This is a genomic window from Amycolatopsis camponoti, from assembly GCF_902497555.1.
Taxonomy (GTDB): domain Bacteria; phylum Actinomycetota; class Actinomycetes; order Mycobacteriales; family Pseudonocardiaceae; genus Amycolatopsis; species Amycolatopsis camponoti.
This window is the reverse complement of record NZ_CABVGP010000001.1, coordinates 727,331-840,976: the sequence shown is the minus strand read 5'-3', so window position 1 is coordinate 840,976 and position 113,646 is coordinate 727,331. Positions and strand designations below refer to the sequence as shown.

Annotated in this window: 103 protein-coding genes (2 of these 103 only partly in view); 54 read left to right on the top strand and 49 right to left on the bottom strand. The window is 70.1% G+C overall.

Features of this window, described 5'->3' with window-relative positions:
* Positions 1-255, top strand: partial view of a YciI family protein gene (locus AA23TX_RS04035; RefSeq protein WP_155541236.1) — the 3' portion only. The gene continues 96 nt to the left of window position 1, outside the view; only the last 255 of its 351 coding nucleotides appear in the window; its start codon lies off the left edge, out of view; it ends in the stop codon at positions 253-255.
* On the opposite strand, the gene AA23TX_RS04030 is transcribed toward AA23TX_RS04035, so the two are convergent.
* From AA23TX_RS04030 to AA23TX_RS04020, 3 genes are read right to left on the bottom strand one after another with little or no spacing between them, the layout of a single operon-like run.
* A complete protein-coding gene (locus tag AA23TX_RS04030) occupies positions 242-1,063 on the bottom strand; it encodes a class I SAM-dependent methyltransferase (RefSeq protein ID WP_155541235.1) in 822 nt (273 codons plus the stop codon). The genes AA23TX_RS04035 and AA23TX_RS04030 overlap by 14 nt on opposite strands.
* A 19-nt stretch (positions 1,064-1,082) precedes the next feature.
* Entirely contained in the window at positions 1,083-1,814 is a 732-nt protein-coding gene (locus tag AA23TX_RS04025) for a class I SAM-dependent methyltransferase (RefSeq protein ID WP_155541234.1), read from the bottom strand.
* On the bottom strand, positions 1,814-2,731 hold the full coding sequence (locus AA23TX_RS04020) for a proteasome assembly chaperone family protein (protein WP_155541233.1): 918 nt from the start codon (positions 2,729-2,731) through the stop codon (positions 1,814-1,816). The genes AA23TX_RS04025 and AA23TX_RS04020 overlap by 1 nt, the downstream gene beginning before the upstream one ends.
* 174 nt (positions 2,732-2,905) lie before the next feature.
* Between AA23TX_RS04020 and AA23TX_RS04015 the strand changes: the two genes are divergently transcribed.
* The 7 genes from AA23TX_RS04015 to AA23TX_RS03985 all read left to right on the top strand — a co-directional run bounded on the left by AA23TX_RS04015 (position 2,906) and on the right by AA23TX_RS03985 (position 7,930).
* Entirely contained in the window at positions 2,906-3,433 is a 528-nt protein-coding gene (locus AA23TX_RS04015) for a PH domain-containing protein (protein WP_155541232.1), read from the top strand.
* 74 nt (positions 3,434-3,507) lie between these two features.
* The gene (locus tag AA23TX_RS04010; RefSeq protein WP_230862599.1) at positions 3,508-4,968 is read left to right on the top strand and encodes a PH domain-containing protein; all 1,461 of its coding nucleotides are present in this window, start codon (positions 3,508-3,510) and stop codon (positions 4,966-4,968) included.
* A gap of 81 nt (positions 4,969-5,049) precedes the next feature.
* Positions 5,050-5,745 carry a 3-keto-alpha-glucoside-1,2-lyase-like domain-containing protein gene (locus AA23TX_RS04005; RefSeq protein ID WP_155541230.1) on the top strand — a complete coding sequence of 232 codons (696 nt, stop codon included), beginning with the start codon at positions 5,050-5,052 and terminating at the stop codon, positions 5,743-5,745.
* A gap of 120 nt (positions 5,746-5,865) precedes the next feature.
* Positions 5,866-6,660 (top strand): IclR family transcriptional regulator, encoded by a 795-nt coding sequence (locus AA23TX_RS04000; RefSeq protein ID WP_155544240.1) that lies wholly within the window; start codon positions 5,866-5,868, stop codon positions 6,658-6,660.
* A 31-nt stretch (positions 6,661-6,691) separates the two neighbouring features.
* Positions 6,692-7,195, top strand: a complete 504-nt coding sequence (locus tag AA23TX_RS03995; RefSeq protein ID WP_338422486.1) for a GNAT family N-acetyltransferase — start codon at positions 6,692-6,694, stop codon at positions 7,193-7,195.
* A 121-nt stretch (positions 7,196-7,316) separates the two neighbouring features.
* Positions 7,317-7,514 (top strand): hypothetical protein, encoded by a 198-nt coding sequence (locus AA23TX_RS03990; protein ID WP_155541228.1) that lies wholly within the window; start codon positions 7,317-7,319, stop codon positions 7,512-7,514.
* Positions 7,493-7,930, top strand: coding sequence for a VOC family protein (locus AA23TX_RS03985; RefSeq protein WP_196425173.1), 438 nt, complete (start codon positions 7,493-7,495; stop codon positions 7,928-7,930). The genes AA23TX_RS03990 and AA23TX_RS03985 overlap by 22 nt, the downstream gene beginning before the upstream one ends.
* Before the next feature lie 60 nt (positions 7,931-7,990).
* Here AA23TX_RS03985 and AA23TX_RS03980 read toward each other — a convergent pair whose 3' ends face one another.
* Entirely contained in the window at positions 7,991-9,259 is a 1,269-nt protein-coding gene (locus AA23TX_RS03980; RefSeq protein ID WP_155541227.1) for an aminotransferase family protein, read from the bottom strand.
* 142 nt (positions 9,260-9,401) lie between these two features.
* On the opposite strand from AA23TX_RS03980, the gene AA23TX_RS03975 reads away from it, so the two are divergent.
* The gene (locus AA23TX_RS03975) at positions 9,402-10,010 is read left to right on the top strand and encodes a hypothetical protein (protein ID WP_155541226.1); all 609 of its coding nucleotides are present in this window, start codon (positions 9,402-9,404) and stop codon (positions 10,008-10,010) included.
* A 3-nt stretch (positions 10,011-10,013) separates the two neighbouring features.
* Here AA23TX_RS03975 and AA23TX_RS03970 read toward each other — a convergent pair whose 3' ends face one another.
* The gene (locus tag AA23TX_RS03970; RefSeq protein WP_196425172.1) at positions 10,014-11,216 is read right to left on the bottom strand and encodes a CaiB/BaiF CoA transferase family protein; all 1,203 of its coding nucleotides are present in this window, start codon (positions 11,214-11,216) and stop codon (positions 10,014-10,016) included.
* Positions 11,217-11,342: 126 nt separating this feature from the next.
* On the opposite strand from AA23TX_RS03970, the gene AA23TX_RS03965 reads away from it, so the two are divergent.
* The gene (locus AA23TX_RS03965) at positions 11,343-13,301 is read left to right on the top strand and encodes an NPCBM/NEW2 domain-containing protein (RefSeq protein WP_155541225.1); all 1,959 of its coding nucleotides are present in this window, start codon (positions 11,343-11,345) and stop codon (positions 13,299-13,301) included.
* Between the two features lie 281 nt (positions 13,302-13,582).
* On the opposite strand, the gene AA23TX_RS03960 is transcribed toward AA23TX_RS03965, so the two are convergent.
* The 7 genes from AA23TX_RS03960 to AA23TX_RS03930 all read right to left on the bottom strand — a co-directional run bounded on the left by AA23TX_RS03960 (position 13,583) and on the right by AA23TX_RS03930 (position 22,891).
* Complete coding sequence (locus AA23TX_RS03960) at positions 13,583-14,560, bottom strand: ArsR/SmtB family transcription factor (RefSeq protein WP_155541224.1); 978 nt, start codon at positions 14,558-14,560, stop codon at positions 13,583-13,585.
* 256 nt (positions 14,561-14,816) lie between these two features.
* Positions 14,817-15,539 carry a GntR family transcriptional regulator gene (locus tag AA23TX_RS03955; protein ID WP_155541223.1) on the bottom strand — a complete coding sequence of 241 codons (723 nt, stop codon included), beginning with the start codon at positions 15,537-15,539 and terminating at the stop codon, positions 14,817-14,819.
* Positions 15,540-15,543: 4 nt separating this feature from the next.
* Positions 15,544-16,329, bottom strand: coding sequence for an SDR family NAD(P)-dependent oxidoreductase (locus AA23TX_RS03950; RefSeq protein WP_155541222.1), 786 nt, complete (start codon positions 16,327-16,329; stop codon positions 15,544-15,546).
* Between the two features lies 1 nt (position 16,330).
* Positions 16,331-18,031, bottom strand: a complete 1,701-nt coding sequence (locus AA23TX_RS03945; RefSeq protein ID WP_155541221.1) for a hydantoinase B/oxoprolinase family protein — start codon at positions 18,029-18,031, stop codon at positions 16,331-16,333.
* On the bottom strand, positions 18,028-20,049 hold the full coding sequence (locus tag AA23TX_RS03940; protein ID WP_155541220.1) for a hydantoinase/oxoprolinase family protein: 2,022 nt from the start codon (positions 20,047-20,049) through the stop codon (positions 18,028-18,030). Before AA23TX_RS03940 ends, AA23TX_RS03945 begins: the two co-directional genes overlap by 4 nt.
* Positions 20,046-21,641, bottom strand: a complete 1,596-nt coding sequence (locus AA23TX_RS03935; RefSeq protein ID WP_155544237.1) for a thiamine pyrophosphate-binding protein — start codon at positions 21,639-21,641, stop codon at positions 20,046-20,048. The genes AA23TX_RS03940 and AA23TX_RS03935 overlap by 4 nt, the downstream gene beginning before the upstream one ends.
* A gap of 71 nt (positions 21,642-21,712) precedes the next feature.
* Positions 21,713-22,891 (bottom strand): NAD(P)/FAD-dependent oxidoreductase, encoded by a 1,179-nt coding sequence (locus AA23TX_RS03930; protein ID WP_230862332.1) that lies wholly within the window; start codon positions 22,889-22,891, stop codon positions 21,713-21,715.
* Positions 22,892-22,971: 80 nt separating this feature from the next.
* On the opposite strand from AA23TX_RS03930, the gene AA23TX_RS03925 reads away from it, so the two are divergent.
* From AA23TX_RS03925 to AA23TX_RS03890, 8 genes are all read left to right on the top strand, one after another.
* Complete coding sequence (locus AA23TX_RS03925) at positions 22,972-24,336, top strand: WS/DGAT/MGAT family O-acyltransferase (protein ID WP_155541219.1); 1,365 nt, start codon at positions 22,972-22,974, stop codon at positions 24,334-24,336.
* Positions 24,337-24,445: 109 nt separating this feature from the next.
* Positions 24,446-24,532: a pyrroloquinoline quinone precursor peptide PqqA gene (pqqA, locus tag AA23TX_RS03920; RefSeq protein ID WP_086864059.1), complete on the top strand. Its 87-nt coding sequence runs from the start codon at positions 24,446-24,448 to the stop codon at positions 24,530-24,532.
* A 3-nt stretch (positions 24,533-24,535) separates the two neighbouring features.
* Entirely contained in the window at positions 24,536-25,219 is a 684-nt protein-coding gene (gene pqqC, locus AA23TX_RS03915; protein ID WP_155541218.1) for a pyrroloquinoline-quinone synthase PqqC, read from the top strand.
* Complete coding sequence (gene pqqD / locus AA23TX_RS03910) at positions 25,216-25,482, top strand: pyrroloquinoline quinone biosynthesis peptide chaperone PqqD (protein ID WP_155541217.1); 267 nt, start codon at positions 25,216-25,218, stop codon at positions 25,480-25,482. Before pqqC ends, pqqD begins: the two co-directional genes overlap by 4 nt.
* A complete protein-coding gene (gene pqqE / locus AA23TX_RS03905; protein WP_155541216.1) occupies positions 25,473-26,537 on the top strand; it encodes a pyrroloquinoline quinone biosynthesis protein PqqE in 1,065 nt (354 codons plus the stop codon). Before pqqD ends, pqqE begins: the two co-directional genes overlap by 10 nt.
* On the top strand, positions 26,534-27,361 hold the full coding sequence (gene pqqB / locus AA23TX_RS03900; protein WP_155541215.1) for a pyrroloquinoline quinone biosynthesis protein PqqB: 828 nt from the start codon (positions 26,534-26,536) through the stop codon (positions 27,359-27,361). Before pqqE ends, pqqB begins: the two co-directional genes overlap by 4 nt.
* A gap of 46 nt (positions 27,362-27,407) precedes the next feature.
* Positions 27,408-27,917, top strand: coding sequence for an ArsR/SmtB family transcription factor (locus tag AA23TX_RS03895; protein ID WP_155541214.1), 510 nt, complete (start codon positions 27,408-27,410; stop codon positions 27,915-27,917).
* A 169-nt stretch (positions 27,918-28,086) separates the two neighbouring features.
* Complete coding sequence (locus AA23TX_RS03890) at positions 28,087-29,319, top strand: MFS transporter (RefSeq protein ID WP_155541213.1); 1,233 nt, start codon at positions 28,087-28,089, stop codon at positions 29,317-29,319.
* Here the strand turns inward: AA23TX_RS03890 and AA23TX_RS03885 are convergent.
* The 4 genes from AA23TX_RS03885 to AA23TX_RS03870 are packed head-to-tail and all read right to left on the bottom strand — an operon-like array spanning position 29,297 to position 32,417.
* The gene (locus AA23TX_RS03885) at positions 29,297-29,746 is read right to left on the bottom strand and encodes a MaoC family dehydratase (RefSeq protein WP_155541212.1); all 450 of its coding nucleotides are present in this window, start codon (positions 29,744-29,746) and stop codon (positions 29,297-29,299) included. The genes AA23TX_RS03890 and AA23TX_RS03885 overlap by 23 nt on opposite strands.
* 46 nt (positions 29,747-29,792) lie before the next feature.
* Positions 29,793-30,050 carry a hypothetical protein gene (locus AA23TX_RS03880; protein WP_155541211.1) on the bottom strand — a complete coding sequence of 86 codons (258 nt, stop codon included), beginning with the start codon at positions 30,048-30,050 and terminating at the stop codon, positions 29,793-29,795.
* Positions 30,051-30,108: 58 nt separating this feature from the next.
* Positions 30,109-31,491, bottom strand: coding sequence for an amidase (locus AA23TX_RS03875; protein WP_155541210.1), 1,383 nt, complete (start codon positions 31,489-31,491; stop codon positions 30,109-30,111).
* Positions 31,488-32,417 (bottom strand): D-2-hydroxyacid dehydrogenase, encoded by a 930-nt coding sequence (locus AA23TX_RS03870; RefSeq protein WP_439328764.1) that lies wholly within the window; start codon positions 32,415-32,417, stop codon positions 31,488-31,490. Before AA23TX_RS03870 ends, AA23TX_RS03875 begins: the two co-directional genes overlap by 4 nt.
* Before the next feature lie 173 nt (positions 32,418-32,590).
* Here AA23TX_RS03870 and AA23TX_RS03865 point away from each other — a divergent pair, with 173 nt between their 5' ends.
* From AA23TX_RS03865 to AA23TX_RS03855, 3 genes are read left to right on the top strand one after another with little or no spacing between them, the layout of a single operon-like run.
* Positions 32,591-33,331: a maleate cis-trans isomerase family protein gene (locus tag AA23TX_RS03865; RefSeq protein WP_155541208.1), complete on the top strand. Its 741-nt coding sequence runs from the start codon at positions 32,591-32,593 to the stop codon at positions 33,329-33,331.
* A gap of 59 nt (positions 33,332-33,390) precedes the next feature.
* The gene (locus AA23TX_RS03860) at positions 33,391-34,137 is read left to right on the top strand and encodes a maleate cis-trans isomerase family protein (RefSeq protein ID WP_155541207.1); all 747 of its coding nucleotides are present in this window, start codon (positions 33,391-33,393) and stop codon (positions 34,135-34,137) included.
* Between the two features lies 1 nt (position 34,138).
* Complete coding sequence (locus AA23TX_RS03855) at positions 34,139-34,858, top strand: GntR family transcriptional regulator (RefSeq protein ID WP_155541206.1); 720 nt, start codon at positions 34,139-34,141, stop codon at positions 34,856-34,858.
* A gap of 184 nt (positions 34,859-35,042) precedes the next feature.
* Here AA23TX_RS03855 and AA23TX_RS03850 read toward each other — a convergent pair whose 3' ends face one another.
* The 3 genes from AA23TX_RS03850 to AA23TX_RS03840 all read right to left on the bottom strand — a co-directional run bounded on the left by AA23TX_RS03850 (position 35,043) and on the right by AA23TX_RS03840 (position 38,087).
* Complete coding sequence (locus AA23TX_RS03850; protein ID WP_155541205.1) at positions 35,043-35,507, bottom strand: DUF4262 domain-containing protein; 465 nt, start codon at positions 35,505-35,507, stop codon at positions 35,043-35,045.
* 61 nt (positions 35,508-35,568) lie between these two features.
* The gene (locus AA23TX_RS03845) at positions 35,569-36,627 is read right to left on the bottom strand and encodes a tartrate dehydrogenase (RefSeq protein ID WP_155541204.1); all 1,059 of its coding nucleotides are present in this window, start codon (positions 36,625-36,627) and stop codon (positions 35,569-35,571) included.
* Positions 36,624-38,087 (bottom strand): NAD-dependent succinate-semialdehyde dehydrogenase, encoded by a 1,464-nt coding sequence (locus AA23TX_RS03840; RefSeq protein ID WP_155541203.1) that lies wholly within the window; start codon positions 38,085-38,087, stop codon positions 36,624-36,626. The genes AA23TX_RS03845 and AA23TX_RS03840 overlap by 4 nt, the downstream gene beginning before the upstream one ends.
* Before the next feature lie 92 nt (positions 38,088-38,179).
* Between AA23TX_RS03840 and AA23TX_RS03835 the strand changes: the two genes are divergently transcribed.
* Positions 38,180-39,436 carry an aspartate aminotransferase family protein gene (locus AA23TX_RS03835; protein WP_155541202.1) on the top strand — a complete coding sequence of 419 codons (1,257 nt, stop codon included), beginning with the start codon at positions 38,180-38,182 and terminating at the stop codon, positions 39,434-39,436.
* A gap of 2 nt (positions 39,437-39,438) precedes the next feature.
* Positions 39,439-39,936, top strand: a complete 498-nt coding sequence (locus tag AA23TX_RS03830) for a DUF3830 family protein (RefSeq protein WP_155541201.1) — start codon at positions 39,439-39,441, stop codon at positions 39,934-39,936.
* A gap of 539 nt (positions 39,937-40,475) precedes the next feature.
* On the opposite strand, the gene AA23TX_RS03825 is transcribed toward AA23TX_RS03830, so the two are convergent.
* Positions 40,476-41,297, bottom strand: a complete 822-nt coding sequence (locus tag AA23TX_RS03825; protein WP_155541200.1) for an aldo/keto reductase — start codon at positions 41,295-41,297, stop codon at positions 40,476-40,478.
* A gap of 180 nt (positions 41,298-41,477) precedes the next feature.
* On the opposite strand from AA23TX_RS03825, the gene AA23TX_RS03820 reads away from it, so the two are divergent.
* The 5 genes from AA23TX_RS03820 to AA23TX_RS03800 are packed head-to-tail and all read left to right on the top strand — an operon-like array spanning position 41,478 to position 46,922.
* On the top strand, positions 41,478-42,863 hold the full coding sequence (locus tag AA23TX_RS03820; RefSeq protein WP_155544235.1) for an FAD-binding oxidoreductase: 1,386 nt from the start codon (positions 41,478-41,480) through the stop codon (positions 42,861-42,863).
* The gene (locus AA23TX_RS03815) at positions 42,860-44,422 is read left to right on the top strand and encodes an acetolactate synthase large subunit (protein ID WP_155541199.1); all 1,563 of its coding nucleotides are present in this window, start codon (positions 42,860-42,862) and stop codon (positions 44,420-44,422) included. Before AA23TX_RS03820 ends, AA23TX_RS03815 begins: the two co-directional genes overlap by 4 nt.
* 43 nt (positions 44,423-44,465) lie before the next feature.
* A complete protein-coding gene (locus AA23TX_RS03810) occupies positions 44,466-45,263 on the top strand; it encodes an SAM-dependent methyltransferase (RefSeq protein WP_155541198.1) in 798 nt (265 codons plus the stop codon).
* Positions 45,260-46,063, top strand: coding sequence for an SAM-dependent methyltransferase (locus tag AA23TX_RS03805; protein ID WP_155541197.1), 804 nt, complete (start codon positions 45,260-45,262; stop codon positions 46,061-46,063). Before AA23TX_RS03810 ends, AA23TX_RS03805 begins: the two co-directional genes overlap by 4 nt.
* A 52-nt stretch (positions 46,064-46,115) precedes the next feature.
* Positions 46,116-46,922 carry an SAM-dependent methyltransferase gene (locus tag AA23TX_RS03800; protein WP_155541196.1) on the top strand — a complete coding sequence of 269 codons (807 nt, stop codon included), beginning with the start codon at positions 46,116-46,118 and terminating at the stop codon, positions 46,920-46,922.
* Here the strand turns inward: AA23TX_RS03800 and AA23TX_RS03795 are convergent.
* Positions 46,919-48,331, bottom strand: a complete 1,413-nt coding sequence (locus tag AA23TX_RS03795; protein ID WP_155541195.1) for an MFS transporter — start codon at positions 48,329-48,331, stop codon at positions 46,919-46,921. The genes AA23TX_RS03800 and AA23TX_RS03795 overlap by 4 nt on opposite strands.
* 85 nt (positions 48,332-48,416) lie before the next feature.
* On the bottom strand, positions 48,417-48,881 hold the full coding sequence (locus AA23TX_RS03790; RefSeq protein ID WP_155541194.1) for a DUF3761 domain-containing protein: 465 nt from the start codon (positions 48,879-48,881) through the stop codon (positions 48,417-48,419).
* An 80-nt stretch (positions 48,882-48,961) separates the two neighbouring features.
* Between AA23TX_RS03790 and AA23TX_RS03785 the strand changes: the two genes are divergently transcribed.
* The 3 genes from AA23TX_RS03785 (at position 48,962) to AA23TX_RS03775 (ending at position 52,860) form a co-directional block, all read left to right on the top strand.
* The gene (locus AA23TX_RS03785; RefSeq protein ID WP_155541193.1) at positions 48,962-50,017 is read left to right on the top strand and encodes a sensor histidine kinase; all 1,056 of its coding nucleotides are present in this window, start codon (positions 48,962-48,964) and stop codon (positions 50,015-50,017) included.
* Positions 50,018-50,024: 7 nt separating this feature from the next.
* Complete coding sequence (locus tag AA23TX_RS03780) at positions 50,025-50,723, top strand: response regulator (protein WP_155541192.1); 699 nt, start codon at positions 50,025-50,027, stop codon at positions 50,721-50,723.
* A gap of 79 nt (positions 50,724-50,802) precedes the next feature.
* Positions 50,803-52,860, top strand: a complete 2,058-nt coding sequence (locus AA23TX_RS03775) for an MMPL family transporter (protein WP_155541191.1) — start codon at positions 50,803-50,805, stop codon at positions 52,858-52,860.
* Between the two features lie 50 nt (positions 52,861-52,910).
* On the opposite strand, the gene AA23TX_RS03770 is transcribed toward AA23TX_RS03775, so the two are convergent.
* The 3 genes from AA23TX_RS03770 to AA23TX_RS03760 form a co-directional block, all read right to left on the bottom strand.
* On the bottom strand, positions 52,911-55,244 hold the full coding sequence (locus AA23TX_RS03770; RefSeq protein ID WP_155541190.1) for a GH92 family glycosyl hydrolase: 2,334 nt from the start codon (positions 55,242-55,244) through the stop codon (positions 52,911-52,913).
* Positions 55,245-55,350: 106 nt separating this feature from the next.
* Positions 55,351-57,522: a 3-hydroxyacyl-CoA dehydrogenase NAD-binding domain-containing protein gene (locus AA23TX_RS03765; RefSeq protein ID WP_155541189.1), complete on the bottom strand. Its 2,172-nt coding sequence runs from the start codon at positions 57,520-57,522 to the stop codon at positions 55,351-55,353.
* An 8-nt stretch (positions 57,523-57,530) separates the two neighbouring features.
* Positions 57,531-58,742 (bottom strand): acetyl-CoA C-acetyltransferase, encoded by a 1,212-nt coding sequence (locus tag AA23TX_RS03760; protein WP_155541188.1) that lies wholly within the window; start codon positions 58,740-58,742, stop codon positions 57,531-57,533.
* Positions 58,743-58,891: 149 nt separating this feature from the next.
* Here AA23TX_RS03760 and AA23TX_RS03755 point away from each other — a divergent pair, with 149 nt between their 5' ends.
* From AA23TX_RS03755 to AA23TX_RS03745, 3 genes are all read left to right on the top strand, one after another.
* Positions 58,892-60,073, top strand: coding sequence for a TetR/AcrR family transcriptional regulator (locus AA23TX_RS03755; RefSeq protein ID WP_155541187.1), 1,182 nt, complete (start codon positions 58,892-58,894; stop codon positions 60,071-60,073).
* 283 nt (positions 60,074-60,356) lie between these two features.
* A complete protein-coding gene (locus tag AA23TX_RS03750; protein WP_155541186.1) occupies positions 60,357-60,548 on the top strand; it encodes a hypothetical protein in 192 nt (63 codons plus the stop codon).
* Between the two features lie 18 nt (positions 60,549-60,566).
* Entirely contained in the window at positions 60,567-62,363 is a 1,797-nt protein-coding gene (locus AA23TX_RS03745; protein WP_230862331.1) for an HEXXH motif domain-containing protein, read from the top strand.
* Positions 62,364-62,368: 5 nt separating this feature from the next.
* Here the strand turns inward: AA23TX_RS03745 and fxsT (AA23TX_RS03740) are convergent, their stop codons facing one another.
* The 4 genes from fxsT (AA23TX_RS03740) to AA23TX_RS03725 form a co-directional block, all read right to left on the bottom strand.
* Positions 62,369-66,643, bottom strand: coding sequence for an FxSxx-COOH system tetratricopeptide repeat protein (gene fxsT, locus AA23TX_RS03740; RefSeq protein ID WP_155541185.1), 4,275 nt, complete (start codon positions 66,641-66,643; stop codon positions 62,369-62,371).
* 1 nt (position 66,644) lies between these two features.
* Positions 66,645-67,703, bottom strand: coding sequence for an AAA family ATPase (locus tag AA23TX_RS03735; protein ID WP_155541184.1), 1,059 nt, complete (start codon positions 67,701-67,703; stop codon positions 66,645-66,647).
* Positions 67,681-69,261, bottom strand: coding sequence for a VMAP-C domain-containing protein (locus tag AA23TX_RS03730; protein WP_230862329.1), 1,581 nt, complete (start codon positions 69,259-69,261; stop codon positions 67,681-67,683). The genes AA23TX_RS03735 and AA23TX_RS03730 overlap by 23 nt, the downstream gene beginning before the upstream one ends.
* A gap of 76 nt (positions 69,262-69,337) precedes the next feature.
* Positions 69,338-70,228, bottom strand: coding sequence for an effector-associated domain 2-containing protein (locus AA23TX_RS03725; protein ID WP_196425406.1), 891 nt, complete (start codon positions 70,226-70,228; stop codon positions 69,338-69,340).
* A 192-nt stretch (positions 70,229-70,420) separates the two neighbouring features.
* Here AA23TX_RS03725 and AA23TX_RS03720 point away from each other — a divergent pair, with 192 nt between their 5' ends.
* Both AA23TX_RS03720 and AA23TX_RS03715 read left to right on the top strand, forming a co-directional pair.
* Positions 70,421-70,618, top strand: coding sequence for a hypothetical protein (locus AA23TX_RS03720; protein ID WP_155541182.1), 198 nt, complete (start codon positions 70,421-70,423; stop codon positions 70,616-70,618).
* A 371-nt stretch (positions 70,619-70,989) separates the two neighbouring features.
* Entirely contained in the window at positions 70,990-72,432 is a 1,443-nt protein-coding gene (locus tag AA23TX_RS03715; RefSeq protein WP_230862328.1) for an aKG-HExxH-type peptide beta-hydroxylase, read from the top strand.
* Between the two features lie 6 nt (positions 72,433-72,438).
* Here AA23TX_RS03715 and fxsT (AA23TX_RS49950) read toward each other — a convergent pair whose 3' ends face one another.
* The 4 genes from fxsT (AA23TX_RS49950) to AA23TX_RS03695 all read right to left on the bottom strand — a co-directional run bounded on the left by fxsT (AA23TX_RS49950) (position 72,439) and on the right by AA23TX_RS03695 (position 80,369).
* On the bottom strand, positions 72,439-76,881 hold the full coding sequence (gene fxsT, locus AA23TX_RS49950; protein WP_155541180.1) for an FxSxx-COOH system tetratricopeptide repeat protein: 4,443 nt from the start codon (positions 76,879-76,881) through the stop codon (positions 72,439-72,441).
* A 1-nt stretch (position 76,882) separates the two neighbouring features.
* Entirely contained in the window at positions 76,883-77,926 is a 1,044-nt protein-coding gene (locus AA23TX_RS03705) for an AAA family ATPase (protein WP_155541179.1), read from the bottom strand.
* Positions 77,904-79,337 carry a VMAP-C domain-containing protein gene (locus tag AA23TX_RS03700; RefSeq protein ID WP_230862326.1) on the bottom strand — a complete coding sequence of 478 codons (1,434 nt, stop codon included), beginning with the start codon at positions 79,335-79,337 and terminating at the stop codon, positions 77,904-77,906. Before AA23TX_RS03700 ends, AA23TX_RS03705 begins: the two co-directional genes overlap by 23 nt.
* A gap of 147 nt (positions 79,338-79,484) precedes the next feature.
* The gene (locus AA23TX_RS03695) at positions 79,485-80,369 is read right to left on the bottom strand and encodes an effector-associated domain 2-containing protein (protein ID WP_230862325.1); all 885 of its coding nucleotides are present in this window, start codon (positions 80,367-80,369) and stop codon (positions 79,485-79,487) included.
* Between the two features lie 154 nt (positions 80,370-80,523).
* Between AA23TX_RS03695 and AA23TX_RS03690 the strand changes: the two genes are divergently transcribed.
* Positions 80,524-81,729, top strand: coding sequence for a low temperature requirement protein A (locus tag AA23TX_RS03690; RefSeq protein ID WP_155541176.1), 1,206 nt, complete (start codon positions 80,524-80,526; stop codon positions 81,727-81,729).
* On the opposite strand, the gene AA23TX_RS03685 is transcribed toward AA23TX_RS03690, so the two are convergent.
* Positions 81,724-82,548, bottom strand: coding sequence for a helix-turn-helix transcriptional regulator (locus AA23TX_RS03685; RefSeq protein ID WP_155541175.1), 825 nt, complete (start codon positions 82,546-82,548; stop codon positions 81,724-81,726). The two genes, AA23TX_RS03690 and AA23TX_RS03685, sit on opposite strands and share 6 nt — an antisense overlap.
* Positions 82,549-82,648: 100 nt before the next feature.
* Between AA23TX_RS03685 and AA23TX_RS03680 the strand changes: the two genes are divergently transcribed.
* From AA23TX_RS03680 to AA23TX_RS03660, 5 genes are all read left to right on the top strand, one after another.
* Positions 82,649-83,443 carry an SDR family NAD(P)-dependent oxidoreductase gene (locus AA23TX_RS03680; RefSeq protein WP_155541174.1) on the top strand — a complete coding sequence of 265 codons (795 nt, stop codon included), beginning with the start codon at positions 82,649-82,651 and terminating at the stop codon, positions 83,441-83,443.
* A 100-nt stretch (positions 83,444-83,543) separates the two neighbouring features.
* Positions 83,544-84,839 (top strand): acyl-CoA dehydrogenase family protein, encoded by a 1,296-nt coding sequence (locus AA23TX_RS03675; RefSeq protein ID WP_155544232.1) that lies wholly within the window; start codon positions 83,544-83,546, stop codon positions 84,837-84,839.
* Positions 84,840-84,859: 20 nt separating this feature from the next.
* On the top strand, positions 84,860-86,065 hold the full coding sequence (locus AA23TX_RS03670; protein ID WP_155541173.1) for an acyl-CoA dehydrogenase family protein: 1,206 nt from the start codon (positions 84,860-84,862) through the stop codon (positions 86,063-86,065).
* A 49-nt stretch (positions 86,066-86,114) separates the two neighbouring features.
* On the top strand, positions 86,115-86,336 hold the full coding sequence (locus AA23TX_RS03665) for a hypothetical protein (protein WP_155541172.1): 222 nt from the start codon (positions 86,115-86,117) through the stop codon (positions 86,334-86,336).
* Positions 86,337-86,339: 3 nt separating this feature from the next.
* The gene (locus AA23TX_RS03660; RefSeq protein WP_155541171.1) at positions 86,340-87,209 is read left to right on the top strand and encodes a peptidoglycan recognition protein family protein; all 870 of its coding nucleotides are present in this window, start codon (positions 86,340-86,342) and stop codon (positions 87,207-87,209) included.
* On the opposite strand, the gene AA23TX_RS03655 is transcribed toward AA23TX_RS03660, so the two are convergent.
* The 3 genes from AA23TX_RS03655 to AA23TX_RS03645 all read right to left on the bottom strand — a co-directional run bounded on the left by AA23TX_RS03655 (position 87,198) and on the right by AA23TX_RS03645 (position 89,793).
* Positions 87,198-88,265: an alpha/beta fold hydrolase gene (locus AA23TX_RS03655; protein WP_155541170.1), complete on the bottom strand. Its 1,068-nt coding sequence runs from the start codon at positions 88,263-88,265 to the stop codon at positions 87,198-87,200. The two genes, AA23TX_RS03660 and AA23TX_RS03655, sit on opposite strands and share 12 nt — an antisense overlap.
* A gap of 110 nt (positions 88,266-88,375) precedes the next feature.
* A complete protein-coding gene (locus AA23TX_RS03650; RefSeq protein WP_155541169.1) occupies positions 88,376-89,221 on the bottom strand; it encodes an SDR family oxidoreductase in 846 nt (281 codons plus the stop codon).
* Positions 89,222-89,280: 59 nt separating this feature from the next.
* Entirely contained in the window at positions 89,281-89,793 is a 513-nt protein-coding gene (locus AA23TX_RS03645; RefSeq protein ID WP_155541168.1) for a GNAT family N-acetyltransferase, read from the bottom strand.
* Positions 89,794-89,940: 147 nt separating this feature from the next.
* Between AA23TX_RS03645 and AA23TX_RS03640 the strand changes: the two genes are divergently transcribed.
* Genes AA23TX_RS03640 through AA23TX_RS03630 form a run of 3 tightly spaced genes read left to right on the top strand, consistent with a single transcriptional unit; the run spans position 89,941 to position 92,186 of the window.
* On the top strand, positions 89,941-90,498 hold the full coding sequence (locus tag AA23TX_RS03640; RefSeq protein ID WP_230862324.1) for a YbaB/EbfC family nucleoid-associated protein: 558 nt from the start codon (positions 89,941-89,943) through the stop codon (positions 90,496-90,498).
* Between the two features lie 15 nt (positions 90,499-90,513).
* Entirely contained in the window at positions 90,514-90,849 is a 336-nt protein-coding gene (locus AA23TX_RS03635) for a hypothetical protein (protein WP_155541167.1), read from the top strand.
* Entirely contained in the window at positions 90,846-92,186 is a 1,341-nt protein-coding gene (locus AA23TX_RS03630; RefSeq protein ID WP_155541166.1) for a hypothetical protein, read from the top strand. Before AA23TX_RS03635 ends, AA23TX_RS03630 begins: the two co-directional genes overlap by 4 nt.
* A 57-nt stretch (positions 92,187-92,243) precedes the next feature.
* On the opposite strand, the gene AA23TX_RS03625 is transcribed toward AA23TX_RS03630, so the two are convergent.
* From AA23TX_RS03625 to AA23TX_RS03610, 4 genes are all read right to left on the bottom strand, one after another.
* Positions 92,244-93,398, bottom strand: coding sequence for an acyl-CoA dehydrogenase family protein (locus AA23TX_RS03625; RefSeq protein ID WP_155541165.1), 1,155 nt, complete (start codon positions 93,396-93,398; stop codon positions 92,244-92,246).
* Positions 93,395-95,380, bottom strand: a complete 1,986-nt coding sequence (locus AA23TX_RS03620; RefSeq protein ID WP_155541164.1) for an acetyl/propionyl/methylcrotonyl-CoA carboxylase subunit alpha — start codon at positions 95,378-95,380, stop codon at positions 93,395-93,397. The genes AA23TX_RS03625 and AA23TX_RS03620 overlap by 4 nt, the downstream gene beginning before the upstream one ends.
* Positions 95,381-95,382: 2 nt before the next feature.
* Entirely contained in the window at positions 95,383-96,996 is a 1,614-nt protein-coding gene (locus AA23TX_RS03615; RefSeq protein ID WP_155541163.1) for a carboxyl transferase domain-containing protein, read from the bottom strand.
* A 144-nt stretch (positions 96,997-97,140) separates the two neighbouring features.
* Positions 97,141-97,911: an SGNH/GDSL hydrolase family protein gene (locus AA23TX_RS03610; RefSeq protein WP_155541162.1), complete on the bottom strand. Its 771-nt coding sequence runs from the start codon at positions 97,909-97,911 to the stop codon at positions 97,141-97,143.
* Positions 97,912-98,245: 334 nt separating this feature from the next.
* Here AA23TX_RS03610 and AA23TX_RS03605 point away from each other — a divergent pair, with 334 nt between their 5' ends.
* Both AA23TX_RS03605 and AA23TX_RS03600 read left to right on the top strand, forming a co-directional pair.
* Positions 98,246-98,836 carry an SACE_7040 family transcriptional regulator gene (locus AA23TX_RS03605; protein WP_196425171.1) on the top strand — a complete coding sequence of 197 codons (591 nt, stop codon included), beginning with the start codon at positions 98,246-98,248 and terminating at the stop codon, positions 98,834-98,836.
* Positions 98,837-98,882: 46 nt separating this feature from the next.
* A complete protein-coding gene (locus AA23TX_RS03600) occupies positions 98,883-99,383 on the top strand; it encodes a hypothetical protein (RefSeq protein ID WP_155541161.1) in 501 nt (166 codons plus the stop codon).
* On the opposite strand, the gene AA23TX_RS03595 is transcribed toward AA23TX_RS03600, so the two are convergent.
* The gene (locus AA23TX_RS03595) at positions 99,380-100,009 is read right to left on the bottom strand and encodes a TetR/AcrR family transcriptional regulator (RefSeq protein WP_155541160.1); all 630 of its coding nucleotides are present in this window, start codon (positions 100,007-100,009) and stop codon (positions 99,380-99,382) included. The genes AA23TX_RS03600 and AA23TX_RS03595 overlap by 4 nt on opposite strands.
* Before the next feature lie 82 nt (positions 100,010-100,091).
* Between AA23TX_RS03595 and AA23TX_RS03590 the strand changes: the two genes are divergently transcribed.
* A complete protein-coding gene (locus AA23TX_RS03590) occupies positions 100,092-100,970 on the top strand; it encodes an AurF N-oxygenase family protein (RefSeq protein WP_155541159.1) in 879 nt (292 codons plus the stop codon).
* Positions 100,971-101,192: 222 nt separating this feature from the next.
* Here AA23TX_RS03590 and metX read toward each other — a convergent pair whose 3' ends face one another.
* The gene (metX, locus tag AA23TX_RS03585; RefSeq protein WP_155541158.1) at positions 101,193-102,311 is read right to left on the bottom strand and encodes a homoserine O-acetyltransferase MetX; all 1,119 of its coding nucleotides are present in this window, start codon (positions 102,309-102,311) and stop codon (positions 101,193-101,195) included.
* On the bottom strand, positions 102,308-103,618 hold the full coding sequence (locus AA23TX_RS03580; RefSeq protein WP_155541157.1) for a bifunctional o-acetylhomoserine/o-acetylserine sulfhydrylase: 1,311 nt from the start codon (positions 103,616-103,618) through the stop codon (positions 102,308-102,310). Before AA23TX_RS03580 ends, metX begins: the two co-directional genes overlap by 4 nt.
* A gap of 167 nt (positions 103,619-103,785) precedes the next feature.
* Between AA23TX_RS03580 and rdmE the strand changes: the two genes are divergently transcribed.
* The gene (gene rdmE / locus AA23TX_RS03575; RefSeq protein ID WP_230862323.1) at positions 103,786-105,336 is read left to right on the top strand and encodes an aklavinone 12-hydroxylase RdmE; all 1,551 of its coding nucleotides are present in this window, start codon (positions 103,786-103,788) and stop codon (positions 105,334-105,336) included.
* Here rdmE and AA23TX_RS03570 read toward each other — a convergent pair.
* A complete protein-coding gene (locus AA23TX_RS03570; RefSeq protein WP_155541155.1) occupies positions 105,333-105,719 on the bottom strand; it encodes a VOC family protein in 387 nt (128 codons plus the stop codon). The genes rdmE and AA23TX_RS03570 overlap by 4 nt on opposite strands.
* Positions 105,720-105,779: 60 nt before the next feature.
* Here AA23TX_RS03570 and AA23TX_RS03565 point away from each other — a divergent pair, with 60 nt between their 5' ends.
* Positions 105,780-106,118, top strand: a complete 339-nt coding sequence (locus tag AA23TX_RS03565; RefSeq protein WP_155541154.1) for a PadR family transcriptional regulator — start codon at positions 105,780-105,782, stop codon at positions 106,116-106,118.
* Complete coding sequence (locus tag AA23TX_RS03560; RefSeq protein WP_155541153.1) at positions 106,115-106,552, top strand: VOC family protein; 438 nt, start codon at positions 106,115-106,117, stop codon at positions 106,550-106,552. Before AA23TX_RS03565 ends, AA23TX_RS03560 begins: the two co-directional genes overlap by 4 nt.
* Here AA23TX_RS03560 and AA23TX_RS03555 read toward each other — a convergent pair.
* Positions 106,549-107,169 carry a class I SAM-dependent methyltransferase gene (locus tag AA23TX_RS03555; RefSeq protein WP_155541152.1) on the bottom strand — a complete coding sequence of 207 codons (621 nt, stop codon included), beginning with the start codon at positions 107,167-107,169 and terminating at the stop codon, positions 106,549-106,551. The genes AA23TX_RS03560 and AA23TX_RS03555 overlap by 4 nt on opposite strands.
* 49 nt (positions 107,170-107,218) lie before the next feature.
* Between AA23TX_RS03555 and AA23TX_RS03550 the strand changes: the two genes are divergently transcribed.
* Positions 107,219-108,769 (top strand): PucR family transcriptional regulator, encoded by a 1,551-nt coding sequence (locus tag AA23TX_RS03550; protein ID WP_155541151.1) that lies wholly within the window; start codon positions 107,219-107,221, stop codon positions 108,767-108,769.
* Positions 108,770-108,931: 162 nt separating this feature from the next.
* Positions 108,932-109,846, top strand: a complete 915-nt coding sequence (locus AA23TX_RS03545; protein WP_155541150.1) for a zinc metalloprotease — start codon at positions 108,932-108,934, stop codon at positions 109,844-109,846.
* Between the two features lie 76 nt (positions 109,847-109,922).
* Here AA23TX_RS03545 and AA23TX_RS03540 read toward each other — a convergent pair whose 3' ends face one another.
* Positions 109,923-110,855: a zinc-binding dehydrogenase gene (locus AA23TX_RS03540; RefSeq protein ID WP_155541149.1), complete on the bottom strand. Its 933-nt coding sequence runs from the start codon at positions 110,853-110,855 to the stop codon at positions 109,923-109,925.
* Positions 110,856-111,027: 172 nt separating this feature from the next.
* Here AA23TX_RS03540 and ald point away from each other — a divergent pair, with 172 nt between their 5' ends.
* The gene (gene ald / locus AA23TX_RS03535; protein ID WP_155541148.1) at positions 111,028-112,143 is read left to right on the top strand and encodes an alanine dehydrogenase; all 1,116 of its coding nucleotides are present in this window, start codon (positions 111,028-111,030) and stop codon (positions 112,141-112,143) included.
* Positions 112,144-112,145: 2 nt separating this feature from the next.
* Here ald and AA23TX_RS03530 read toward each other — a convergent pair whose 3' ends face one another.
* Together AA23TX_RS03530 and AA23TX_RS03525 are read right to left on the bottom strand one after the other, a co-directional pair.
* On the bottom strand, positions 112,146-113,258 hold the full coding sequence (locus AA23TX_RS03530) for an acyltransferase family protein (protein WP_155541147.1): 1,113 nt from the start codon (positions 113,256-113,258) through the stop codon (positions 112,146-112,148).
* A gap of 45 nt (positions 113,259-113,303) precedes the next feature.
* Positions 113,304-113,646, bottom strand: the 3' portion of a protein-coding gene (locus tag AA23TX_RS03525) for a sensor histidine kinase (RefSeq protein WP_155541146.1). It continues 1,010 nt past the right edge of the window; 343 of the gene's 1,353 nt are visible here — the last part of the coding sequence; the start codon falls outside the window, past its right edge; it ends in the stop codon at positions 113,304-113,306.

The following is a 113,646-nucleotide window of genomic DNA, read 5'->3' as shown; positions in this document are numbered from 1 at the left end:
GAACGGCGCGGCGTCCGGCAGGGCGGCACGGGCCTGCACCCGCCGGCCGAGGCGAAGACGATCCGGGTCCGCGACGGCGAAGTGCTGCTGACCGACGGCCCGTTCGCCGAGACCAAGGAGCAGGTCGGCGGCTACACCATCCTCGAGTGCGCGGACCGCTCGACGGCGCTCGAGGTCGCGTCCCGGCATCCGTGGGCCGAAGTCGGCACGCTGGAGCTGCGCGAGATTCCCGGCGGGCCGCCTACGGCTTCGTGATCTTCACCGTCACCTGGTTGTCGCTGTAGGTGTAGGCGACGTAGTCGAACTCGACGCCGGTGCGCTCGACGTACTCCGTCCAGGCGCGGTACTCGTGCCGCTTCCAGCCGGGGAAGTTGAAGAACTCGTCGAAGTGCACGATGCTGCCCGCGCGCAGCCGCGGCCCGCACAGGTCGAGCACGGTCTTCGCGGAGCTGTAGAGATCGCCGTCGACGTGCAGGAAGTCGACGTGCTTTTCGTGCGTCTCGAGGAAGCCCGGGAGGCTGTCGGAGAACAAGCCGACGACCAGTTCGGCGCCGGGGACGTCCGGCAGGTCGTCCCGGGCGAAGGCGCCGGCGGGCATGCCGTTGAGCCACGCCTCGGGGAGCCCGTCGAAGGAGTCGAAGCCGTAGACCTCCCGGCCGCCCCGGGCACGGGCGATCGTCCGCAGCGTGTTGCCGGACGCGACGCCGAACTCGAGCGCCATCCCGCCTTGCGGCGCCAGGGAAAGCGCGTACTCGAGTGTCTCCTTCGGACGGCCGAAGTGCCGGGCGCCGACCAGGTTCTCGCGGGCGAAGACGTTGCTCTCCAGCGCGGCGTCCTGGTCGCCGGCGTAGACGATGTCGCGCCGGCTGCGGATCTCGAATTCCACCACCCGATCGAGGACTCGGTCACCCTGACGGACGATCTCCTCGCGGAGCTCCGTGGCCATCCGGTTCAGCTGATCGGTGTACGGGTCGTGCACTTTCGCGGCAGCCTGGTGCAGCAGGTTACCCAGGGTGCGCCGCAGGATTTTCGTTACGGGTGAACGGTTTTTCGTGTCGTTCATCTCGGGACGGTACCTCGGCTCAGGTCAGGATGAGCCGGAACCCCGCGTCCCACTCCGCCCGGTCCAGCAGCTCCGCGTGCTCGGCGTGCCAGCGTCCCGATTCCAGGTCGGCCCGCAGCCGGGCGATCCCGCGCTCGACGGCCGCGGGCGACGTCTGCGCGAGCGCCGAGCACGACCGCCGCACCGCCGGGTCCAGGTACGCCTCCGGGCGGCGCCAGTGAGCCGGGAAGACGCCGTCGGTGAAGTCCCACGGCACCGGCAGCCCGATCACCGAGGACGCGCCGAGGAAGGCCGCGATCTCCGGCGCCGACGGCCGGGAAGACTCCAGCGAAGCGACCTCCGGCACGTACTCCCGCACGAGCCAGAAGTCGTTGTGCAGCGCGGTGTCGTAGGCGAGGACCACCTGACGGCGCGCGACCCGGCGAAGCTCGGCGAGACCCCGTCGCCAGTCCCGCCAGTGGTGCACGGTCAGCACCGCCAGCGCCGCGTCGAACGCGCCGTCGGCGAACGGCAGCGCCTCCGCGACCGCACGCACGACCGGCGCGGCCCCCGGAGCTCGCTGCCGGATCATCTCCGCCGACGGTTCCACCGCGACGACCTGGCGGCCGGGCGGCTCGTAGGACCCCGTGCCGGAGCCGACGTCGAGCACGGAAGCAGCGGGGCCGAGCGCGTCGAGCAGCGGCGTCAGCCAGCGCGGGTCGGTCCGTCTCCCCCGCGCGTAGCCGACGCCGATCTCGTCGTAGCGCGTCATCAGCGCTCGGGCCCGTCGCCGCCGTTCTGCTCGGCCAGGAACCGCTCGAACTGCGACCCCAGCTCCTCCGCGGTCGGCATGTGCTCGACCGACTCCGCGAGCAGCGACCCCCGCTCGGACGCCTCGATGAACGTGTCGTACTGCCGCTCGAGCGCGCGGACGACGTCGGCGACCTCGTCGGACTCGGCGACCTGGCGGTTGATCTCGGCGTCGGCCAGCTCCGCCGCCGCGCGCAGCTCGCCCTCGGCGAGGCTCAGCCCGGTCGAGCGGCCCAGCGCGTCGAGCACGACCAGCGACGAGGCCGGGTACGTCGACTGCGCCAGGTAGTGCGGCACGTGCGCGGCGAACCCGACGGCGTCGTGGCCCCACTCGCCGAGCCGGTACTCCAGCAGCGCGGCCAGGCTGCCCGGCACCTGCAGCCGGTTCGGCAGCGGCTGGTGCTCGCCGACCAGGTCCTTGCGGGTCGCGTGCGCGGTGACGCCCAGCGGGCGGGTGTGCGGCGCGCCCATCGGGATGCCGTGGAAGCCGGCCGTGAGCCGGACGCCCCAGCGCTCGACCAGGTTCCGGACGGCGCGGCAGAACCGCTCCCAGTCGTGGTCCGGCTCCGGGCCGGACAGCAGCAGGAACGGCGTGTCGTCGGCGTCGTGGAGCAGGTGGACGACCAGTTCCGGCGCGTCGTAGTCCTCCCAGTGGTCCACGGCGTAGGTCATCGTCGGCCGCCGCGAGCGGTAGTCGATGAGCCGGTCCACGTCGAAGCGCGCGATCACCCGGTGCTCGCCGCCGAGCAGGTGCTCGGCCAGCAGACGGCCCGCCGAGCCGGCGTCCATGAACCCTTCGAAGTGGTGCATCAGCACCGCCCCGGTCAGGTCGGGGACGTCCGAGTCCACCTCGTACAGGTCGTCGGGATCGAGTCCCACCGGATCCTCCTGGTCTCCTGCATGCCAATCCTTCAAGCACAACACACCCCGGCGGCGAATCCATTCCTCCGACGGTGTGGCCGATCGTAACGGCATGCGACCCGGGACCGGGCCGGATCGGCATCGTGACACTTGTCGTGGGCACGCAAGGCGCCGATCGGGCACGCTTGACCTGTGAGCGAACACAGCACGAACACAGTGGCGGCGAACACGGTGGCGCCGCGGCTGCGGCCGCCCGCGCACCAGGTCAGCCGCCGGGCCATCGGCTACTGGGCGGCAACCGCCGCGCTCCTCTGGATCGTGCTGATCGGGGTGCAGACCGTCATCGTCGTGACCAGCGACGATCCGCCGGCGTTCCTCGACGTCACGCTGGTGATCTCGTGCGTGCTCGCGCCGCTGCACCTGATCGTGATGCCGCAGTGGCGCTACCGCGTGCACCGCTGGGAGGTCACCGGCGAGGCCGTCTACACGCAGGCCGGCTGGCTGAAGCAGGAGTGGCGGATCGCCCCGGTGTCGCGGATCCAGACCGTCGACATCGAGCGCGACCCCTTCGAGCAGCTCTTCGGGCTGGCGAAGATCACCGTGACGACGGCGTCCGCGGCCGGCCCGCTGCGCATCGCGGGCCTGGCGCACGGCCGCGCGCTGGAGCTGGCCGACGAGCTCACGAAGACGACGCAGGCGGTCCGGGGAGACGCGACGTGAGCAGCCCCGAAGTCGTCGTGACCCCGCCCGCCGAGGGCACGCCGGAGGCGCCGTGGCACCGCCTCGACCGGCGCATGCTGCTCATCCGGCCGGTGCTGGACCTGGTGCGGTCGCTGCCGGTGCTGCTGGGCGCGCTGCTCGTCGGCCACGGCGAACCGTGGCAGTGGATCGGCCTGGTCTTCACCGCGATCGCCGTGTTCACCGGCGTCTCGCACGTGCTGACCTCGCGGTACCGGATCACCGAGACGCAGGTCGAGTGGCACACCGGGCTGCTGCTGCGCAAGCAGCGGGCCGTGCCCCGCGACCGGATCCGCACGGTCGACGTCACCTCCGAGCCGAAGCACCGGCTGTTCTCGCTGGCCGCGGCGCGGATCGGCACCGGGCGGCACTCCGGCGGCAAGGGGCCGGGCAAGGACGAGCTGGTCCTCGACGCCGTCACGATCGCGGAAGCCCAGCGCCTGCGGACACTGCTCTTACACCGTAAGGCGGCGGCCCCCTCCGAAGAAGCCTCTCCGCCGCCGGAGCAGCTGGTGGCCGCGGTCGACAAGAAGTGGCTGCGGTACGCGCCGTTCACGCTCTCGGGCATCGCGGTGGTCGGCGCCGCCGTCGGCACCGTCTACCACTTCGCGCACGAACTGCACTTCGACCCGATCCAGTTCTCGCTGGTCCAGACGGTCGTCGGGCACTTCGCCGACACTCCGACGTGGGTGAGCCTGGTGCTGGCCGCCGCGGGGCTGCTGGTGCTCGTCTCGCTGCTGTCGATCGGCGGGTACGTGCTGTCGTTCTGGAACTTCCGGCTCACCCGCGAACCGGCGGGCACGCTGCACATCCGGCGCGGCCTGATCACGACGCGCTCGGTGTCGATCGAGGAGGACCGCCTGCGGGGCGTGGAGATCCGCGAGCCGCTGCCGCTGCGGCTGGCCGGCGGCGCCCGCTGCGTCGCCATCGCCGGCGGCCTGCGCGAGGGCAAGGGCGCGGACAAGAGCGGCGGGCTGCTGCTCCCGCCCGCGCCGCTCGCGAAAGCGCACGAGGTCGTCGCGGAGGTGCTCGGCGAGGACCCGGTCGCGACGCCGCTGACGCCTCACCCGCGCCGGGCGCTGTACCGGCGGCTCTCCCGGGCCGTCGTCAGCGTGCTGCTGCTCGCTGCCGCGTTGTACGGCCTGGCGTGGCTCGGCGCGCTGCCGGACTGGCCGTGGCAGGTCGCGCTCGTGCTCGTGCCGGTCGCCGCGCTGGTCGGCTGGGACCGCTACCGCGGCCTCGGGCACGCCTTCACCGGCCGCTACCTGGTGACGCGATCGGGTTCGCTGGACCGCGGCACCGCGGCGGTCCGCTGCGACGGCATGACGGGGATCGTCGTCGAACGCTCGTACTTCCAGCGCCGCGCCGGGCTGGTCACGATCATCGCGCCGGTCGCCGCGGGCAAGGGCCACTACCGCGTGCTCGACGTCGGCGAGGCCGACGGGCTCGCGCTCGCCGACCAGGCCGTTCCCGGTCTGTTGACCCCGTTCTTGACCGATCAGCGGGATCGAGGTTGACGCTCCACCCGTCCGGTTCGTAGCGTGAAACCCGCCGTCCGACACCTCGACCGCAGTTCGCGTTCACGAGAGGACGGCAGGATGTTCCGCAAACTCCTTGGTGTGCTGGCCGCGGGGATCGTCGTGGGTTCGGCGCTGGCGCCGGCCGCGGCGGCCACCGAAAACCCCTACGGCGACCCGAACCTGGTGCCGATGTTCGACGGGACCGATCTGAGCGCCTGGACATCGTCGAAACCCGGCTTGTGGTCGGCGAAGAACGGCGTCATCCACGGTAATGGCACCGCGCGCGGCTGGTTGTACTACAACAAATCTCAGGTCGGCACGTTTCGGTGGATATTCAATGTCCGCCAGGTCAAGGGCAACCACAAACCGACCGTGCTGATCTGGGGCACCACCGACCCGATCCGCGACGCGCTGAGCGCCATCCAGTTCCAGCCGCCGAACGGCGGCCACTGGGACTACCGGCCCGGCCACAACGACGGTGGCGGCAAACTGTTCAAGCAGTTGTCGCACACCACGATCGACATCAAGAAGTGGGCCCAGTGCGAGCTGATCGGGGACATGACCACCGGCATCGCCCGGATGGCCTGCTGTCCGCTCACCGGGACGGCCGTGACCTGCAAGGGCGTCGAAGTGCTGCGGTTCACCGACAAGACCGCCGGGCGCGTCGGGCCGCTCGCGCTGCAGGTGCACAACTCCGGGATCCAGGACGAGTACCGCGGCCTCTACGTCGAGTCACCCGTGGTGACGAAACCGGGAGAATTCCTCACGCTCTGATCCGCGGGTTTTCCGTGGGGCGGGCCGTCGGCGGAATACTGGCCTTCGTTTAACACTACGTGCTAATTTATTCACCCCGTGTGATAGCGAAGGTCGTTTTTGTCTCACCGAGAGGTCATGATGACGCCTGCCGTCAGTGCCGCCAGTGCCGTTGACGGTTCCGCCACCACCGCACCGCGCCGTACCCCCGGCGCCAGCAGTTCCCGCAAGGTCCTGCAGCTGCTCCTCGCCTTTTCCGAAAGACGCTGGGAGGCCAGCGTCGCCGAGCTCGCCGCGACGATCGGCACCCCGGTCGCGACGACCTACCGCTACGTCGCGCTGCTCAAGGAGCTGCAGCTGCTCGAAGAGGGCCGCGCCGGGCACTACCACCTCACCAGCCAGGTGATGCCGCTCGCGCGCGCCGCGCAGCTGGCGAACGACCTCGTGCGGCTGGCGAAACCGTCGATGGAGGAAGCCGCGCGCGAGCTCGGCGAGACGGTGATGCTCTTCCAGCAGTTCGGCGACGCCGCCGTGTGCGCGGACCGCGTCGAGTGCGACCGCGCCATGCGGTTCACGTTCGAGCCGGGGCATTCGCTGCCGCTCGGCCTCGGCGCTTCGGGCAAGATGCTGCTCGCGCTCCTGCCTGAGATCGAGCGCGACCGGCGGCTGGCGCCGATCGTCGAGCAGCGCGGCACGATCGTGCGCGACGAGCTCAAGCACGCGCTGGAGAACCGGTTTTCGGTCAGCTCCGGGGAAATCGACGAAGGCGTCTGGGCGTGCTCGGTGCCGGTGCAGGCCTACGGGCGGCGGCCGACCGTGCTGACCCTGGCCGGCCCGGCGGCGCGGATCACCGACGAGGCCCGGCACACCGCGATCACCGCCCTGCAGGGGTACGCGACCCGCATCCAGCGCACGATCTCGTCTTATTCGCTGTGAAAATCCCGGCCGGGCGCGTACGAATGCGTTCGTGATCCGGCTCGCACGCCCCGACGACCTGCCCGCGTTGATCGACGTCGAACGCGAAGCGGGCAGCCTGTTCCGCGCCCTCGACATGGCCGCGATCGCCGACGACGACCCGGGTTCGGCGGCCGAGCTGGCGGTGTACCAGTCCGACGGCCGGGCCTGGGTGAGCGTGGACGAGGCCGACCGTCCGGTGGCCTACCTCGTCGCCGAGGTCGTCGACGGGGACGCGCACGTCGAGCAGGTCTCGGTGCGGCCCTCGCACGCGCGACGCGGGATCGGCGGCGCGTTGATCGAGACGCTCGCCGAATGGGCGGTCGCGCGCGGGTTGCCGGCGCTGACGCTCACCACGTTCACGGACGTGCCGTGGAACGCGCCCTACTACGAGCGGCTGGGATTCCGGGTCATGGCGGACGCGGAGATCGGCGACGGACTGCGCGCGATCCGCCGCGCGGAGGCGGAACGCGGCCTGGACACCTGGCCGCGCGTGGCGCTGATCCGACCACTCTGACCTGGGGTTCTCACCTGCGCGGGGGATCCACTGGCGCACCCGGTCGAACATGTGTTCTACTGTGCTCGCCGGCCTCGGAGGGGGAAGCTCCTGGGCCGGCCCACAGACTTCGGAGGTTGTCATGGCGGTCAAGATCACCCACCTGACGAACGGCCAGCAGGTGCGCTTCGCCAACGCCGACGGCGCCCGCCGCTACGCCGAGATCATGGGCGGCGGCGTCGACAAGTGGCGCTTCACGGTCGTGCCCGAGGAGTCGATGCTCCGGAAAATGTCGGACTCCGTCGTTAACGTGCCCGTATGGCGCATGACTTCCAGGTAGTGGTGGATACGGCCGACCCGCACGTGCTGGCCGACTGGTGGGCCGAGACGCTCGGCTGGCCCGTGGAACCGACCGACGCGGACTTCATCCGCGAGATGATCGCGAAGGGGTACGCGAAGGAAGAGGAAACCCGGACGTACAACGGATCACTGGTGTGGCGCACCGGGGCGGCGATCCGCCACCCGGACTCGCCACCCGACGGTCCACCCCGGCGGATCCTGTTCCAGGAGGTCCCGGAGCCCAAGACGGTGAAGAACCGGCTCCACATCGACGTGTGGGTGGGCGCGGACAACGTCGAGGCGACGCTGGAGAAGCTTACGGCGCGCGGGGCGAAGTTCCTGCACCGCGGGCGGCAGGGGCCGCACAGCTGGGTCACGATGGCGGACCCGGAGGGCAACGAGTTCTGCATCTCCTGAGCGGCGCGTGAACGGCTCTTTCCTGCTGTCGGAGGACAGGAAAGAGCCGTTCACCGCGGGTCAAGCCTGGGCAGCCAAGCGGTCCAGGGCCTTCGGCAGCGCGGAGGCCAGCAGGTCCAGCTCCGGCTCGCCCGCGATCAGCGGCGGCGACACCGCGACACCGCGTCCGAGGTTCCGCACGATCACGCCCTCGTCCCGGCACGCGCGTTGCAGCTTCACCGGGGCTCCCGGGTCCGCGTCCATGACCTCCGCCGTCAGCTCGACCGCCGCGACGAAGCCCAGACCCGCCCGGACCTCCGCGACCAGCTCGTGGCCGGCGGCCGCCGACACCGCGTCGGCCAGGGGCTTCTCCAGCTCGCGGCCGCGGGGGATCAGGCCGTCGCGCTCGTAGATGTCCAGCGTCGCCAAGCCTGCCGCGCACGCCACCGGGTGGCCCGCGTACGTCGCGCCGTGACGGAAGATCGGGGCGCCCGGCGCGCCCGTGAAGAACGGCTCCGCCACCCGCGGGGCCACCACCAGCGCGCCCAGCGGGATCGTTCCGCCGGTGATGCCCTTCGCCGTCGTGATCATGTCCGGCTCCACCGCCCAGCGGTCGATCCCGAACCACGTCCCGAGCCGTCCCCACGCCGCGATCACGCAGTCCGCGACGAACAGCACGTCGTGACGGCGGCAGATCGCGGCCACCTCCTCGAGGTAACCGTCCGGCGGGAGCAGCACGCCGCCCGCGCCGATCACCGGCTCGCAGAAGAACGCCGCCACCCGGGACGCGCCGACGCGGGCGATCTCGGCCTCCAACGCCGGCGCGCTGTCGAACGGCACGTGCGAGAACTCCGGCGGCTGCGGCCCGACGCCGGCCGCGTTGGCCGGGATCCCGCCGACGGCCGTGCCGAAGCCGTGCGTGCCGTGGTAGCCCTGCGTCCGGCCGATGACGTGCGTCTTCTCCGGCCGTCCGGTCTGCGCGAAGTACGCCCGCGCGAGCTTGACGGCGGTGTCGATGACGTCCCCGCCCCCCGAGCCGAAGAAGACCTTCGACCCCGGCGTCGGCGCCAGCGCGGCGACGCGGTCGGCCAGCTCGATCGCCGGCTCGTTCGCGTTGTAGCCGAACAGGTTGTACGAGTCGAGCTTCTGCAGCTGCTTGGTGACGGCCTCGGTGATCTCGGGGCGCCCGTGGCCGAAGTTCGCGTACCAGAGCGACGCGGTGGCGTCGAAGTACCGGCGGCCGGCGTCGTCCCAGACGTAGGAGCCCTCACCGCGGGTGATGACCATCCGGTCGCCGTCCACCGCGCCCATGTCGGCGAACGGGTGCCAAAGGGCGTGCTGTGCTGACATCGGTCCTCCTCAATCCTCCCCCATCCCTACCAGGGCGAAGCCGGGAGCGCGAACACTCCATCGTGCACACTTCGCGCCACCGGACTGGACCGGATGGCAGCGCAACCTGTAACGGCCGCGCCGCCCGGCCGACCTCGTGGACGTGCGTATCCCACTCCGGCGACGAACCGAGGACCTGCACCTCGGACCGCTGGCCGAGTATTCGGCCCTGCGCGCCGAGATCATCCACCTGATGGATCAGCAGTGGAAGGTGACCGCCTTCCTCATCACGACGAGCGGCGCCGTGTTCGGGTTCGCGTTCACCTCGGCCGGGCGGATGCCGTTGCTGCTGATCATCCCGTTCAGCAGCAACATCCTCGCCGCTCGCTGGGTGCTGTGCCAGCGGCTGGTCGAGCGGGTTTCGCTGTACATCCGGACCGAGCTGGACCCGCACGTGCCCGGCGGGATCGGGTACGAGAAGTGGCTCCGCAAGTCGACCGCCGAGCCGCCGGGCCTGCGTCGCGTCCTCCGCCAGGCGCAGACCAGCCCGACGGTCCTCGCCTTCCCGGCGCTCGCACTGCTGGCACTCGGCGCCGTCGCGTGGTGGTACCCGCTCTCCGGGCATGCGTGGTCGGACCCGGCGCTGGTACCGGGCCTCGCCGCCTGGGCGATCGGCGTCGGGCTGACGCTGCTCAGCCTGCGGCTGATCTGGCTCGCCGCGAAACGGCGGACGGTCGCCGACTACCTCCACTGGCGACCGCCGGGAAGCTGAGCCTCACCCGAACTCCGCGATCTCCTCCGCCGAGTACCCCAGCTCCGCCAGCACCTCCGCGGTGTGCTGCCCCAAGGTCGGCGGTGCCGATGTGGGACGCGCCGGGGTCTCCGACGCCTTCACCGGAAACCCCGTCCCCACGTACGTTCCCACCGTCGGGTGCGGCAACCGCACGACCTGGTCGCGCGCGGTGGTCCACGGGTCCGCGTACACGTCGTCGATCTCGTTGATCGGGGCCGCCGGGATGCCCGCCGCGTCGAAGGACTTCATCCAGTCCGCCGCCGTGCGGGTCAGCAACGCCGGTTCCAAGAGCGCGTTCAGCTCGTCACGGTGAGCGGCCCGGAGAGCGTTCGACGAAAACCTCGAGTCCGAAGCGACGTCCAGGTCGAGTACTCCGCAGAACGCGTGCCACAGCTTTTCGCTGCCCACCGCGATGATCAGCCAGCCGTCCGAGACGTGGTACGCCTGGTACGGGACGATGCTCGGGTGCGCCGAGCCCATCCGGCGCGGGCGTGGCGCGTCGTAGAAGTGCGCACCCGCGGCGTACACGTGCCAGGCCAGCTGACTGTCCAAAAGGGACACGTCGAGGTACTGCCCGCGGCCGGTCGTGTGCCGGGCCTGCAACGCCATCAGCACCGCGATGATCGCCCAGGTCCCCGCGTTCAGGTCCGCCACCGGCAGCCCGACCTTCGCCGGTGCGCCGTCGGGCTCGCCGGTCAGCGACATCACGCCGCCGAGCGCCTGCGCCACCAGGTCGTAGCCCGCGCGGTCGCGGTACGGGCCCGTCTGCCCGAACCCGGTGATCGACACGTGGATCAGCCGCGGGTTCAGCTCCGACAAAGCCGCGTACCCCAGCCCCCACTTCTCCAGCGTCCCCGGCCGGAAGTTCTCGACGAGCACGTCGGCGTCGGCCACCAGACGTCGGAGGGCTTCGCGGCCGCGTTCGCTCTTGAGGTCGAGCACGATCCCGCGCTTGTTCCGGTTCGCCGCGAGGTAGTACACGGCTTCGTCGCTCTCGCCGACGAACGGCGGCCCCCAGCCGCGGGTGTCGTCGCCGTGGCCGGGCGGCTCGACCTTCACCACGTCCGCGCCCATCTCCCCGAGGTACTGCGTGCAGTACGGCCCGGCGAGGATGCGGGACAGGTCGACGACCTTGATCCCGTCCAGGGGGCGGAATCCGTCGTGGTCAGCAGGCAGCGAAGTCACGGCCCTTTGTCTCCCACCGAGCCGGAAACCGCAAGGTGTTCCTCCTAACGGCCGTAGACATCCTACCTCTTCATGGTGTTTGTTGTTGAGTGAGTTTGTGCAGAGTTGCGCACTCCTGGAGGGAACATGCGTCTTCTTGTCGGGCTCGCGGCCGCCGTCGTGGCCGCCGCGATCGCTTCTCCCCCACCCGCCCGAGCTGCCGAGCCGGCCGACGCCCAGCAGCTCGGCCAGCTCCCGCCGATGGGCTGGAACAGCTGGAACAAGTTCCACTGCGACATCAACGAAGAGCTCATCCGCGAGACGGCCGACGCCATGGTGAGCTCCGGCCTGAAAGCCGCCGGCTACCAGTACGTCAACATCGACGACTGCTGGGCCGAACAGAACCGGACCGCCGACGGCAAGCTCGAGGCCAACCACACCCGCTTCCCCAGCGGCATCAAGGCGCTGGCCGACTACGTCCACGAGCGCGGCCTCAAGCTCGGCATCTACACCAGCGCCGGCACGCTGACCTGCCAGAAGACCATGCCCGGGGGCCTCGACCACGAGGACGTCGACGCGCAGACGTTCGCCGACTGGGGCGTCGACTACCTCAAGTACGACAACTGCAACAACCAGAGCCGCCCGGCGATCGAGCGCTACACGAAGATGGGTGAGGCGATCAAGAAGACCGGCCGCCCGATCCTCTACGCGCTCTGCGAATGGGGCCAGAACCAGCCGTGGCTCTGGGGCAAGGACGCCGGCGCGCAACTGTGGCGCACCACCAGCGACATCAGCGACAGCTGGAGCAGCATGACCGGGATCCTCGACAAGCAGGTCCCGCTGGCCGGGTACTCGGGTCCGGGCGGCTGGAACGACCCGGACATGCTGGAGGTCGGCAACGGCAAGATGACGACCACCGAGTACCAGGCGCACTTCGCGTTGTGGGCCTTGATGAACGCGCCGCTGCTCGCGGGCAACGACCTGCGCTCGATGTCCGACACCACGAAGAAGATCCTGGAGAACAAGGACATCGTCGCGCTCGACCAGGACTGGGCGGGCAAGCAGGGGTACAAGCTCCGCGACGACGGCGACACCGAGGTCTGGACCAAGCCGATGTCGGACGGCTCGGCGGCGGTCGTGCTCTTCAACCGCGGCCTGACCGCGGCGCCGATGTCGGCCACCACGACCGAGCTCGGTCTCGGCAAGGCCCGCGACTACCGCGTCCGCGATCTGTGGACCGGCACCGAAACCGAGACGACGGGCACGCTCCGGGCGTCGGTGCCGAGCCACGGCGCCGCCGTCTTCCGCGTCTGGCCCGCGAAGTTCCCGAACGCGGCGCCGCTCTCGACGCTCACCGTGCAGGCACCCGACTTCGCCGACGCCGCGAAGCCGTTCACCGCGACGCTGAAGCTGACCAACGACGGCAGCACCCCGCTCGTCGCCGCGCAGGTGAAGCTGACCGCCCCGGCCGGCTGGAAGCTCGACGGCCGCGGCGACGCGCTCGTGCCGGCGGTGGCACCGGGTCGGTCCTGGCAGAAGTCCTGGACCGTGCGCCCCGACGCTCCCAGCGGCGACCGCGTCACCCTGACCGCGACGGCGAACTACTGGACGGCCTGGGGTAAACGCTCGTTAACCGCCGACGGCGGCGCGCCGATCGTGGTCCCGCCGGCGAAAGGCGTGACGCCGCTGTCGAAGGCCACCTGGCTCTCCGCGGAAAACGGCTACGGCCCGGTCGAACGCGGCACGAGCAACGGCGAGTCCAAAGCCGGTGACGGGCACCCGATCACCATCGGCGGCGTGACCTACGCCGACGGCCTCGGCGTGCACGCGCCGTCACGCGTCCGGTTCTACCTCGGCGGCGGCTGCACGACGTTCGGCGCGTCCGTCGGCCACGACGACGAAAAGGCCAAGGGCAGCGTCGCGTTCCAGGTCCTCGGCGACGGCAAGACGCTCGCCGAGACCGCCGTCATGACGGCGGGTCTGCCCGCGCAGCAGCTCGCGGTGAACCTCGCCGGCGTCCAGGTGCTCGACCTCGTCGTCACCGACGGCGGGGACACCAACGACTCCGACCACGCCGACTGGGCGGACGCCGCGATCACCTGCTGAGAGCGGGGAAGTCACGTACACCGCGCCGTCCCCCGGCCACTCGTCCGGGGGCGGCGTTTTCTCCCTTGTGCCGGTTACCCCGGTGATCTTTGTCCGCGGCCCCGCCGCGGGGATCTCGGGGTCGCGGATCGACGATGGGAAGGTCCGCGCCGCCGTCGACATGCTGCAATCGGACATCGCGAAGTACCCGGACCTGCCCAGCCTTACAGCGTACGTCCACGCCAGCGGGCTCCAGTTCGGCCTACACAGCGGGTGGATCGCGCCGAACCTCACCTGCTGGCTCAGGCCTCTTCCAGGAGGACCACGGCCTGGGCGGTCCGCTGGTACAGCACGAAGCGGCCGTCCCTGACCTTGCTCACGAGACCCGCGCGGTGCAGGGCGCCGAGGTGGTAGGAGACGGTGCCCGCCGTGTACCCGATCCGGGTGGCGAGCTCCGCGGTCGAGCGGGCGGTGGCGAGGTCCGCCAGCAGCGACGCCCGGGCGGCTCCGACGACCTGCGCGATCGTGCCGGGCCGGTGGCCGGAGCCGGTCCCGACCCGGTGCGCCGGGTAGTAGAGGACGAGCTGGTCGGGGACGTCGACCTGGACGGCGAAGCCGGGCCAGCTCAGCGCGCCGGGCGCGAGGACCAGGTCGCGGCCGGCGATGTCGATCTCGCCGTCCCAGGTCGCGTCGAAGGTGATCGCGTCGCCCGCCCAGGCGATGCCGGGGTGCAGCGACCCGAGCACTCCGCCGACACCGTGGCGGGCGATGGTCTTCGCGCGGTGGGTGATGTCCCGCTCGATGACCGAGTGCAGTCCGGCCCAGCCCTCGGCCAGCGCGTCCCGCCAGAACCGGGCGAGGCCGGCGGCCAGCCGCCGCGGCATCGTGCCCGAGTCCGCGGCCCGGCGGGTCGTGGCCGCCAATGGTCTGCTCCAGTGGGCCTGCGTGGCGGCGATGACCTGCGTCTCGACGTCGTCCTGGGTGGTCGCCTCGATCCGCGCGATCTGCTCGTCGAGCAGGTCGCGGGGCCGGGTGGCCGTGCCGGGCTGCGGCGTGAGCAGGTCGGGGGTGTAGACGTCGCCCGTGCGCGCCAGCAGGTCAACGACCAGGGCGACGTCCGGGTGGGCGAGGGACGCGCGGGCGAGCGGGCCGGGGTCCCCGAACACCGGGTGGCGCCCCGAAGCGGCGGTGAGTTTCAGCCACGCCAGCGACTCCGACGCCGGGGACGGCGAAAAGCGGGTCCTGGCCACCGTCTCGGCGTCGACCCGCAGCGTGAACACCCGATCGACGCTAGCAGCCGGTGCGGCGGATTTGAACCGGCTCGAATCCTTTCCGCTCGCGTGCTCCCGGACGGTTCAGTGGACCCATGGTGCCCCGAGCGAGAACCGCCGCTGCCGTGGCCGCGCTGCTCATCGCCGGGGCGCCGGCCGCTGAGGCCGAACCCCCGGCCACCGGTTACGCCGTGACCCGGGTCGTCACCACGGTGGTCCGGCAGCACTGGTCGGCCGCCGCGGACGGGACGTACCGGGTCACCACCTACCGCGTGCCGCGCTCGTTCACCGTGGTGTTCGCGACGGCGCCGGGCTCGCTGAGCGCCAGCAGCAGGGCTTCGGCGTCGCGGAGGTAGCGGTCCAGCGCGGCTTCCGCGACCTCGAAGCGGCCGCGCCGCAGGTCGCGCAGGATCTGCTCGTGGCAGTCGAGGAACGGCTCGTAGAACTCGCGTGTGTTGTCGTTGAGGACGAAGAACAACCGCGTCTCGGCGAGGACCTGGCGCATCGTCGCGGAGATGCGCTCGCTGCCGGCCAGGTCGGCCAGCGCCTGGTGGAAGTGGATGCTGGCGGTGCCGACCGCGGACCAGTCCTCGGCCACCGCCGCCGAGCGGCCGTCTCGCAGCGCCTGCTCGACCGGCAGCAGGTCCACAGTGGACAGCTCGGCCGCCCGGCGCAGGGCCCCGCATTCGGTGGCGCGGCGGACGACGTAGAGATCTTCGATGTCCTCTGTGGTCAGTTCGCGCACGAACACGCCGCGGTTCAGCTCGTGCACCGCCAGCCGCTCGTGGGCCAGCAGCTGGAACGATTCGCGCAGCGTGTTGCGCGAGACGCCGAGCGCCGAGCTGATCACCGGCTCGGACAGCCGTTCGCCGGGGGCGAAGACGCCGTCGGTGATGTACTGCCGCAGGATCGCGGCGACCCGTTCGGCCGTGCCGCTGCGCTCGAGCAGGTGCCGCTCGCTCTCCAGCCCCGAGGGATCGACGGACACGGCGCTACCTGACGCCGAGTTCGAAGTCGAGGCTGTAGCGGTTGCCCGGCATCGCGCCCGCGGCCTTCGCGCCGTCGATCGGCAGCACGACGCCGTTGATGAACCGGGACTCGTCGCTCGCCAGGAACACGATGGCCTTCGCGACTTCCCACGCCTCGCCGACGCGCGCCGCGGGCGTGCTCGCGACCAGCTGGTGCTGCTTGGTCTCGAACTCTTCGGGTGAGTTCAGCGTGCTGCGCAGCATGTCGGTGTCGATCGCGCCGGGGTTCACCGTGTTGGCGCGGATGCCCTGGTGGGCGTGAGCGACGGCGATCGACTTCGTCAGGCCGACCAGCGCGTGCTTGGTGGCGTTGTACACCGGGTCGCCCGGGCGGCCCATCACGCCGCCGTTCGACGACGTCGTGATGATGCTGCCCGCCTTCTGTTCGATCATGTGCGGCAGCACGGCGCGGATGCCGAGGAAGGCGGCGCGCACGTTGAGCGCGAAGATGTTGTCGAACTCGGCCAGCGTGGTGTCGGCGAGCGGCTTGCCGAGGTGGATACCGACGTTGTTGACCAGCACGTCGACGCGGCCGGCTTCGGCGAGCACGCCGTCGACGAACGCCGCCACGGCGTCCTCGTCCGTCGCGTCCACAATGGAGTGCCGGTAGCCGTCGACGTCTTCCGCGGGCTCGCGGATGTCGGAAGCGAACACCGTCGCGCCCTCGGCGAGGAACTCCTTGACCGTGGCGAGGCCGATGCCCCGCGCGCCGCCGAAGACGACCGCCACCTTGCCGGCCAACCGACCCATGTCACTTCCCCGCTCTCAGTCGTGCTGTCTGCTCTTCGTCCACCGCGTAGTCCCCGGGCAGCCGGACGAGCGCACCCGGGTCACCGAGGTACCGCACCTCGACGCCGTACACTTCGCGCGCCGCCGCCACCGAGACGTACCCCTCGACGACGTCGTCGAGCACCCTCGTCACCGGTCGCTCGAACGGAGGCCCGTAACCACCGCCGCCGGGCAGCGTGACGTCCACAACGGACTCGGGTGTCAGCGTCACCCGGCTCTTCGCGGGCAGGTCATCCCCTTCGTGCAGCCCGAAGCGCCCGGCCGCGCCGGACTCACCACCGTCCACTCCGGACGCCGCGGCGCGCACGCGGTCGACGTTCCCGTTGACGCTCCAGGAGTCCTGGCCGCGCGCGGCCATCGTCGTCACCTGGCCCAGGCCACCGCGCCGGCGTCCGGCACCACCGGAGTCCACGCGCAGCTCCCGCGTGTGCTGGACGAGCGGCGCCATCGTCTCGATGACTTCCGTCGGCGTCGAGCGCAGACCGCTGGGGAAACCGGTGGTGTTCAGCCCGTCCTTGTCCGCCCGCGCGCCCATGCCGCCGGTCTGGAAGACGTTGAGCATGAACCCGGGGCCACGCCAGATCGTCATCCAGAGCGCGTCCGCGCTCGGCGCGATCGCGGCGGCGGGCAGGGCGCCGATCAGCAGCGACGGCAGGAAGTGGCCGATCAGGTGCCGGGACGCGACCGGCGCGGGCGGCAGGCAGTTCAGCACCGACCCTTCCGGCGCGGTGACGCGCACCGGCCGGAACGAGCCGGCGTTGTGCGGCACCTCCGGTGAGATCGCCGCCTTGACCGCGAACGACGCGTACGCCCGCGTGTAGTTGAGCACGACGTTGATCCCGCGCCGGCTCTGCGGCGACGACCCCGCGAAGTCGAGGTGGATCCCGTCACCGTCCACAGTGGCTGTCACACGCAGGACGATCTCTTCGTCGTCGAAGCCGTCGGTGACGATCTCGTTGGTGTAGACGCCGTCCGGCAGCGCCCGCAGCGCGTCTCGCAACGCCTTCTCGGAGCGGTTCATGATCTCGGCGGCGACTTCGTCGAGTGAGTGCAGCCCGAACTCGTCCAGCAGCTTCAGCAGGCCGGCCGCGCCGACTTCGTTACCGGTGACCTGCGCGTACAGGTCCCCGATCGTCTCCTCCGGCGTCCGGACATTGGCCCGGATCAGCCGTTCCAGATCGGCGTTGACGACCCCCGCGTTCAGGAACTTCATGATCGGCAGGCGCAGGCCCTCTTCGAAGACCTCGTGGGCTTCGGCGGAAACGAGCCGGCCGCCGATGTCCGGCGCGTGGCAGCAGGACGCGAACCACGCGACGAGCCGGCCGTCCCGGAACACCGGGGTCACCACGGTGATGTCGTTGATCTGCCCGGCAGTCTGCCACGGGTCGTTGGTGAGCAGCACATCGCCGGGTTCGAGGCTCTCCGGCGGGTAGGCGGCGACGAAGTGGTGCATGCCGGTGGCCATCGCGTTGATGTGGCCCGGCGTGCCGCCGACGGACTGGCCGATCATCTCGCCGCGCGAGTCGAACACCGCGCAGGCCAGGTCGAGGGATTCGCGGACCACGGCCGAGAAGGCCGTGTTGACCAGCGCGTTCTGCTGCTCGGCGAGGATGGAGTGCAGGCGGTTGCCGAACAGCCCGACGAGGATGGGGTCGACGCTCACGCCGTCACCTCCAGGGCCGCGTCACCTCGGACGACACAGTGCGCACCAGGCGGGACGACCACAGTGGACTCGCGTTCCTCCACGATGGCCGGTCCGGCGACACGCTCCCCCGGCGTCAGGAGGTACCGGTCGAACACCGCCGTGTCGACAAATCCCCCTGCCGAGGGAAAATAGGCATCGCGGGTGCCCTTGCGCGCGTCAGCCCCGGTGGCCCGCGTGGTCAGCCGCAGCGTGACGTCCGGCTTGGGTCCGCTCGACACCACCCGCCAGTTCAGCACCTCGACGCCGACCTCGGGTCCGGTGCGCCGGTACAGCGCGCGGTAGGTGGCGGTGAACTCGTCGATCAGCGCGTCCGGCCAGCGGCCGCCGCGGACCGGGACGCGGATCTCGTAGCCCTGCCCGGCGTAGCGCATCTCGGCGACGCGGCGGTGCGTGACTTCGTCCACTCCGGACTTCGCGAGCAGCGCCGCGCCCTCGGCTTCCATCTCGGCGAACAGCGCGTCGACCTGTTCCCACGCCAAGTCGTGCACGGCCGCGCGGGCCGACCGGACGAAGTCGAACGCCAGCGGCGCGGTGAGGAACCCGGCCGCGCTGAGCACCCCGGCGGCGGGCGGCGCGACGACCGACGGCGCTCCGAGCGCGCGGGCGACGCCGACGCCGTGGACCGGGCCCGCGCCGCCGAACGTGTACATCGGCAGCTTCGCCGGATCCTGGCCGCGCTCGACGGCGTGCACGCGCGCGGCGTTCGCCATGTCCTCGTTGACGCTCGTGTGGATGCCCCACGCGGCTTCCTCGACGCTCACGCCGAGCGGCCCGGCGATCCGTTCGACGATGGCCGACCGCGCGGCTTCCGCGTCGAGTTCCATGCCGCCGCCGAGGAAGTAGCCGGGGTCGAGGTAGCCGAGCACGAGGTCGGCGTCGGTCACCGTCGGTTCGGTGCCGCCGCGGCCGTAGCAGGCCGGGCCGGGCTCGGACCCGGCCGAATCGGGCCCGACGGTCAGCAGGCCGAGCGCGTCGATCCGGGCGATCGACCCGCCGCCGACGCCGATCTCGATCATGTCGGTGACCGGCACCTGCACCGGCAACCCGGACCCGGGCAGCAGCCGGTACTTGCGGTCCACCTCGAACTGGTGCGTGACGAGCGGCGCACCGCCGGCGATCAGGCACAGCTTCGCCGTCGTGCCACCCATGTCGAAGGCCAGCAGGTCCGCCGGTCCGATCGCGGCCGCCGCCAGCGCACCCCCGGCGGGGCCGGACTCGAGGATCCGGATCGGGTGCCGGGCCGCGGTGTCCACAGTGGCCAGTCCGCCGTTGGACAGCATGATGTGCGGCGCGCCGGGGATCCCGATCCGCCGCAGCCGGTGTTCGAGGTCGCGCAGGTAGCGCTCGGTCAGGTCCTGGACGTAGACGTTCGCGACCGTGGTCGACATCCGCTCGAACTCGCGGATCTCGGGGACGATGTCCGAGGAGAGCGCGACCCTGAGCGTGGGCGCCACCTCGGCCAGGATCTCGGCCACGCGCCGCTCGTGCGCCGGGTTCGTGAACGAGTGCAGGAAGCAGACGGCGACCGCTTCGATCCCGCGGTCCGCCAGTTCCCGCCCGAGCCTTACAACGTAAGCCTCGTCGAGCGCGGTCCGGACCGATCCGTCGGCGAGAATTCGCTCCGGGACGTCGAAGCGCAGGTGCCGCGGAACCAGCGGCGCGGGCAGCTCGAGGTGCAGGTCGTACAGCTCGTACCGGTGTTCGCGCCGCATCTCCAGGACGTCACGGAAGCCCGCGGTGGCGAGCAGCGCGGTCCGTGAGCCCTTGCGCTCGATCAGCGCGTTCGTCACCAGCGTCGTCCCGTGGACGACCTGCTCGACGGCCCCTGGGTCGGTGAGCAGTGCGGCGAGGCCTTCCTCGACGGCGCGCGCGGGCTCGTCGTACGTCGTAAGGACCTTGCCGACCGCGACGATCCCGGTCTCGTCCACCGCGCAGAGGTCGGTGAACGTGCCACCGATGTCGACGCCGATCCTCATGTGCGGTACCACCGCGGCGACGTGTTCAGCGGCGGCTTCAGCTTGGCCTTCACCACCAGCACGTTCGGCTCGTCCGACTCGACGAACTCGCCGAGCAGCCGCCGGAACGCGCGCCCGAACCCGGAGACGCGGTCGGCGTGCACGCCGAAGGACCGGGCCAGGCCGACGAAGTCCGGGCTGTCCCAGTCGACCCCGCGCCGCGGAAGCCCTTCGCGCTCCTGGTCGTAGCGCAGCATTCCGTAGCCGCCGTCGTCGACGAGGACGACCGTGACCGGCAGCTGCTCCTGCGCGAGCGTCGCCAGATCGCCGCAACCGTAGAGGAACCCGCCGTCGCCGGTGATGCAGATGGCGCGCCCGACCCCGGCCGCGGCGGCGCCGAGCGACGCCGGGAAGCCGTAGCCGAGGGTGCCCCAGCCCATCGGGTAGGCGAGCTTGCGCGGCGCCCGCACCCGGTGGAAGCCGCCGACCCAGTACCCGGCGACGCACATGTCGGACACCAGCACCGCGTTCGTCGGCAGCACCTCGTCCAAAGTGGACAGGAAGTCGTACGCCTGCGGCTCTTCGTCCCGGATGCGCTGGCGCACGCGGCGGCCGATGCCGGCCAGCCGCAACGTGATGTCGTCCAGGCCGGCCCGTTCCTTCGGCAGCAGCCGCTCGACGATCGCGCGCGCGTCACCGACCAGCGTCAGGTCCGGTGGGTAGTTCTTGGCGGCGTCGTCGGCGTCGACGTTGATCGCGACCAGCTTGCGCGGCTTCGGCATCCGCCAGTTCTGCGTCATCAGGCCGTCGAAGTCGGTGCCGATGGCGAGCACGACGTCGGCCTCGTCCCACAGCTCGCCGACCTCCGGGGTGTGCACCGGGTTCGGAGCGAGGCAGGGGTGGTCGAGCGGGAGCAGGCCGCGGGCGCCGAACGTCGTGATGACCGGCGCGGCGATCTTCTCGGCGAGCGCGCCGATGGCGTCCCCGGCCCCGGACCGCAGCGCGCCGCCGCCGGCCCAGATCAGCGGGTTCTTCGCGTCGGACAGCATCGCTTCCGCGCGGGCGAGGTCGGGAACGTCGCCGTCGGGCTTGCGGTGCGGCGCGGGCGGGCGCCGGTGCGGCACGGTCTCGCGCAGGTAGTCGGTCGGCACGCCGAGGTAGACCGGGCCGCTCTGCGGCTCCAGCGCGAGCCGCGCCGCGCGGTGCACGGTGGTGCCGATCTGGTCGGCGGCCCGCACGGTGAAGACACCCTTGGTCACCGGCGCGAACATCGCCTGCTGGTCGGACGTCTCGTGCAGCACGCCGCGCACGACGCCGGGGCGCCGCAGCGTCGAGGGGATGTCGGTGGCGATGATCAGCACCGGAGCCGCGGACGCCATCGCTTCACCGACCGCGCCGAGGGTGTTGGCCGCACCCGGCCCGGTGGTGACGAGGGCGACGCCGAGCTTGCCGGTCGCGCGCGCGTAGCCGTCGGCCGCGTACCCGGCGGTCTGCTCGTGGCGGACCCCGACGAGCTTGATGCGGGTCTCGGCGAGCGCCTCCCACAACGGCAGGTTGTGCACCCCCGGGAGGCCGAAAACGATCTCCGTCCCCAGCCCTTCGAGCGCGTCCACCAGCTCCCGAGCACCACTCACAGCCACGGCCCGGATACTGCCAGATCGTTGAACGATCTGGCAATCAACCCCTAGACGATGTGCCGTTCCACCGGTGCGGTATCGGCGCCCTCGAAGCGCCGGACGTCCAGCTCGGCGATGTCCACCGCCGGCTGTCGCCCCAGGTAGAGGTCCCGGATCAGCTCGCCGGCCGCCGGGCCCATCTGGAACCCGTGCCCGGAGAAGCCGGTCGCGTAGAAGAACCGCGACAGCAGGACGCTTTCCCCCACGATCTGGTTGCGGTCGGGCGTCACTTCGTACAGCCCGGCCCAGGCGGTGCGGATGCCGGCGTCGAGGACGGCCGGGATGCGCCGGCCCGCCAGCTCGGCCAGCCGCGGCAGCCACTCGCCGGCTTCGTAGTGCGTGTCGAAGCCGGGGAAGCCGTCGCCCTCGCAGAACGACAGGGCGAGGCCCGGGCCCTCGCGGTGGAAGTAGAACGCCGACGGCATCTCGATGGTCAGCGGTACCGCGTCCGGCAGCCCGGGCACCGGCCCGGTGAACACCACCTGACGCCGGAACGGGCGCACCGGCAGGTCGAGGCCGGCCAGCTCGCCGACCCGCCCCGACCACGCGCCCGCCGCGCACACGACCGCGCCGGTCCGGACGAACCCCGCTGTCGTGTTAACGCCGGTTAACGTGTCGCCGTCACGCTCGATGCCGGTGACCTCGACGGCGGTCCGCAGCTTCGCACCGCTCGCCCTCGCCGCCCTCGCATAGCCCTGGACGACGGCGTCCGGCGTCGCCTTCGCGTCGTCCGGAGACCACAGGGCGGCGACGATCCCGTCCGTCTCGAGCAGCGGGAGGACGTCCCGCACTTCGGAGGGGTCCAGCAGGTGGCTCCTTACGCCGTAAGACCGCTGCAGCTCCGCGCAGTGTCCGATTGCGGTCACGTCCGCGGGGTCGGTGAGCAGGTACAGGTAGCCGTCGCGGCGGAAGTCGATCTCGACGCCGAAGTCGCGCGAGAAAGCGCTGTACGCCGCGAGCCCGCGCAGTCCCAGCTCGACGTTCACGCGGCTCGTGAACGACGACCGGATGCCGCCCGCGGCCTTCGCCGTCGAGCCCTCGCCGAGCCCGCCGCGCTCGAGCAGCAGGACGTCGACGCCGGCTTCCGCCAGGCGGAACGCGCAGCTCACACCGATCACACCGCCACCGATCACGACGCACTCGGCCATCGGTGGCAGGGACGTTTCCCCCGGCCCGCGGACGGTCATACTCGCCAATGTAGAACGTGATCCACCCACGGCCGCCGAGCGCGTACAGTCGGCGTGCCGAGTGCGGAAGGTGATGTCCCATGGCGATGATGCCCGTGACCGACTCGATGTTCCTCCTGGTCGAAACGCGCGAGCATCCGATGCACGTGGGCGGTCTGCAGCTGTTCAAGAAACCCGAGGGCGCCGGCGACGACTACCTGCGCGACGTCCGCCGTTCGCTGCTGGAGTCCGACAACATGCGCCCGGTGTTCCGGCGCCGCCCGGCCCGGCCGGTGAACACGATGGGTCACGTGGCTTGGCGCGCGGAGACCGATCTCGAGCTCGACTACCACTTCCGGCACTCGGCGCTGCCGCAGCCGGGCCGCATCCGCGAGCTGCTGGAGCTGACGTCGCGCTGGCACAGCACCCTGCTCGACCGGCATCGCCCGCTGTGGGAGACGCACCTCATCGAGGGACTGGCCGACGGCCGGTTCGCCGTCTACACCAAGGTCCACCACGCGCTGATGGACGGCGTGTCGGCGCTGCGCCAGCTGCAGGGCACGCTGTCGGACGACCCGGCGGACCTGGACTGCCCGCCGTGGTGGGGCAGCCGGCGCAAACCGGGCGAAGCCCGCGTCAAGAGCCCGCGGTCGTTCCTGCAGACCGCGGGCAAGACCGCCGGCCAGCTCGCCGGGCTGGCGCCGGCCGCGATCAAGGTCGCGCGCGAGGCGTTCGGCGAGCACACGGTGACCCTGCCGGGGCAGGCGCCGCGGACGATGTTCAACGTGCCCATCGGCGGCGCGCGGCGGTTCGCGGCGCAGTCGTGGTCGCTCGACCGCGTGCGCCAGGTGGCGACGGCCGCCGGGGTGTCGCGCAACGACGTCGTGCTCGCGATGTGCTCGGGCGCGCTGCGGGACTACCTCATCGAGCAGCGCGCGCTGCCGGACGCGCCGCTGGTCGCGATGGTCCCGGTGTCGCTGCGCCGCCAGAACGACCCGGGCGAAGCGGCGGGCAACAACATCGGCGCGCTGCTGTGCAACCTGGCCACCGACCTGCCGGACGCGGGCAAGCGGCTCGTCACGATCCACCAGTCGATGCGCAACGGCAAGCGGCTGTTCTCGGAGCTGACGCCGCTGCAGACGCTGCTGTTATCGGCCGTTAACGTCGCGCAGCTCGGCGTATCGCCGATCCCGGGCGTCGTCAACAACACGCGGCCGCCGTTCAACCTGGTGATCTCGAACGTGCCCGGGCCGCGCACGCAGATGTACTGGAACGGCGCGCAGCTCGACGGCATCTACCCGGCGTCGGTGCTGCTCGACGGCCAGGCCGTCAACATCACGCTGACCAGCAACGGCGACCACCTCGACTTCGGCGTCACGGGCTGCCGCCGCAGCGTGCCGCACCTGCAGCGGATCCTGACCCATTTGGACACGGCGCTCGTGGAGCTGGAAGCGGCGGTGAAGTAGCACCGGTCATCGGCACCCCACTGCGCCATCGGAAGGAAACTTTCCGAACTGCTCTGGTCAGTCCGCTCGTCTCGCTCCTACCGTGACGGTTCACGGAAAGGAGCACGACATGACCGAGGTGTGGACGACTCCCGACTTCGTCGAATACGAAACACCCATGGAGGTGACCGCCTACGCGGCCCGCATGGCGGACTGACCGGTGCCCGTCGAGCCGCTCGCGGAAAGCGCATTCATCGGAGCCCTGCGCGGTCTTTCGGACCGGTACTGGGGCACGCACCCGTTCCACCGGCGGTTGCACGCGGGCGAGCTCGACGAGCGCGGGCTGCGGATCTGGGCGGCCAACCGCTGGTACTACCAGTGTCAGCTGCCGCAGAAGGACGCGGCGATCATCAGCAACTGCCCGCTGCCGGAAATCCGCCGTCAGTGGCTCGACCGGATCGTCTACCACGACGGCCCGAACGCCGGCACCGGCGGAATCGAGCGGTGGCTGCGGCTGTGCGAGGCCGTCGGCCTGGAGCGTGACGAGGTCCTCGACGAGCGACACGTCGCGCCCGGTGTCCGGTTCGCCGTCGACGCCTACGTGACCTTCGCACGGACGAAGCCGTGGTGGGAGGCCGTCGCTTCCGGGCTCACCGAGATGTTCGCCGGGCACCTGATGCAGCAGCGCGTCGCGGACATGCTCGCCCACTACCCGTGGATCGCGCGGGCGGACCTCGACTACTTCACCAACCGCATCGACAAGGTCTCCGGCGAAGGCAAGGACACCCTGGACATCGTGGTCAGACACTGCGTCACGCGCGAGCAGCAGGACCGCGCGATCGCGGCGCTGTCGTTCAAGTGCGACGTCCTGTGGTCGATGCTCGACGCGATCGAGCGCGCATGATCGCCGCCGGCTCCGTTCCCGAGCTGCGCCGCGGCGTGCGGCTGTCCTTCGACCACGTCCGGGAGACGCACGTCCTGCTGTTCCCCGAGGGAGTACTGGTGCCGAACACCACCGCGGCCGCGGTGCTCGAACTCTGCGACGGCGCCCGCACCGTCACCGACATCACCGAGGTGCTGGGAAAGCGCTTCACCGGCGTCCGGGAGCAGGACGTCCTCGACGTGCTGTCGCGACTGGGCGAACGGCGGGTCGTCGCATGGACGTGAACCCGCCGCTCGGGCTGCTGGCCGAGCTGACCCACCGCTGCCCCCTGCACTGTCCTTATTGCTCGAACCCGGTCGAACTCGTTTCCCGCGCCGCGGAGCTGTCCACTTCGGACTGGACATCGGTGCTCTCGCAGGCGCGCGAGCTGGGCGTGCTGCAGGTGCACATGTCCGGTGGCGAACCGCTGGCCCGGCCGGACCTGTCCGCGCTGGTGGAGCACGCCGGCTCGCTCGGCTGCTACGTCAACCTCGTCACCTCCGGCCTCGGCCTGACCGCGGCGCGGCTCGACGACCTGGTCTCGCGCGGGCTCGCGCACGTCCAGCTGTCGGCGCAGGGCGCGACGCGGGAGCGTGCCGACCTGCTGGCCGGCGCGCGAGCGTTCGACCACAAGCTCGCCGCGGCCGCGCTCGTGAAGGCGTCCGGGCTGCCGTTGTCCCTGAACGTGGTGCTGCACCGGCGCAACCACGACCAGCTGGCCGGGATCATCGAGCTGGCCGAGCGGATGGGCGCGGACCGGCTGGAGCTGGCGAACACCCAGTACTACGGCTGGGCGTTGCGCAACCGCGAGGCGCTGATGCCGACACCGTCCCAGCTCGCCGCGGCGGAGCCCGTGGTGCGCGCGGCGGTATCGCGATTGCGCGGCACGATGGAGATCGTCTACGTCGTCGCCGACTACTACGAGCCGTACCCGAAGCCGTGTATGTACGGCTGGGGTGCGCGGCAGCTGACCGTGGCGCCGGACGGGACGGTGCTGCCGTGCCCGGCGGCGTCGGCGATCTCGACGCTCACTTTGGACAACGTGCGGGAGAAGCCGCTGGCCGAGATCTGGTACGGCTCGTCGTCGTTCAACGCCTACCGCGGCGAGGACTGGATGTCCGAGCCGTGCCGGACGTGCGACCGCCGCGGGGTCGACTTCGGCGGTTGCCGCTGCCAGGCGTTCCTGCTGACCGGCGACGCCGCGGCGACCGATCCGGTGTGCTCGCGGTCGCCGCGGCGTTCCGTCGTCGATCTCATTCTTGCCCGGCCTCCGGAGTCCGACCTGGTCATGCGCCGATGAAGGTGATCCTGCTCGGCACCGCGGCGGGCGGCGGATGTCCACAGTGGAACTGCGCGTGTCCGCTCTGCACTTCCGCGCTGGCGCCTCGCACCCAGGACTGCGTCGCGATCAGCGCGGACGGCGTCGGCTGGTACCTGCTGAACTGCTCACCGGACATCCGGTCGCAGATCCTTTCCACCCCGCCGTTGCGTGCGGGGCCAGGTCCGCGGGAGACGCCGTTGCGCGGAGTTCTGCTGACCGACGCCGAACTCGACCACTCGCTGGGCCTGCTGATGCTGCGCGAGGCCGGCGGGCTCCCGGTGTACGCGCCGGACACGGTGCTGGACGCTTTGTCTCCGTTCCGCGCGATCGTCGACGGCTACGGCGGCTGGACGTCCCTTGTGGACCTTCCCGGACTACGGATCTCTTCGCTACCGGTGAGCGATAAGAGACCGAAGTACGTTTCTTCCACGGGAGACGGTCCGTGGGTGGTCGCCTACCGGATCACGGATCTCGCGACCGGCGGGTCGCTGGTGTACGCGCCGTGCCTGAAGAGCTGGCCCGAGGGGTTCGATTCCTTTGTGGAGGGTGCTTCGCTGGTGCTGCTCGACGGCACGTTCTACGCGCCGGACGAGATGGCCGGCGTCGGCGGGCCGGACCAGCTCGCGATGGGGCACCTGCCGATCACCGCGAGCCTGGCCCGGATCTCCGGACGGCCCGGGCGGTGGGCGTTCACACACCTGAACAACACGAACCCGGTGCTGGACCCGGTGTCGGAAGAGCACGCCGCGGTGCTGTCGGCCGGCGCGTCGCTTCCGGCGGACGGGACGGAGTTTTCGCTCTAGGCGAGACCCCCAAATAACTCTTTGATGGTTGTGGCAGACTGGCGCCATGCCCCACGACAACCTGCGCGTACTGGCGCACCCGCTGCGCATGCGGATCCTGTCGCTGCTGACGGGAGCCCCGATGAGCGCGGCCGAAGCGGCGCGCGAGCTGGGCGAAACGCAGGCGAACATCAGCTACCACCTGCGCCGCCTGCACGAGGCGGGCCTCCTGGACGTGGCCGAAGAGGTGACGATCCGCGGCGGCCACGCGAAGCGGTACCGCCACGACCCGGACTCGGGTCGCCGCTTGACCACCCGCGACCCGGCAGAGGAGCAGCTGCTGACCAAGGCGGTCGCGGGCGAACTCCTGCGGCGGGCGGGGTCACGGGCACCGGGCCGCCGAGCCTCGTTGACGGACGCGGAGCTGTGGGTGGACCCCGCACTCTGGGAACGCCTCCTCCAGCAGGCATCGCAACTGAGCCAGGAACTCCACGCGGCGGCGCAGCCACCTCGGTCACCGGGAACGGTGCGGGTCAGCGCGAGCGTGGCGTTGTTCGAGCTGTCGGAGGAAGCGTGATGAGGGCGCCGGGTTCGCGGCGCGGGATCGGATCTGTCGCCCCACGGCTGACCGGCCGGCTCACGCCGCCGGCCGCACGAGCCAGGCCATATCTGCCTGCCGGCAACGCAAGCCCGTCCACACGACCACGTCACTCACCTTCTCCCACCGTCCCGCCGGAGCTGCTCTGATGACTTCCCCGCTCCTCGCCCCGCTTCGTGAACCTCGCTTTCGCGCCCTCGTCACCGGGCGGACCTTCGCCGACTTCGCCAACGCCGTCGCGCCCTTCGCGTTGGCCTTCGCCGTCGTCGACCTGACCGGGTCGGCCGTGGATCTCGGGATCGTCGTCGGGGCGCGGTCGATCGCCAATGTGCTGCTCGTGCTCTTCGGCGGGATGCTGGCCGACCGGCTGCCGCGGTCGGTGATCCTGCAGGGCACCGAGACCGCCGCCGCGCTCACGCAGGCCGCCATCGCCGCGAGCGTCCTCTGCGGATTCGCGTCCGTTCCGCTGCTGGTCGGGCTCAGCCTGGTCAACGGCGCCGTCTCGGCCATCTCGCTGCCCGCGGCCGCGTCGCTCACGCCTCTGACCGTGCCCACGCCGCTGCTCGCCCAGGCGAACGCGCTGGTCCGGCTGCTGTCCAACGTCGGCCGCATCGCCGGCGCCGGGCTCGCCGGGGTTCTCGTCGCGTTCGCCGGCTCGGGGTGGGCGCTCGCCGGGAACGCCGTCCTGTTCCTCGCCGCCGCGCTTTCCTACCGGCGGATCCGCCTGCCGCACGGCGTGCGCATCCCGGGCAGCCGCCCCCTCAGCGAGCTCGCGGAAGGCTGGCGGGAGTTCCGGGCCCGGTCGTGGGTGTGGCTGGTCGTCCTGCAGTTCATGATCGTCAACGCGGTGAACGCGGGCGCACTGCGGGTGATCGGCCCGCTGGTCGCCGACGACACGTTCGGCCGCACCGGCTGGGGCCTCGCGCTGGCGGTGCAAACCGCCGGCGCGCTGCTCGGCGGAGTCTTCGCCGCGCGGTGGCTGCCACGGCGGATGCTGCTGTTCGGAGTCGCGCTCGTGACGGTCGACGCGCTGCCGATACTCGCGCTCGGCGAGACGCCGTACTTGCTGCCGATGCTGTTCGCGATGTTCCTCTCGGGCTTCGCGATCGAGCAGTTCGGGGTCGCCTGGGACGTGTCGCTGCAGGAGAACGTGCCGCCCGAGAAGCTCGCCCGCGTCTACTCCTACGACATGCTCGGCTCGTTCGTCGCGATGCCGCTCGGCCAGATCGCCGCGGGTCCGCTGGCCGAGCACGCCGGACGTTCGGCGACGCTCCTCGGCGGCGCGGCCCTCGTCGTCGGCGCGACGGCGATCGTGCTGCTCAACCCGCAGGTGCGCGGACTGGTCCGCCGCGCGCCGATCAGCCCGGCCGCACCAGGATGAGGTTCAGCAGGCTCGCGCTGAAGACGACGTCGTCCCCGCCGTCGACGAACTCGACGTACGTGCGCACCAGCCCCCGGTCCGGCTTCGAACGCGAGAGCCGGGCCTCGGCGACGGTGGCGCGCAGCCGCAGCACCGAGCCCGGCCGCACGGGCCACGGCCACCTCAGCTCGTCGACGCCCGGACTGCCCAAACTGGACACAGAGGACAGGTAGTGATCGGCGTAGAGCCGCATCATCAGGCTCGCGGTGTGCCAGCCGCTGGCGATCAGCCCGCCGAACGGCCCGTCCGCCGCGGCGGCGGCGTCGACGTGGAAGCTCTGCGGGTCGTAGCGACGGGCGAAGTCGAGGATGTCGGCCTCGGTCACCTCGACGCTGCCGCAGTCGTGGGTGGCGCCGGGGACGTAGTCCTCGAAGTAGCGATCACTCATGGCCGCAGCGTGCCACAGAACCGGACACACCCGGCTACCACCGGCTTCAGCGGCCGGCCCGGGGTTCCGGGGTCAGGTCGCGGTGGCCGTCGAGGCGCCACCAGCTCTCCAGTGTCTCCCGCAGCGCCTTCAGCAGCTCGCCGCCCATTTCCAGGGGAACCAGGGCCGCTTTGCCGTCGTCCACCCGGAGTGCCGCCGCCAGGCGGTCGCCGTGCTCGATCAGGCCCACCACCACCCGGGTCGGTTCTCCGGCGACGTCCACGGTCGGAATGGCGCGCTCGTACCGCCAGCCTTCAGCGTTCACCCGGCCGACAGTGGCACAGCTCGCCCCGCACCGGCCCGGGTTTCACCCTCACGTGTGGTCAGGCCGGCGCCCAGGGCCGCACTTCCTCCAGGAGCTTCGCCACCGCCAGCACGAGGTCGTCCGAGTGCCGCGGCCCGACGATCTGTAGGCCCACCGGCAGCCCCGCCGACGTGTGGCCGGCCGGGACGCTGATCGCCGGCTGCTGGGTCATGTTGAACGGGTACGTGAACGGCGTCCACTCCGGCCACTCGCTCAGCCCGCTGCCCGGCGGCACGTCGTGCCCGGCTTCGAACGCGGCGATCGGGACGGTCGGGGTGATCAGCACGTCGTAGCGCGTGTGGAACTCGCCCATGAGGATGCCCAGCGCGGCCCGCTCGGCGGTCGCGTCGAGGTAGTCGCTCGCCGACCACGTCCGGCCGAGCTCCCAGACCTTGCGCAGGCCCGGGTCCGTCCGCTCCTCGGACCCGGGCGGGAACGAGTCGAGCAGCTTCGCCGCCCCCGACGACCACAGGATGTCGAACGCCGGCTTGGGATCGGCGAACCCCGGGTCGGTCTCCTCGATGTGCAGACCGGCGTCGCCGAGCGCGCGCACCGCCGCGGCGACGACCGCCGCGATCTCCGGGTCGACGTCGACGTAGCCGAGCGTCGGCGAGAACGCCGCGATCAGGCCGCGCACGTCCCGGCGGACGGCCTCGCGGAACGACGCCACCGGGGGCGCCAGCGCGGCCGGGTCGCGGTGGTCGGGCAGCGACAGGACGTCCAGCAGCAGCGCGGTGTCGTCCACCGACCGCGCCATCGGGCCGGCGTGCGAGAGCGGGCCGAACGGGCTCGCCGGGAACAACGGGATCCGGCCGTGCGTGGGCTTGAGCCCGACGATCCCGCAGAACGACGCCGGGATCCGCACCGAGCCGCCGCCGTCGGTGCCGACGGACAGCTCGCCCATCCCCGCCGCGACGGCCGCTGCGCTGCCACCGCTCGATCCGCCGGCCGTCTTCGACGGGTCGGCGGGGTTGCGCGTGATGCCCCGCAGCGGGCTGTCGGTGACGCCCTTCCACGCGATCTCGGGCGTGGTCGTCTTACCCAGTAAGACCAGACCGGCTTCGCGCATCCGCGCGGCGACCGGGCTGTCGACGTCCCACGGCTGGTCCGGGTCGATGCTCTTCGAGCCCCGGACGGTCGGCCAGCCCTGGGTGAGGAACATGTCCTTGATCGAGGACGGCACGCCGTCGAGCCAGCCGATCGGGTTGCCGTCCCGCCAGCGGACCTCCGACGCCTTGGCCTGTTCCAGCGCCCCGTCGGCGTCGACGAGGCAGTACGCGTTGCACTCGCCGTCGCGGTCTTCGATGGCCTGCAGCGCGTTCTGCGTCGCCTCGATCGGTGACAGCTCACCGGTCGCGTAGGCGGCGACGAGCTCGCTGGCGGTCAGCATCCTGTCGTTCATCCGGCTCCCTGCTTCCCCGACGGCACGTAGCCGAGCGTCTTGTCGACGACATTGCGCAGCGGCTCCCCAGCCCGCCAGCGGCGGAAGTTCTCCGTGAACACCTCGACGAGGGTGGTGCGCCAGCCGATGAAGTCGCCGGACATGTGCGGCGAGACCAGCACGTCCGGCATGGTCCACAGCGGGTGGCCGGGCGGCAGCGGCTCGGTGTCGAACACGTCGAGGGCGGCGCCGGCGATCGCTTTGCTTTCGAGCGCCGCGACCAGGTCGGACGTGACGACCAGCTCACCCCGGCCCACGTTCACGAAGCGCGCCGACGGCTTCATCGCGGCGAACGCGCGCGCGTCGAACATGCCCTTGGTGTGCTCGGTCAGCGGCGCGACGGCGACGACGTAGTCGGCGCGTGGCAGGAACGCGTCGAGCTGCGAAGACGCGTGCACGACGCCGAAGTCCGGGTCGCCCGTGCGCTCGCGGCGGCCGGCACCGCTGACCCGCATCCCGGCCGCGCGCAGCAGCCGCGCGATGGCCCGGCCGATCGGCCCGGTGCCGACGACCACCACCTCGCGCCCGGCGATCCGTTCGCTCTCGCGGTGCAGCCAGCGACCCTCGCGCTGCAGATCGTGCGACCGCGCGAAGTCCTTCGCGAAAGCGAGGACGACACCCAGCACGTACTCCGCGATGGCGTCGTCGAAGACACCCCGCGAGTTGGTCAAGACGACGTCGCTCTCGACCAGCCCGGGGAACAGCACCGGGTCGACGCCCGCGCTCGCGATGTGCAGCCAGCGCAGCCGATCGGCCGCGTACCAGGCGTCCGGCACGGCCGTTGAGAGGAAGTCGTAGACGAAGAGCGCGTCGGCTCCGGACAACGCTTCGGGCAGGCCCGCCGCGTCCGTGTAACGCACCACGGCACCGGATTCGACAGCACGCATGTCCGGTGGGCGGGACTCGCCGCAGAGCACCGCCAGGACCGGGGTTTCCTGGGTTTCCGAGGCGATCACGTTGACACGGTAAAAGTCACTCGTATGATTGTCAACAATCCGAGGAACGACCCCCGGAGCACCGGACGTGTCATCAAGTTCAGACGTATTCCGGAGGCTGAGCCTTGGATTTCGACTTCCTGGCGTTCGACGGCCCGCTGGCGCAACGCGGCATCGGGGTGATCGCCCCCTTCGACCTCGCACTGGAGCGCGAGCTCTGGCGCTGGGTGCCGATGGAGGTGTCGCTGCACCTCGCGCGGACGCCGTACGAGCCGGTGCCGGTCAGCATGGAGATGGCCCGCCTCGTCAGCGACAGCCACCACCTCGCCAGCGCGACTCGCGACGTGCTGCACGTGGAGCCCGAGGTCGTCGCCTACCTCTGCACGTCGGGCAGCTTCGTCAACGGCGTCGACTACGAGCGGTCGCTGACCAAGGCGATCTGCGACGCCGGCGCGCCGGACGCCGTGACCACCTCGGGCGCGCTGGCCGAGGTGCTGCACCAGCTCGACCTGCACCGCGTCTCGGTGCTTACGCCGTACGACGCCGACCTCACCGGCGCGCTGCACGACTTCCTCGGCGAGCTGAACGTCGAGACGGTCGCCAGCGACCACCTCGGGCTGGGCGGCGGCATCTGGAAGGTCAGCTACCGCACCATCGCCGAACGCATCCTCGCCGCCGACCACGGCGAAGCCGAAGCGATCTTCGTCAGCTGCACGAACTTGCCGACGTACGACCTGATCGAGCCGCTGGAAGCCGCGCTCGGCAAGCCGGTGCTCACCGCCAACCAGCTGACCATGTGGGCATGCCTGCGCCGGATGAACCTGCCGATCGTCGGACCCGGGAAGTGGCTTCGTGACGTGTCGTGAAGGTTTTCCTTGACCTTACCTCTAGGATTGTCGACAATTTGCGCCCCTCCGGAGGTTTCGTGACCACCATCGGCTTCATCTACCCCGACCACGCGGCCGAAGACGACTACCCGCTGGCCGAGCAGCTGCTCGGCGGCGCGGCCGCCGACGAGGGCGACATCCGCCTCGCGGTCGAGCACATCTACGGCACCGACAAGCACGCGGTCGCCGAACTGCTGGACCTCGGCAGCGAGGCCCGCCTCGCCGACGGCGCCGCCCTGCTCAAGAAGCACGAGCCGGACGCGGTCGTCTGGGCCTGCACCAGCGGCAGCTTCGTCTACGGCTGGGACGGCGCCCGCGACCAGGCCGACCGTCTCGCCGCCGTCGCCGGAGTCCCGGCCTCCAGCACCTCCTTCGCGTTCGTGCACGCCGCACGTGCCCTGGACGTCAAGCGGGTCGCCGTCGCGGCCAGCTACCCGGACGACATCGCCCGGCTGTTCGTGGACTTCCTCAAGGCCGGCGGCATCGAGGTCGTCTCGATGGCCAGCGCCGACATCGTCACGGCCGCCGAGGTCGGCGCGATGACGTCGGAAGCCGTCGTCGAGCTCGCCGTGCGCAACGACCACCCGGACGCCGACGCGGTGCTGGTGCCCGACACCGCGATGCGGACGCTCCAGGAGATCAACATCGTCGAAGCCGCCCTCAAGAAGCCGGTGCTGACCGCCAACCAGGTGACGGTCTGGGAAGGCCTGCGCCTGACCGGACGGCACCGGCTCGTCCGATCCCTCGGCGCGTTGTTCCGGCACCTGCCGGACGGGAGCGCGTGACATGGCCCTGCCACCGGGCATGCTGCCCGAGATCGAACCGGTCAGCCGCGAGTCGACGGCCGCGGTCATCGCGCGTCAGCTGCGCGACGCGATCATGACCGGCGCACTCCCGCCCGGGACCCAGCTCGGCGAGACCGAGCTGGCGTCCCGGTTCCAGGTGTCACGGGGGCCACTCCGGGAGGCCATGCAGCATCTCGTGTCCGAAGGGCTCCTCCGCAGCGAACGGCACCGCGGGCTCTTCGTGATCGACCTCGAGCCCGGCGACGTCTACGACATCTATGCAGCTCGATCGGCGATCGAACGGGCCGCGATGATCCGTGCGGTGCGCGGCGGGGACCGCGCCCGGATCGCCGACTTGCTCGAACAGACCGTCGCGGAGATGGCGACGGCCGCGAGTGAAGACGACCCGAGCGCGCTCTCCACCGCTGACCTCAGGTTCCACGAGGCCCTCATCAACGCATCCGGCAGCAAGCGGCTCGTCCGGATGGCCCGGACCCTCCTCATCGAGACGCGGATGTGCCTGACCGCGTTGCAGAGCACTTATCAGCGGGTCGAGGAACGAGTCGAGGAGCACACGAAACTCATCCAAGCCCTGCGCGACGGCGACGAGGAAACGGCGCTTGCCCTTCTCGACTCCCACATGGAGGACGCGGTTCAGCGCCTCGCGCCGGGGACGAGCCTCATCGAGGGGCACGTCCCGCCGGTGCCGGGCAACGCGTGAGCGAAGCTCCGGCAGCCGCGGCCTGACGGCCCACGCGCGTGACCGGTAGACAGGCGCGTGCACCCGCCGCCGGGGCGGCAGTCGCACTTGGACGACCGGCTCGGGTTCCGGGTCGGCCGGCAGGCGTACGTGGACGGCCCGCACGGGTATCGGGAAGCAGTTGGACGGCGGAGAGCACCCGCAGCTAATCGCCATGGCGAGCTCCCAGGACCGGCTGGCCGCCGCGGCCGTCGCGGTAGTCCGCGGACCACGGGAAGCGCCCCTGTGAGTCCGCGTGGACCAGTTGGAGCGCGCGGATTTCCGAGCCGTACAACGCAACCGCGAAGATCAGGTGCGCCGACGGCTCCGCCAGCGGGACCGCCTCGATCACCATGCCGCTTCGCAGCGGGACGCGTTCGCCCGGCGACGGCGGCGAATCGTGCAGGGAGTGGGCGGCCAGGTCGTTCAGCAGCCCGGCGGCCTCCGGCACCGGCAGACCGGTCACGACCAGCTCGGGCAGGCCGTACCCGCTCAGGCCGATCGTGTAGGCCCATGGCGGGTACGACCCGCCGCTCTCGACCCCCTGCACGAGCCAGCCCCGGTCGGCCACTCCGTCACGAAGCCGTTCCAGGTAACCGGATCTGTCCGGGTTCTCGCATTCGACGCACATCGGTGGGCTCCTCCCCCTCGGTGGACTGGGGACCACCGTGCCGGAGGGCACCGACAAAAACTCAGCCCAGCGCTTCGGCCACCGCCGTGCCGAGCCGTTCTGTGGTATCCGTGCCGCCGAGGTCCGGGGTGCGTACGCGGCCCTCGTCGAGCACCCGGTCCACCGCGGCTCGGATCGCTTGCGCGGCAACGGTTTCACCCAGGTGTTCGACCAGCATCGCGGCCGCCAGGATCTGCGCCACGGGGTTGGCGATGCCCTGCCCCGCGATGTCCGGAGCGCTCCCGTGGACCGCCTCGAACATCGACGGATGTTCACCCGATGGGTTGATGTTGCCGGATGGCGCCATGCCGAGCCCGCCGGTGATCGCGGCCGCGAGATCGCTCAGGATGTCGCCGAAGAGGTTCGACCCCACGATGACGTCGAGCCGGTCCGGCGCCTGGACCATCCGCGCCGCCAAGGCATCCACGTGCATCTGTTCACTGTGGACATCGGGGTACTCGGCCCCGACCTCGGCGAAGATCTCGTCCCAGAAGGGCATCGAGTGGATGAGCCCGTTGGACTTCGTCGCCGAGCACACGCGCGAAGACCGCGTCCGCGCCAGCTCGAAGGCGTACCGGATGATCCGCGAAACGCCGACGCGCGTGAAGACCGACTCCTGCAGCACGAACTCGTCCGGCCGCCCGGCGTTGTGCCGGCCGCCGATCGCGGAGTACTCCCCCTCGGAGTTCTCGCGGACGATCACCAGCTCCAGCTCCTCGGCCTTCCGCCCGGCCAGCACGGACGTCGTGCCCGGCAGCAGCCGCACCGGGCGCAGGTTGACGTACTGCTGGAACGCGCGCCGCAGCGGGATCAGCAAGCCCCACAACGAAACGTGGTCCGGGACGCCGGGGAAGCCGACCGCGCCGAGCAGGATCCCGTCGAACGCCGAGAGCTGCTCGACGCCGTCGTCCGGCATCATCGACCCGGCCTGCGCGTACCGCTCGCAGCTCCAGTCGAACTCCGTCCACTCCAGCGAAAAGCCGAACTGCGCGGACGCGCGGTCGAGGACCTTGCGGGCCTCGACCGTGACGTCCACGCCGATCCCGTCGCCGGGGATGCTCGCGATGCGGTACGCCGTCACAGGGCCACCGCGATGTACTTGATCTCCAGGAACTCCTCGATGCCGACCGAGCCGCCTTCGCGGCCGAGGCCGGACTGCTTGATCCCGCCGAACGGCGCCGCCGGGTTCGACACGATGCCCTGGTTGAGCCCGATCATCCCGGCCTCCAGAGCTTCGGAGACGCGCAGCGCCCGCTTGAGGTCGCTGGTGAAGACGTAGGAGACCAGGCCGAACTCGGTGTCGTTCGCCTTCGCCACCGCTTCTTCCTCGGTGTCGAACGGCGTGATCGGCGCGACCGGCCCGAAGATCTCCTCGTGCGTCAGCCGCGCCTCCTGCGGGACGTCGGTGAGCACGGTGGCCTGGTAGAAGTGACCCGGCCCGTCGACTCCGGAGCCGCCGGTGAGCACCTTCGCGCCGCGGTCGGTGGCGTCCTTGACCAGCTCCGTCACCTTGTCGACGGCCTTGTCGTCGATCAGCGGGCCGACCACGACGTCCTTCTCGGTGCCGCGGCCCATCGGCAGCGCCTGCATCCGCTCGGTCAGCCGCCGCGCGAACTCGTCGACGACTCCGCGCTGCACGTAGAACCGGTTGGCCGCGGTGCACGCCTCGCCGATGTTGCGCATCTTCGCCTGCATCGCGCCTTCGATGGCCGCGTCCATGTCGGCGTCGTCGAAGACCAGGAACGGCGCGTTGCCGCCCAGCTCCATCGACGTCCGCAGCACCTTGTCGGCGCACTGCTCCAGGAGCTTGCGGCCGACGCCGGTGGAGCCGGTGAAGGACAGCTTGCGGGCGCGGCCGTCGCGGATCAGCGGCTCCATCACGCCGCCGGAATCGCTGGTCGTGAGGACGTTGAGGACACCCTCCGGCAGCCCGGCCTCGGCGAGGATGCCCGCCAGCGCCAGCATCGACAGCGGCGTCTGCGCGGCGGGCTTGATCACCATCGTGCAGCCGGCGGCGACCGCCGGGCCGATCTTGCGGGTGCCCATCGCCATCGGGAAGTTCCACGGCGTGATCAGGATCGTCGGCCCGACCGGCTGCTTCGTGATGAGGAACCGGCCCACGCCGTTCGGCGCGGTCGCGAAGCCGCCGTCGATCCGGACGGCCTCCTCGGCGAACCAGCGGAAGAACTCGGCGGCGTAGGCGATCTCGCCCTTCGACTCGGCGAGCGGCTTGCCCATCTCCAGCGTCATGAGCAGGGCGAGCTCATCCTGGCGCTTCATCAGCAGCTCGAACGCGCGGCGCAGGATCTCGCCGCGTTCGCGGGGCGCCATCTTCGCGAAGTCCGCCTGCGCGGCGACGGCCGCGTCCAGGGCGGTGACGCCGTCCGCCGGCGAGGCGTCGGCGACCTGGCACAGCTCCTTGCCGGTGGCCGGGTCCACCACCGGGAACGTCTTCCCCGACTCGGCGGCGACCCATTTGCCGCCGATGAACAGTTCCTTGCCGACCGCCTCGACGACGCCGGACTCGGTGCTCGCGCTCATCCCGACTGCTCCTCACGTGTTGTCCCGAGGGCCATGCTATGGATATTGTCAACAATCGACAACCCGCTCAACCGACCAAGGAGCACGCTGCCATGGCCCAGCTATCTCCGCTGCTCAAGCAGGCAACGCCCGTCGTGGTCGACCACGGTGAAGGGGTTTACCTCTACGACGTCGACGGCAAACGCCACCTCGACTTCACCGCCGGCATCGGCGTCACGAGTACCGGGCACTGCCACCCGCACGTCGTGCGCGCGGCGCAGGAGCAGATCGGCAAGCTCGTCCACGGGCAGTACACGACCGTGATGCACAAGCCGCTGCTCGAGCTGACCGAGCGCCTCGGCGACGTCCTGCCCAGCGGGCTCGACTCGCTCTTCTACGCGAACTCGGGCAGCGAAGCCGTCGAAGCGGCGTTGCGGCTCGCGCGGCAGGCGACGAAGCGCCCGAACGTCATCGTCATGCAGGGCGGCTTCCACGGCCGGACCGTCGCGGCGGCGACCATGACGACGTCGGGAACGCGGTTCAGCGCCGGCATCGGCCCGCTGATGGCGGGCGTGCACGTCGCGCCGTTCCCCTACGCCTACCACTACGGCTGGGACGAGCAGACCGCGACGAAGTTCGCGCTGCGCGAGCTGGACTTCCTGTTCCAGACGGTCACCGCTCCGAACGAGACCGCCGCGATCTTCGTCGAGCCCGTGCTCGGCGAGGGCGGCTACGTCCCGGCGAACACGGAGTTCATGGCGGGCCTGCGCGAGCGCGCGGACCGGCACGGCATCCTGCTCGTCGTCGACGAGATCCAGACCGGCTTCGGCCGCACCGGCAAGTTCTGGGGGCACGACCACTTCGACGTCCGCCCCGACATCGTGCTCATCGCGAAGGGCCTGGCCAGCGGCTTCCCGCTGTCGGGCATCGCGGCTTCACAGGAGCTCATGGCGAAGGCGCTCCCGGGTTCGCAGGGTGGCACGTACGGCGGCAACGCCGTCTCGTGCGCCGCGGCGATCGCGACCCTGGAGGTCATCCAGCGGGAGAACCTGGTGGAGAACGCCGCCGACCGCGGGCGCCAGCTGGTCGAAGGCGCGCGGGTGATCGCGGACAAGACACCGGCGATCGGCGAGGTGCGCGGGCTCGGGCTGCTGGTCGGTTCGGAGTTCACCACCGCCGACGGCGAACCCGACGCCGCGACCGCGGCGGCCGCGCAGCAGACCGCGGCCAAGAGCGGCCTGCTGCTGCTCACCTGCGGGCCGTACATGAACGTCGTCCGCATGGTGCCGCCGCTGGTCGTCAACGCCGAGCAGGTCGACGACGCGCTGCGCATCTGGGGCGACGTCGTCGCGTCCGTCACGGGGAGCTGAGCATGGCCCGGTACATCACGATCACCCTGGACAAGCGCGGGGTTTCCTGCCGGGCCCGGCTGCTCGACGACGAGGCGCCGCGCACCTGCAAGGCGGTGTGGGACGCGCTGCCGCAGAGCGGTTCGGCCTACCACGCGAAGTACGCGCGCAACGAGGTCTACACGCTCGTGCCGCCGTTCGCGGAGCCGAAGCCCGGGCGGGAGAACCCGACGATCACGCCGATCCCCGGCGACGTCGTGTACTTCGGCTTCGAAGCCTGGGAGATCGGCAACCCCGCGTACGGCTACGAAGAGGACAGCGAGGCGCACGGCGACCAGGGCGCGACCGACCTCGCGATCTTCTACGGGCGCAACAACCTGCTGATCAACGGCGACGCGGGCTGGGTACCCGGCAACGTGTTCGCCACGATCGAGGAGGGCCTCGCCGAGATGGCGGCGGCCGCGCAGGACCTCTGGCTGCGAGGGGTCGAAGGCGAGACGCTCTCGTTCGCGCGAGCCTGAATCCTTTGTCCCGCAAGGGGACGCCAGGGCGGTCACCGCTCCCGGCGTCCCTTTTTCCTGCGTTCGATTACCCGAAAGGGTGATCATCGCCAGCTCACCTTTCGTGGCCGGTGATCACCGGATCGAGTTACGCGAGTGCCCAGGATGCCGGATCAAGGTCGGAATTACCGACAGTGAGATTCCGCCTGGTTGTTACCCACAGTGGTTGACCGCCGAAGCGGGCACCCCCGCGTCAAACACGAAGGGATTACGTGTTTAGCATGGGAAGATTCCGCGGCACCGGATCTTCCCGAAATGGCTCTTTTGACAGTTCGTCGTCGTGGTGAAAACCTGATTTCGCTCCCCACCGGGAGCTCTCCAGGGAAATCATGAGTTATTCATCAAGGAGTCATTCCATGCAGATGTTCGCCCAGCACGCCCACTACTGCCACGACATCCTGACCGGCGCGGTGGCCCACCTGGTGCACGTTCTCGGCTGGCTCGTCTGATCCAGCCGGTAACCGGACGCCCGGCCGCGGGAAACCGCGGCCGGGCCGTTTTCACGCCTGCTCGGACAACCTCGCGAAATCGTCGTCGGAAAGCGTGATATCCGCGACGCCGCAGTTTTCTTCCAGGTGCGCGACCGACGACGTGCCGGGAATCGGGATCACCACCGGCGACCGGCGCAGCAGCCAGGCGAGCGACACCTGGGCGGGTGTCGCGCCGAGACCGGCCGCGACCTTTCCGAGCACGCCCCCCGCCGCGGCGTGGTCGCCGCGTGCGATCGGCAGCCAGGGCACGAACGCGATTCCTTCGCGCTCGCAGTAGTCGAGGACGTCGTCGGACGCGCGGTCGGTCAGGTTGTACCGGTTCTGGACGCTCTCGATCGGCGCGATGGACCGCGCTTCGGCCAGCTGCGCGACGCTGACCTCGGACAACCCGATCCGCGCGACCTTGCCCTCGTCCCGCAGCCGCGCGAGCGCGCCGATCTGGTCGGCGAGCGACACCTGCGGGTCGAGCCGGTGCAGCTGCAGCAGGTCGAGGCGCTCGACGCGCAGGCGCCGCAGCGAGAGTTCCGCCTGCTGCCGCAGGTATTCGGGCCGGCCGAGCGGCACCCATTCGCCCCGGCTCGGGCGCGCGTGCCCGCACTTCGTCGCGATGAACAGCCCTGCGTACGGGTGCAGCGCGTCGGCGAGCAACTCCTCGTTCAGCCCCAGGTCGTAGGCGTCGGCCGTGTCGAAGAACGTCACGCCGAGCTCGGCCGCCCGGCGCGCGACCGTCGCGGCACCGGCAGGCACGTGGTCCCACTCGGTGAGCCGCATCGCGCCGAAACCGAGCCGCCGCACGGAAACGCCGTCGTCGAAGGTGTACGTCGATGTCATAGCCGGAAGCTTCACCCGGCCCGGGGTCGCCCACCAGAGATTTAGCCTGAACTAAATCTTGCTCCGTAACCGCCCGGTCACAGCCGCACATCCAGAATGTGAAAAACCTTCATGGCGGCGTACCGGCGGTACGTACTACGCTGCGGTAACCACAGCAACGGCGCGGAGGAGAAGCTGTCGATGGGCGACGTGGCGGCACGGCTGGCCGAGATAGTCGGGGACAAGAACCTGCTGACCGGCGAAGCGATCTCCGAGGACTACGCACACGACGAAGCTCTGAACGCGGAGCCGCAGAGGCCGGCGTACGTCGCGAAGCCGGCAACCGCGGAAGAAGTCGCGGAGCTGCTGAAGGCCGCGACAGAACACAACGTGCCCGTAACCGCGCGAGGCTCCGGAAGCGGGCTCTCCGGCGCCGCGCGACCGCGTGAAGACGGACTGCTGATCTCCTTCGAGCGGATGAACCAGGTCCTGGAAGTCGACACCGGGAACCACGTCGCCGTCGTCCAGCCCGGCGTCACGCTCGCCGAGCTCGACGTCAAGACCGCCGAAGCCGGACTCAGCTACACCGTCTACCCCGGTGAGCTGAGCGCGAGCGTGGGCGGGAACGTCGGCACCAACGCCGGCGGGATGCGGGCCGTCAAGTACGGCGTCACCCGCAACAACGTCCTCGGCCTGCAGGCCGTCCTGCCGACCGGCGAGATCCTCCGGACCGGTGGCAAGACGTCGAAGATCTCCACCGGCTACGACCTCACGCAGCTGATCATCGGCTCCGAGGGCACGCTCGCGCTGGCCACGGAGATCACCGTCAAGCTGCACCCGCGGCTCACCCACGGCGCCACCGTGCTCGCCCCGTTCGGCGACTTCGGCCAGGTCATGGCCGCCGTGCCGGCGATCGTCTCCAGCGGCCTCGGGCCGCACATCCTCGAGTACATCGACAACATGACGATGGCCGCCATCGTCTACAACGAGAAGCTCGAGCTCGGCGTCCCGGACAAGATCCGCGACACCAGCGAGGCCTACCTCGTGGTGGCGCTGGAGAACCGCGAGAACGGACGCCTGCACGAGGACATCGAGACGGTCGGCGAGCTGCTCGGCGAACTCGGCGCCACCGATGTCTACGTCCTCGAAGGCCCCGCCGCGCGCAAGCTGATCGAAGCACGCGAGAAGGCCTTCTGGACGGCGAAGGCGGCCGGCGCCGACGACGTGATCGACGTCGTCGTGCCGCGCACCGCGATGCCGCCGTTCATCACGAAGGCGCGCGAGCTGGCGATGGCCGCGGGCGGCGGCGCGATCGGCTGCGGGCACGCCGGCGACGGCAACGTCCACCTCGCGATCTTCTGCAAGGACGCGGACAAGCGGAAGCAGCTGCTCACCGACATCTTCGCGGACGCCATGGAACGAGGCGGCGCGATCTCCGGCGAGCACGGCCTCGGCCGCACGAAGGCGAGCTACCACCAGGCACTCGAAGACCCGGCGAAGATCGAGCTGATGCGCCGGATCAAACAGAGCTTCGACCCCGCCGGGATCCTCAACCCCGGCGTTCTCTTCCCCGAAGGAACCGCATGAGTGAGCTGAACGGCGCCCAGTCCCTGATCCGCACGCTGGTCGACGCCGGCGTCGAGGTGTGCTTCGCGAACCCCGGCACGTCGGAGATGCACTTCGTCGCCGCGCTCGACACCGTGCCCGAGATGCGGGGCGTGCTCGCGCTGTTCGAGGGGGTCGTCACCGGCGCCGCCGACGGGTACGCCCGGATCGCGGACAAGCCAGCCGCGACGCTGCTGCACCTCGGCCCCGGCCTGGGCAACGGCCTGGCGAACCTGCACAACGCGCGGCGCGCGCACACGCCGATCGTCAACGTCGTCGGCGACCACGCGACCTACCACAAGCAGTACGACGCGCCGCTGGAGTCGGACATCGAGGCCCTCGCGGGCTCGCTGGAAGGCTGGGTGCGCCGTTCGGAGCACACCAAGGACGTCGGGGCGGACGCCGCCGCCGCGGTCGCCGCTTCGCAGGACGCGCCCGGCCGCGTGGCGACGCTGATCCTGCCCGCCGACGCTTCGTGGGGTGACGGCGGCGAGACGTGCGCACCGGTGCCGCCGCGCGTGCCGCAGGCCGTCGACGCGACCACCGTCAAGGACGTCGCCGCGGTGTTCGGCACCGGCGAAACGGTGGCGCTGCTCATCGGCGGCGCCGCGTGCCGCGAGGAGGGGCTGCGCGCGGCGAGCCGGATCGGTGCCGCGACCGGCGCGAAGGTGTTCGTCGAGACGTTCCCGTCTCGTCTCGAGCGCGGCGCGGGCCTGCCGACGATCGAACGGCTCGGGTACCTCGCCGAGCAGGTCACCTACCAGCTCGACGGGGTCAAGCACCTCGTCGTCGCGGGCACGAAGGCGCCGGTGTCGTTCTTCGCCTACCCGGGCAAGCCGAGCGACCTCGTGCCCGAAGGCGCCCAGGTGCACACGCTCGCGTCCGTGGGCCAGGACGTCACACGCGCGCTGAACGAGGTCGCGGACGTCGTCGCCGCGGACACCGAGCCGGTGCTGCAGCAGCCGTCCCGGCCCGCACTGCCGTCCGGGCCGCTGACTCCGCAGAACTGGGTCGACGTCATCGGCGCGCTGCTGCCGGAGAACGCGATCATCGCCGACGAGGCCAACACGTCCGGCCTGCTGCTGCCGACGGCGACGGCCGGCGCGCCGCGGCACGACGTGCTGACGCTCACCGGCGGCGCGATCGGCTACGGCATGCCGGTGGCGACCGGCGCGGCGGTGGCGGGACGGGACCGTCCCGTCCTGAACCTGCAATCGGACGGCAGCGCGCTCTACACGATCTCCGCGCTGTGGACGCAAGCGCGGGAGAACCTGAACGTCACGACGGTGCTGCTCAACAACCGCGCGTACGCGATCCTGCGGCTGGAGCTGCAGCGCGTCGGCGCGGCGTCGGACGGCCCGAAGGCCAACGACCTGCTCGACCTCTCGCGACCGGACATGGACTTCGTGAAGATCGCGGAGGGCATGGGCGTGCCGGCGACGCGGGCGACGACCGCCGAGGAGCTCGCCGAGCAGCTGCAGCGGGCTTTCGCGGAACCGGGTCCGCACCTCATCGACGCGGCGGTGCCGCCGCTGCTCTGACCCGGCTATCCTCGCCGTCACACCTGAGCCCGGGGAGCGGCGGATGAGCGAAGACGAACACGCGAAGCGGGGCATCGACCTCGAAAGACCGAACGCGGCGCGCGTGTACGACTACATGATCGGCGGCGAACTGAACTACGCCGTCGACCGGATGTTCGCCGACCAGATCCAGCACGTGTTGCCGAACGCGCGGCACATGGCGCTGACCAACCGGGCGTGGCTGCGTCGCGCGGCGCGGTTCGCGGCGGAGCAGGGTGTCCGGCAGTTCCTCGACATCGGCTCGGGGATGCCGACGGTCGGGCACGTGCACGAGGTCGTCCAGGCGATCGACCCGGCGTCGCGCGTCGTGTACGTCGACAACGAGCCGATCGCGGTCGCGCACAGCGAGATCGTCCTGGAGGGCAACGACAACGCGGCGATGGTCCAGGCCGACGCCGAGTACCCGGACGAGGTGCTGGAGCACCCGACCACCGAGGCGATGCTCGACTTCAGCGAGCCCGTGATGGTGATCATGGCGGCGTTCGTCCACTTCATCCCGGACGAGCGCGACCCCGCGGGACTGATCGCCACCTACCGCGACGTCCTCGCGCCGGGCAGCTACCTCGCGCTGTCGTCGGGCACGTGGGAGGGGCAGGGCGAGGAGTCCCAACGCTCGGTCGCGCTGTACGAGAAGAGCGGCACACCCCTGACGCTGCGGTCGCCCGACGAGCTGCGGGCGCTGGTCAAGGGCTTCGAGATCCTGCCGCCGGGCGTGGTGTTCACGCCCGAGTGGCGTCCGGACGCGCCACTCGAAGACCCGCCGGAACAGTCCGGCGGCCTGGCACTCGTGGCGCGGCGATGACCGACGAACACGCGAAGCGCGAGATCGACTTCGACAAGCCGAACGCGGCGCGCGTGTACGACTACCTGATCGGCGGCAAGCTGAACTACGCCATCGACCGGATGTTCGCCGAGAAGATCCTGGCCGTGCGGCCGGAGTCCAAGGAGCTGGCCCTGATGAACCGGCGCTGGCTGCGCCGGGCCGTCCGGTTCGGCGCCGAGCAGGGAATCCGCCAGTTCCTGGACATCGGCTCGGGCATGCCGACTGTCGGGCACGTTCACGAGGTCGTCCAGGCGATCGACCCCGCGTCCCGGGTCGTCTACGTCGACAACGAGCCGGTCGCCGTCGCGCACAGCGAGATCGTGCTGAAGGACAACGAGAACGCCGAGATGGTGCAGGCCGACGCGGAGATCCCGGCGGACGTCCTGGAGCACGACACGACCGAGATGCTGCTGGACTTCGACCAGCCGGTCATGCTGATCATGGCCGCGTTCGTGCACTTCATCCCGGACGAGCGCGACCCCGCGGGACTGATCGCCACCTACCGCGACGCGCTCGCCCCGGGCAGCTACTTCGCGCTGTCGTCGGGCACGTTCGAGGGCCAGGGCGAGGAGGTCCGGCGCGCCGCGGAGATGTACCAGAAGAGCGGCACCAACGTCGTGGCCCGCTCGAAGGACGAGCTGCGCGCGCTGCTGGACGGCTTCGAGATCCTGCCGCCGGGGATCGTGTTCACGCCGGAATGGCGGCCGGACGACCCCGCCGACGTGGGCGAGCACCCGGAGCTGGCGAGCCAGCTCGCCCTGGTGGCGCGCAAGAACTGAGGATGTCTCACGTCGGCTATTCTCGCCGTCACCCCCGGATCTTGGAGCGGCCATGAGTGAAGACGAGTACGCGCGGCGTGGCATCGACCTCGACAAGCCGAACCCCGCGCGCGTGTACGACTACATCCTCGGTGGCCGGCTCAACTACGCCGTCGACCGGATGTTCGCCGACCAGGTGCTCGCCGCCCAGCCGAACGCGCGGGAGCGCGCGCAGCTGAACCGGCAGTGGCTGCGCCGGGCCATCCGGTTCGGGTTGGACCAGGGCATCCGGCAGTTCCTGGACATCGGCTCGGGCATGCCGACCGTCGGGCACGTTCACGAGGTCGCGCACGCGATCGACCCGACGGCGCGCGTCGTCTACGTCGACAACGAGCCGGTCGCCGTGGCGCACAGCGAGATCGTGCTGGAAGACAACGAGAACGCGGTGATGGTGCACGCCGACGCCGAGTTCCCGGACGACGTCCTGGAGCACGAGACCACCGAGATGATGCTGGACCTCGACCAGCCGGTGATGGTCGTGATGGCGCTGTTCGTGCACTTCATCCCGGACGAGCGTGATCCCGCCCGGATCGTCTCCGCCTACCGCGACGCGCTCGCGCCCGGCAGCTACCTGGCGATGTCGTCGGCGACCCCGGAGCAGCAGAGCGACGGCACCGCCCGCGCCGTCGCGATGTACCAGAAGAGCGCCAACCCGGTGACGCCCCGCACGGCCGACGAGCTGCGCGCGCTCGTCGACGGGTTCGAGATCCTCGACCCGGGCGTCGTCTTCATCCCGCAGTGGCGGCCGGACGACCCGGCCGACGTGCCGGCGAACCCGGCCGAGTGCGGCGGGCTGGCCCTGGTGGCGCGCAAGAACTAGACGGCGACCAGTTCCCGCGTCACCTTCGTCTTCGGCACCAGCCCGGCCAGCAGCACACCCGTCAGCGCGGCGAAGGCCGCCACGGCGAACGTCGCCCGGAAGCCGAACAGCGACGGCACGGTCAGGCCGCCGACCGTGATCGTCAGCTGGGCCAGCATCGCCGCCATCACCGCGCTCGAAACCGCCGTGCCGACCGAGCGCATCAGGGAGTTCAGGCCGTTCGCGGACGCCGTTTCGGTGACCGGCACCGAGCCCATGATCGACGCCGGCATCGCCGCGTACGCGATCCCGACGCCCGCGCCGATGATCACCGACGCCGTGATCAGCTCGGCCGCGTTGTCCATCAGCACGATCGCGAACAGGTACCCGACGGCGATCACGCCCGCGCCGCTCATCAGCGTCGGGCGCGGGCCGAAGCGGTTGATGAGCCGCGCCGACACCGGCGAGAGCAACATCATCACCAGGCCGTTCGGTGCGAGGGACAGCCCGGACTCCACCATCGTCTGGCCCAGCCCGTACCCGGTCGACGCCGACGCCTGCAGCAGCTGCGGGAACGACAGCGCCATGGCGTACATCGAGAACCCGACCATGATCGACGCCAGGTTCGTGAACAGCACCGGGCGGCGCGCGGACACCCGCAGGTCGACCAGCGGGTCGCGCCGCCGCAGCTGGTAGGTGCCCCAGCCGGCCAGGATGACGACAGCCGCCGCGGCGAACCCGAGCGTCGGCACGCTGGTCCAGCCCCACGTGGCGCCCTTGACCACCGGCAGCAGCAGGCAGACCAGGCCGGCGGCCAGCCCGAGCGCGCCGAAGTAGTCGAACGGCGCGGGGGTGCGCAGCGGTGACTCCGGCACGAACTTGACGATCAGCAGCGAGAAGAACAGCCCGAGGCCGGCGGCCATCCAGAAGAGCGCGTGCCAGTCGGCGTTCTCGGCGACGACGGCCGCGACCGGCAGCCCGATCGCGCCGCCCACCCCGAGCGTCGCGCTCATCAGGGAGATCGCGCCGCCGACGCGTTCGGGCGGGAGCTCGTCGCGCATGATGCTGATGCCGAGCGGGATGACGCCCATCGCGCAGCCCTGCAGCCCGCGGCCGATGATGTGGAACGCGAGCTCGCTCGTCGTGGCCGAGACGATCGAACCGGCGATGAGCAGCGCGAGGCTGACGAGGATCATCCGCCGCTTGCCGTAGAGGTCGCCGAGCCGCCCGCTGACCGGGGTGATGACGGCCGCCGCAAGCAGCGTCACGGTGACGACCCAGGACGCGTCGGCCGCCGAGGCGTTCAGCAGCCGGGGGAACACCGGGATGAGCGGCACGACCAGCGTCTGCATGAACGAGGCGACCAGCCCGCACGAGGCGAGCACCACGACGATCGCGCGATCGGACCGTCCGGGTCGGGACACCAGCAACCCCCAGTGTGTAGTTAGTACACGTCATGCAACTTCATGCACTGTACCTACGCACTGGGGGTTTTCCGCTCGATTGGTGCTCTCGTCACAACCAGCTACGGACGCCGCCGTGGCCGGAGCACGTACCTGAGCGATGCTGGCTGTAGCTGTAGGTGCCGTCCTTGCAGATCGCGGTCGCCCCGGCCGGGTTGTCGCTGGGCCGGTGGACGCAGTTGCCGGACGAGTTCACGTAGTAGTCGGCGCCGCACGCGGCCGGCTTCGGGGCGGCTTGCGCGGTGGTCTTCGGCGCCACCTTGGGCTTGGCGGCGGTCGTCTTCGGCGCTGGGGCGACGGCCTGCGCCTGCGTCGGCGCGGTCGTGACCGCCGGGGCTTCGGAAGTCGTGGGCGGCGCTTCCGTCGTGACCGGAACGGAATAGGCCGGCGCCGAAGACGTCGACGACGGCGCGTCCAGGACGCCGACGTTGCCCGTGTCCTTGACCTGCGGGGCACCGACGCCACAGCCCGCGACCAACAGGCCGGCGGCCAGGAACAACCCCAGTTTCTTTCCCACGAGAACTCCTTAGCAGCACGAACCAATGCCGCCTAGTCGCTGACCCCGGGGCGTTTGTTACGCCGCTTAGACTCGCGGATATGCGGCGTTACCTACCCGAGTTCGCGGTCACCGTCGCGGTGCTCGTCGGCTCGCTGTTCGCCGTCCTGAACGACGGCGCGAAGCCGACCCACCACGCCGCGCTCGGCTGGGTCCTGACCGCGCTCGCCTGCGCCGCGGTCTTCTTCCGCCGGAAGTACCCGCTGAGCGTCGCCGGGTTAACGCTCGTTTGCTGCGCCCTCTACTACCCGCTCACCGATCCCGACGGTCTCGTCCTGCTGGCCTTCGCCTACACGCTCTACAACGCCGCCGCGGCCGGGCGGATCCGCGGGGCCGCGCTGCTCGTCGTCGCCGCGATGGCGGGTGTCGCCGCCGGGGAAATCAGCTCGCGGAGCGGCCGGCACGTCGACAACTTCGCGTTCTTCCTGATGACCGGCTGGTTCGTCGCGCTCGTCGCCGGGGGTGCCGTCGCGCACTACCGCGCCGAGGCCGAGCGCACCAAGGAGGCCGAAGCCCGGGCGCGCGCCACCGACGAACGCCTGCGGATCGCCCGCGAGCTGCACGACGTCCTCGGTCACCATCTCTCGCTGATCAATGTCCAGGCGGGCGCCGCGCTGCACCGGCGTGATCCCGCGCAGGCCGAGGAAGCCCTCGCCACCATCAAGGACGCCAGCAAGACCGCACTCCAGGAGTTGCGCGCGACGCTCGGCATGCTCCGCCAGGCCGAGCCGAGCCTCTCCCGGGTTGCCGAGCTGGCCGAGTCGGTCGGCGCGTCCGGGCTGACCGTGCGCACCGAGATCGACGGCGTCGCCCGGGACCTGCCGCCGGATGTCGAGCACGCCGCGTTCCGCGTGGTGCAGGAGGCGCTGACTAACGTCGCGAAGCACGCCGGCGCGAAGACCGTCGTCGTACGGCTCGGCTACGGCGCCGACGCGCTGTCCGTGCAGGTCGACGACGACGGCCGCGGCGGTGACGCCCCGCCGGGCACCGGGATCCGCGGCATGGCCGAACGCGCGCGGGCGCTCGGCGGCGAGCTGACCGCGGCGCCCCGCGAGGGCGGCGGTTACCGGGTGCGCGCCCGCCTGCCGGTGCGATGATGGGCCGATGATCCGGGTCCTGCTCGTCGACGACCAGCGGCTGGTCCGTGCCGGCTTCCGGTCCATTTTGGACGGTGAGGACGACATCGACGTCGTCGCGGAAGCCGCTGACGGCCGCGAAGCCCTGCAAGCGGCGCACGACCACCGCCCGGACGTCGTGCTGATGGACATCCGGATGCCGGTGCTCGACGGCCTCGCCGCCACGCGGCACCTGCTCGAAGACCCTGCCGTACACAGTAAGGTCGTCATTCTTACAACGTTCGACCTCGACGAAGACGTCTACGGCGCCCTGCGCGCGGGCGCGAGCGGGTTCCTGGTCAAGGACACCGAGCCCGAAGAGCTGATCCACGCCGTGCGCGTGGTCGCCCGCGGCGACGCGCTGCTGGCGCCGTCGATCACGCGGCGGCTGATCTCGGAGTTCGCCGCGCGCGTCACGCGCCCGTCGGCGGCTCCGGCGCTGGACCGGCTCACCGACCGCGAACGCGAGGTGCTTTCCCTGGTCGCGGCCGGCTTGTCCAACGACGAGATCGCGCGCGAACTCACGCTCAGTCCCGCGACGGCGAAGACGCACGTCAGCCGCATCATGACGAAGACCGGCATGCGCGACCGCGCGCAGCTCGTCGTCCTCGCCTACGAGTCCGGCGCGGTGACGCCGAGGTGGCTCACCCCTAGCCGTACTCCCCCGGGTGTACGGGAATCGCCTTAAGGGACACCGCCGGGAGCACGTCAAGTGTCCTCCGCCGCTCGACGCGAAGCAGTGCCCCCGCGGCGAATCCTTGTCCCCCATGGACACCATCACTCGCCCCACCGGGGGAACGCTGGCCCGCGTGGCCGGCTGGGCGCAGCGCCACCGGTGGCTCGCCGTCGCACTCTGGGCGCTGGTCCTCATCGGCGTCACGGTCACCTCCCGCCTCACTGGCAGCGCGTTCCACGACGACAACTCGCTGCCGGGCACCGAGTCCCAGCAGGTCGTCGACCTCCTGAAGAACACCGCGCAGTCCGGCGCGAGCGCGCAGATCGTGTTCAAGGAGGACAACGGGCTCGCGACGCAGCGTGCCGCGGTCGAAAACGCTCTGGGAAATGTCCGATTGCAGCCGCACGTGCGGTCGGTGACCGGGCCGTTCGAGACGCTGTCGGCCGACGGCCGGATCGGCTACGCGACCGTCACCTTCGACGCGGCCTCGACCGACCTCCCGTACGACGACATCGTGAAGTTCGCCGACACGGCGAAGCAGGCCGGCCCCGTCGAGGTGGCGCTGGCCGGTGACCCGATCGAGCGCATCTCGGAAGGTGGTGGCCCCGCGGAAGGCGTCGGGCTGCTCGCCGCGCTGGTCATCCTCGTGTTCCTGTTCCGGTCGCTGCTCGCGGCCGGGCTGCCGGTGCTCACCGCGGTGTTCGCCGTCGGCAGCACGCTCGGCGTGATCACGGTCGTCTCGCACTACGTCGACATCGCGAGCTACACCTCGCCGCTGATGATGCTCGTCGGGTTCGGCGTCGGCGTCGACTACGCACTGCTGATCTTTTCCCGCTACCGCACCGAGATCCTCGCCGGCCACGACCGTGACACGGCCGGGCGGCGGGCGCTCGACACCGCCGGCCGCTCGGTCCTGTTCGCCGGGACGACGGTGATCATCGCGCTGCTCGGCCTGCTCGCGCTCGGGCTGGGTGGCCTGCGCGGGGTGGCGCTGGCCGTCGCGCTCACCGTGTTGATGACGATGCTCGCGTCCGTGACGCTCCTGCCCGCGTTGCTCTCGCTGTTCGGCCAGCGGCTCGAACGCGGCATCCGCAAGCACGCCGTCCGCCGTGAGCACGGCCGCCGGTGGCGACGGCTCGCCGACGGCGTCCAGCGGCGTCCGCTGGCGCCGCTCGCGATCGGCCTGGTTCTCCTCGTCGGGCTGTCCATCCCGGCCGCGGGCATGCGGCTCGGGTTCGCCGACGCGAGCACCGACCCGGCCGGCTCGACGACGCGGCAGGCGTACGACCTGCTGGCCGAGGGCTTCGGGCCGGGCTTCAGTGGACCGCTCGCGATCGTCACCGAGGACGGCGACCCCGTCGCGCTGCAGCAGAAGCTGGCCTCGACGCCCGGAGTCGCGCGCGTGTTAGCGCCGGTTAACGGTACCGTCCTCGCGTTCCCGACGACGTCACCCCAGGACGCGGCGACCGCCGAGCTGGTGACGCGCCTGCGCGCCGACGTCCTGCCGACGCTGCCGGGCCACTACCTGGTCGGCGGTTCGGTCGCGGCCGCGACGGACTTCGCCGGCGCCGTCGCCGACCGGCTGCCGCTGTTCGTGCTGGTCGTCGTCGGGCTGTCCGCGCTGCTGCTGATGGTCGTGTTCCGCTCGATCCTCATCCCGCTCAAGGCCGCGCTGCTGAACCTGCTGAGCATCGGCGCTTCGCTGGGTGTCATGACACTGGTGTTCGGCGACGGCTGGTTCGGCGCGCAGCCCGGCCCGATCGAGGCGTTCGTGCCGGTGATGATCTTCGCGATCGTGTTCGGGCTGTCGATGGACTACGAGGTGTTCCTGGTGTCGCGCATGCACGAGGAGTGGCGGCGCACCGGCGACGCGTCGCTCGCGGTACGCGAAGGTCTCGCGTCGACCGGCGGTGTGATCACCGCGGCCGGCGCGATCATGGTGCTGGTGTTCGGCGCGTTCCTGCTGGACCCGTCGCGGATGCTGGCGCAGTTCGGCCTCGGCCTGGCGGTCGCGGTGCTGCTGGACGCGTTGGTGATCCGGTGCCTGCTGGTCCCGGCGATCATGCGGCTGCTCGGAGAACGCGCGTGGTGGCTGCCGCGGTGGCTGGATCGCCGGCTACCGCACGTCGCGCTGGAGCCGCGCTCCTGAATTGCCGCCGGAGGGCACCTTCACCGCCATGAAGGTGCCCTTTACGGCATTCAGCTCCCCCAGGTGGTCGGCGTCTCGGACAGGCGGAAGTCCAGGCTTCCGCCGCGCAGGAACGAGGCGTCGACCTTCCAGTCGCGCTGCGGCTTGCCTCCACGGCGGACGTCCTGGACGTACTTTCCGCTGCCCGACGTCGTGATCCGGATCGGCGCGCCACCCGCCGGCCGGATCACCGCGCTCGGGAACAGCGGGCTCGAGAGCAGCAGGTCACCCGAACCCGGTGTCCGCGGGTAGATGCCGAGCGCGGCGAAGACGTACCAGGCGGACATCGTGCCGAGGTCGTCGTTGCCGGGCAGCCCCGACGGTCCGGTCGTGTAGACGGAGTTCACCAGCTGCCGCACGGTTTCCTGCGTTTTCCACGGCTGCCCGAGTTCGTTGTACAGCCACGGCGCGTGGATGTCGGGCTCGTTGGTCGGGTCGTACTTGAGCGGGCCGCCGCCCTTGAGCTGCCAGTTGCCGTTCGCGTCGTGGAAGAAGCCGTCGAGCCGGGTGACCGCGGCGGTTTTGCCGCCCATCGCGTCGGCGAGGCCGGAGACGTCCTGCGGGACCATCCAGGTGTAGGCGGCCGCACTGCCCTGGGCGAAGCCGCGGTCGCTCGCCGGGTCGAACGGCGTCACCCAGCCACCGTCGACGTTCCGGGCCTGCATGTACCCGGTCTCCGGGTTGAACACATTCAGCCAGTAAGCCCCTCGGGCGCGCATCTCCGCGGCTTCGCGAGTGCGGCCGAGCTGCTCCGCGAAATGTCCGATTGCGGAGTCGGCGACCGCGTCTTCCAGCGTCTCGGCCGCGCCGCCCCAGCAGTGGCAGACGTCGTTGGGCGCGTAGTACGACGTAAGGTACTGCGCGAGGTTAGGGCGCTGGCCGACGCACTGCCCGGGACAGCCGCCGTCCTGCAGCCCCTCCGGACGCGGGACCGTCGCCTGCTTGTGCAGCGAGTCGAACGCGCCGCGGTAGTCGAAGTTGCGGACGCCCATCGCGTAGAAGGTCGCGATCGTCGCCGCCGACGGGTCGCCGGTCATGACGTGCGTCGCGCCGTTGACGTGCACCCAGCGGTCCCAGACGCCGTCGTTCTGCTTCGCGTAGTTGTAGAGCGACTGCGCGAAGTTCCCGGCGACGCGCGGTTCGAGCAGCGCGAGCAGCTGGATCTGTGCGCGGTACTGGTCCCAGCCGGAGAAGTTCGAGTACTGCGCGTCCTTCCCGCGTTCGACGCGGTGGGGCTTCCGGTCCATCCCCAGGTACTGACCGTCGACGTCGCTGACGAGGTTGGGCTGCTGTAGGCCGTGGTAAAGCGCGGTCGTGAAGACGATCCGCTGGTTGGCGGTGCCGCCTTGAACATCGACGCGGCTCAGTTCGGCGTTCCAAGCCTGCTTGGTCTTGTTCGCGATGCTGTCCACAGTGGACCTGGCCGGTTGCTCGGCGCGGAGGTTGCGTTCCGCGCCTTCGAGCGAGACGTAGGAGATCGCGATCCGCAGGGTGACCTTGCTGCCGGGCGCGAAGGTGACGTAGCCGCCGGAGCCACGTCCGGCGCGGTCCTTGCCGGTCGCGTAGCCCTCGCCGCCGGTCTGGTCAGTGCCGCCGGGCTGCAGGGTCGCGTCCTTCCACGTCCCGGTGCCGGTGACGGGCCGGTCGAACTGCGCCGTGAAGTACAGGCGGTAGTAGGACTTGCGGTTGTTGACGCCGCCGTTCGCGCGACGGCCGCAGAAGGCGCCGGTGAGGACGGACCCGGTGACCTTGCCGTGCTGCGCGTCGATGTGGGTCTCGGCGTCCTCGCTGCCGTTGAGGGAGTTCGACGTCCGGAAGAGCAGGTTGGCGGGCTTGTCCGCGGGGTACTGCAGGGTGCCGATCGCGGTGCGTTCGGTGGTCGCGACATCGGTCGTCACGGCGTTGGCCAGGCCGAGACGGTACCGCCCCGGCGACGCTGCTTCGTCGGCGTGGCTGAAGTTGCTCGCGTAGACGGCGTCGGTGGTGTCGGCGGTCGGCGAGGAGGTGACGTCGCCGGCGAAGGGCAGGATGGGCACGTCACCCGCGGCGCCGGGATTGCAGCCGGCGCCGTTAACATGCGTTAACGCGAAGCCGCGGACGCGGGTGGTGTCGTACTGGTAGCCGTTGGCGGCGCCAGTGCTCGTCTGGTCCCCGCGCGTGCTGGTCGGGCTCCAGGAGAGCATGCCGAAGGGCGCGGTGGCGCCGGGATAGGTGTTCCCGTCCCCGGCCGAACCGATCAGCGGATCGACAAAGTCGGCGGGGCTCAGATCAGCGGCGGCTGACATCGTTGTCAAAGCTGAGGCGAACAAGGCGGCGGCCAGTGCCACCGTGACGGGACGGCGCATGGGCGGAGATTAACCCGCTTTGTTGGCTTCGCGGCGAACAAAAGCGGACAAACAGACGGACACGTCGAAGGCCGCCACCGGAGTGACGGCCTTCGACGTTCAGCGCTTATTCGTAGATCTCGCCCTTCGCGGCCTTCTCCACGAGCGAAGCAGGCGGCTCGAAGTGATCGCCGTACCGCGCAGCCAGTTCACGGGACCGGTCGACGAAGCCCTGTAGGCCACCCTCGTACTGGTTGATGTACTGGATGACACCACCGGTCCACGCCGGGAAGCCGATACCGAAGATGGAGCCGATGTTGGCGTCCGCCACCGACGTCAGCACGCCCTCGTCGAAGCACTTCACCGTCTCGAGCGCCTCGGCGAACAGCATCCGCTCCTTGAGGTCCTCGAACGGCACCTCCGCCGAGCCGGACTTGAACGCGTCGCGCAGCCCCGGCCACAGCCCGGTCCGCTTGCCGTCCTCGCCGTACTCGTAGAAGCCCGCGCCCGTCGAGCGGCCCTTGCGGTCGAACTCCTCGACCATCCGGTCGATGACGCCTTCCGACGCGTGTGCCTTCCACGTGCCGCCCGCGGCCTCGATCGCTTCGCGCGTCTCCTTGCGGATCTTACGCGGTAAGGTCAGCGTCAGCTCGTCCATCAGCTGCAGCGGCGGCGCCGGGTAGCCGGCCTGCGAACCCGCCTGCTCGATCGACGCCGGCTCGACGCCCTCGCCCAGCGCGGCGACGGCCTCGTTGATGAACGTCCCGATCACGCGCGAGGTGAAGAAGCCGCGGCTGTCGTTGACGACGATCGGGGTCTTCTTGATCTGCAGCGTGTAGTCGAAGACCTTCGCCAGCGTCGCCGGCGACGTCTTCTCACCGCAGATGATCTCGACCAGCGGCATCTTGTCCACCGGCGAGAAGAAGTGGATCCCGATGAAGTCCTCGGTGCGCTGCACGCCCTCGGCGAGGGTGGTGATCGGCAGCGTCGAGGTGTTGGAGCCCAGCACCGCGTCGGCGTTGACGACGCTCTCGATCTCGCCGAACACCTTGTGCTTCAGCTCGACGCTCTCGAACACGGCCTCGATGACGAAGTCGACGCCCGCGAAGTCGGCCGGGTCGGCGGTCGGCGTGATCTTCGCCAGCAGCGCGTCCGACTTCTCCTGCGTGGTCTTGCCGCGCGAAAGAGCTTTCTGCTCGAGCTTGGCCGCGTAGCCCTTGCCCTTCTCAGCCGCCTCCTGCGAGACGTCCTTGAGGACGACGTCGATGCCGGCCTTCGCCGACACGTACGCGATCGCCGCGCCCATCATGCCCGCGCCCAGCACGCCCACCTTGCGAGCGGTGTACTTCTCGAAGCCGTCCGGCCGCGAACCACCCGAGTTGATGGTCTGCAGGTCGAAGAAGAACGCCTTCGTCATGTTCTTCGAGACCTGGCCGGTGGCGAGGTGGATGAAGTAGCGCGTCTCGATGAGGATCGCGGTGTCGAAGTCGACCTGCGCGCCCTCGATCGCGGCGGCCAGGATCGCCCGCGGCGCCGGCATGTTCGCGCCCTTGATCTGCTTGCGCAGGTTCGCCGGGAACGCCGGGAGGTTGGCCGCGAAGCTCGGGTTCGACGGCGTACCGCCGGGGATCTTGTAGCCCTTGACGTCCCACGGCTGGACGCCGCCCTCGGGGTTCGCCTTGATCCACGCCTTCGCGGCGGGGACGAGTTCCTCGACGGTGTCGACGACCTCGTGCACCAGGCCCAGTTCCAGCGCCTTGCGCGGGCGGTGGCGCTGGCCCTGCAGCAGGACGTTCAGCAGCGCGCTCTGGATACCCAGCAATCGGACAGTGCGCACGACACCGCCGCCGCCGGGCAGCAGGCCCAGCGTCACCTCGGGCAGGCCGATCTGACTGCCCTTGACGTCGGCGGCGATGCGGTGGTGCGTCGCCAGCGCGATCTCGAGGCCACCGCCGAGCGCGGCGCCGTTGATCGCCGCGACGACCGGCTTGCCGAGCTGCTCGATGCGGCGCATCTGCCCCTTCATCAGGGTGCTGCCCTCGGTCAGCTCGACCGCGTTCTCCGGCTTGGCCTGGATGAGGTCGTTCAGGTCGCCACCCGCGAAGAAGGTCTTCTTCGCGGACGTGATGACGACGCCGGTGATGGAGTCCTTCTCGGCCTCCAGCCGGTCGACCGTGACACCCAGAGACTCGCGGAAGGCGGCGTTCATCGTGTTCGCCGACTGGTTCGGGTCGTCCAGGGTCAGCGTGACGATGCCGTCGGAGTCCTGCTCCCAGCGGATGGTCTTGCTCTCGGCCATTGTGGTCCTCACACCCGCTCGATGATGGTCGCGACGCCCATGCCGCCGCCGATGCACAGGGTCACCAGGGCGCGGCGCGCCTGGCGGCGTTCGAGCTCGTCGACCACGGTGCCGACCAGCATCGCGCCGGTGGCGCCGAGCGGGTGGCCCATGGCGATCGCGCCGCCGTTGACGTTGACCTTCTCCTCGTCGAGGTGCAGGTCCTTGATCCACTTGAGCACGACGGACGCGAACGCCTCGTTGAGCTCCCACAGGTCGATGTCCTCGGGCTTGAGGCCCGCGGTCTTCAAGACCTTTTCGGTGGCCGGCGTGGGGCCGGTGAGCATGATCGTCGGCTCGGAGCCGATCGACGCGGTGGCCACGATCCGGGCGCGCGGCGTCAACCCGAAGGTCTTGCCGATCTGCTCGGAGCCGACCAGCACCAGCGCGGCGCCGTCGACGATGCCGGAGGAGTTGCCGCCGGTGTGGACGTGGTTGATGCGCTCGACCGAGTGGTACTTCTGCAGCGCGACGGCGTCGAAGCCGCCGAGCTCGCCGATGCCGGCGAAGGCGGGCTTGAGCTTGCCGAGGCTCTCGACGGTGGAGCCGGGGCGGCGGTGCTCGTCGTGGTCCAGGACGGTCACGCCGTTGATGTCCTTGACCGGGACGACGGACTTGGCGAAGTAGCCGCCGGACCAGGCCGCTTCGGCGCGGTCCTGCGAGCGGACGGCCCAGCGGTCGACGTCCTCGCGGGAGAAGCCCTCGATGGTCGCGATCAGGTCGGCGCCGGTGCCCTGCGGGACGATGTAGTTGTCGTACGCGGTGGCCGGGTCCATGAAGAGCGCGCCGCCGTCGGAGCCCATCGGCACGCGCGACATCGACTCGACGCCGCCGGCGATGATCAGGTTGTCCCAGCCGGAACGGACCTTCTGCGCGGCGGTGTTGGTGGCCTCCAGGCCGGAGGCGCAGAAGCGGTTGAGCTGCACACCCGCGACGGTCTCGGGCAGGCCCGCGTTCAGCGCGGCGGTGCGCGCGATGACGGCGCCCTGCTCGCCGACCGGGGAGACGACGCCGAGTACGACGTCGTCGATCACCGCGGGGTCGAGGTTCGGGTGGCGGACCTTGAGTTCGTTGATCAGGCCGACCACCAGGTCGACCGGCTTGGTGCCGTGCAGGGCACCGCCCTTGTTCTTGCCGCGAGGCGTGCGGATCGCCTCGTAGATGTAGGCCTCGCTACTCACAGAACAACTCCTCGCGAGCGGGTGGGACGTCTTCGTACCGTGGCCGATGATACCGACCAGTAGCGCTAATGGCCATTAACATATCGTCGGATAACCCCATGGTGTCAATGGGTTGCGGGTGTGCTGTTAGCCGCTATCGTCGACTCACCATGACCGACTCCGTACGTAGTGCGCGCCCCCGCGACCGCAAGGCCCAGCTGGCCGCGGTGGCAGCGGAGCTGTTCCGCGCCCGCGGCTTCCCCGGAGTCGGCATCAAGGACATAGCGGACGCGGCGGGCGTCACCGGCCCGGCGATCTATCGGCACTTCGCGGACAAGCAGGCGATCCTGGCTTACGTCGTACTAAGCGGCTTCGAGGACCTCGAGGCGGCGACAGCGGAGGCCCTGTCGGACTCGGTTTCGCCCGCTGACCAGCTGGAATCCCTCCTCGGCCGGCTCGCGACGCAGGCCGTCGAGCGCCGGGAGATCGCGGCACTGTGGCGCTGGGAGGGACGTCATCTCCCGAAGGAGGACCAGCGCGAGATCGCCCGCCGTTCGACGCTGGCGCTGACGACGTGGTCGAAAGCGCTGATGACTCGACGCCCGGACTTGCCCGCCGAGGACGCCGAATTGCTCTGCTGGGCGGCGCTGTCGGTGTTCGGCAGCGTGAGCGTCCACCACACGTCGGTGGCGCGCCGCCGGTTCGCTGCACTGCTGGTCGAATTGGCCCTCGGTGTGCTCAACGCCACACTCCCTTCGCCGTCCCAACTATCGCCTTCTTCGACACTGAGCTTGGGCACACCTTCTCGCCGCGAACAGGTCCTGGCGGCGGCAACGGGGCTGTTCGCCCAGCGAGGCTTCCACGACGTGAGCATGGAGGACATCGGCGCGGCGACGGGCATCGCGGGCCCGAGCGTCTACCGCCACTTCCCGAGCAAGGCGGCTTTGATGGTGGCGATCGGCCACCGCGCGGCCGATCGCCTGGCACTGGCGGCCGAACGAGCCCTGCAGACGTCCGACGAGCTTTCCGCCCTGCGGCGGCTGGCGGCGTCGTACGTACACACGATCCTGCACACGCCGGAGCTGCTGGTGTCGTTCTCGGCAGACCGGGTGACGATGCCCGATCGCGACAAGGCCGATCTGCTGCGCGTGCAGCGGGACTACGTCGCCCAGTGGGTGACGCTGCTTTCGTCGGTGCGACCCGAGTTGCCCCCGCGAGAAGCGAAGATCACGGTCCACGCGGCGCTGACCATCGCGAACGACCTGGCCCGAACCCGCCGACTGGCAGCCAGGCCCAACTTCGAGGCCGAACTGACGGCGTTGCTGCACACGATTCTCGGTGTCGCGGACTAGACCATAGCCGCGGTAGCCATTGTAACGACAAAGGGACAATCAACGCCGAATTGCACCCTGGTCGTACCCAAGCGCAACACCCTCATAACACTGCGTGTCCAATTTGGCATCCCTGGCCGAGCTGTCACCCCTGTCGAAAGCGTGTTCGATCACAGCCTTACTTGCAAAACCTCACTGTCAGCGTAAACGCTTAGATGGGGTCACCCTATTGGAGTAGCGTACGACGTGATAACTTACGCTGGGTTCCCATCGATTCGGTAGTTACGGAAGAGGAAAAATCGGCATGCGATCGCCCGATGGCAATGAGCGACCGGGGATCAAATCCGAACTCCTCGACCTGAGCGCGTTCTCACTGTCGGAATTGCGAAAACTCGACCCCGTCGCGTTTCGCCGTTCGATTCGTCACGCCGTGGACCGGACCGCTCACATCCCGGTGACCGCGAGCGGCAGCGGCGGCGCCAAACGCGTCGACTGAAGGCGCCCCGGAGAGCTCATGGTGCACACGAAGAATCACGTGACGTCCGTTCCGGACCTGCACTCGGTTTCCTGGGACACCTTCGACAAGCTGGCCACCGGCGCCGACGGGACGACAACCTGGAGCGTGCTGCGCAGCGCCGATCGCAGCCGCCGGTTGCTTCTGCTGTCCGGTCTCGTGAACCTGGCGAAGGCGGACGAAAGCGTCGCAGGTCCGCTCATCTCCGTCGAAACAGCCTGGGATCTACTGGTCCGGGCTGAGGAAACCGAACCGGAAGCGCTGGAGCGGGTGATCGCCCACCCCTATACGGGGAGCTGGGCGGGATACACGACCCGCCTGATCGAGCAGGGACTGACCGGCGAGTGCCCACTCTGGGTCCACTACGGCTACCTCCACACCCTGGCCGCAGCCGCGGCGATCCATGCGGGCCTGCAGTTCACCATCCGGGTACCGGTCTGGAACGGCACCGTCGTACTGCCGACCCTGGGTGCCGCTCGGTTGGACGAAGGCGACGGGTTCACGACCGCCGAAGTGCACGGGGCGGCCGGATCCTTCACGATCACCGGCGATCGCTCCCAGGCCGCACCCGGTACAGCAGCCTGGAACCCGCTTCGAGAGTTCCGCTTCGAGACCGGGGGCCGGGTTCTGGCACTGCGGCTCGACGATCTGGACCCGCATCGAGGGCTCTACCACCCGATTCCGCCGGACCGGCTGACGGAGGCCGAAGCGGCGAACTGGCGGGACCTGCTTGACGAGGCGTGGCGACTGATCGTCGAACACCTGCCTGAGTACGCGGAGATTCTGCCTGCAGGTCTGATATCGATCGTGCCGAACCCAGCCGTCCCGTTCCGGCTCCCCAGCGCGTCGACGGGCGAAGCTTTCGGGAGCGCAGTCATCGCCGAGCCCGAGGCCGAAGAGCCCGCTACGCTCGCTGCAGCCTTGGTGCACGAATTCCAGCACATCCGGTTGGGTGGCCTGTTGCAATTGGCGCGGCTGCACGACGACGACCGCACCGAACGGCTCTACGCCCCGTGGCGGGAAGACCCACGCCCGCTCAGTGGGCTGGTGCACGGGGTCTACGCGTTCTTCGGCGTTTCGGCCTTCTGGCGCGCGCTGTCACGAGCGCACCCGGAAGACCGGTTGGCCGCCTTCGAGTTCGCTCACTGGCGCGCGCAGACATGGCAGACCCTCGAATCAATCCGGAACGACGCCGCGCTGACCGACGCGGGACGACGGTTCCTGGACGAACTCGCCACCGTTTTGGGCCCGTGGCAAAACGAACCAGGCGCCCCTGAAGCAGTGCACTGGGCGGAGAAGCTGGCCGCAGACCACTATGCCGGCTGGCGGCTCCGTCACATCCGCCCCGAGCCGGAATTGATCGCGGATTTCGCTCGCGCCTGGCTTGAAGGTGAGCCCTGCCCGCGCGTGATTCCGGGCGGCCGTCTCGACACCGTTTCGGACGGGGAGTGGGCGAACGCCCGTGCCGATCTGATCCGGGTCCGGTTCGGCCGGGACGGCGAACGCCGGCTGTCGCAGGTCTGGTCGCAGGTGCCGGGCGCGCTCGATGGCGACCACCAGTGGATCGCCGGCTCGGACGACGTGGCCCGGACCGCATACCGAGCCGTGCTCGACCAGGATCCGGAGCACGCCGCGGCGCTGATCGGCCTCGGCCTTTCCCTGCCGGCCGGGCCGGCCACGCACGCCTTGCTCGGTGTGCCGGAACTGGTCCGCGCAGTGCACCGGGTGTTGCGTGATGCGGGAAAGTCACCAGCGTTCGACGAACTGGCCGGCTGGATCGGCGAAGCGCAGGCTTGACCGGGCTACAACGGCATCGGATCGATGTCGCACTCCGCTCGCACCGCGTTCTCCGCCGCCGTGATCGCCGGATGGCCGGGGCGCAGCACCCGGTCGGCCACGACGAGCACGTCCCGGTGCTGGCTCAACGCTTCGCGGACGCGGCCGAGCCGCTCGAGGTCCAGGGCCCGGTTGAGCCGCGCGGCGAGAGTGGTGGGGTGACTCTCGGGCAGAGCCCGGCGCAGCCGCGCCAGCGTTTCGGTGTTCATCCGCAGGGACCGCTGCACGTCGCCGAGCGCGAACCAGTCGTTCGCCGTGTTGATCGCGCAAGCCAGGACGTGCGGGTGGGCCGGGCCCAGCCGATCACGCAGGCCGGAGAGCGCGCGCTCGTCCCGGGCCAGCGAGTTCGCCGGCTCGCCGAGCAGACGCAGAGTGACGCCGATGTCGGCTTCGGCAGCCAACGTGTGCGGGTGCCGGTCACCCAGGCTGCCCCGGTACAGCGACAGCGCCTGTTCGCCCAGCTCCAGCGATGCCGTCAGGTCACCGGCGTTGCGCAAGTCGATCGAATGGGCGAGCGCGCAGGCCATCGCGTTGGGGTGGTCCGATCCGTACTTGAGCCGGAACCGCTCCAGTGCGCTGCCCGAAAGGATCAGCGCCGCCTCGTGGTAGCCGTCTTTGCGGTGCGCCACTGCGAGGTGGAAGTCCCGGCGGATGACGCCATCGGTTTCCGAACTGAACAGACCGCGGACGCGTTCCACGACCTTCTCCTGCTCGATCCGCGCCCATGAGTAGTCACCGAGCTCGCGTCGGCAGATGATCATGATGTTGAGCGTGAGGATGGTTTTCCAGTTGTCGTACCCCAAGGACTCCGATCGACGCTCGTAGGTGTCCTCACCGAGCCAGCGAGCCTGCTCGTAGTCGCCGGCAAGCAGGAGTGAGACGACCAGGTCGTGGGCCGCTTCGAGTGCGGTCGGATCGTCGTCACCGAACAACGAGCGAACCTTTTCATAGGTCTGCCGGTTGAGGTCACGGGCGGCGAAGAAGTCGCCGTTGGACTTCAGTCCGGTCGCCACCAGCACTTCGGCGCCCAGCGCCTGTTCCGATTCCGGGCCGAAAGTCCGCCGGTAGAGCCGCAACGTCCGCCTGCTGACCTCCGACGACGCCTCGTATCGACCGAGCACCCAGAGCACGAATCCGAGTTGCTCAGACGCGGCGAGCGTCTGCGGGTCCTCGGCGCCGTACCGCTCCGTCCAGGCGGCGACGACCTCTTCGGACAGGGCGAGCGCGCCCATGTGGTCACCGGAGAAGTGCAGGAACTTCAGCAGGTTGAGCACCAACCGCCGAACCCACCGATCGGCGCAGTCGATCAGCCCGGCGTGCCGGAGGTGTGGCAACACCATCTGGTACTGCGGCCACTGCCGGGCCGTCTCGGGGTCGTTCGGATCGAGGTTGCCGAGCAGGAGATGAGCTCCGTGCTGCATTTTTTCGCGAGTCTCATCCGTCATCATCGCCCGTAACGCCAGCTGCGCGAGCCGATGCAGGAGCAATGTGCCGCTTCGGTGGTCCAGCTTCGCCAGCCTGCATCGGTTGATCTCCCGAAGCGCCCGATCCAGCAGGACGGGGTCACGCATCGCGATGTCCAGCTCCGGCGCGATCGACACTCCGCGAACCCCGGCGAACAGGCTGCGGGAAATCGGTTCGGCGGCGAAGAACGCGCACACCTGGAGCAGCTGGTGTGCAGCCGGGTTCCGGGTCGAGAGCCCGTCGAAGGAGACGTTCCAAGCCGCCGTCACGGAGACCTCGTAGTCCGTCGGCCGCGGAGACAAAGTCAAGAGCTCGGCCATCTTCTCGTCGAGCAGCCGGGTGTAGTCGGCCACCGGCATGCCGGTCTCGGCACGCCATGCTGCGGCCTGAGCCAACGCGATCGGCAGGTCCCCCAGCTTCTCCGCCAGCGCCTCGGCATCGGCGGTCGTGACCGCGCCGTCCCGGCGGCGCAGGAGGTCGACGCTCTCGGCGCGGGAGAACCGGTCGACCTCGATCAGCTCCGCCGGGAAGGACTCGGAGGCGGCATCGCGTGCGGTGACCAGAATCCGTCCTGGCCCGCCGACCGGGAGGAACGGTAGGAGGAACTCGGGTTCGTCAGCCGCGTCGAAAACGATCAGCCAGCGGCGGTACGGCTCGCCGGCGCGAAGCGCCTCCAGGACGGCTGGTACCGCGGCGACCGCCTCGTCCGCGTCCGACAGGCGTAGTTGCCGGGCGAGTTCCATCAAGGACGCCCGGATCTGGTTCTCCTGCGTCGCACTGACCCACCACACGAGGTCGTGGTCACGGAGCCGCCGGTAGATGTATTCGACCGCGAGCTGGGTCTTGCCGAGGCCGCCCGGACCGTGCAGGATCGCGCTGCCGGCCGAATCCAGGCTCGCACCGAGCCGGTAGAGCAGGTCCCAGCGGCCGACGAACTCCGGGTTGCGCGCGGGGACCGCGCCCCAGATCACCGGTGCGTCGGTGGTGATCCGCCGGACTCGGCGCAGCGATGTCGCCGCTTCTTCCCGGACGTTCTCGACCAGCCGCTCATCCGCGACCTCCGGTTCGGCTGCCGCCGGCGGGCCTACGTCTTCCGCGGCGTCGTCCTCCCCGGCGGCGCTGCTCTCCGCCACCGCGACCGCGAGTTCCCGCTCCCGCTCGTGCAGCCGTTCGGCGCGCCAGGCGTACGGCCCGGAAAGCGCGCGCATCACCACTCGCTCGAGGGTGACGTCAGCGCCCTCCTCGGGCAGGGCCGCGCGGTTGGGATCGGCCAGCGCGTCCGCGATTCTCAGCAGCACGGGGTGCTGCTCGCCGAACCGCTCTCCGGTCGCGACGACCACCTGCACGGTCTCCGAACGCCGTCCGGCCGTAAGCAGCGCTTCGCGGACCGAGGCCGGGAATTCGAAGACCGCATCGTCCCCGATGAGGTCCGTCTGCGGACCGAGGAGCCCGCTGGTGAACACTTCGGCGAGATGTGACGTGTCGGCCTCGGGCACGAGTTCCGCTCGCACGAACCGGGCGATCGGCAGGCTGACCGGAACCGCGGCCAGCAGGGTCGCGAGCCGGAACGCCGGTGGCGTCGCGGTGCCGAGGAACCGGCGGACCCGCTCCTGGGCCGTCGGCGGTCTGACCGGCTCTTCGTCGTCCCCCGTCTCGGGCATCGGCTGATCACGCGCGAGCAGGACCGTACCCTGCACCGCGTCGGTGACCGAGCGCGAAATGAGCCGCACCCACCAGCTGAACCACCTCCCGCCCAGCTCGAGGACCGGGATCGGCACCGCGCCGTTGAGGGCCTTTTCGGGGTCTGCCATGGTCATCCAGGCGTCCGGCAGGTCGAACCCGTAGCGGCGGTTCGGCCGGAACGGACCTGGTGACGTCAGCAACGCCCGGTGCAGCGGGATGCCGGCCTTCTTCCACATGTGCTGGGGCAGCAGGTGAACCAGAGCGACCGGCATGCCCCTGCTCCACTGCGCGAGCAGCGGCGAAACCAGGTCGCGTCGCCACGCCTCGCCGACCCCGTCGGTCAGGACGAGCATGAGCCGGTCGCCGTACCAGTCCAGGAGTTCGGCCACGCTGTGCTGCGGCGCGTCCGGAGTGCCGCCACGCAGCACCGGGGCCAGGGAGCCGTCGGTCGCCCGGGTCTCCGTTTCCAGGTACCGGATCCGGACGGTCCGGAACGCCCCGAGCTGTTGCACCAGCTTGAGGAACGAGCGAACTTCCCGCTGCCACAAAGCCATCGACGACCCGGCGTCGACCACCACCGTCAGGTCCAGGACACGGGTCGTCGTGACAGGTTGGAGTACCGGAAGCCAGAGACCGTCCTGGACCGCTTGTTCGGCGGTCTGTACCTCGTCCAACTGGACATCGCCGACCCGTGACGAGGGACGCAGCTGTTTCAACGGACGGAGGGCCCGCAGGATGTCGGGACCACCGAGCATCGTCGACGATCTCGGCGTCCGCCCGTTCCCGGCTGGCCGCTCGCCGCGCCCGTTGACGTCCCGCGCGAACGCCCCGACGACCGCGCGGCGCCGAGGCCCGGTGACGGGACCAGGCTCCCCGTCCGACGGAGACGGCGGATCCGCGACCGGAGCCGGCTCGGGTTCCGGGTGCGGTGCCTCCGGCTCAGGTGGGCCGGTATCACTGGAAGCCGGTTCCGATTCGCCGGTCTGCCGTGCCACGGGCTCCCCGAGCACCGCCGCGAGCCAGATCGCGTCCGCGACTTCACTCCACGACAGGGCCCCTACGTGCACCGGACGCTTTGACGGCTCCCCAGCCATCTCACGGCACCACGGAGTTCAACTGCCGCCAGATCGCGTCCATCAACCGGGGCCAGGACTCACCTTCCTCGTGGTAGGCGCCCGAAGTCGCCAGGTAGACCGCCTCGAGGAGCTTGTCGACTGGCAGCCCGCCGAAGGCCTCACTGCGGCTGACGAACTCTTCGATGATGCGGGACCGGTGGGTGTCACTCGGGTCGAGCGCGTGCGCCGCCACCATCGCGGCCAGCTGTTCGATGTCCGGATCCTGGATTTCGAGCCGGAGACACCGGCGCAGGAAAGCCGGCGGAAAGTCGCGGTCGCCGTTGCTGGTGATCACGACGAACGGGAACGCGGCGCACCGGACCCGGCCGTCCGGGATCGTGGCCTTCGTATCCGGGTCCGCCGTGAAGACCTCGACTTCGCGACTGCGGCTGCGCATCCGCACCAGCTCGGGGATCAGGAACTCGCCGTCCTCGAACAGGCTGAGCAGGTCGTTGGGCAGATCCGCCTCGCTCTTGTCCAGTTCGTCGACCAGGAGCACCCGTGGCTGTCGGCGGGGCAGGAAGACCGTGCCGAGTTCGCCGAGCCGCAGGTACTCGCCGATCGGCGGCTCCTGGTCGCCGTCTCGCCGGTCGGCGACGCGCGCGCCAGCTGCCTGAGCACGGCCGATCGCGTCGTAGTTGTAGAGACCGTCTTTGAGAGTGGTGTGAGAGGTGATCGGCCACCGCAGCACCCGGCCCAACCTCAGCTCCCGCGCCACCCGGTACGCGAGGCTCGACTTCCCGCTTCCCGGGCGGCCGGTCACCAGCAGGGGACGACGCAGGTACAGCGCCGCGTTGACCATGTCTATCTCGTGTGGGTCGACGTGCCGGGGCGGCAGCCGATGCTCGGAACCCAGTCGCCGGTCCGCCTCGCCCTCGTCCTGCGGCACGACGTCCTCCGTCGGCAACGGCCCGCCGTTGAACGCCCGCCATGGCGGCGGCGGTGGAAGCAGGTCGGCCAGGGAGACATCGTGAAGGGGATGGCCGGTGCCGCGGTAGATCCACCAGGCCGGCCGCTCAGGATGCTCTACCGCGTTCATCTGAATCCTCCCGTATCGCGTCCGGCAGGTAAGGACCGTCGTCCAGGAAAAGCAATCTGCTCGGGTCGTCCCACAGGACGACCAGATCACGGGCGATCCGCAGGTCGACCGGAATGGTTACCTCGCGGAACGCCGCCCGCCGGGAATCCTGGGTCCGTGCGGGCAGGTCACCGAGACCATTACTGCCGAGGAGCCACGCGACAACCTCGTGCAGAACGTCGATGGCGGCGTCCGGGTGCCACAACAGCACGGGAATCCCGGAACGCAAACCCGTCGCCATCTCGTCCCCGCCGGGGCGCGGCCGCGCCGGCGGCGGACCGGCGAGGACCATCATCAACCACTTCCCGTCGCTGAGTATCGCGTCGAGCCGATGGAGCCCGGCGGCGTCCTGCGGTGAGCAGTAGTACACCCGTTCAGGGGACGGATTCCCGCTCATCGCCTCCCAGCGGATTCGCCACGCCCGGTGCCACTGCCGGGAGAACATCCTTTCCAAAGAACGGATGACGATCGGGTAGTCCAGGAACAGCGGCCGGGGATCGCCCGTTTCGTGTTCCTTGCACCACCGGTGCACGGGAAGATTCACGAGCGCACGAGGCAGCACGAATTCGAGCGCCACCTCTTCTCGGTATTCCGACCAAGCTCGTTCCGCGTCGACGATCAACTGGTCGACGTGGTACTCGAGGTCCGCGCCGCGGATGGTGGCGATGCCGCCTCTTGCCGGTGGCCACTCTTGCGGATCCTCCTGCCGCCAATGGGAAACCACGTGCCGGTCGGGGTCGATCCCATCCAGTTCCACCATGATCACCAGGTGCAGGCGGAGTTCACCACCGCCGTCGTGCGCGCGTTCGGTGCGAAGCTCCCGCAACCGCAACTCTCCCTGCACCCGCCGAGCCTGCCAGGTGTTCCATTCCCGCAATTCGTCACCCAGCGGGCGCGCGCACTTCGCGGCGACCAACTCGACGAAGGCCAGTGCCGGCGGGAGCCCGTGTGCGGGCGTGTTGAACTCGGTCAACAGGCAGAACGCATCCCAGGCGTCATTCGGCTCGGCGGCCGGGCACGTCGCCGGGCTCGCCGCGCGCCGGACGAGGATGCCGAGCCGGGGCGGGGTGAATCCGACCAGCACGGAGCGCAACCATGACAATTCCGAATCCGGCAGGAGGTCGTGCATCCGCGGTTCGTGCACCAGCCGGTGCAAGAGCTCGGATTCCGGGGAACCCGGCCGCAACATGCGTACGGCCCGATCGAGGGCGTGCATCCCGCCATCCGCCCGGGCGCAGGCGTTGACGATATCGATCAGCTGGTCCCGTCCCGTCACGTGTTCCGAAAGGGTCAGCGTGAACCCCAGGTTGTCGTGAATCAATTCCAGCATCAGTGACCGGCTGGGCCGGTCGGCGGCCAGTCCGGCGTTGGCGAGAAGATTGACGATCGCCTCCCGGACCGCTATTCGCACCGTGGACGGGAGGTGCAGCTCCCGGCCCGGTCCGCGGGTTTGCTCACCGGCCGACACCTGACGAACCACCTCCTCGCCCGGGTGCCCGGGACCCGTGATTTTACCCATCGATCCTGGGCGGAATAGGGGCAAAAGATGGACACAAGGTGGTGCGCGGTGGGACAACCGGGCGAATACCACTGAGTCACAACTCTTCGATGATCGCTGCGAGTGCGTCGACCTGCGGGGAGGCCGGCTCCACCATCCTGATCGCGTCCAGCAGGTCGGCGAGGCCACGGGTGAACCGCTGGCAGGTCCTGGCCAGCGCGATCACGTGCAGGCGGTCTTCGGCGTGGTGCGGAACCACGTCCGCGATTTCCCGACGGGGGAACAGGTCGAGCAGGAGGTAGCGGCTTTCCGCCTTCCGGACGCACGGCACCGCGAGCAACGCGTCCACCAACGCAGAAAACACGTCCGCGACCGGCGGGCGCGGCAAATCCCGCACCGGGAACCCGTTGACGGCAGCGCCCAGCAGACGCAGCCAAGCTTCCGTCTTCGTTTCCTTGACCGAAACACGGATGCGGTGGTACGAGGGGGCGTCCGCCGCAGGGTCGGCGCGCACGACATCCTGGTAGAACGAATCCGAAACGATCAGGGCCAGTGCCGCACCGGACCTCTTCAACGCACTCTTCGCTTCCGGTGCGTCCACCAAGCGGAACGCGTGGCTGGTCGCGTCACTGACCGTGCCGTGACTGGCTTGGTAAACCTCGCCGGCGTGGAAGGCCACGCGCAACTGCACGTGCGCTTCTTCGGCGTGCACCGCGTTGTAGCGCCGCAGCTCCGCCAGCATCCGGTCGGGCAACGCGGCCACGAGATCCGCTTTCGCCACCTGGGCGGGCAGTTGGATCATCGCACCGTCACCGGTGTTCTCCCGGAAGAGGACATCCCAGGGCACACCGACCTCCGCGAACGACGTGCGCAAGAGGTTCCAGAACCCGTCGTGCACCACCAGGCGGTGCGCCGTGGTGCGCCTGGGATCGTTGTAGCCGGCGATGTCCAGCGCCATGATCGTCTTGTGGTACGCGGCCGAGTCCATGACCACCGGACCTCCCCGAGTTCGCGGCAGGCTGTCATTGTCACAGGTCAAGCCGTCAGCGGCTATGCTCCACCGACGTCGCGGCATCGCCCGAACGGCGTACGGCCTCCGTCCCTATCGCAATCGCCGGGAATGCGGGACAATACCAAGCGGGCCGACGGGGTCCGTTCTCCCTGTGAGAGGGGAATCGCGATGCAGGCTGCACGCTCCGGCAAGGAAGCGGGAATCGAATCCGCAGTCCTCGATCTCGGTGCGGTACCACTGTCGGAGCTGCGCACCTTGGACGGCAGCGAATTGCGCAAAGCATTGCGACACGCAGCGGAGCGGGTTTCCTTCATCCCGGTGACAGCGAGCGGCAGTGGAGGCGGAGATGGCAAGCGGGTCGACTGACCGTGCCCCCTGACGGCCTGGTCCCCCACCGCTTGTCGTGGACCGATTTCAACGCATTCGCCCGTGGTGCCGGCGGATTGGCCCCAGTGCAGCGCCTTCGCGCTACCGAGCGAAGCAGACGGCTGCTTCTGCTGAGGGGAATAGTCGACCAAGCGGCGAAATCTCCGGAGATTTCCGAGCCACTGCCGTCGCCTGAGTCGGCTTGGGAGTTACTGGCCAGCGTACAACGTCTCGCCCCCACAGCCGTCGAAACGATCTTGTCGCACCCATATGCCGGGACCTGGGCCGGCTATACCACCCGGTTGCGCAAACACGACACGACCGGCATCTGCCCGTTTTGGATACATTTGGGTCATTTGCACTGTTTGGCGGTGGCTGCAGCGGTACGTGCCGGTGTCGTGTTCGAGGCGGAACTCCCCGCCTGGCAGGGAAACGTGTCCCTACCGACACTCGGAATAGTTCGGTTTCACAGCAGCGAGGCATTCGAAGTGACAAAAGCACTCGCTGACGACAACGGGATCACCTTCCGGATGGGGCAGAACACGATTCGGTTGCCGGACGACCTCAGCGTCGAGACCCCGGGCTGGCTACCCGTCCGCTCGATCACCAGCCGGCACAGCGACCGGCAGCTGACGATCAGGCTCGACGATCTCGATCCGTACCGCGGGCTCTACGAACCGATCCCTCCACGAAGGCTCACGGCATTCGAGGTGGAGTCGTGGCGGACCGTCGTCGACGACGCGTGGCGGCTGCTCACCACGCACCTGCCGGATGTTGCCGAAACGCTGCCCGAAAGTCTCTATTCGTTGGTACCGGCTCCTGCGGTCGCTTTCCGGTTGCCCAGTGCATCGACAGGTGAAGCATTCGGCAGTGCGATCGTCGCGTACAGCAGCGATCCCGAGCAACTCGCCGCCGCGCTCGTCCACGAGTCCCAGCACATCCGGCTCGGCGGTGTCCAGCACCTGGCCACTTTGCACACCGACGATCCCCGCGAGCGGTTTTACGCGCCCTGGCGAGACGATCCACGGCCGATCGGTGGTGTGCTGCACGGGATCTACGCGTTCTTCGGTGTAGCAGCCTTTTGGCGGGCGCTGGCCGCGGCCGAACCGGACAACGCGCTGGCATCGTTCGAGTTCGCGTTGTGGCGATCGGCGTCCTGGCGCGCACTGCGCGCGGTGCATCGGGACGAAAGCATGACCGATACCGGACGCCGATTCCTCGACGGGATCGCGACCGAACTCGCACCCTGGCAGGAGGAGCCGGTCGCCTCCGGACCGGAAGCCTGGGCGGTCACCTCCGCGCTCGACCACTACGCGACCTGGCGCCTTCGGCACCTGCGTCCGGACGCCGACACCGTCTCGGTCCTCGCCGAAGCCTGGCACCACGGGGATTCGTGGCCCAAGTTCGGCGAACCACCGGAACCGCGGGCACCGACGCCGGTCCCGGACGGTGGCTGGACCGGGGCCCGGACCGACCTGATCCGGCTCCTTCTTGGTCGGAACGGCAGCGCAGCACTGGACGAGCACGGCCCTCACGTTCCCGGCGCTGCCGGCGCCGATCTGGCGTTACTACACGGGGACAACGAGGCGGCCGTGACGGGTTACCGGAACCTGCTGGTGACGGACCCGGATCTTCCCACCGCGCTCGTCGGTCTCGGGCTGGCCTTGGCGGCGCGCGGCACCGGCCCGGCGGCACGCGCATTGTTGCACCGCCCGGAACTGGTCCGGGCGGTGCACCGAGTCCTGCGCACGAGTACGGCCAAAACACCCGACATCGAAACCGTCGCCGGGTGGATCGGCCGGTTCACCCACTGAACTGGACTACAGCGGCATCGGATCGATGTCACAGTCCGCGCGGACCTTGTGTGACGCCGCCACCGTGCCAGGGTGGGCCTCACCGAGGACGCGGCGGTAGCGGATCAAGACATCTTCGTACAGCTCATCCGCCATCTCCACCTGCCCCAGAGTTCTGAGGTCGAGAGAATAGTTGAGCTGGACCGCCAGAGTCGTCGGGTGATCCTCACCGAGGACCCGGCGCGAGCGCACGAGCAGTTCGGCGTCGCGCTCCGCGGCCTCTTCGACGCGATCCAACGCGGCGAGATCGCTCGCGACATCGATCGCGCACACGATCGTGTGCGGGTGGTCCTCACCCAACTGCTCTCGGAACTCCTCCAGCGAACGTTCGTCCAGGACTCGGGCGCTCGACGGGTCGCCGGACAGCCGCAGAGTCACGCCGAGGTCGAGCGCCGCAGAGAGTGTGTGCGGGTGCTTCTCTCCCAGGCTTTCGCGGTAGAGATCGAAGACTTCCTCGCCTAGCTCACGGGCCCGCGTGAACTCGTGAGCGTGCCGCAGGTCGATCGAGTAGCCGAGAGCACAAGCCAGTGCATTCGGGTGCTTGTTGCCGTACCGGGTGCGGAATCGACGGAGCGCGTCCTCGGAGATGCTGCGTGCCGCGTCGTGGTCGCCGTCCTTCCGGCACGCGACCGCCAGATGATACTTTCGGCGCAGGGTGCTGATGCTGTCCGCACCGTAGAGCTGTTCGATCCTGTCAGTGATCTGCTGCTGCTCGATGCGCGCCCACGGGTAGTCACCCAGCTCACGCCGGGCGATAACCGCCAGGACCTGAGTCGCGACAGTCGATGCGTTGTCGTATCCGAAGACCTCGACACGCCTTCGGTAGGTGTCGATACCCAAATCGTTCGCCTGCTGATAGTCGCCCACCAGAAGCAATGCCGCGACGTAGTCACGGCCGGCGTTCAGCGTGATCGGGTCGTCGTTTCCGAACAAACCCCGCGCCTTGAGGTAGATCTCTTGGTTGCGCTGAGCGGCTTCCGCGAAGTCTCCCCTCGCCTTCAGAATGACCGCGTAGGTCAACGCAGCTCCGAGCGTCTCTTCTCGGTCTGGGCCGATCAGTTCCCGGTAGCGGTCGTAGGTATCGTGGCTGGTACTCGCCGCGTCTTCGTAGCGCCCGCCAGTCCATTGGAAGAATGCCAGCCGCTCAGCCGCTTTCAGCTCCTGCAGCGGCGGATCTTCGATGGGAGCTTCGCCCCTCTTTTGGCGTTCGAGCCGGTCCTGCCCCCACGCCCGCACCGCGCGTTCCGCGAGTGTGAGGGCGCCGTCGTGGTCACCCCAGTGGTAGAGGAACTTCATCAGGTTGATTACCAGCTCCCGCACCCACTGGTCCGTGCACTCGATCAGCTCGGCGTCGTAGATGTGCGGCAGTACTTCCTGGTAGCGCTGCCACTGCCGGGGTGATTGCGGGTCGTTCGGATCGAGGTTGGCCAGCAGTTGGTGTGCACCGTGTCGCATCTCGCTGCGGTGCTGCTCCGACATACGGTTGCGCAGGACCAACTGCACGAGCCGGTGCAGCAAGATGGTGTCGGTGCGGTGGTCGATCTTCGCGAGTCCGAACCGGTGGATGTCGCGAATGGCCCGGCTCAGCTTGATCGGATCACGCAACGCCGTGTCGAGTTCGGGCGAAACGGTGAGCCCGCGAACGCCGGTGAACAAGTTGCGCGACACCGGTTCGGGGGCAAAGAAGGCGCAGACCTGCAGCAGCTGATGTGCTGCGGGGTTGCTGACACTCAGCTGGTCGAAAGACACGTTCCAAGCCGCAGCGACCGAGGTTTCATAGTCCTGCGGGCTCGAGGTCTCGAGGATTTCCGCGACCTTCTCGTCGAACAGCTGCAGGTACTCCCCGGCCCTCATCCCGGTTTCGGCCAGCCAGGCCGCGGCTTGCTCGATAGCCAGCGGCAGGTCGCCCAGCTTTTCGGCGATGCGGTCGGCATCGTCGTCGTCGAGTTGGGGTCCGCGCCTGCTCAGCAGTGTCTTGCTTTCACTGCGCTCGAAGATGGCCACTTCGAGCGGCCGCGCCACTCCCGCCCAGTTCGGGTTGCGGGAGGTCACAAGGATGTCGCCGGTGCCGCCGACCGGGAAGAACGGGCGGACCATTTCCGGGTCTTCGGCCGAGTCGAAAACGAGCAGCCAGCGACGGTACGGCCGACCGAGGCGCAACGCCTCCTTGACCGCGGGCACGGCGGTGTTGGCCTCGTCGGCGCCAGGCAGGCGCAGGTGCTGGGCAAGTTCGGTGAGTGACGCGTGGATCTGGGTCGGGCGGGTGGCTTGGATCCACCAGACGACGTCGTAGTCCTGCAGGTGCCGGTATATGTATTCGGTGGCCATCTGCGTCTTGCCGATGCCGCCCATCCCGTGCAAGGTGGCGGGCAGGACCGCGGTGGTGCCGGCGCCCAATCGGTCGCTTAGCTGGGAGAGCAGCTCGCCGCGCCCGGTGAAGTTCGGGTTGGGCGGCGGAATCGAGCCCCAGACCGGCGGTACCTCTTCACCCGAACGCCTTACCTGGCGCGAAGTGGACGCCCCTACGCTGGCGACAACACTCGCCTGGTCCGCAGTTTTGTCTTTCGTCTCCGAAGAGCGTTCCGTCTGGGCCGGGTCCGCCACGTCCGTGGCTGCGGGCTCGCCAGGGATACCCGACTGCTTGAGTTCCTGCGACATCGTCACCGCCGGGATGTTAGCAGCGCTAACATCGTTATCCATAGTAGGGGAACCCCGCAAACCGGGTGAACCCGGAGAACCCGTGTTCAGTTTAGCCAAACGATCGGCTCGCGATAAGTAAGGACCTGACAACGCACTCATCACATCTCGTTCGAGGGCAATCTCAGCGCGTGACGCCGACTCGGGTTCCGGGTCCGGCGTCGAGTCCGGTTCGACCAGCGCCGCCTGCAGCCGGGCCAGCGTGGGGTTCTGCTCACCGTACTGCCGGGATGCCGCCCGCACCGCGTGCGCGGTATCCGATCTCCGCGCCCCGCTGAGCAGTACTCTCCTGGTCTGACCGGAGAATTCCCACGGGGTGTTGCGGTCCCAGGGCTGCCGATCACCGTCGTGTCGCAGCAGACCGCTCGTGAACACCTCCACGAGGTGATCCGGGCCGGACCCGGGCAGCATCTCCGCCTGCACCGCGGACGCGACGTCGAGGTCGACCGGAACCGCGGCGAGGAGGGTGGCCAGCCGGAACGCCGACGGCGAAGCCTGACTGTGAAAGTCCCTCACTCGATCGCTCGAGTTCACCTCATTCTCACCCGAAGCAAGATTTTCACTCGATTCGGTTACTGTTCCCGCCGTCCGGTCCCGAATCACCATGACCGAACATTTCCGCGGGACATCGGCCCGGCCGGTGACGACCTCCGCCCACCTGCGGAACCACCGTTCTTCCAGTTCCAGAACCGGCACCGCGACGGAGTTCGCGGTCAGTTCCGCCTGGTCGAGCTCGTCGAGCAGGAAATCGGTCAACCGGACGAGGTACGAGGCGTTGGGACGCACCGGTCCCTTGGTCGTGATCTCGGCGTTCTGCGCGTCGACGCCGCCACGGGCCCAGAGCCGCCGGGGCAGCAGGTGCACCACCGCGACCGGGACCTTGCGCCCCCACCGCGCCAGCAAGGGCTGCACGAGGTCGCGCCGCCACGCATCGCTGATCCCGTCGGTCAGGACGAGCATCACCCGCCGTCCGGAGGAGCCGACCGGTTCGCCTGCCCCGCGCGCCGGGCTGTCCGGCGTCCCGCCGCGGAGTACCGGTCCCAGGACCATGCCGCCCTCGGCACGCCCGGTCTTTCCCGTCTCCAGCAGCCGCACCTGGACCGAGCGGAAGATCCCGAGCCGCCGCTGGCACAGTGCGACGAACGCCGCGATGGTCGGAGTCCAGAGCGCCATCGACGGTGCCTGCTCGACCACCAGGGTCAGGTGCAGCCAAGGCACACGGGTTCGTTTGGTGACGGGAAAGACCATCCCCGCTTCCACGCTGCGGTCGACCGTCAGCTCCTCGTCGAGTTCGACGTCTTCCGGATGGCCAGAGGGGACCTTCCGCTTGAACGCCCGGAATGCGCGGACGAGCTTCCCGATGTCGGGTAACGGAGACGTCGCGCCGGCCGACGGTGATTCCTCTCCGCCGTCGAGCAGACCGCCCGCACTCGCGGATGCCCGGCGGTTCCCGAGTTCGGTCAGGACGACCGGCGGCAGGTCGGGGGGCGGCATCCGATCACCGCCGGGCCCAGGTTCTTCTCTCGGGACCATCGGTGGAGGATGCACCGCGGCTGTCTCAGGCGGCTCGTCCCGGGTTGGAGGGTCCGTCGGGGCAGGCGGCTCAGGCTCGTCCGCCGAATTCGCCGCGATGGCGGCCATCAGCCACAATCCGTCGGCGACCTCACTCGCCGTCAGTTCGCGGTCGTCAGGACCACCCGGGATTTCCGGCATTTCAGTGCCCCTGCTGGTTCAGGTGCTGCCAGAGTGCCTCGACCAGGTCCGGCCAGCCCGGGTCGTCCGGCCGGTAGGCCCCGGACGTCGCCAGGAAGATCGCGTCGAGCAGTTTGTCCGCGGGCAGTCCCCCGAGCGCGGTCCGCCGTGCGACGAAGTCCTCGATGAGCACCGCGCGGTGCTTCGGGTCGAGCGCGTGCGCGGCGACGATCTCAGCCAGCTTCGCCGGCCCGGGATCCTTCATCTCCAGGCGCAGGCACCGGCGCAGGAACGCGGGTGGGAAGTCTCGTTCCCCGTTGCTGGTGATGATGACGACGGGGAACGCCGAGCATCGGACGACCCCGTTCTCGATCTCCGCCGTGTGGCCGGGGTCTGCTGTGAACACTTCGGCGACGGGCGTGCGACCGGCGTCTCGCGCGAGCTCCGGGATGAGGAACTCGCCGTCCTCGAAGATCGACAGCAGATCGTGGGGCAGGTCGGATTCGGCCTTGTCCAGTTCGTCGACGAGCAGCACCCGGGGCAGCCGGCGCGGCAAGAACGCCGTCCCCAGTTCACCCAGCCGGAAGAAGTCACCGATGGGCCGATCCTCCGCGCCGGAGCCACGCGCCTGCGACGCCTGCAGGCGGCCGAGGGCGTCGTAGTCGTAGAGCCCGGATCTCAGCGTGGTCTGCGAAGTGACCGGCCAGCGGAGCACGCGCCCCAGTCGCAGCTCACGGGATATCCGGTAGGCCAAGGTCGATTTCCCGCTGCCGGGTTTCCCGGTCACCAGGAGCGGGCGGCGCAGGTACAAGGCGGCATTGACCATGTCGACCTCGGCACGGTCGGCGTGCCCGGCGGTGAAGCTCGGTTCCACGCCCAGGCGCCGGTCGGTCTCGGCGTCGTCCTGGGGCACGTCGGCGGCCGGCGGATCGTCGTCCCGTCGGAAGTCGCGCCACGGCGGTGGTGGCGGCAGCCGATCGGCCAGGTGCGTGTCCTGCAGCGGATGACCGGTACCGCGATAGATCCACCAGTCGTGCGTGCTCTCAGGACGCTCGGTCGTGCTCATCGGCACCCCCTCCCGGAACCGGACCGGTTCCGCCGTCGGCGAGAGGGAGCATCCGGTTCGGGTCGTCCCATAGCACCACCAGATCCCCCAGGATGCCGCCATCCGGGGACGACGACCGATTTCGGAGCACGTCGAGCCGGTGTTTCCTGGTCAGTGCCGGCAAATTCCCCAAATCGTCACTTCCGGCCAACCAGGTTACCACCTCACGCACAACTTCCGAAGAGACCGTAGGGTGCCAAACGACGACCGGCAACCCCGCGCGCAAAGCGGCGAAAAGCTCGTCCCGGCCGGGAATCGGGTTCGCCGGCGGCGTAGTGGTCAACACCGTCATGAGCCACCGCTCGTCGCTGAAAACCGCGTCGAGGTGCTGCTGATCTTCGGTGTCGCCGGGCTCGCAGAAATATACCCGTTCGACGGATGGTTCCTCCGTCCAGGAGGCCCAGCGTCGTCGCCAAACCCGGTGCGAACGCCGGGAACCCATCCGCTCCAGTGAACGAATAACCGTCGGATAAGTCATGTACAACGGCTGCGGCCCACCGAACTCGCGCTCCGTGCGCCAGGTGTGCACCGGAAGATCCAGTAAAGCGCGCGGGAGCACGAACTCGATGGCGACCTCCGCGTCGCTTTCCGACCACGCCTCTTCCGCCGCGGAGATCGTTTTCGCCACTTCGGCTTCGAGTTCCGCCGACGTGGTCACGACGGTTTCCCCGCGAGGTGGCGGCCATTCGTCCGGATCGTCCTGCCGCCAGTGCGAGATCTCGTGCCGATCGGTGTCGACCGGGTCCGGACTGATCATGATCGTCAGGTGCAGCCGGCCTGACCGCAATGGAGTGACCTGCGAACGAAGCTCGCGAAGGGCCCCTTCGAGCCGAAGCCGGTGAGCCTGTCCGTCGGCCCACCTGCGCAGGTTCGCGGCCGGCTGTTCGTCGCATTCGGCCGCGATCAGCTCGGCGAAAGCCACCACCGGTGGCAGCTCTCCGGGCGCGGCGTTGAAGTCCGCAAGGCCGGAGAAAGCCTCCGCCGCGTCCGGGAAGACCGGCACCGGGAAGACGTGCCGGGCGGCGCGGCGAACGGCCGCCCGGAGGCCGGGCGGCGCGAATCCTTCGAGTTGCTGCCGGAACCGCTCCTGCTCCGATTCCGATACCACATCCCGCAGCGGCAAGGAATCCACCAGATCGCGGAACTGCGTGCACTCTTTCGTACCCGGCCGGAGGAATTCGAGCACGTCGGCGAGCGTCGGCAGCCCCTCCTCGATCAAGCAGCACCCGTTGACGATCTCGATCAACTGGGCACGTGGCGCCAGCTGATCCGGCACGGTGAAGGGATTGTCAAGAGCTCGTCGCAACTCCGCGACCATCAATGTGCGGATGGACTTGTCGTCGGCGAAACCCGCGACCACCAGTACGTCCACGAGTGCGCGGCGAATCGCGATGCCGATGGGGGGCCGCCCTTGCCTTGCCGACACCGGCGTACCACCTCCCGCCCCCGCGAAGTGCCCCGAAGATCGGGAGTCTACCTATCAGGCGACGCCGGAAAAGGGGCAAAAGCCGGACAACTGCTAACGAACTCGAGGACCCGAGCGGCTCGCGACCACCGCGGCCAGCTCTTCCACCTGCGGCGATCCCGGGTCGAGCAGTCGCACCACGGCGAGCAGTTCCTCGAGGCCACCCTCGTACCGTTCGCACGTGCGCGCCAATTCGATCACGTGCAGCCTGTCTTCCGCCTGGTGCGGAACCGCCGCCGCGATTTCCCGCCGGGGAACCATACCCAGCAGGAGCCGCCGGCTTTCCGCGTTCCGCACGCAAGTGACCGCCAGCAGCGCTTCGACCAGCACCGCGAAAGGCGCCGGTCCGCCGCGGGGATCGAACCGCGATACCGGCACCACGGGTGCGATCGGCGGGGCACCCAGAAGGCGTAGCCACGCCGTGGTCGTGGTTTCCTTGACGGCTACCGGAATCCGACGGTATTGATCCGGGGCCGCGGCCGGGTCCTCGGTCACGACGTCGTGGTAGAACGCGTCGGCGGCGATCAGCGCCAGTTCCGCACCCGTGGCCTTCTGCGCGGCCTTCGCCTCGGGCGCGTCCAGCAGCCGGAACGTGAAGCTCACGGCCTTGCTGACCGAACCGTGCCCGCCCTGACCGACCTCGCCGGCGTTCAGCGCCAGCCGCAGGTGCATCCGGGCGGCTTCGGAGTGGACCGCGTTGTACCGGCGCAGCTCCGCGTGCATCCGCTCCGGGAACTGCGCGACGAGGTCCGCCTTCGCGATCTCGGGCGGCAGCAGGATCATCGCGCCGTCGCCGGTGTTCTCGACGAAGCAGACGTCCCAAGGGATGCCCGTTTCGGCGAACGTCCCCTTGAGGACCGCCCAGAGTCCCTCGTGCACTTCGTACAGGTGGACCAGCGTGCGGCTCGGGTTGTTGTAGCCGGCGATGTCGACGGCCATGATCGTTTTGTGGTGTGCGGCAGCATAGGAATGCACGATCCACCTCCCCACGTCCCGCACTCAGTGTCCCAGACGTATGCACGCTCGGCCATGTTCGCGCAGGGCGTTACCCCGAAACGCGACGCCGGCGGTATCGCGACGGCCATAATTCAGCGTGCCCACGACACGCCTGCACCTGGTTAGCGCGGATGAGGATCACCGCGTCTCCACCATCGAGCTCTTCTTCGACCTCGTCTTCGTCTACGCCATCACCCAGACCACCCAGCTGATGGCCGACCACCTGAGCCCCGCCGGGGTCGGGCAGGGGCTCGCCATGCTCGCCGTCCTGTGGTGGTGCTGGTGCTCCTATGCCTGGCTCGGGACCACCATCCACGTCGACCACGGGATCGCGCGGCTGGCGATGTTCGGGGCCATGACCGTCATGTTCCTCGTTTCGCTCACGATCCCCGAGGCCTTCGTCGACCATCCCGGCGGCTTGTTCGCGCCCGGGTTGTTCGTTGTCTGCTACGCGCTCGTGCGGCTGCTGCACCTCGTCGCCTACCTCGGGGCCGCGCGGCATGATCCCGGGTTGCGCAAGGTCCTGCTCAAGATGTTCGTGGGGCTGCTGCCCTCCGTCGCGCTGCTCGCCGTGAGCACCGCGCTGAGCGGGCCGTGGCAGCTGGGCCTGTGGGTCGTCGCGCTGCTGGCCGACTACCTCAACGTCTACCTCGCCGGGCCCGAGGGCTGGCGGCTGAACTCGCCCGCGCACTTCGCCGAGCGGTTCGGGCTGATCGTGATCATCGCGCTCGGGGAGTCGATCGTCGCGATCGGCATCGGGATCGGGGCACTGCCGATGTCGTGGCTGGTCGCCGGCGGCGCCGTGTGCGGGCTGGCGCTGGCCGCCGGGATGTGGTGGACCTACTTCGACGTCGTCGCGCGCGTCTCCGAACACCGGCTGACCCAGGCCACCGGCACCGAGCGGACGAAGCTCGCCACCGACTCCTACACCTTCCTGCACCTGCCGCTGATCGCCGGGATCGTGCTCGTCGCCCTCGGCCTGAAGAAGTCGCTCCTCTACCTCGCCGACACCGAGCACCACACGCCCGGCGAAGCGCTGCACGGCGTGCCGATCTGGACGCTGACCGGGGGTCTCGCGCTCTACCTGGTCGCGCTGAGCGCCCTGCGCAAGCGCAACCTCGGCAGCTGGAACGTCCAGCGGCTGGCCGCCGGCGTCCTGCTCGTCGCGGCGACACCGTTGCTGGAGCACGTGCCCGCGGCCGTGCTGCTGCTGGTCGTCGCCGGGCTCGTGCTCGGGCTCATCGGCTTCGAACGCCTGCGGTTCGCCGAGTGGCGGCGGCAGGTGCACGCCGAGCACTCATAACAGCTCCGGGCCGACGACGGACAGCAGCTGCAGCTTCTCGGCGTCTTCGGTGCCGGGCGTGGCGGTGAAGACGAGGAGCACCTGGGCGAAGTCGTCGGTGTGGAGCAGCTGGCAGTCGAGCGCGATCTCGCCGACGTCCGGGTGCACGAGCGTCTTGCGCCGCTCGAACGGCACCGCGACTTCGTGCGCCTCCCACAGCTTCGCGAACTCCGCGCTCTTCGCCGCCAGCAGCCGCGCCAGCTCCGCGGCCCGGGGGTCGCTGCCCGACGCCGCGCGCAGGCTCGCCACCAGGAACCGGGCGTGACGTCCGCGGTCGGCCGGCGGGTACAAGAGCTGCTCCGCCGGGTCGGTGAACCACCGGTAGGCGGCGCTGCGCGCGGGCCCGGCGTGGCCGGTCTCGTCCCCGAGCAGCGCCTGGGCCGGCCGGTTCTGCACCAGCGTCTCGCCGAGGTTCGACATCACCTGCGCGGGTGTGTCGTGCAGCCGGTCCAGCACGCGCATCAGCGCCGGGCTGACATGGTCCGCACGCGACACGCGCGATGGCGCCGTGTGCCCGGCAAGCCGGAACAGGTGGTCGCGCTCGTCCAGCGTCAGCCGGAGGCCGCGGGCGATCGCGGCCAGCATCTGCTCCGACGGCCGCGGCCCGCGCTGCTGCTCCAGCCGCGTGTAGTAGTCGGTGGACATGCCCGACAGCGTCGCGACCTCTTCGCGACGCAGGCCGGACGTCCGGCGACGCTGCCCGAGCGGCAGCCCGACGTCGTCCGGGCGCAGGGCCTCACGGCGGCGGCGCAGGAAGTCGGCGAGCTCGGCACGGTCCACGCCGTCGATTATCGGCGCTCTCCCGGCCGGCGCCAGGGATCGCCGATCCCCCGATCGGCGCGCTCTGCCACGGCGTCCGCGACGCGGCGACGCTGATGCCATGACCACTTACCTCATCACCGGGGCCGGCGGCGGCCTCGGCGCCATCACCGCCCGGGAACTCGCTGCCCGGGGACACCGGGTCGTCCTCGCCGTGCGCGACCTCGCCCGCGTCACGCCGCCGCCGGGCGACGTAGAGGTCCGGCACCTCGACCTCGCCGACCTGGCCTCGGTGCGCGAGTTCGCCGCCGGCTGGTCCGGTGACCTCGACGTCCTGGTCAACAACGCCGGTGTCATGGCCGTGCCGGACGGGAAGACCGCCGACGGCTTCGAGACGCACATGGCCGTCAACCACTTCGGCCCGTTCCTGCTGACGAACCTGCTGCTGCCGCACCTCACCGGCCGGGTCGTCACCGTCTCGTCCGGGCTGTCGCGGCGGGGACGGCTCCGTCTCGACGACCTGAACTGGGAGCACCGCCGATACTCCGCGATGGGGGCGTACGCGCAGTCGAAGCTGGCGAACCTGCTGTTCACCCAGGAGTTGCAGCGGCGGCTCACCGAGTCCGGGAGCGCGGTCCGGGCCGTCGCCGCGCACCCCGGCGTCGCGCGCACCGGGATCGACCGGCACTACGGCGGCGTGCAGGCCCTGGCGTTGAGGGCGCTCTACCCGGTCATCGCGCAGAAGAAGGCGGAGTACGGCGCGCTGCCCATCCTGTTCGCCGCGACCGAGGACATCCCGGGCAACGCCTACGTCGGCCCGGGCGGCCGGAAGGGCGAGCGGCCGAAGCTCGAACGGCGGCGGGACGACGCCGACGCTCGCGAGCTGTGGGAGATTTCGGCACGACTTACGTCGTAAGGTCGGCCCCCACTGGCGCCGAAGCGACTCCCGCGTTAACCTACTCACGAGTAGGTAACGGATGGAGGGCCACATGGCTGCGCCAAGGAAACGGGACGCGATGGGCTGGGGCCTTTCCGCGCTGACCCGGCTGGCCGGGAGCAAGGTCGTCGATCGGGCGGGGCTGCGCAAGCCCATCGAAGGCCTGGTCACCGCGGGGACGCGCAACGGCTTCCGCGTCGCCGGCGCCGCGACCCGGTCGTTCAAGTCGGTGCAGAAGCTGGGCAAGCCCGCCCGGCTCGCGCCGTCGTCCGACACCGGGCTGTTCGACCTCACGCCGAGCGAGGACCAGCAGCTCATCGTCGAGACCGTGACGGAGTTCGCCGCCGAGCAGCTGCGCCCGGCCGCCGCGGACGCCGACGCCAAGCTCGAGGCACCCGAAGGCCTGCTGACCCGGGCCGCCGAGCTGGGCATCAGCCTGGTCGGCATCCCCGAGGAGCTCGGCGGCGTCGGCACCGAACGCTCGGTCGTCACCAACGCGCTCGTCGCGGAAGCGCTCGCGCACGGGGACCTCGGCCTGGCCGTGGCCGTGCTCGCGCCGTCCGCGGTGAGCACCGCGCTGGTCAGCTGGGGTGACGAGCAGCAGCAGGCCGACTACCTGCCCGCGTTCGTCGGCGAGAACGTGCCCGCCGCGGCGCTGGCGCTGCAGGAGCAGAAGGCGCTCTACGACCCGTTCAAGCCCGCGACGAAGGCGCGTCGCACGCCGAAGGGCTACCAGCTCGACGGCGTCAAGTCGCTGGTCCCGCGCGCGGCGCAGGCCGAGTTGTTCATCGTGTCGGCCGACCTCGAAGGCCGCGGCCCGGCGCTGTTCCTGGTCGAGTCGTCGAACGCCGGCGTGACCATCGAGTCCGAACCGGCCATGGGCCTGCGCGGCGCCGCGACCGGCAAGCTGCACCTCGAACGCGTGAACCTGCCCGCGGGCGCGCTGCTCGGCGGCGGCAAGCTCGACGTCTTCACCGACCTCGTCCGGCTGTCGCGGCTGGGTTGGGCGGCGCTGGCCGCCGGCACCGCGAAGGCCGTCCTCGACTACGTCGTCCCCTACGTCAACGAGCGGGTGGCGTTCGGCGAGCCGATCAGCCACCGGCAGGCGGTGGCGTTCTCCGTCGCCGACATCGCGATCGAGCTGGAGGGCCTGCGGCTGGTGACGCTGCGCGCGGCGGCGCGGGCCGAGCAGGGCAAGCCGTACGCGCGGGAGGTCGCGCTGGCCCGGAAACTGGCCACGGACAAGGGCATGCAGATCGGCAGCGCGGGTGTGCAGCTGCTGGGCGGGCACGGCTTCGTGAAGGAGCACCCCGTCGAGCGCTGGTACCGCGACCTGCGCGCCATCGGCGTCATGGAAGGCGCCGTCCTTCTCTAGGTCTCGGAAAGGCGTTAACGATGATTAACCTGGAAGCTCCCAAGAAGGCCGGCGCCCTGATCAACCAGGCGTACCAGGCCGCGGCCGAGGTGTTCCGGCCGATCTCGCGCAAGTACGACCGCGCGGAGCACACGTACCCCAGCGAGCTGGACATGTTCGCGGCGCTGCTGGACGGCCTCAACTCCTCCGGCGAAGGCGGCGCGGGCGCGGCGGGTGTCCGCCGGTCCGGCTCCGACGACAAGGAGAAGGGCAACCGCAACGGCGCCAACCTGAACGTCGTCCTCGGCACGATCGAGATGTGCTGGGGCGACGTCGGCCTGCTGCTGTCGATGCCGCGCCAGGGCCTCGGCAACGCGGCGATCGGCTCGGTGGCGACGGACGAGCAGCTCGAGCGCTTCTCCGGCATGTGGGCGGCGATGGCGATCACCGAGCCGTCCTTCGGCTCGGACTCCGCGGCGGTCAGCACGACGGCGCGGCTCGACGGCGACCACTACGTGTTGAACGGCGAGAAGATCTTCGTGACGTCGGGCGAGCGCGCGGACGCGGTGGTCGTGTGGGCGACGCTGGACAAGTCCAAGGGCCGCGCGGCGATCAAGTCGTTCGTGGTGGAGAAGGGGACGCCGGGCTTCGAGGTGGTGCGCGTCGAGCACAAGCTCGGCATCCGCGCTTCGGACACGGCGGTGCTGCGCTTCGAGAACTGCCGGGTGCCGGCGGAGAACCTGCTGGGTAGCCCGGAGATCGACACGGCCAAGGGTTTCGCGGGCGTCATGCAGACGTTCGACAACACCCGCCCGCTGGTGGCGGCGATGGCGATCGGCGTGGCGCGGGCAGCGCTGGAGGAGACGCGGCGGATCTTGACCGAGGCGGGCGTGGTGATCGACTACGACCGCCCGGCGAACTCCCAGCACGCGGCGGCGGCGGAATTCCTCCGCCTGGAGGCGGACTACGAGTCGGCGTACCTGTTGACGCTGGAATCAGCGTGGATGGCGGACAACCGCAAGCCGAACTCCCTGCAGGCGTCGATGGCGAAGGCCAAGGCGGGTCGGTCGGTGGTGGAGATCGCGCTGAAGTGCGTCGAGCTGACCGGGGCTTACGGTGAGGAGTCTTTGCTCGAAAAGTGGGCCCGGGACGCCAAGATTCTGGACATCTTCGAGGGGACGCAGCAGATCCAGCAGCTGATCGTCGCTCGCCGGATCCTCGGCAAGACGTCGGCTGAACTGAAGTAGAAGCGGGGAGTGGTCGGCCTCCGGTACCCTCGCGGTCCGGAGGCCGATCGTGACTGAACCCACCGAGACCGACCAGCCCGTCGTGCATGCGCCCGGCGACCCGACGCCCATCAAGACGCCCGAAGAATGGGCCGCCGAAGGATGGGATGAAGGTCGGCAGCAGCCGAAAACCCTTGACGAAGCCCGGGAAGCCCTCGCCGCGCGGATTGCCGCTCATGATGCTCCCGATACCGAGGCGGACTCCGGGGCCTACGACGAGCCGGAGGGCTGATCCTTGTACGTTCCCTGGCTCGTCGATGCCGCTCGCAGCACCGGCTATCCCGTTGTCGAGGTGCCCGGGTGGCAGACTCGCGGCCACGGCGGCATGCGCGTCGTCGAAGGGGTGGTCGGGCACCACACCGCCACCGCCGACTCCGCTCCCGGTGACTACCCCTCGCTCGACATCGTCACGCGGGGCCGGGCCGATCTCGCCGGGCCGCTGTGCAACCTCGGGCTCGGGCGCAGCGGCACCGTCTACGTCGTCGCCGCCGGGTGTGCCTATCACGCCGGTGCCTCGCGCTGGCTCGGGTTCCTCGATGTCAACGACGAGTTCCTCGGCATCGAAGCCGAGTCCGCCGGCAACGGGGGCTGGACGCCCGCGCAGCTCGACGCCTACCCGAAGCTCGTCGCCGCGTTGCTGCGTTACATGAACCGCGGCGTCGAACGGTACGCCGGGCACAAGGACGTCTGCGTTCCCGTCGGCCGCAAGATCGACCCCGTCGGCATCGACACCGCCTGGCTGCGCGAACGCGCCGCCAACCCCACCGCCACCGCACCCCAGACGGGCGTCGAAATCCTCGAGCGCGTCACCGTCACGCCGCCGGACGCCGGGGAGCACGTCGTGCGCGTCTACCTCGCCGGCAGCGCCGGTGGGGCGATCGTCATCCGGCCGCGGCTGGGCGGAGACGGCTTCGCGCGGCCGATGTGGGTGTCGAACGTCTTCGCGTGGGGTTCGGATCGCGCGGGCGTCGGCCACAACCCGGCGCAGATCCCGGGCCACGACCCGAAGCTGACGTCGCACCGGCGCTACGACCTGCCCGGCGCGGTCTGGGCGGACGTCCGCTACAGCGCGGCCGAACCCTTCGAGATCGACCTAGTCGGCTGACTCCGAAACCTGGTCGTCGAGGAACTCGTCCAGGTAGCGCCACGTCGTGCCGCGCGCCTTGCGGCCCGTCAGGACGCCGAGGTGGCCGCCCGGCGCCGTCTTGAAGCGGACCTCCGGGGCCTTGTCCAGCAGCTCCACCACCCGCTCCACCGACGGCCGCGGCGCGATCGTGTCGTTCTCGCCCGCCACCACCAGCGTCGGGACCCGCACCGACGACAGCGAGATGATGCGCCCGTTGAGGTCCACCTTGCCCTCCGCCAGGTCGTTCGTGCGGAACAAGCGGTGGTACAGCTGGCCGAACGTGCGGCCCGGGTAGGCGTACATGTTGCCCATGAAGTGGTCGACCGCCTCGATCTGCGCGAGGTAGTCGCGGTCGTCGAGGTGCGAAAGGATCGCGATCGGCTTCGTGATCTCCTTGCTGATGCCCGTCGCGCGGAACACGCGACTGACCAAATAGGACGGTGCACCGCCGAACGCACGGTAGATCGGGGTCAGCAGGTGGCCGTTCGTCAGGTCCACCAGCGGGCGGAACGGCGCGATGATCGGGATCGCCGTGAAGTCCACCGGGGAGCCGATCGCGGTGATCGACGCGATCGGCAGGTCCGGCTGGTCCGCGTTCACCAGCAACGAGAAGATCCCGCCCAGCGACCACGACACCAGGTGCACGGCCTGGCCACCGTTGTCGGCGCTCACCTTGCGGATCGCGCGCGGCAGGACCTCGTCGATCCAGTGCTCGATGCCGAGGCGCCGGTCCGAGAAGGCGACCATGCCGTAGTCGACGAGGTACGCGTTGCGACCGCCCTCGACCAGGTGCTCGATGAGGCTGCAGCCGCGGCGCAGGTCGAAGCAGATCGCCGGCGCGGCCAGCGGCGGCACCAGCAGGATCGGCGGCCCGGACACCGGACGGCTGCTGTGCGTCATCCGGTACACCGAGCGGTTGGGGCCCTGGTCGATCAGCACCCGCGGCATCGGGCGCAGGTCGGCGACCCCGCCGTGCAGCACCTTGCCGACCACGTTCGACGCCGCCGCGGCCAATCGTGCGGGCGGTGAAACCATTCGAAAGCCTCCTGCGACGTCCCCGGGCACTTCCGGTCAATCTTGCCCGGTCAGGCCGGTGGACTCAACACCGCCCACGTCCAATTCGGACAGTCGCTAGGCCGTCCGAGTTACTCCGTGCCCGCCCCGGGGGCGCTCTCGGCGGCTCGCGCCTCGTAGTCCGCGCGGGCCGGGGAATGGGCCGCTGAGGCCAAAAGCTGGTCCGCCTTCAGAGCACGAGCGAGCGCTTCGCCGGCCCGCCGCGGCAGCAGCCGGGTGAGCTTGCCCATAGTTCCCACGGATCGGGGCACGAAGACCTCGAGACGAGGCTTGCGCAGCGCGGCCACGATGGCGTCGGCCACGTCCTCCGGGCGCGACGACTTGAACAGCTTCGCCTCGCCGAGGCCGCTCGCGAGCTCCGTCCGGACGATCGCGGGCATGACGCACGAGACGTGGACGCCGGATCCGTGCAGCTCGAGGTGCACCGCTTCGGACAGCCCCACGACGGCGTGCTTGGTCGCGCAGTACGTCGCCGCGCCCGGGAAACCCGCTTTGCCCGCGAAGGAAGCGACGTTGACGATGTGCCCGGACCGCCGCGGCCGCATCCGCTTCATCGCTTCGCGGGTGCCGTGGATGACGGCGTGCAGGTTGATTTCGATCTGACGCCGGGTGGTCGCGTCGCTCTCCGCCTCCAGCTCGCCGAGCGGCATGATCCCGGCGTTGTTGATCAGGACGTCGATCCGGCCGTGCCGGCGTTCGACCTCGTCGAGGAACTCGGTGAACCCGCGGATGTCGGTGACGTCCAGCGGCAGCGCCTCGGCGTCCAGCTCCCCGGCGGTTTTCTCGGCCCGGACCAGGTCGAGGTCGCCGATCACCACCTTCGCGCCCAGCTTGGACAGCGCCGACGCGGTCGCCGCGCCGATCCCCTGCCCGCCGCCGGTGATGACGACGACCTTGCCCGCGAGTTCCTCGGCCATGACGACTCCTTCGTCTGTTGGCACTGCGTCAACAGTGTCACCCCTGGCGTGGGTTCGCGCTACCCCACGCGTTGTTCGAAGACCTGCCCGACCCAGTCCTCGACGTGGAACCGCACCGTCGGCTTGAAGCCCTGGCTCTCGTAGTAGCGCTGCAAGGCGCCGTCGCCGCCGGCCCAGCAGTCGACGCGCACGAGGTCGATGCCGCGCCGCCGAGCCTCGTCGAGCGCGTACTCGACAAGACGCCCGCCGACGCGCCGCCCGGTGAACCGCCGCGACGTGATCAGCAGCCGGACGTACAGTTCACGCTCGTTAACCGGCGGCACGTGCGGGTCGTGCTCCTCGGAGACGATCAGCGCGCCGGCGGGTTCGCCGTCGACCATCGCGATGCGCAGACCGGGGTCCGCGGCCATCCCCTTGACGCGCTCGACGCGCTTCGGGACGCGGCTCCACGGCTCGGTCCCCCACTGCTTCGCACTGCCCCGCGCGACGAGCCATTCGACGGCTTCGTCGAAGAAGCCCAGCAGCGTGTCAGCGTCCCCAGAGTCACCCGATCGGATGACGGTGTTGTCCATGCCCTTGTTTACCGCACCACGCGTACTCGCGTGCCGACTTCGCCGATCCACACCGCGTTCAGCCGGCGGTCCGGTTCGTGTCATCCGAGCTTCAAGAAGCGCTGATTGACTTTCTCCGTTCACAACCTCTCTCGCGACGAGGACAAATTGACCCAGTCAGTGCCCCCCGGCGACGATCCGCTGGCCGCGTTCACCGTCGAACTCGAGGAAATCCGGGCAAAAGCCGCGGAAGCCCAGGAACGACTCCGATCCGCCGTCGCCACGGTGCAAGCGCCGGACGGAGCGGTCTCGGTGACCGTCGGCCCGAGCGGGGTCCTGCAGGAGCTCCGGTTCGGCCCCCGCGCGTACGAGCGTCCCCCGCAAGCCTTGTCCAGCCTGGTGATGCAGCTGATCGGCCGCGCGCAGCAGAAGGTTTCGGCCCAGGTCGCCGACGCGTTCAGCGGCATGGTGGGCGAAAACTCGGACGCCCGCGAGCTGTTGGACGAGTTCCTGCCGGCACCCGAGCAGCCCGAGGCGACGCAGCCGGGCAAGAGCGACGTGTTCATGCCGGAGCAGGAGGCCGAAGACCGTCCGCCGCGGCCGCCCGCGCCACCGCACCGCCCGCCGCCGCCGCCTCAACAACAGCAGCCGCCGCAGCAAGGTCCGCCGCGACGTCGTCCCCGGCCCGCGCCGGAAGAGGACGACGGCGAAAGCAACCCCTGGTAGTAGGGAGAAGAACCGGTGGTTTCCGGAGAAGGTTTCTCGGTCGACCCGGCCGAGCTGCAGAAGTTCAGCCAGTTCCTGTCCGGCACCACGCAACCGGCGGTGCAGGACGCCGCGAACCGGATGCAGGCCGCCAACGGGTTCGACAACGCCGCGTTCGGCATCCTGCTCGCGCAGGTGCTCGCCGTGCCCTCGCGGATCACGATTGCCGCGATCACCGGTGAGATCAACAAGCTGGTCGGGGACATCGGCAAGTCCGCCGAGGACGTGAAGAAGGCCGCCGAGACCTACTCGACCCACGACGCGAACACGGCCCAGGGTCTGAGCACCTTCGAAACGGAGCTGGGCAAATGACCGTTCCCATCACGGCCTCGAACTCCACGACCGGCGCCGGCGTCTTCGACAGCTGGAAGCAGGTCGGCGACTCGATCGGCAAGGTCCAGACCGAGCACGGCGGCGACCTCGCGGCCGTCAGCGTCGAGCTGGGCATCAACGTCATCAGCGCCGTGCTCGACACCGTCGCGTTCGCCATGGACCCGCTCGCGAAGCTGATCGCGGCGGGCCTGGGCTGGCTGATCGAGCACGTCTCGTTCCTGAAGTGGCCGCTGGACCAGGTCGCGGGCAACCCCGCCGAGGTCACGAAGGTCGCCAACGAGCTGCACAAGATCGGCGAGTCGCTGCGCAACACCGGCACCTCGCTGGACGACACGCTCAAGGCGACGATCACCCAGTGGCAGGGCAAGGGCTACGACAGCTTCCTCAAGTCGATCAACGACCGGAAGGGCTGGATCGACGCGAACGCCAAGGCGGCCGACGTCGCCGGCTACATGGTCGAGACCACCGGCGCCCTGATCGGCGCGGTCCGCTCGCTGCTGCGCGACATCATCACGACGATCCTCGGCGACATCATCTCCACGATGCTGATCGCGCTCGCGCTCGCCATCCCCACCTTCGGCGCGTCGATCGCCGTCGGGGTGACCAAGTGCGTCGCGACCGTCTCGGTGCAGGTCGCGGCGATGATGGCGAAGCTGGCCAAGGTCGTCGCCTACGCCGGCCGCACGCTGGCCCGGCTCACCGGGCTGTCGAAGCTGGTCAAGGGCAAGCCGGGCTCCTCGTCGAGCGCGGGCCACGAGATGACGCCGATGCCGCCGCCGGGCACCGCGGTCACCCACGACCGCCCTGGTGGCGGCGCCACGCCCAGCACCCGGCCGCCGGGCGACGGCACGACCCCGAACTTCTCGCGGCCACTGCCCCCGCCGGGCACGGCGGTCACCCACGACGGTCCTGGTGGTGGCGCCACCCCGAGCACGCGGCCGCCCGGCGACGGCACCACGCCCAACTTCTCGCGGCCACTGCCGAAACCACCGGAGCCGCCGAAGCCGACGCCGCCGAAGTCGCACCTGAGCGACCACGACGTCTCGACGATCAAGAAGCACGAGGACTGGCTGAAGACCAAGTTCGGCGACAGCTACAAGAAGATGAAGTTCGTCGACGACTGGCTGAAGGCCAAGGCCCCGGACTACTACCCGATGCTGAAGGCGCTGTCCGACGCCAAGAGCTCGAAGAACTTCGTGGGCTGGGCGGGCAAGGACATCGTGCAGGTCGACCGCGGTCTCACGGACATCCAGATGCAGGCGGAGGCCGCCTGGGCCGAGGAAGACAAGAAGCAGCAACAGCAGCAGCCGCAGTAGCGAAGAGGGCACCTCCCGCGGGAGGTGCCCTCTTACGGCGTCAGGTGACTTACAGCGTCAGGCCACGCCGAGGTGACGCGAGATCAGCATCTTCTGGACCTCGCTCGTCCCCTCGCCGATCTCCAGGATCTTCGCGTCGCGGTAGAAGCGGCTCACCGGGTATTCGTTCATGAAGCCGTAGCCGCCGAAGATCTGGGTCGCGTCGCGCGCGTTGTCCATGGCCGCGTTCGAGGCCACCAGCTTCGCGATCGAAGCTTCCTTCTTGAACGGCTCGCCGCGCAGCATCTTCGACGCCGCCTGGTAGTACGCCAGGCGGGCCGTGTGCGTGCGGACCTCCATGTCGGCGATCTTGAACTGGATCGCCTGGTACTCCCCGATCCGCTTGCCGAACGCGACGCGGTCCTTGACGTACTGCAGGCACTCGTCGACGCAGCCCTGCGCCAGACCCACCGACAGCGCGGCGATCGCGACGCGCCCTTCGTCCAAAATAGACAGGAACTGGGCGTACCCGCGGCCACGGGTGCCGACCAGGTTCTCCGCCGGGACACGGACGTCCGAAAAGGACAGCTCGTGCGTGTCCGAGCAGTTCCAGCCGACCTTCGAGTACTTCGGCGCCACCTCGAAGCCCGGCGTCCCCGACGGGATCAGGATCGCCGAGATCTCCTTGCGGCCGTTCTCCATCACGTCCGTCACGGCCGTGACGGTGACCAGGCGCGTGATGTCCGTGCCCGAGTTCGTGATGAACGCCTTGCTGCCGTTGACGACCCAGCTGTCACCGTCCAAAGTGGCCCGGGTCCGGGTCGCGCCGGCGTCCGAGCCGCCACCCGGTTCGGTCAGGCCGAAGCCGCCCAACGCCGTCCCGGCGCAAAGATCAGGCAGCCACGTCTCCTTCTGCTCCTGCGTCCCGAAGCGGAAGATCGGCATCGCGCCGAGCGAAACGCCGGCCTCCAGGGTGATCGCCACCGACGAATCGACCCGCGCGAGTTCCTCCAGGGCGAGGCACAGCGCGAAGTAGTCGCCGCCCATGCCGCCGAACTCCTCGGGGAACGGCAGGCCGAACAGGCCCATCTCGGCCATCTTCGCGACGATCGCGTACGGGAACTCTTCCTTCTCGTACAGCTCGCCGATGACCGGCGCGACCTCGGCGTGCGCGAAGTCCTCCACGGTCTTGCGGAGGGCCTCGTACTCCTCGTCCAGGCGGAAGTCGATCACTGCTGCTCCTCTTGGGGCTTTACGACGGCAAGGGTTTCGTCCAGCGCGACCTGTTGGCCGGCCCGGACGGGGAGTTCGCTGACCACGCCGTCGATCGGCGCGGTGACCGTGTGCTCCATCTTCATCGCTTCGACGACCAGCAACGGCGTCCCGGCCTTCACGACGTCGCCGGCGGCGACCTTCACGACGAGAACCGTGCCCGGCATCGGGCTGGTGACCGGCCCGGTCCCGGCAGCCTCGCCGCGTGAGGACAGGACGAACTCCTGCTCGCCGAAGGGAAAGCTCAGGCCGTCCCGGGCGAGCCAGACCGTCCGGTCCGGACCGCAGGCCTGGCGGTAGCGGTCGAACCCACCGGCGTGGCGGATCTCCAGGACGTCGCCGTCACGCCGGGCCGAGACCCGCACCGCGTCGGCGTCGTCCACCTGGACGACCGCGGCGGCCGGCGTGCCCTGCACCCGGACCACGGCCGTGGCCTGCCCGGACTTCAGCCGGAACGTCACCCCGCCGGACCCGCCCATCCGCCAGCCGTCCGGCACGTCCCACGGGTCCACGACGGCCCCGGACGGCTGAAGTTCCAGTAGGCGGTCCAAAGCGGCCGCGACGAAGAACTCCGCCGGCACGTCCGAAGAGACCAAAGTGGACATACGGCGATCGACCAGCTCGGTGTCGAGACGCCCCTCGCGGACGTCCGGGTCGGCCAGCAGCCCGCGCAGGAACGCCGTGTTGGTGCCGACGCCCAGCAGCGCCGTGTCGGCCAGCGCCCGGTCGAGCCGGTGCAGCGCGGCCGCGCGATCGGGGCCCCAGGCGATGACCTTGGCCAGCATCGGGTCGTAGTTCGAACCGATCACCGCGCCGCGCGTCATCCACGAGTCGACGCGGACGCCGTCGCCGGACGGCTCGTGCACCGCCAGCACCGTCCCGCCGGTCGGGATGAACCCGCGCGCAGGGTCTTCGGCGTACACCCGCGCTTCGACGGCGTGTCCATTGAGGACGACGTCTTCCTGCTTGACGGTCAGGTGTTCCCCGGCCGCGACCCGGACCTGCCACTCGACCAGGTCGAGGCCGGTGACCAGCTCGGTGACGGGGTGCTCGACCTGCAGCCGGGTGTTCATCTCCATGAAGAAGAACTCGTCCGGGTCGTGCGCCGACATGATGAACTCGACCGTGCCCGCGCCGACGTACCCGACCGAACGCGCGGCTTCGGCGGCCGCCGAGCCCATCTTTTCGCGCGTGGCGTCGTCGAGCAGCACCGACGGCGCTTCCTCGATGATCTTCTGGTGGCGCCGCTGCAGGCTGCACTCGCGCTCGCCGAGGTGGATGACGTTGCCGTGCCGGTCGGCCATGACCTGGATCTCGATGTGCCGCGGGGTCGTGACGAACCGCTCCATCAGCAGGGTGTCGTCGCCGAAGGAACCCTTGGCCTCGCGCCGTGCCGACTCGATGGCGGCGTCCAGTTCGGACTCTTCACGGACCAGCCGCATGCCCTTGCCGCCACCGCCCGCGGACGGCTTGAGCAGCAGCGGGTAGCCGACCTTCGCGGCCGCCTCGGCGAACCCGCCGGCGGGGATGTCCACATCGGACGCCCCGGGGACCACGGGGACGCCGGCCTTCGACACCGTCGCCTTGGCGCGGATCTTGTCGCCCATGGCGTCGATCGCCGCGACCGGCGGGCCGATGAACACGAGCCCGGCCGCCTCGCAAGCGCGGGCGAACTCGGCGTTTTCCGCCAGGAAGCCGTAACCCGGGTGGACGGCCTGCGCACCCGAGGACACGGCGGCGTCCACGATGGCCGGGATGGACAGGTAGCTCTTCGAAGCTTCCGCCGGGCCGATGCGCACGGCCGTGTCCGCTTCGCGCACGTGGCGAGCCTCGGCGTCCGCATCGCTGTACACCGCGACCGCGCGGATGCCGAGTGCCCGCAACGTCCGGATGACCCGGACGGCGATCTCGCCGCGGTTGGCGACCAACACTGAGTCGAACATCATCACATCCGGAAGACGCCGTAGTTGACATCGGACAGGGGCGCGTTGGCCGCGGTCGAGAGCGCGAGGCCGAGCACCGTGCGGGTGTCCGCCGGGTCGATCACGCCGTCGTCCCACAGCCGCGCCGTCGAGTAGTAGGGGCTGCCCTGCGCTTCGTACTGCTCGCGGATCGGGTCCTTGAACGCTTCTTCGTCCTCGGCGGACCATTCGCCGCCGCGGGCCTCGATCGAGTCGCGGCGGACCGTCGAGAGCACGGACGCGGCCTGCTCGCCGCCCATCACGGAGATCCGCGCGTTCGGCCACATCCACAGGAACCGCGGCGAGTACGCCCGGCCGCACATCGAGTAGTTGCCGGCGCCGAACGAACCGCCGATAACGACGGTTAACTTCGGCACCCGCGCGCAGGCCACCGCGGTGACCATCTTCGCGCCGTGCTTGGCGATGCCGCCGGCTTCGTACGCGCGCCCGACCATGAAGCCGGTGATGTTCTGCAGGAACAGCAGCGGGATCGAGCGCTTGTCGCAGAGCTCGATGAAGTGCGCGCCCTTCATCGCGGACTCGGCGAACAGCACGCCGTTGTTCGCGACGATGCCGACCGGGTGGCCGTGGATCCGGGCGAAGCCGGTGACCAGGGTGGACCCGTATTCCTTCTTGAACTCGCCGAAGCGGCTGCCGTCGACGATCCGCGCGATCACCTCCCTTACGTCGTAAGGTGTGCGCGGGTCGGTCGGGACTACGCCGTACAGCTCGGCGGGGTCGACAGCCGGGGCCTCGGTCGGCAGCACGTCCCACGGGCGCGGCGTGCGCGGCCCGAGCGTCGACACGATGGACCGGACGATCCGCAGCGCGTGCGCGTCGTCGTCGGCCAGGTGGTCGGTGACGCCGGACTGCCGCGAGTGGACGTCGCCGCCGCCCAGCTCCTCCGCCGTGACGACCTCGCCGGTCGCGGCCTTCACCAGCGGCGGGCCGCCGAGGAAGATCGTGCCCTGGTTCCGGACGATCACGGCCTCGTCGCTCATCGCCGGGACGTACGCGCCGCCCGCGGTGCATGAGCCGAGCACCGCGGCGATCTGCGGGATGCCGCGCGCGGACATCGTCGCCTGGTTGTAGAAGATCCGGCCGAAGTGTTCACGATCCGGGAAGACCTCGTCCTGCCTGGGCAGGAACGCGCCGCCGGAGTCCACCAGGTAGACGCACGGCAGGTTGTTGTGCAGCGCGACCTCCTGGGCGCGCAGGTGCTTCTTGACCGTCATCGGGTAGTACGTGCCGCCCTTGACGGTGGCGTCGTTGGCGACGACCACGCACTCGCGGCCGGAGACCCGCCCGATCCCGGTGATGATCCCGGCCGAGGGCGCCTCGTCGTCGTACAGTCCGGTCGCGGCCAGCGGCGAGAGCTCCAGGAACGCCGAACCCGGGTCCAGCAGCGTGTCGACGCGGTCGCGCGGCAGCAGCTTGCCGCGCTCGACGTGCCGGGTGCGCGACTTCTCCGGCCCGCCGAGACGGGTGCTCGCCAAACGTTTGCGGAGGTCCTCGACCAGCTCCGCGTGCGACGTCGCGTTGCGGGCGTAAGCCTCGCTGTCCGGGGCAGCAGACGTCCCCAGTACCGGCGTGTCCATGGGCTCCCTCGAAGTTAGCGGTCGTTAACCTCCGTCTCGATGTTAGCGACCGCTAACGTGGGTTGTCCAGTCGCCGGAATGCGGCAGCGTCGGAACACAGAGAGGCCACCCCGGCGAACCGGGGTGGCCTCCGCGGGAGGAACGTCAGCCGATGGCGTTCCGCAGCGGCGCGTAGTAACCGCCCGACTGCCCGGCCACGGTCGGGTGATAGGACTCGATCACCGGCCAGGTCAAGCTGTGCAGGTAGTCGTCGGACGAGGAGCAGATGTTGTGCCCGACGAACGACGGCCGCACGTCGACGAACGTCGCGCCCGCCGACGCCGCCCGGGACTGGATCACCGACGCCAGGGTGTCCGCGCCGGAGTTGATCGCGGTCCGTTTGGTGTCGCTGAGCCCGACCCAGCACGAGCCGGGCACGGTGTAGAAGCGCGGGTAGGACAGGACGACGAGCTTGGCGCCCGGAGCCTTGGCCTTGATCGCGTTGTAGGTGTTGGTCAGCAACGCGGGCAGGGTGTTGTTGACGTAGGTCTTCGCGGTGTTGACGCGCGCGGTGCAGGTCGCGTCGCTGCCGAGGGTGCAGGTCTGGATCACGTCGCTGAAGCCGGCGTCGTTGCCGCCCACGGTGACCGTGACCAGGGTCGCGTTGGAGGGGATGGAGTTGGCCTGGCTGATGACGTCGCCGGTCTTCGCTCCCGAGCAGGCGAGGAAGGTGAACGACGTGCCGCTGTGGGCGTTGGCCCAGAGCTGACCGTAGGCGTTGGAGCTGCGGTAGCAACTCCCGGAACTGCCGTAGCTGCCGGCCCCGACTCCCGAGGAGTAGGAGTCGCCGAGCGCGGCGTAGACGGTCCCGGCGGCGTGGGCGAGGCCCGTGACACCGAGAGTGGACAGGACGACGGCCCCGAGAGCCGTGCTCAACCTCAGAAAAAACCGTCGCGAAAGACGGATCGGAACCCCCATGGGCCACTCCTTTGTGACAGAACCGACCCCAAAAGCACAGCATGTGGAAGCCCCACGAGGAACCCCTAGTTACCTGCAAGTAACCCACTCGGCCCACGCCGGAAGACGGGAACAGTGTTAGCGCTCGCTAACCTGTGAATTCGTTCGCCCGCCGGTCGCCTCTCGGCGAGCCGGACGCCACGCGGTGTTAGCACTTGCTAACCGCGACCGGGACGCATCTCGGGATGCCGCGCGCCGGACCGAACTCGCCGCGGTGTTAGCGCTCGCTAACCTGCCGCTCTAATATGGCCGGATGCCGGCCAACCCCACTCCGCTCGTGAACGGCGAGAAGGCGAACAGACGCGAGCAGATCCTGGCCGCGGCCGCCGAGCTGTTCGCCCACCACGGGTTCCACGGTGTCGGGATCGACGACATCGGCGCCGCCGTCGGGATCTCCGGGCCCGCGCTCTACCGGCACTTCCGCAGCAAGGACGCGATCCTCGGCGAGATGCTGAACTCGATCAGCCGCTACCTGCTCGACGGCGGCACGACGTGGGCGGCCAGGCCCGGCACGCCGCACGACACGCTGGCCGGGCTCGTGGCGTTCCACGTCGGCTTCGCGCTCGCGCACCCGTCCCTGATCACCGTTCAAGAGCGCAACCTCGCGAACCTCACCGACGCCGACCGCAAGCAGGTTCGCGCGTTGCAGCGGCAGTACGTCGAGGTGTGGGTCAGCGCGATCCGCGAAGCCATGCCGGAGCTGGGAGAACGGCAGGCGCGGTCGGCGGCACACGCCGTGTTCGGATTGATCAACTCGACACCGTACAACCGCCATCTCAGTGACGGCGAACTCGCCGAACTGCTCTCCCGGCTCGCACTGGGTGCCCTTCACGCGGCCGGATGACCGACCCGGATCAAGGTATCCCCACGACCGCCGTCGCTGGTGTTTGATGGGGCACGTGGATGCGGACTGGAACGAGCAGGAGCTCGTCGAGAAGGCTCAGCGCGCGCTGACGGCGCTGAGCCTCGGTGACGACGCCGAAGCCCTCGTCGAGGTCGCGCCGACGGCCGCCGAACCGCAGGCCCGCGCGGACGAGACGAAAGCGTTGATGCTGCTGCTGTTCGGCGAATGCAGCGCGATGGTCTCCACCCTCGGCGACGGCGGCAGCGCGCCGGTCAAGGTCCAGGTCTTCGACGAAGACGGCGAAGAGGTCTCGATCGACCAGGCCGACCCGCCGGTGCGGACCGCCGTCCGGACGCTGCTGGCGGAGGTCCACGGCAACACCGAGGCGGCGCAGGAACAGGTCGAGATCGCCTTGGCCAACGCGGCGCCCGACGAGGTGGACAGCCTGGTGCTGCAGGCGTTGCGGTGGACGATCCGGCTGTCGGTCGAGTGCCTCGACCGGGACCTGCCGGTGGCCCCCTGGATCTCGGAAGCCGTCTCCGACTAGGCCGGGCGCAGCGAGCGGACGATCGGCGCCAGGTACAGCTCGGCCAGCCGGCGCCGCTGGACGTCGTCGTCCACCGGGAGCACCGTCTCCTGCGTCAGCACCAGCGACACCACGATCCGGATCAGCAGCTCCGCCATGCCGTCGACGTCCTCGGCGGGCAGGCTGAGCCGGCCCGCCGCGATCTCCGCGTGGAAGTGCGCCGCGATCCGGGTGCGGGCCGCCGCGAACAGGCCGCCCGCCTGCACCGTCAGCTGCGGGAGGATCAGCTCCGGCTCGGTGCGCAGCAGCCGGTTGAGCAGCCGGTGCCCGCGCAGGTACCCCAGCGAGAAGCTCAACCCCTCGATGAGCTTCTCCTCCGGGGTCGCCTGCGCCTCGACGACGGCGTCGACCTTCGTCAGGAAGCGCTTCATCTCCCGCAGGACCAGCGCGTTGAGCAGCTGGTCCTTCTTCGGGAAGTAGCGGTAGATCGTCACCCGTGAGAGGCCGACGCGGCGCGCGACGTCGTCGACGGTGAACCGGCGCAGCCCGAAGTCCTCGGCCTGGGTCAGCGCCGCGCCCATGATCCGTTCGGCGGTCTCGTCGCCGGGGAGCTCGGCTTCGAGCGCGTGCTTGAGGAGGTCGCGCATGACCCCAACCCTAAGCCGGTTTACAACTTGACGGAAAATGTTTCATGCGTTCTAGTGTTACACGACACAGGGAGGTGCGGACATGGGTGATCGTGAAGCCACGGCGGACCGGCTGCTCAAGTCGAGCGCCCGGCTGTCCTACGACCCGGACGTGGACGTCCACTGGGCCGCGCCGCTGAACGACGACCAGTTCTTCATCCCCGAGAAGCTGGTTTCCCTCTACGGCACGCCGTTGTGGGACACGCTCAGCCGCGCGCAGCGGATCGAGCTGTCGCGCCAAGAGCTCGTGAACACCGTCAGCGTCGGGATCTGGTTCGAGCTGATCCTCATGCAGATGCTGCTGCGCGCGTCCTACCGGCAGGACCCGACGACCCGGCACGTGCACTACGCGCTGACCGAGGTCGCCGACGAATGCCGGCACTCCACGATGTTCGCGCGCCTGATCGAGCGCGTCGACGGCCGTCCCTACCGCAACAACCGCTGGCTGCAACTCTCCGCGCAGGCTCTCCCGGCAATCCTCCACGGGCCGTCGATGTGGGTCGCGACGCTGATCGGCGAGGAGATCTTCGACGCGCTGCAGCGCGAGCACCTCGACGACGAGTCGGTGCAGCCGGTGGTCCGTGCGGTGATGCGGATCCACGTCACGGAAGAGGCGCGGCACGTGCGGTACGCGCGCGACGACCTCGTCCGCGAACTGGCGGACGCGCCCTGGTGGCGCAAGGAGTTCGCGCGGATCGTGGTCGCCGTCGGCGCGCTGCTGATGTCGCGGCTGCTGTCCCGGCCGCGCCAGTACCTGCGCGCGGGGATCGACCCCGGCGTCGCCGTCGAAGCCGCGCGGACCAGCGCGCACCGGCGGGAGACGCTGGCCTTCGGGGCCCGCAAGCTCGTCCGGTTCCTGCGGGAGAACGACCTGATCGGCGGCCCGAGCGCGCGGCTGTGGCGCCGCGCCGGAATGCTCTAGGCGGAGGGAAAACCATGGCACTCAAGGATCTGCTCGCCGCGAGCACGGGACGGCTCGCCGACCGGATCGCCACGGTGGGCGACGAGGCCGCCGATCGCGCGGACGACGTGGCCTGGCGGGTCGCGAAGCTCTCCGACCGCGCCGCCGGACGCCTCGGGGACTACGCCGCCGACGCGTCACGACGGGTCGCGAACACCTTGGTACGCCTGGGAGAGCGCGTGACTAGCCCAGAAGCGCCTTCGCCAGGGCGGCGATCTGATCGGTCTCGATGAGGAACGAGTCGTGGCCGTACGGCGAGGAAACCACCGACGGCTCCGACGTTCCCGGGATCCCCGCCGCGATCTCCGCCGACTGGTAGAGCGGGTAGAGCCGGTCGCTGTCCACCCCGCCGATCACCGCGCGGGCGGTCACCCGGCCCAAAGCCGCCGCGACACCGCCGCGATCCCGGCCGACGTCGTGGGTGTTCATCGACTCCGTCAGCACGACGTAGCTGTTCGCGTCGAACCGGCGCGCCAGCTTTCCCGCGTGGTGATCCAAATAGGACTCGACGGCGAACCGCCCGCCCCGCAACGGGTCCTCGTCACCTTGGTACGCGCGGCCGAACCGCTGGGCCAGCTCCGGCTCGCTGCGGTAGGTGACGTGCGCGATCCGCCGGGCGATCCCGAGCCCGGCCTGGGGCCCCGACGCTGCCGAATAGTAGTCGCCGCCGTGGAAGAACGGGTCGCTGCGGATGGCGTGCAGCTGCGGCGCCGCCCAGGCGATCTGCTCGGCCGACGCCCGCGCGGTCGACGCCAGCACGAGCACCGACGCCACCCGCGAGGGCAACGTCACCGCCCACTCCAGCGCGCGCATCCCGCCCATCGACCCGCCGACGACGGCCGCCCAGCGCTCGATGCCCAGGTGGTCGGCCAGGACCGCCTCCGAAGCCACCTGGTCCCGCACCGTCACGACCGGGAACCGGCTGCCCCACGGCGTCCCGTCCGGATCGGGTGACGACGGCCCGGTCGAACCCTGGCAGCCGCCGAGGACGTTCGGGACCACGACGAAGAACTCGTCGGTGTCCAGGGCTTTCCCGGGCCCGATCAGCCCGTCCCACCAGCCCGCGCTGGGATGCCCCGGCGCCGGCGGCCCGGCCGCGTGGCTGTCGCCGGTCAGCGCGTGCTCGACGAGGACCGCGTTGGACGCGTCGGAGTTCAGCGTCCCCCACGTCTCGTAAGCGAGCGTTAACGAAGGCAGCACGCCACCGGCCTCGAGCGCGAGCGCGCCGGGGCCGGTGACGAACTTCCGGCGTCCCGGCGGATCACCGATCCGCCAGGCGCCGGTGACGGGGCCAGCCGTCACAGTTCCGCCTTGGCCGCCCGGAATCCGGCCTCCAGGTCGGCCTTGAGGTCCTCGATCCCCTCCAGCCCGACGGCGATCCGGACCAGGCCCGGCGTCACGCCGCTGGCGAGCTGCTCCTCCGCCGAGAGCTGGCTGTGGGTGGTCGACGCGGGGTGCACGATCAGGCTGCGGACGTCGCCGAGGTTCACCAGCTGGCTGTGGAGCTCGGTGCCGTCGACGAACTTCCGGCCCGCCTCGACGCCGCCGCGCAGGTCGAAAGCCAGGACCGCGCCCGCGCCGCGCGGCAGGTACTTCTGCTTGGCCGCGTAGAAGGGGCTCGACGGCAGGCCGGCGTAGTACACCTTTTCGACCTCGTCGCGCTGCTCGAGCCACTCGGCGAGCGCCTGCGCGTTCTGGACGTGCCGCTCGACGCGCAGCGACAGCGTCTCGATGCCCTGCAGGATCAGGAAGCTGTTCAGCGGCGCGATCGCCGCCCCGGTGTCGCGCAGGATCTGGACGCGCGCCTTCGCGGCGTACGCGCCCGGGCCGAGCGCCTCCCAGTACTTCAGGCCGTGGTAGCTCGGGTCGGGCTCGTTGAAGCCCGGGAACTTGGCCGGGTCCTTGCCGAAGTCGAACGTGCCGCCGTCGACCAGGACGCCGGCGATCGTCGTGCCGTGGCCGCCGAGGTACTTGGTGGCGGAGTGGATCACGACGTCGGCGCCGTGCTCGATCGGCCTTACGAGGTAAGGCGTGGGAATGGTGTTGTCGACCAGCAGCGGGACGCCGGCCTCGTGCGCGGTGTCGGCGACGCCGCGGATGTCGAGGACGTTGCTGCCCGGGTTGGCGAGCGTCTCGGCGAAAAAGAACTTCGTGTTCGGCCGGACGGCGGCGCGCCACTGCTCGAGGTCGTCCTGGTCGTCGATGAACGTGACCTCGATGCCGAGCTTCGGCAGTGTGTAGTGGAAGAGGTTGTAGGTGCCGCCGTAGAGCGACTGGCTCGAGACGAAGTGGTCGCCCGCGCCCGCGAGGTTCAGGATCGCCGCGGTGGTCGCGGCCGAGCCGGACGCGAACGCCAGCGCCGCGACTCCCCCTTCGAGCGACGCGACGCGCTGCTCCAGCACGTCCTGCGTCGGGTTCATGATCCGCGTGTAGATGTTGCCGGGCTCGGCGAGGCTGAACAGGTCGGCGCCGTGCTGGCTGTCGCGGAAGACGTACGACGTCGTCTGGTAGATCGGCGTCGCCCGCGCGCCGGTGGCCGGATCCGGCGCGGCGCCCGCGTGGATCTGCCTGGTCTCGAAGGACCACGCCGAGGTGTCGTCCGCGCTCATCGTTTTCTCCTTGCGGCTCAAGGGGGATCGCTGGAGTCCGAAGCTACTTCGGCCGAACGGAGTACCCAACCGCTCCCACTTCCTGGGAGCCTACGCCCTTGCCCCGCCGATATCTCTGTGTCTAAGATATTCGATCAGGAAGATTCACAGACTGGGAGGAAGTCCTGATGGAGCGAGTACAGGTGCTGGTCGTGGGGGCCGGGCTGGGCGGACTGTCGGCATCGCTGTTCCTGGCCCGGGAAGGAGTGGACGTCCTGACGGTCGAACGGCACGCCGGAACGTCGGTCCACTCACGGGCCGCCGGGCAGAACTGGCGCACGATGGAGCTGTTCCACTGGGCAGGAATCGACCGCGAGGTGCTGCAGGTGAGCCCGCGGGCCTCGCGGGGGCTGCGGATCACCGTGGCGACCAGCCTGGCCGGCCGCGTCCTGCACCGGCTCATGGAAGACGGCAGCGAGTTCGACGTCTCGGCCTCGACGACGATGCCCGCCGGCATGGCAGGCCAGGACGTCGTCGAGCCGATCCTGCTGGCCCACGCCGAGAAAGCCGGCGCGCGGGTCCGGTTCCGGACCGAGCTCGTCGACCTGACGCAGGACGACGACGGCGTCACCGCGACGCTGCGGCACCGCGACTCAGGCGAAGAGACGGTCGTGCGCGCGGACTACGTCGTCGCCGCGGACGGCGGGCGCAGCGGCATCCGGCAGCGGCTCGGCATCGGGACCACCGGGATGGACGCGCTGAGCCACTGCCTCGGCGTCGTGTTCGACGCCGACCTCGGCGACCGCGTCCAGCCGGGCGTGACCGACCTCTTCTACCTGCAGCACCCGGACTTCACCGCGGGGCTGGTCAACACCGACGTGCCGAACCGGTACGTCTTCGCGCCGGACTACTTCCCGGACCGCGGCGAGAGCCCCGCCGACTTCGGCCACGACCGGCTCGTGTCGATGATCCGCGCGGCCACCGACCTGCCCGATCTCGAGCCGCAGATCGTCTGGACCGGCTCGTGGGAGATCGCCGCGCGGCTGGCGGACCGGTTCCGCGCCGGGCGGGTGTTCCTGGCCGGCGACGCGGCGAAGGTGACGCCGCCGACCGGCGGCCAGGGCGGCAACACCGCGGTCGGCGACAGCGCGGACATCGCGTGGAAGCTGGCCGCGGTGCTGCGCGGCGACGCGGGTGCGGCGCTGCTCGACACGTACGAGGCCGAGCGGCGGCCGATCGCGCGGATGATCATCGACACCTCGCTGCACAACATGAAGCAGCGGATGCACCCCGGCCTCGACGTCACGGGGATCACCGAGCCGGAGGACATGCTGAACGCCATCCTCGGGTTCCGGTACCGCTCGTCCGCCGTGCTGTCCGAGGAGCCGGACGACGGGTCGCGAGTGGAGGACATCCACGCGCCGACCGGACGTCCCGGCTTCCGGGCCCCGGGCCTGGCGTCCACTGTGGACTTGCTCGGGCACTCGTGGGTGCTGCTGTGCACCGGAGGCGAGTGGGAGCACGCCGCCGCCGACGTCGCGGCCGAGACCGGCGTCGGCCTCGACTGCCACGTCATCGACGACGGCCTCTTCGCCGCGAGGTACGGCCTTTCGGCGGGTGGCGCTTCGCTCGTGCGCCCCGACGGCGTCGTCGCGTGGCGGGCGAAGGAGCCGGTCGAGGACCCCACCGGCGAGCTGTGGCGGGTCCTGACCGCGGTCTTGTCGCGCCAGTCGCGCTAGTCGCGCTGCTGCAGCGCGAAGCGGTTCCCCTCGGAGTCGACGAACATCGACCACCAGCCCCACGGCTGCTTCTCCGGTTTCGACGGGAACTCCACCCCCTTCGCCGACAGTTCCTCGTACGTCTTCTCGACGTCGTCGGCGTGGAAGAAGAAGTTCGACGTCGGCAGCTGGTCGTTCTCGCCGAAGCGGCGGCGGTCCTCGGGGTTCTCGCTGAGCACGAGGATCGTCCCGTTCGGGGCGGTCACCTCGACCCAGCGGTGCCCCTGGTCGTCGTAGGGCACGTCGGTGGTCACCGCGAACCCGACGATCCCGGACCAGAACTCCTTGGCACGCGCCTGGTCCTCGACCCCGACGACGACCTTGCTGACCCCTTGGATGGGCATGACCCCGCCTCTCTCTATATCCACCGTGGATATAACCAGGGCGGAGTGTAGGCTGCTCGCATGGCCGACGGCAACCCGCTCACCCCCGCGGCTTTCCAGGTGCTCCTGGCCCTGGCCGCCGGGCCGGGCGGGCGCGCGCACGGCTACGGGATCATGGGGTTCGTCGCCGAGGTCACGAGCGGCGAGGTCCAGCTCGGCCCGGGCACGCTCTACCGGACGCTGACCCGGCTGGCCGCCGACGGACTGGCCGAGGAGCTGCCGGGCGAAGACTCCCGGCGCCGCTACTACCGCATCACGCCGGCCGGCCGCGAAGCTGCTTCGCGTGAGGCTGCTTCGTTGCGCCGGCTCGTCGCCGCGGCGGACGACGCGGGCCTGCTGGCGCGTCCGGAGTCGGCGTGAGCCGCCCGCTCGGCCTGGTGCCGCACCTGTTCGTGAAGGACGTCGAGACGGCGCTTTCCTTCTACGGCCGGGCGTTCGGCGCGGTGGAGCTGTTCCGCACGGTCCTGCCGGACGGCACGGTGCTGTTCGTGGAGCTGGCGGTCGGCGACGCGCGGCTGCTGGTGAGCCAGGAGATCGCGGCGCTGGACGCACTGGCGCCGTCGACGATCGGCGGGACCCCGCTCCTGCTGACGCTGGAGACCGCCGACCCGGACGACCTCGCGCGACGCGCGGTCTTCGCGGGCGCGACGGTGGAGGCCCCGGTGACGGAGATGTTCTTCGGCGAGCGCTACGGCCGGGTCGTCGACCCGGACGGCCACCGCTGGGCGCTCACCACGAAACGCGAGCAGTACACCCCGGAGGACATCGACGCGCGCAAGCCGCACGAGGTCTAACGGCGCGCGAGGACCCAGTGGAAGGTGGCCGCGCCCTCGGGTTCGTGCATGGTCACGGGCTCGTCGAGGACCAGGGTGAACCCGGCTTCGGCGAGCAGGCGCCGGTTGACGTCGGGTGCGTGGCTGCTGAAGAACATGGGCGTGCCGAGCCAGTCGTCCTCGACGCCGTTCGCCTCGCTGCACCCGAGCGCGGCGAGGAACCAGCCACCCGGCCGCAGCCAGCGCGCGATCCGCGCGAAGAGCGCGCCCTGCTCTTCGCGCGGGACGTGCAGCACGGAGTAGAACGCCGTCACGGCGTCGAAGCTGTTGTCCGGGAAGGACACCGCCGTCATGTCCGCCTTCTCGAACCGCGCCCCGGGGACGGTGCGCCGCGCGAGTTCGAGCTGGGTCGCGGAGACGTCGACGCCGAGGACGTCGTGTCGTTCGGCGAGCAGCTTCGTGCACGGCACGCCCGCGCCGCAGCCGAGGTCGAGCACTTCCGCGCCGTCGGCGAGGCGGCCGGTCAGCTCGGCCAGGAAGCGCAGCCGGGGATCGTCCGCGATCCGCGCGCTCCACTCGAGGTACCGCTCGGCCGAGCTGTCGTAGCCGGTTTCGACGATCCGCCGCGCTTCGCTCACCGTCCGACCCTACCGAGCCGTCCAGCGGTTTCTCGGCCAGAATGATCCCGTGGTCTCGGTGCGCAGCGTGGTCGACCGGGTGGGGCCGACGCTGCTCCACGCGCTGCAGCTGCCCGACGAGTCGCCCGCCGTCGCCGATGTCGTGATCGCCGAACCCGGCGGGGCCGTCGCCGCCGGGGATCTCGTGCTCGGCGTCGCCACCACCGGCCCCGAAGACGCCGCCGAACTGGTGAAGCGCAGTGCCGAACAGGGCGCCGCCGCCGTGCTGCTCAAGCCGCCGCTCGCCGCGAAGCCCGCCGTCAAGCGGGCCGCGAAGGCCAGCGGCGTCGCGCTCGTCCAGGTGCACGCCGCGACGTCGTGGGCCCAGCTGGTGTGGCTGCTGCGGACCGTCCTCGACGCCCTCGCCGACGAGTCCGAGGACCTCGATCCCGGCTCCGGCGACCTCTTCCGGCTGGCCGACGCCGTCGCCTCCGTCGTGGACGCCCCGGTGACCATCGAGGACACCAACTCGCGCGTGCTCGCCTACTCCGCGCGCCAGGACCTCACCGACCCCGCGCGCGTCGCCACGATCATGGGCCGCCGCATCCCCGACGACGTCCTCGCGCGGTTCCGCTCGCGCGGGGTGTTCCGGGAGCTGTCCCGCGGCCGGCAGACGATCTTCGTCCCGGCCCAGCGCGACGGCACGCTGCCGCGGCTGATCGTGCCGATCCGGATGGGCGGCGAGCTGCTCGGGTCGATGTGGGCGGTCGTCGCCGGGCCGGTGTCCGACGAGCGCGCGGCCGCCTTCGCCGACGCCGCCCCGGTCGTCGCGCTGCACCTGCTGCGCCGGCGCGCGCACACCGACGCGCAGCGCCGAGCGTCGGCCGAACTGCTGCGCGGGGTGCTCGAAGGCCGGGCGAACCCGCGCAAGGCGATGGCCGAGCTGGACCTGTCCGACGAACCGCACCGGGTGGTCGTCATCGAGGTCACCGGCGGCGACGGCCGTGACGCCGAGGGCCTGCGGCTCGCCCTGCTCGAACGGATCTCCCAGGGCATCGGGCGCCGTCCGGTCGCGACCGAGCTGGGCGGGCTGCTCTACGCCGTGGTCCCGGACCGGCCGGGCCCCGGCGGCTGGGCGGAACTGCGCGACGCTCTCGTCGCGACGGGGCCGTCCCGTCGCAGTGGCGCCCCGCGCGCCGCGGCCGGCGCTCCCGGCGAGATCGGCGACCTCTCGGCCTCGCGCCTCCAAGCCGACGAAGCCCTCGGCCTGCTGCGCGCGGAGATCCTCGACGAGCGCGTGGTCACCTTCGACGAAGCCTGGACGGCGTTGACGCTGCACCGCGGCGCGACCGCGGCGGCCGGCGCGAAGGTCGCGGAGCTCGGCCCGCTGGGCGCGCTGCGCGCGCACGACGAAACGGGCAAGGCCGGCTACGTCGAGACGCTCTACGAGTGGCTGCGCCACCCCGGCGACCCGCGTGCGGCGGCGCGCGAGCTGCGGATCCACCCGAACACCCTGCGGTACCGGATGCGCAAGCTCCTCGAACTGGTGCCACTGGACCTCGACGACCCCGACGTCCGACTGGCCCTGATCACCCAGCTGGTCGCGCTGCGCTGGAGCTGACTGCGCCATTCGGCCCATTCCATGACCTATGCACTACTCCGCATGGATCGCGCCGAACGTTCCGATTGTCTTTTCCAGCCGAAAGATGGTGGATTCCGGTGATCGCCTGACGCACCTTCTTCGCAGCACCCGGGGTAGCCGGGCCGGCGCAGAGGAGTGTCCATGAGCAGTTCCGAGCGGGTTCGCAGGGCCGTCAAGCTGGGTGCGGTGTCCGCACTGTCCCTGGTCGCCCTGGTCGTCCCGGGCACCACCGCCGGGAGCGCCGTCGCCGCCCCGGCCGGCGACTGCTTCACCCCCACCCACGCCGCGGACCGCGGCAAGGACGGCCACGCCGACAGCCTGTCGCCCGCCGAAGCGGCCCGCATGGACGCGGACCTGCAGAGCAAGCTCGCCGGCAAGCGCACCGCGCTGAAGGCGCCGTCGGCGGTGTCGATCCCGGTCTACTTCCACGTGATCACCAGCGGCTCGACCGGCAACCTGCCGGCGTCGGCCATCACCAAGCAGATCTCCGTGCTCAACAGCGCGTACGCGTCCAGCGGCTTCAGCTTCACGCTGACGAGCACCGACTACACCAACAACTCCACCTGGTACAACGGCATCACCGACGGCACGTCCGCCGAGCGGAACATGAAGAACGCGCTGCGCAAGGGCGGCAAGAACGCGCTGAACATCTACACCGCCAACCTCGGTGACGACCTGCTCGGCTGGGCGACGTTCCCCTCGAACTACAGCTCGCAGCCGAAGCTGGACGGCGTCGTGATCCTCGACGAGTCACTGCCTGGCCGGTCGGCGACCAACTACAACGAGGGCGACACGGCCACCCACGAGGTCGGCCACTGGATGGGCCTGTACCACACGTTCCAGGGCGGCTGCTCCGGTTCGGGCGACTACGTCTCGGACACCCCGGCCGAAGCGACGGCGACGTCCGGGTGCCCGGCCAGCAAGGACACGTGCACCTCGGCGGGCAAGGACCCGGTCCACAACTTCATGGACTACAGCTACGACAGCTGCATGTACGAGTTCACCGCGGGCCAGGCCACGCGGATGAACAGCTCCTGGTCGGCCTACCGCGCCTGACCCTCTCGCGAAGTACCGGCGAGTCCACCTTACGGTGTAAGTCACCTTACGGCGTAAGGTGGGCTCGCCGGTACTGTCAGGCGACCAGCAGCGTCTTGCCGATCGTGGTGCGGGACTCCATCGCCGCGTGGGCGTCCGCGGCTTTCTCCAGCGGGAACCGCTGCCCGATCACCGGCACCAGCCGTCCGGCCGCGGCTTCCGACAGCGCCGACTCCGTGAACGCCCGCATCTCCGCCGGGCTCCCGATCGAGCGCACCAGCGAGACACCCCGCGAAGCGGCGTCCGCTTCGGACACCTCCGCCCACGAACCGCCCGCGAGGCCGTACACCGCCATCCGCCCGCCTGGACGCAGCGACCCGAACGCCGCCGTGCCGATCGCCCCGCCCACGCCGTCGAAGACGACGTCGACCGCGCCCACCGAAGACGCCCAGTCCGGGGCCAGGTAGTCGACGACCTCGTCCGCGCCCAGGACGTGAGCCACCTTCGCCGGCCCACCCGCCGCGCCGACCACCGTGGCGCCCGCCGCCTTCGCCAGCTGCACCAGCAGGCCGCCGACGCCACCCGCCGCGGCCTCGACCAGGACTCGATCGCCGGGCCGCACCCTGGTGGCATGGACCAAGCCCGTCGCGGTCCGGCCGTCCGCGAGCAGCGCCACCGCCGCGTCGAGCGCCAGCGCGTCCGGCACCGCGAACGCCGCCGACGCGTCCACCGCGACGCGCTGGGCGTACCCGCCGGAGCCGCCGGTCGACGTCACCACCCGCTGTCCGGCGAGCCCCGGGTCGGCGCCCGGGCCGACCGCGCTGATCACGCCGCCGACGCCGTTGCCGGGGACGATCGGCAACGGCGGCCGGAACGGTCCCGTCCCGGCCCGCACCTGCGTCTCGACGAACGTGGTGTTCGCGAACGCCACCTCGACCAGCACCTGGCCGGGCCCGGGTACCGGGTCCGGCGCGTCGCCCGGCTCCAGCACTTCCGGCCCGCCGAACTCCCGCAACCACACAGCTCTCATGGCTCCACGCTGCAACCTCCAGCGCGGTCGAAGTCAACGTTCTTGTCCGCGTAGCACCACGATAACGGCGAAGAAATGTCCGCACAGCACGATGACACCGCCGTCCGGGTGGCTCACCGTGAGTGGCACCACCGCACCGAATCCGGACGCAGACCGACCCAGGAGGCCGACCGTGCGTATCGCTGTCCCCCGTGAAATCAAGAGGCACGAGTACCGGGTCGCGCTGACCCCGGCCGGGGTGCACGAGCTGGTCGGCCGCGGGCACGACGTCTTCGTCGAGACCGGCGCGGGCATCGGCTCGTCCATCTCCGACGATGAATACGTCGCCGCCGGCGCGAAGATCCTCGCCACCGCCGAAGAGACCTGGGCCGAGGGCGAGCTGGTCCTCAAGGTCAAGGAGCCGATCGCCGAGGAGTACCCCCGGCTGCGCGCCGACCAGGTCCTCTTCACCTACCTGCACATCGCCGCCGACCGGCCGCTGACCGACGCGCTGCTGGCCGCCGGCACCACCGCGATCGCCTACGAAACCGTGCAGACCGCGAACGGCGCGCTCCCGCTGCTCGCCCCGATGTCCGAGGTCGCGGGCCGGCTGGCCCCGCAGGTCGGCGCGTTCTCGCTGATGAAGCCGAGCGGCGGCCGCGGCGTGCTGCCCGGCGGCATCCCCGGCGTGCACCCGGCGCGCGTCGTCGTCATCGGCGGCGGCGTCGCCGGCCTGAACGCCGCCCGCGTCGCGCTGGGCCTCGGCTCGGACGTCGAGATCCTGGACACCAACGTCGACCGCCTCCGCCAGATCGACAACGACTTCGGCGGCCGCATCCGCACGGTGACGTCGAACCGCCTCTCGGTCGAAGAGTCCGTGCTGCAGGCCGACATGGTCATCGGCGCGGTGCTGGTCCCGGGCGCGAAGGCGCCGAAGCTGGTCTCGAACGAGCTCGTGTCCCGCATGAAGCCGGGCAGCGTGCTCGTCGACATCGCGATCGACCAGGGTGGTTGCTTCGCCGACTCGCGCCCGACCACGCACGACGAGCCGACCTACACCGTGCACGAGTCCGTCTTCTACTGCGTCGCGAACATGCCGGGCGCGGTGCCCCGGACGTCGACCTACGGCCTCACGAACGTGACGCTGCCTTACGCCGTACAGCTGGCCGAGCACGGCTGGAAGGCCGCCCTGCAGGCCGACGCCGCGCTCGCCAAGGGCCTCAACACCCACGCCGGCGCCCTGACGAACGGCCCGGTCGCGGTCGCGCACGACCTGCCGCACACGGCGCTGGAGACGGTTCTTGCCTGACCCTATTTCACCCGAGCGGGCCCCTGTCGTTCCTCGGCAGGGGCCCGCTCCCCTTTCGCCACCAGCCGGCGGCCGAAGGCGATCGCGGGCAGTTCGACCCAGCGCCGCAAGCCGCAGGCGAAGAGCAGCGCGACGGCGGAGGTCGCGACGGCCTTCGCCGGTCCCGTCGGCAGCAGGAGCCCGGTCACGCCCGCCGCCCCGGTCTGGGCCAGGTAGAGCGCGTAGGACCGATCACCGATGTAAGTGAGCGGACGGCTCGCGAGCAGCCGCCGCACCGGGCCCGCGGAGACGACCGCGACGAGCAGCAGCGCCGCGCCCACCGCGTAGATGGGGACGACGAACTGCCAGTTCCCGCCGAGCGAGCGTCCCAGCGGCTTGACCGACAGCTGCAGCACGCCGAACCCCAGCGCGACCAGCACCCCGGCGGCCGGGCTGGTCAGCGGCCGCAGCACGGCGAACCCGCGCGGGTGGTGCAGGGCCAGGCCGAGCAGGCAGCCGACGACCAGCGAGCCGTAGTGCACCGTCAGGCTCGCCCACTGGTGCGACGGCGCCAGCGGCAGCACACCGAGCACGATCCCGATCGCGCCGGCGCCGATCATCAGGCGCAGCGCGGTCTTCCCGGACTTCGCCGATGACGTCAGCACGAGCAGCGCGGGCCAGACGAGGTAGAACTTCTCCTCCACGCCCAGCGACCACGACGTCGGGTACGGCGTGTTGAAGTCGACGACTTCGTTGAGGAAGGTCAGGTAGTACGGCATCGCGTCGCCGAGCCTGCCGCTCGCGTACGTCCCGGCGAGGGTCACCGCCAGCGCCGTCAGGCCGAGCAGCAGGAAGTACACCGGCATGATCCGGAAGACGCGGCGGACGTAGAAGTCACGCAACGAGATCCGGCCGGTGCGCTCCTCTTCGCGCAGCGCCAGCGTGGTGATGAGGAAGCCGGACAGCACGAAGAACAGCTGGACGGCGATCCAGCCCTGCAGCCGGTCGACGACGGGGCCGCCGTAGTGGAAGAACACGACGGCCAGCGCGGCCAGCGCGCGCAGGCCGGTGAGACCCGGGAACCACGACGACGCCCGGTATTCGGCGTGGTCGAGGGGGCGCCAAGAGATGATCATGGCCGCAGCGTCGGCCGCGGACGCTGAACGCAGCCTGAAGCCGGCTTAAGACGTCTTCAGCTCCGGAATCCGGACGACGAACCGGCTCCCGCCCTCGACCGCGGCCGTGCCGCCGTGGGCGCGGGCGATGTCGGCGACGATCGCCAGGCCCAGCCCGGATCCGCCGTCGTCGCGGGCGCGCGCGTTGTCGAGGCGGACGAAGCGGTCGAAGACGCGCTCGCGGTCCGCTTCGGGGATGCCGGGCCCGTCGTCGGTGACCGACAGCACCGCCCAACCGTCCACAGTGGACACTTTGACGGCGACGCGGGACACCGCGTGCCGCCGGGCGTTGTCGACGAGGTTGCGGAGGAGCCGTTCGAGCCGCGACCGGTGGCCGCGCACCACCGGC

Coding starts and splice junctions, on each gene's coding strand:
- AA23TX_RS04030 (WP_155541235.1), bottom strand. CDS start 1,063: ATGAACGACACGAAAAACCGTTCACCCGTAACGAAAATCCTGCGGCGC.
- AA23TX_RS04025 (WP_155541234.1), bottom strand. CDS start 1,814: ATGACGCGCTACGACGAGATCGGCGTCGGCTACGCGCGGGGGAGACGG.
- AA23TX_RS04010 (WP_230862599.1), top strand. CDS start 3,508: ATGCTGCTCATCCGGCCGGTGCTGGACCTGGTGCGGTCGCTGCCGGTG.
- AA23TX_RS04005 (WP_155541230.1), top strand. CDS start 5,050: ATGTTCCGCAAACTCCTTGGTGTGCTGGCCGCGGGGATCGTCGTGGGT.
- AA23TX_RS04000 (WP_155544240.1), top strand. CDS start 5,866: ATGACGCCTGCCGTCAGTGCCGCCAGTGCCGTTGACGGTTCCGCCACC.
- AA23TX_RS03990 (WP_155541228.1), top strand. CDS start 7,317: ATGGCGGTCAAGATCACCCACCTGACGAACGGCCAGCAGGTGCGCTTC.
- AA23TX_RS03985 (WP_196425173.1), top strand. CDS start 7,493: ATGGCGCATGACTTCCAGGTAGTGGTGGATACGGCCGACCCGCACGTG.
- AA23TX_RS03980 (WP_155541227.1), bottom strand. CDS start 9,259: ATGTCAGCACAGCACGCCCTTTGGCACCCGTTCGCCGACATGGGCGCG.
- AA23TX_RS03965 (WP_155541225.1), top strand. CDS start 11,343: ATGCGTCTTCTTGTCGGGCTCGCGGCCGCCGTCGTGGCCGCCGCGATC.
- AA23TX_RS03950 (WP_155541222.1), bottom strand. CDS start 16,329: ATGGGTCGGTTGGCCGGCAAGGTGGCGGTCGTCTTCGGCGGCGCGCGG.
- AA23TX_RS03940 (WP_155541220.1), bottom strand. CDS start 20,049: ATGAGGATCGGCGTCGACATCGGTGGCACGTTCACCGACCTCTGCGCG.
- AA23TX_RS03930 (WP_230862332.1), bottom strand. CDS start 22,891: ATGACCGTCCGCGGGCCGGGGGAAACGTCCCTGCCACCGATGGCCGAG.
- AA23TX_RS03925 (WP_155541219.1), top strand. CDS start 22,972: ATGGCGATGATGCCCGTGACCGACTCGATGTTCCTCCTGGTCGAAACG.
- pqqA (WP_086864059.1), top strand. CDS start 24,446: ATGACCGAGGTGTGGACGACTCCCGACTTCGTCGAATACGAAACACCC.
- pqqD (WP_155541217.1), top strand. CDS start 25,216: ATGATCGCCGCCGGCTCCGTTCCCGAGCTGCGCCGCGGCGTGCGGCTG.
- pqqE (WP_155541216.1), top strand. CDS start 25,473: ATGGACGTGAACCCGCCGCTCGGGCTGCTGGCCGAGCTGACCCACCGC.
- pqqB (WP_155541215.1), top strand. CDS start 26,534: ATGAAGGTGATCCTGCTCGGCACCGCGGCGGGCGGCGGATGTCCACAG.
- AA23TX_RS03895 (WP_155541214.1), top strand. CDS start 27,408: ATGCCCCACGACAACCTGCGCGTACTGGCGCACCCGCTGCGCATGCGG.
- AA23TX_RS03890 (WP_155541213.1), top strand. CDS start 28,087: ATGACTTCCCCGCTCCTCGCCCCGCTTCGTGAACCTCGCTTTCGCGCC.
- AA23TX_RS03885 (WP_155541212.1), bottom strand. CDS start 29,746: ATGAGTGATCGCTACTTCGAGGACTACGTCCCCGGCGCCACCCACGAC.
- AA23TX_RS03875 (WP_155541210.1), bottom strand. CDS start 31,491: ATGAACGACAGGATGCTGACCGCCAGCGAGCTCGTCGCCGCCTACGCG.
- AA23TX_RS03870 (WP_439328764.1), bottom strand. CDS start 32,417: ATGCGTGCTGTCGAATCCGGTGCCGTGGTGCGTTACACGGACGCGGCG.
- AA23TX_RS03855 (WP_155541206.1), top strand. CDS start 34,139: ATGGCCCTGCCACCGGGCATGCTGCCCGAGATCGAACCGGTCAGCCGC.
- AA23TX_RS03850 (WP_155541205.1), bottom strand. CDS start 35,507: ATGTGCGTCGAATGCGAGAACCCGGACAGATCCGGTTACCTGGAACGG.
- AA23TX_RS03840 (WP_155541203.1), bottom strand. CDS start 38,087: ATGAGCGCGAGCACCGAGTCCGGCGTCGTCGAGGCGGTCGGCAAGGAA.
- AA23TX_RS03835 (WP_155541202.1), top strand. CDS start 38,180: ATGGCCCAGCTATCTCCGCTGCTCAAGCAGGCAACGCCCGTCGTGGTC.
- AA23TX_RS03830 (WP_155541201.1), top strand. CDS start 39,439: ATGGCCCGGTACATCACGATCACCCTGGACAAGCGCGGGGTTTCCTGC.
- AA23TX_RS03825 (WP_155541200.1), bottom strand. CDS start 41,297: ATGACATCGACGTACACCTTCGACGACGGCGTTTCCGTGCGGCGGCTC.
- AA23TX_RS03820 (WP_155544235.1), top strand. CDS start 41,478: ATGGGCGACGTGGCGGCACGGCTGGCCGAGATAGTCGGGGACAAGAAC.
- AA23TX_RS03815 (WP_155541199.1), top strand. CDS start 42,860: ATGAGTGAGCTGAACGGCGCCCAGTCCCTGATCCGCACGCTGGTCGAC.
- AA23TX_RS03810 (WP_155541198.1), top strand. CDS start 44,466: ATGAGCGAAGACGAACACGCGAAGCGGGGCATCGACCTCGAAAGACCG.
- AA23TX_RS03805 (WP_155541197.1), top strand. CDS start 45,260: ATGACCGACGAACACGCGAAGCGCGAGATCGACTTCGACAAGCCGAAC.
- AA23TX_RS03800 (WP_155541196.1), top strand. CDS start 46,116: ATGAGTGAAGACGAGTACGCGCGGCGTGGCATCGACCTCGACAAGCCG.
- AA23TX_RS03785 (WP_155541193.1), top strand. CDS start 48,962: ATGCGGCGTTACCTACCCGAGTTCGCGGTCACCGTCGCGGTGCTCGTC.
- AA23TX_RS03780 (WP_155541192.1), top strand. CDS start 50,025: ATGATCCGGGTCCTGCTCGTCGACGACCAGCGGCTGGTCCGTGCCGGC.
- AA23TX_RS03775 (WP_155541191.1), top strand. CDS start 50,803: ATGGACACCATCACTCGCCCCACCGGGGGAACGCTGGCCCGCGTGGCC.
- AA23TX_RS03770 (WP_155541190.1), bottom strand. CDS start 55,244: ATGCGCCGTCCCGTCACGGTGGCACTGGCCGCCGCCTTGTTCGCCTCA.
- AA23TX_RS03765 (WP_155541189.1), bottom strand. CDS start 57,522: ATGGCCGAGAGCAAGACCATCCGCTGGGAGCAGGACTCCGACGGCATC.
- AA23TX_RS03755 (WP_155541187.1), top strand. CDS start 58,892: ATGACCGACTCCGTACGTAGTGCGCGCCCCCGCGACCGCAAGGCCCAG.
- AA23TX_RS03750 (WP_155541186.1), top strand. CDS start 60,357: ATGCGATCGCCCGATGGCAATGAGCGACCGGGGATCAAATCCGAACTC.
- AA23TX_RS03745 (WP_230862331.1), top strand. CDS start 60,567: ATGGTGCACACGAAGAATCACGTGACGTCCGTTCCGGACCTGCACTCG.
- fxsT (WP_155541185.1), bottom strand. CDS start 66,643: ATGGCTGGGGAGCCGTCAAAGCGTCCGGTGCACGTAGGGGCCCTGTCG.
- AA23TX_RS03735 (WP_155541184.1), bottom strand. CDS start 67,703: ATGAACGCGGTAGAGCATCCTGAGCGGCCGGCCTGGTGGATCTACCGC.
- AA23TX_RS03730 (WP_230862329.1), bottom strand. CDS start 69,261: ATGGGTAAAATCACGGGTCCCGGGCACCCGGGCGAGGAGGTGGTTCGT.
- AA23TX_RS03725 (WP_196425406.1), bottom strand. CDS start 70,228: ATGGACTCGGCCGCGTACCACAAGACGATCATGGCGCTGGACATCGCC.
- AA23TX_RS03720 (WP_155541182.1), top strand. CDS start 70,421: ATGCAGGCTGCACGCTCCGGCAAGGAAGCGGGAATCGAATCCGCAGTC.
- fxsT (WP_155541180.1), bottom strand. CDS start 76,881: ATGCCGGAAATCCCGGGTGGTCCTGACGACCGCGAACTGACGGCGAGT.
- AA23TX_RS03705 (WP_155541179.1), bottom strand. CDS start 77,926: ATGAGCACGACCGAGCGTCCTGAGAGCACGCACGACTGGTGGATCTAT.
- AA23TX_RS03695 (WP_230862325.1), bottom strand. CDS start 80,369: ATGGCCGTCGACATCGCCGGCTACAACAACCCGAGCCGCACGCTGGTC.
- AA23TX_RS03680 (WP_155541174.1), top strand. CDS start 82,649: ATGACCACTTACCTCATCACCGGGGCCGGCGGCGGCCTCGGCGCCATC.
- AA23TX_RS03675 (WP_155544232.1), top strand. CDS start 83,544: ATGGGCTGGGGCCTTTCCGCGCTGACCCGGCTGGCCGGGAGCAAGGTC.
- AA23TX_RS03670 (WP_155541173.1), top strand. CDS start 84,860: ATGATTAACCTGGAAGCTCCCAAGAAGGCCGGCGCCCTGATCAACCAG.
- AA23TX_RS03655 (WP_155541170.1), bottom strand. CDS start 88,265: ATGGTTTCACCGCCCGCACGATTGGCCGCGGCGGCGTCGAACGTGGTC.
- AA23TX_RS03650 (WP_155541169.1), bottom strand. CDS start 89,221: ATGGCCGAGGAACTCGCGGGCAAGGTCGTCGTCATCACCGGCGGCGGG.
- AA23TX_RS03645 (WP_155541168.1), bottom strand. CDS start 89,793: ATGGACAACACCGTCATCCGATCGGGTGACTCTGGGGACGCTGACACG.
- AA23TX_RS03630 (WP_155541166.1), top strand. CDS start 90,846: ATGACCGTTCCCATCACGGCCTCGAACTCCACGACCGGCGCCGGCGTC.
- AA23TX_RS03620 (WP_155541164.1), bottom strand. CDS start 95,380: ATGTTCGACTCAGTGTTGGTCGCCAACCGCGGCGAGATCGCCGTCCGG.
- AA23TX_RS03615 (WP_155541163.1), bottom strand. CDS start 96,996: ATGGACACGCCGGTACTGGGGACGTCTGCTGCCCCGGACAGCGAGGCT.
- AA23TX_RS03605 (WP_196425171.1), top strand. CDS start 98,246: ATGCCGGCCAACCCCACTCCGCTCGTGAACGGCGAGAAGGCGAACAGA.
- AA23TX_RS03600 (WP_155541161.1), top strand. CDS start 98,883: ATGGGGCACGTGGATGCGGACTGGAACGAGCAGGAGCTCGTCGAGAAG.
- AA23TX_RS03595 (WP_155541160.1), bottom strand. CDS start 100,009: ATGCGCGACCTCCTCAAGCACGCGCTCGAAGCCGAGCTCCCCGGCGAC.
- AA23TX_RS03590 (WP_155541159.1), top strand. CDS start 100,092: ATGGGTGATCGTGAAGCCACGGCGGACCGGCTGCTCAAGTCGAGCGCC.
- AA23TX_RS03580 (WP_155541157.1), bottom strand. CDS start 103,618: ATGAGCGCGGACGACACCTCGGCGTGGTCCTTCGAGACCAGGCAGATC.
- rdmE (WP_230862323.1), top strand. CDS start 103,786: ATGGAGCGAGTACAGGTGCTGGTCGTGGGGGCCGGGCTGGGCGGACTG.
- AA23TX_RS03570 (WP_155541155.1), bottom strand. CDS start 105,719: ATGCCCATCCAAGGGGTCAGCAAGGTCGTCGTCGGGGTCGAGGACCAG.
- AA23TX_RS03565 (WP_155541154.1), top strand. CDS start 105,780: ATGGCCGACGGCAACCCGCTCACCCCCGCGGCTTTCCAGGTGCTCCTG.
- AA23TX_RS03545 (WP_155541150.1), top strand. CDS start 108,932: ATGAGCAGTTCCGAGCGGGTTCGCAGGGCCGTCAAGCTGGGTGCGGTG.
- AA23TX_RS03540 (WP_155541149.1), bottom strand. CDS start 110,855: ATGAGAGCTGTGTGGTTGCGGGAGTTCGGCGGGCCGGAAGTGCTGGAG.
- AA23TX_RS03530 (WP_155541147.1), bottom strand. CDS start 113,258: ATGATCATCTCTTGGCGCCCCCTCGACCACGCCGAATACCGGGCGTCG.